Genomic DNA, 111,676 nt, shown 5'->3' on the forward strand with positions numbered 1-111,676 from the left:
ACTTCGGCGGCGGTGGCCCGGTGCACGTCCAGGTCATTGCGGAAAGCGTGCAGCAGACCTTCGTCCTTGGCCAGGTGGGCCATGATACGCAGCTCGATCTGCGAGTAGTCCGCCGCCAGCAGCTTGTAGCCCGGACTGGCGACGAAGGCCTGGCGGATGCGCCGGCCCTCGAGGGTACGCACCGGGATGTTCTGCAGGTTCGGGTCGCTGGAGGACAGTCGCCCGGTGGCGGCCACGGCCTGCTGGTACGAGGTATGGATGCGCCCGGTGCGCGGGTTGATCTGTTCGGGCAGTTTGTCGGTGTAGGTGCTCTTGAGCTTGCTCAGGGAGCGGTACTCCATCAGCACGGTCGGCAGTGGATAACCTTCGGCGGCCAGGTCGGCGAGCACCGCCTCGGCGGTGGAGGCCTGACCCTTGGCGGTCTTGCTCAGCACCGGCATGCCCAGCTTGTCGTACAGAATCACCCCCAATTGCTTGGGCGAGCCGAGGTTGAACGGCTCGCCCGCCAACTCGTACGCCTGGCGCTCGAGCTCGGCCATCTTCACCCCCAGCTCGCCGCTTTGCACCTTGAGCAAGGCGGCGTCGACCAGCGCGCCTTGGCGCTCAATCTTGGCCAGCACCGGCACCAGCGGCATCTCGATGTCCATGAGTACCGGCTGCAGGCTCGGCGTACGCGCCAGGCGGGCTTGCAGCGCCAAGTGCAGCCGCAAGGTGATGTCAGCGTCCTCGGCCGCGTAGGGGCCTGCCTTGTCCAGGTGGATCTGGTTGAAGGTCAACTGCTTGGCGCCGCGTCCGGCGATGTCCTCGAACGCGATGGTGCGGTGGTCGAGGTACTTCTGGGCCAGGCTGTCCATGTCATGGCGAGTGGCGGTGGAGTCCAGCACGTAGGACTCGAGCATGGTGTCGTAGGCCACACCACGCACCTCGATCGGCTGGCTGCAATTGGCCAGGATGTTGATGTCGTACTTGGCGTTCTGCCCGACCTTGGCCTTGGCCGGGTCTTCCAGCAGCGGCTTGAGCGCCAGCAGCACCGCATCACGGTCCAACTGCTGCGGCGCGCCCTCGTAGTCGTGGGCCAGCGGCACATAGGCGGCCTCGTGGGGCTCGACCGCGAACGACACGCCGACCAGCTCGGCCCGCTGCGCGTCCAGCCCGGTGGTCTCGGTGTCGAAGGCGAACAGCGGTGCCTGACGCAGCTTGTCGAGCCAGACGTCGAAGCGCGCCTGATCGAGGACGGTTTCGTACCTGGCCTCAACCTTGGCTGCCGGCGCCTCCACCGGCTCGATCGAAGCGCCTTCGCGGGCGGCGTCGCGCTGCACGTCGGCGATCCAGCTCTTGAACTCCATTTCCGTGTACAGCGCCAGCAAGGCCTCGCGGTCAGGCTCGCCGCAGACCAGCGCGTCCACGGCGATGTCCAGCTCGACATCGATCTTGATGGTGGCCAGTTCGTAAGAGAGGAAGGCCGCATCACGGTGCTCTTCGAGCTTGGCCGGCAAGCTCTTGGCGCCGCGAATGGCCAGGCTCGGCACCTTGTCGAGGTTCTCGTACAGCTCGCGCAGGCCACCACCGATGCCGGTCAGCAAGCCCACCGCGGTTTTTTCGCCAACGCCGGGGACACCGGGGATGTTGTCGACCTTGTCGCCCATCAGGGCGAGGAAGTCGATGATGTGTTCAGGCCCCACGCCGAATTTTTCGTGTACGCCGGCGACATCCAGCACGCTGCCGGTCATGGTGTTGACCAGCGTGATGTGGCCGTCCACCAGTTGCGCCATGTCCTTGTCGCCGGTGGAGATGATCACCGGGCGCCCGGCCGCCGCGCTGCTGCGCGCCAGGGTGCCGATCACGTCGTCGGCCTCGACGCCCTCGACGCACAGCAGTGGGTATCCAAGCGCCCGCACGCTGGCGTGCAGCGGCTCGACCTGCACCCGCAGGTCGTCGGGCATGCTCGGGCGGTTGGCCTTGTATTCGGCGAACATGGCGTCACGGAAGGTGCCGCCCTTGGCGTCGAAGACCACCGCGAACAGCGCGTCGGGGTACTGCCGGCGCAGGCTCTTGAGCATGTTCAGCACGCCCTTGACCGCGCCGGTCGGCATGCCCTTGGAGGTGGTCAGCGGCGGCAGGGCGTGGAAGGCGCGGTAGAGGTAGGACGAACCGTCCACCAGGACGAGGGGCGCTTGGCTCATGAGAGGAATCAACCTTTTCGACGGGTCCGGCGCTAGAATAGCCGGATCAGTGACGACAAAAGGACTTAGGTTATCATGCGCACACCCATTCGCCTGTTACTGCTCAGCCTGCTGGCCATCACCCCGGTCCTGGCACTGGCGGCGGACGAGGCCCCATCGGCCGATCCCGATGTAACCATTCGCACGGAAGGCGATCGCACCATTCAGGAGTACCGTCAAAACGGATTCCTTTATGCGATCAAGGTCACGCCGAAACACGGCAAGCCATATTTCCTGGTACGCGCCGATGGCTCCGACGGCAACTTCATTCGATCCGACCAGCCGGACATGCTGATTCCGTCCTGGAAAATCTTCGAATGGTGAGGTAGTCACCCGTACCGTTCTCATCAACCCGGCACTTCCCAGTTGGAAGTGCCTGCATGGGCAGCTTTTCAACATGTCAGTCTTCACCCCCGTGTCCCGGCCCGAGCTGGAAACCTTTCTGGCGCCGTATGAGCTGGGCCGCCTGCTGGACTTCCAGGGCATCGCCGCCGGAACCGAAAACAGCAACTTCTTCGTCAGCCTGGAAAAGGGGGAGTTCGTCCTGACGCTCATCGAGCGCGGGCCGGCCGAGGACCTGCCGTTCTTCATCGATTTGCTCGATGTGCTGCACGACGCCGACATGCCGGTTCCCTACGCCGTGCGCGACCGCGACGGCCACGGTCTGCGCCAGTTGTGCGGCAAGCCGGCGCTGTTGCAACCGCGACTGTCGGGCAAGCATGTGAAAGCCCCGAACAACCAACACTGCGCGCAAGTGGGCGAACTGCTAGCGCACATTCACCTGGCCACCCGCGAGCGCATCATCGAACGCCGCACCGACCGGGGGCTGGACTGGATGCTCAGCGCCGGCGCCGAGCTGCTGCCGGGCCTGGACGCCGAGCAGAGCGGGTTGCTGCGTAGCGCCTTGCAGGAAATCGAAGCGCACAAGGCGCAGATTCTCGCACTGCCCAGGGCCAACCTGCACGCCGACCTGTTCCGCGACAACGTGATGTTCGAAGGCACTCACTTGAGCGGCCTGATCGACTTCTACAACGCCTGTTCCGGGCCGATGCTCTATGACATCGCCATTACCCTGAACGACTGGTGCCTGGACGCCGACGGCGGTATCGACCTGCCGCATGCCCAGGCGCTGCTCGGCGCCTACGCTGCGCTGCGGCCCTTCACGGCGGCAGAAGCCGAGTTGTGGCCGGTGATGCTGCGCGTGGGCTGCGTGCGGTTCTGGCTGTCGCGGCTGATCGCCGCCCGTGATTTCGCCGGCATGGACGTGACCATCCATGACCCCCGCGAGTTCGAGGTCCGCCTGGCCCAGCGTCAGCATGTGGCCTTGAAGCTGCCCATCGCCTTGTGACAGGCAAGCACCTCGTCGCGGCGATGACCCGCCGCGATGAGGGCGCCCCTTTGGGATCAGAGCGTCAGAGGCTCTCCAAACACCCCGCCAAATCCCCTCCGAGCTTCTCCAGCAAGCGCTCATAGCCCGTGCCGTCCACCGGGTCGGTCCCGCCCAAGGCGTCGAGCTCGGCCAACTTCACCGGCAATCCAGCCACCAAGGTTTCGGCCAGACGCGGACGAATGGGCGGCTCGCTGAACACACAAGTCGGCCCCACCGCCTGCAAACGCGTGCGCATGGCCGCCACATGCTGCGCCCCCGGCTGCACCTCGGCGGCGACGCTGAACACGCCCGTGTGGCGCAGGCCGTACTCGGCCTCGAAATAGTCGAAGGCTTCGTGGAACACGAAGTAAGGCTTGCCCGCGATACCCGCGACCCGCGTCTTGATCCGCTGGTCCAGCGCGTCCAGCCGCTCGGCGAAGGCTTTCTGGTTGGCCTGGTAGCGCGCAGCGTTGGCCGGGTCGGCCGCCGCCAGGTCGCTGGCCATCTTCGCCGCGATCACCCGCGCGTTGATCGACGACAGCCACAGGTGCGCGTCGAGCGAGCCGGGGCGGTGGTCATGGTCGTGATCGTCTTGGTCTTGCTCGTGGGAATGGCTGTCCTCGCCGAAGTGGCGCAGCTTCATGCCCGGCAGCGACTGCACCGCCACGGTAGGCTTGCTGCGGTTCTTCAACACCCGCGGCAGGAAGCTCTCCATGTCCGGTCCGATCCAGTACAGCAGGTCGGCATCGCCGACCTTGCGCACATCGGAGGGGCGCAGCGCGTAGTTGTGCGGCGACGCCCCAGGCGGCAGCAGTACGTCAGGGCGGCCAACGCCATCCTGAACCGCTGCAGCGATCTGCTGCAGGGGTTTGATACTGGTGAGCACCCGCACGTCTGCGTGGGCGGAAAAAGCGATGAAAGCGACAAAAAGGGCAAGGAATCGGGACACGGTGAATACTCGACTCGTCAGAAACAGGTAACATAATAACGTCTCCGCCGATAATCGTCGCCGCCCATGTCTATCACCCCGCTGGCCAACCGTCCCCACGATCATTCCCGTTGCGTGCACAGCGCCTTGAGCGAAGCCGACACGCTGTGCGCGCGCCAGGGGCTGCGCCTCACCGCGCTGCGCCGGCGCGTGCTCGAACTGGTGTGGCAAAGCCACAAGCCGCTGGGTGCCTACGACATCCTCGCCGTGCTCAGCGAGCAGGACGGCCGCCGCGCCGCGCCGCCGACGGTGTACCGCGCGCTGGACTTTCTCCTGGAAAACGGCCTGGTGCACCGCATCGCTTCGCTCAACGCCTTCATCGGCTGCAGCCATCCCGAACACAAGCATCAGGGACAATTCCTGATCTGCCGCGCCTGCCACGTGGCCATCGAGCTGGAGCAGGACAGCATCAGCGATGCCATCGTCGCCAGCGCCAAGGCGGTAAATTTCACCGTCGAGACGCAGACCGTCGAAGTGGTCGGGCTGTGCGCCAACTGTCGGAGCGCCGCATGAGCGACGCGCTGATCCGCCTGGAGCAGGTCGGCGTGAGCTTTGCCGGCGAAGCGGTGCTCGACAGCATCGACCTGGCGGTCGCACCCGGCCAGATCGTCACCCTGATCGGCCCCAACGGCGCCGGCAAGACCACCCTGGTGCGTGCCGTGCTCGGCCTGCTCAAGCCGCACCGTGGCACGGTCTGGCGCAAGCCGCGCCTGCGTATCGGCTACATGCCGCAGAAAATCCAGGTCGATGCCACGCTGCCGCTGTCGGTGCTGCGCTTCCTGCGCCTGGTACCCGGCGTGGACCGCGCCCGGGCGCTGGCGGCGTTGCGCGAGGTGGGCGCTGAACAGGTCATCGACAGCCCGATCCAGACCGTCTCCGGCGGCGAGATGCAGCGCGTGCTGCTGGCCCGCGCACTGCTGCGCGAGCCCGAGTTGCTGGTGCTCGACGAACCAGTGCAGGGCGTCGATGTGGTCGGCCAGGGCGAGCTGTACAACCTCATCACCCGCCTGCGCGACCGCTACGGCTGCGGTGTGCTGATGGTCTCCCACGACTTGCACCTGGTGATGAGCACCACCGACCAGGTGGTCTGCCTGAATCGCCATGTGTGCTGCTCGGGCCACCCAGAGCAGGTCAGCGGCGACCCGGCGTTCGTCGAGCTGTTCGGCCAGACGGCGCCGAGCCTGGCGGTCTATCACCATCATCACGATCACAGCCACGACCTGCATGGAGCCGTGATCGCCCCCGGCGCCCATGTCCACGGAGAGCACTGCAAGCATGGCTGATTTTCTTCTCTACGCCTTGCTTGCCGGATTGTCCCTGGCGCTGGTCGCCGGCCCGCTGGGCTCCTTCGTGGTCTGGCGGCGCATGGCCTATTTCGGCGACACCCTGTCCCATGCGGCGTTACTGGGCGTGGCCCTGGGCCTGGCCCTGGACGTCAGCCCGACCCTGGCGGTGACCATCGGCTGCCTGCTGCTGGCGATCCTGCTGGTAACCCTGCAGCAGCGCCAGCCGCTGGCGTCGGACACCCTGCTCGGCATTCTCGCCCCCAGCACCTTGTCGCTGGGTTTGGTGGTCTTGAGCTTCATGCACGATGTGCGCATCGACCTGATGGCCTATCTGTTCGGCGACCTGCTGGCCATCAGCAGCACCGACCTGGCCTGGATCCTCGGCGGCAGTGTGTTGGTGCTGGCCTTGCTGGCCGCGCTCTGGCGCCCCCTGCTGGCGGTCACCGTGCACGAGGAACTGGCGCGGGTCGAAGGCTTGCCAGTGGCGGGGCTGCGCCTGACGCTGATGCTGCTGATCGCGGTGGTGATCGCGGTGGCGATGAAAATCGTCGGTGTACTGCTGATTACCTCGCTGCTGATCATTCCCGCCGCCGCGGCACAACGTCACGCCCGCTCGCCCGAACAGATGGCGTTGGGCGCCAGCCTGCTGGGCGTGGCCGCGGTCTGTGGCGGCCTGGCGATGTCCTGGTTCAAGGACACCCCGGCCGGTCCGTCAATCGTGGTCTGCGCGGCGGTGCTATTCTTGCTGAGCCTGGCACTGCCCAAGCGCTGACACCTGAAGGTCGCACCGTGCAACCTTTACCTGGGTAAAGGGTCAGTAAGACGTGTTTTCGAGCGTGCACACCTGGGTGTAGACTTGCTCGCTTTTTGCGCAAATAGAGAGTCGCAGGAATGAAGCCGTTCGCCTCCCGTTATCTGCTTGTTGCCGTCTTTTCGCTGTTCCTTGCCGCCTGCTCCTCAGCGCCGGTCGAACCGCCCGCCGCCCCGGAACAGCCCGACGCCTGGCAGCAGTTGCAACAGAACATCGCCAGCAACGAGCTGGCCACCGCCGAAGATCAACTCGCCACGCTGCAAGCGCAGTCGCCGGACGACGCCCGCGTCGAGCAGTATCATCGCCAGTTGGCCGAAGCCTACCTGCAACGCAGCCAGATCGTGTTGCAGAAGGGCGACGTCAACGCCGCTGCCACCGCGCTGGCCCGAGCGCGTGCCTTGATGCCACAGGCGCCGGCTCTGACCGGCGGCGAAGCCGTGGCACAGGCCCGCCAGGCCGAGCTGGACAAGGCCGAGGCCGCACTCAAGGCTGCCGAGTCCAAACCCCAGGCTCGGGTCATCGATCCGGCAGCACCGAGCACCGTAATTGCGTTGAAAACCACGGACATCGCGGCCATGCGCCGGCAACTGGACGACATTGCCGCCGACGTGGTGAATTATCACTGCGAAGTGGTCTTCCAAGTACCGCGCACCCAGGACGCGCCTTGGCTGAAGACGCTGCTGCAAAAGCGCGTCAGCAAGCTCGATGCCAGCTTCCCGCTGAAACAGAAGCATGAAATCCAGCGCGCCTTGCCGGCCCAAGTGGTGCTGGTCCCGCATCAAAACTGAACAAACGAAAAGGGCCGCAATGCGGCCCTTTCGCTACAGCGCAGCGTTACCTGTCAGGCTGGAATGGCCTCGGCGGCCGCTTCTCGCTCCCACACCCGATGAGCCTCGACCGCCTTGACGAAGGCCTCCACGGTCTTCTGGTCGTCGCCCAGCAGCAGCCCCTTGTCGGTCTTCAGACCCAGCGCATCGAGCAGCGCCTTGCCCTGCGGCGCCACGCCAATGGCCTTCAAGTGCTTGTAGCCTTCGAGCAGGAAGTGCTTGGCGACGCCACTGGCGCCCAGGGCATCGAGCGAGGCCTTGCCGTCCGGCACCAGAATGCCGTCGAACATCACCGACGGCATGCCCTCCATCGACGCATCCACCGGCAGCGCCTTGCCTTCGGCCGTTTTCACCGGTGCCGAAGTCGGCCCCAGCAGCATCGGCCGCGCGCTGTGCGCCTCGAGCGCCTTGACCAGCGTGTCGACGCTGGCACCGTCCACGCCGTTGGCGATCAGCAGGGCAATCTTGCGGCCCTTGATGCCAACCGTGCCGGGATGGTTCATCTGGCTCAGGGCAGGGGAGGTCTTGAGCTTGGACTGAGGCGCCTTGACGGTGCCCGCCTTGGGCGCCGGCAAGCCCAGGTTCTCGGCCACCGCCGCCGCCAGGTCGAGATCGATGTTGGCCAGAATCTCATTCACCTGCCGCTCGCGGATGTACTCGCGCTCGACCTTGCCCAGCTCGAAGCTATAGGCCTTGATGATGTGCTGCTGTTCGTTCGGGCTCATGCTCTTGAAGAACAGGCGGGCCTGGGAGAAGTGATCGCTGAACGACTCGCTGCGCTCGCGGATCTTGTGCGCGTCGACGCGTTCTTGATAGCTCTCGAAACCGCCATCCTGAGGCCCGGCAGGCGTCTCTTTCGGCCAGCCGCCGTCGATCGAGTTCGGCTCGTAGGACGCGCGCCCTTTATGGATGGTCTGGCGGTGCATGGCATCGCGCTGATTGTTGTGGTTCGGCGCCACGGGGCGGTTGATCGGGATCTCGTGGAAGTTCGGCCCGCCCAGGCGGCTGATCTGGGTATCGGTGTACGAGAACAGGCGCCCCTGCAGCAGCGGGTCATTGGTGAAGTCGATGCCCGGCACGATATGCCCTGGGCAGAACGCCACTTGCTCGATCTCGGCGAAATAGTTGTCGGGGTTGCGGTTGAGCACCATCTTGCCCAGCGGCGTCACCGGCACCAGTTCTTCGGGGATGAGCTTGGTCGGATCGAGCAGGTCGAAGTCGAACTTGTGCTCATCGGCTTCCGGCACGATCTGCACGCCCAGCTCCCACTCGGGGTAGTCGCCGGTCTCGATGGCTTCGGACAGGTCGCGGCGGTGGTAATCGGTGTCCTTGCCAGCCAGTTTCTGCGCCTCGTCCCACAATACCGAGTGAACACCCTGACGCGGCTTCCAGTGGAATTTGACGAAGCTGGCCACGCCTTCGGCGTTGATCAGGCGGAAGGTGTGCACACCGAAGCCTTCCATCATCCGCAAGCTGCGCGGAATGGCACGGTCGGACATAGCCCAGATGACCATGTGCGCCGACTCCGGCACCAACGAAACAAAATCCCAGAAGGTGTCATGGGCCGAGCCACCGGTTGGAATCTCGTTGTGCGGCTCGGGTTTGACCGCATGCACGAAGTCGGGAAACTTGATCGCATCCTGGATGAAGAACACCGGCATGTTGTTGCCGACCAGGTCGAAGTTGCCTTCATCGGTGTAGAACTTCACGGCGAAACCGCGCACATCGCGCACCGTGTCCCCCGAGCCGCGCGGGCCTTGCACGGTGGAGAAGCGCACGAACACCGGGGTGACTTTCTCCGGGTCTTGCAGGAAACCGGCCTTGGTCAGTGCGCTGTGGTTGCCGTAGCTCTGGAAATAACCGTGGGCGCCGGTGCCGCGGGCGTGCACGATGCGCTCAGGGATGCGCTCATGGTCGAAGTGGGTAATCTTCTCGCGCATGATGAAGTCTTCAAGCAGCGAAGGCCCGCGCGCACCTGCCTTGAGCGTGTTCTGGTTGTCGGCGATGCGTACGCCCTGGTTGGTCCGCAGCGCCTGGCCGGTGGCATCGCTGCGCGCCTGCTCGAGGTTCTGCAGCTTGGTGTTGGTGTTGGCGCGGTCAGGGGTCTGGGTGCCAGCCAGTTCGCTCTGCTTGGGCGCGTCGGTCCTGTTGCTCGACATCTTGGCTCTCCTCATCAGTCTTCAGGCTGCCCATCGGGGGCTTGTTCAGGTAGTGACTGGAGGGGTTGACCATGCGTTCCATCGGGTTTACCGACCGTCGCGTTATGCCCAGGCGATTGGTCGAAGACGAAATAAATGCTAAGAACCGCCAGGGGAAAAGGCTAAAATGCGCGACCCCAGCTCACCGCTGACCCTAAATTCCATGCGCCCCACAAGGTTCGCTACGTGATCGAGTTCCAACATGTGCACAAGACCTACCGCGTCGCCGGTAGGGACATCCCCGCCCTCAACCCGACCAGCCTGAGCATCGAAGATGGCCAGGTGTTCGGCCTTATTGGCCATTCCGGTGCCGGCAAAAGTACCCTGCTGCGCCTGATCAACCGCCTGGAGGCGCCGTCCGGCGGCAAGATCATCGTCGACGGAGAAGACGTCACCGCCTTCGACGCCAACCAACTTCGGCGTTTCCGCCAGCAGGTCGGCATGATCTTCCAGCACTTCAACCTGCTGGCCTCCAAGACCGTCGCCGATAACGTCGCCCTGCCGCTGGTGCTGGCTGGCGAGCTGTCGCGTGCGGCGATCGACCAACGTGTCAGCCAGTTGCTGGCCCGCGTCGGCCTGTCGGACCACGCGAAGAAGTATCCGGCGCAGCTGTCGGGTGGCCAGAAGCAGCGCGTCGGCATCGCCCGGGCGTTGTCGACCAACCCGAAGATCCTGCTGTGCGACGAAGCCACCAGTGCCCTCGACCCGCAGACCACCGCCTCGGTGCTGCAACTGCTGGCCGAGATCAACCGCGAGCTAAAGCTGACCATCGTGCTGATCACCCACGAAATGGACGTGATCCGTCGGGTCTGCGACCGCGTGGCGGTAATGGATGCCGGGGTCATCGTCGAGCAGGGTTCGGTGGCCGACGTGTTCCTGCATCCGCAGCACGCCACCACCAAGCGTTTCGTCCAGGAAGACGAGCAGGTGGACGAGCACGAGCAACGCGACGACTTTGCCCACGTGCCGGGCCGCATCGTGCGCCTGACCTTCCAGGGCGAAGCCACCTACGCGCCGCTGCTGGGCACCGTCGCCCGCGAAACCGGAGTGGACTACAGCATCCTGGCCGGACGCATCGACCGCATCAAGGACGTGCCCTACGGCCAACTCACCCTCGCCGTCACCGGCGGCAACATCGACGCTGCGTTCGCGCGCTTCCAGGCCGCTGACGTCCACATGGAGGTCCTGCGCTGATGGACGCCCTGAATTTCTTCGCCAACGTCGACTGGTCCGAGATCTGGTTGGCCACCGGCGACACCCTGATCATGCTGTTCGGCTCGCTGCTGTTCACCGTGCTGCTCGGCCTGCCGCTGGGCGTGCTGCTGTTCCTCTGCGGCCCGCGGCAGATGTTCGAGCAGAAGGGCGTGTATGCGCTGCTGTCGCTGGTGGTGAACATCCTGCGTTCGCTGCCCTTCATCATCCTGCTGATCGTGATGATTCCGGTCACCGTACTGATCACCGGCACCTCGTTGGGCGTGGCTGGCGCCATCCCGCCCTTGGTGGTCGGTGCCACGCCGTTCTTCGCCCGCCTGGTGGAAACTGCGCTGCGCGAAGTGGACCGCGGCATCATCGAGGCCACTCAGTCGATGGGCGCCACCACCCGGCAGATCATCACCAATGCCCTGCTGCCCGAAGCGCGTCCAGGTATTTTTGCGGCCATTACGGTCACCGCGATCACCTTGGTGTCCTATACCGCGATGGCGGGTGTGGTCGGCGCCGGCGGCCTGGGCGACCTGGCCATCCGCTTCGGCTACCAGCGCTTCCAGACCGACGTGATGATCGTCACCGTGGTGCTGCTGTTGGTGCTGGTGCAGATCCTGCAGAGCGTCGGCGACCGGCTGGTCGTGCATTTTTCCCGTAAGTAACAACCCCAATGGGGTCGGCGTGCCGACCCGTTCGGGGGCCGTCGCGGCCCTCACAAGGAGTGATCGATGAAGAAACTGCTTGCTGTCGTCGCCGCCGTCGCGGCTTTCTCCGCCCAGGCGGCGGAAACCTTGAGCGTGGCCGCCTCCCCGGTGCCGCACGCCGAGATCCTCAACTTCGTCAAGCCGACGCTGGCCAAGGAAGGGGTGGATTTGAAGGTCAAGGAGTTCACTGACTACATCCAGCCCAACGTGCAAGTGGCCGAGAAGCGCCTGGACGCCAACTTCTTCCAGCACCAGCCGTACCTGGACGAATTCAACAAGGCCAAGGGCACCCATCTGGTCAGCGTTGCCGGCGTGCATATCGAACCGCTGGGCATCTATTCGAGCAAGTACAAGACACTCGACGAGCTGCCGTCCGGTGCCACCGTGGTCATCCCCAACGACGCCACCAACGGCGGCCGAGCCTTGCTGCTGCTGGACAAGGCCGGTGTGATCAAGCTCAAGGACAACAGCAACATCCTCGCCACCGTGAAGGACGTCGCCGAGAATCCCAAGAACGTGAAGTTCCGTGAGCTGGAAGCGGCCACCATTCCACGGGTGCTGACCCAGGTGGATGCCGCGCTGATCAACACCAACTACGCCTTGGAAGCCAAGCTCAATCCGGAAAAGGATGCCCTGGCCATCGAAGGCAAGGACTCGCCCTACGTGAACATCCTGGTCACCCGCGAGGACAACAAGGACAGCGACGCGGTCAAGAAGCTGGTTCAGGCCCTGCACTCGCCTGAGGTGAAGCAGTTCATCACCGAGAAGTACAAGGGCGCAGTGGTTCCGGCGTTCTGATTGCGCTCGTCCACTTGCCCTGCGCGCCCGATTCGTAGAAACGGCTCCAGCCGTAATCGGGCGCGCGACAGCGCTTGAATCAGTCGCGCTTCACCAGCTTGGGCAACTGCGCCACCAGCTTTTGAGTGTCGAACGGCGCACGGATGAAGCCGCGCTGCCGACCATCCGGCCCGACGATTGCCAAGTTGCCACTGTGGTCCACGGTGTAGCCAGGCTTACGCGTGTCCGCCGGGATGAACGGGATGCTCAAGGCATGGGCCAGTGTCTGGGTGTCTTCGATGGAGCCGGCCAGCCCGACGAAATCCTTGTCGAAATACGCCAGATACTGCTTGAGCTGTTGGGGGGTATCGCGGGCCGGATCGACGCTCACCAGTACCACCTGCAAGTGATCGAGCGTCCCTTTGGACAGCTCGCTCTTGACCTGCCGCAACTGGGCCAGCGTGGTCGGGCAGATGTCAGGGCAGTAGGTATAGCCGAAGAACAGCAACGACCACTTGCCCTTGAGCTGGTCCAGTTGCACCGGCTGACCGTTCTGGTCGGTCATGCTCACCGCCGGCACGCTGCGACTCTGCGCCAGCAGAATGATCCCGGCCTCGGTGAGCCCGGCCGAATCGGCTTCGCCCCGGCCGTTGAGCACTTTGGTAACGGTCAAGCCCAGGATCAATGCGGTCAGGGCGAACAGGATCAGGATGGTTTTCTGGGTTCGGGTCATGGCTTGGGCATTCGATTCAGAGGGGCGAAATGGGAATGAAGGATCTCGTCGTAGGCGGCTAGATTACAGTCCTTGACCGGTTAGGGCTAACCAAGCGGCAAAATGATGGCACATTGATATAACCGCATGGAGCAAGTGTCTCGCTGATATAACAAATGCGTCTTAGGCCTTTGCGCAACCGAGCTACCTTAGTGTCTTCCGTTTGTAACGCCTTGTCCCTGGAGTTGTCATGAACACCGCAGCTGTACGCGAGCAGATCCATCAAGCCCAACTGTACGAGAGTCGCACTGGCCAATTGCAACAGCGCCTCGAGCAGCAGCTGCCGCACCTGCACCCGCTGATCCAACTACCCGTGCAGGATGCCAAGGGCACCCTGGCACGCTTCGTCAGCGCCTACATCGACCAAGTGCCCGAACTGCTCGAAGCCGCCCATGCAGTGGCCCGCGAGGCGGGTATCGAGTCGCAGATCAAGCCCGTGCTGAAAATCGCCGAGGCTTATTTCCTGCAGCCGCCCAGCGTGGTGGGCTCGCACACCGGGCTGGACTGCCTGCTGGACGAAGCCTACCTGGCGCATCGGCTGGTCGAAGAGGTCAACGACCTGTACATCCGCCACTTCCAGCAGCCATTGATCCCGGTGGACACCACCGTGGCCAACCTCATCGCCCACCAACTGATCGGCGAAACCTTCGCCAATCAACTGGACGAAGTGGTGCATCACTCGGTGGACGAAATGCTCGACGACGAGAGCTTCGCCGTCGAATCGGTGGAGGCCTACCGCGAAACCCTGCGCAGCCCGCAAACCGGCGAAGCGTGGAAGCGCTGGCCATGCCTGTCGCGCCAGTTGAGCGTGGAACTGGACCTGCACCAGACCAGCCACTGAGCCTGGGGGCCGTGCTGGGGCGCAGGAAGCACCCCGCCGGCATTGGCGCTGGCCGCCAATAGTGGCAAAATGCTGCACCCGCTTGTTCGAGGCATGGATGCTGAAACCTTCGCTGTATACGCTGCGCCAGGCACTGTTTGGCCTCAGCGTGATCCTGATCGCCCTGCTCGATCCCTTTGGAATAGCCAGTTCGACCGACGACGCTTCCGCGCGCTGGCTCAACCGCCTGCTGGCCGAACGCTACGCCGACGTAGGCCAACGCCAGGTCGTCGTCGTGCTGATCAACGACGACTACCTGCGCCGTAACGACACCTATTGGCCTATGCCGTACAGCGAGCAGAGCAAGCTGTTCAAACGCCTGCTGGCTTATCAGCCTGCGGCGGTATTCGTCGATCTGATCTACAGCCACGATCATTCCCGCGCGCTGCCCGGCCAGCCGCCGCAGATGGAGAGCCAGTTTCTGGCCAACGTCTTCGAGCGTTATCGCCAGCAGGGCATTGCGCTGTTTCTTGCCGACACCGGTCAGCCTCACGACCAGAACGGGATCAACACCCTTGCACGCCTGGCCACCGTCGGTACTCCCGCGCTGGTGACCTGGAGTGGATTCGCCAATCAGTACCCGCTTGCCGTCAACACCCCCGCCGGTGCCATGGAGACACCGGCACTGCGTCTGTATCGCGAGCATTGCCGTCAACATGAATGCAGCCGGTTGCCTGCCGATGCACGCCAGGCGGCGGCGCTTGCGCCCATGACGGTGCAGTGGGGGCTCAGGCAGTCGCCCTTGCAAGCCAAGGTCGCCGATGTCAGCACCTGCACGGTGCCGGGTCTGTTCGAGCAACTCGGACAGGCCATCTTCTGGAAGCTGGGGCAACAGGTGCAGGCCACCTGTCCCTATACCTTGACCCTGTCGCCGAGCGACCTGGCCGTCACCGACGAGCAGGATCAAGCGCTGCTCAGAACCCTGCTGCAGGGCAAACTGGTACTGGTCGGCGCGCAGATCGTCGGCACCGGCGACCTCACCCCGTCAGCGCTGCACGGCAAGGTGGCCGGCGTCTACTGGCACGCCATGGCCTTGGACAACCTGGTCAACTGGGGCATGAACTACTACCGCTCCACCCCCAGCCTGACCGATCTCGGTATCCCGGCCGGCTCGATCGACCTGCTGGATATCGTCGAATTGCTGCTGCTCGGGGCTATCACCTGGCTCAAGGGCACGCTGGACGCCCCGTTGCTCACCCGTGCCGATCTCGGACAGCGCCGCCGGATCAAACTGCGCCCGCTGTCTTCCTGGGTGTTGGTGCTGGCGGCCATCGGCCTGGTGAGCGCGGTGCTCTGGCACTTCAACTTCACACCGGCCAACGTCCTCGGCCTGCTGCTGCTGTCGCTCACCTTGTTCAGCACAAGGATCCAGGCCCTGTTCGCCAACAAGGCCTGAGATTGCCGTATTTCTCAACTCAAGGATTCAGAGATGATCAAGCCCACTCTATTGCTGTTATCGGTGCTGGTCAGCGCACACGTGCTGGCCAGTGATGAACCGATGGTGGAGGCCTGGCTCACCCCGTCGGTGGCCGTGATGGATGACCAGGGCAGATCCCTGCGTCAGATCGACAGCAGCACCCTGCCCAAACCGGCGCGAGTGGTGCAGTACAACAAGGAACTCGACATCATCCAGGTGAGCCTGCCTGAAGGTCAGGTGTGGATGGACACCATGGCGGTGCGGGTGAACCCGCCGCTCAACAGCGTCAAGTTCCCGTGCCAGACCCTGCCACGGGGCTACTCCGACGACCACCAGAGCAACGGCACCATCGGCTATGGCGCAGGGTGTCAGAAGTGAGCGGCGCGCGGACGAAGTCTGCCTTGACGTTGATGGCCATGGCGCTGCTGGGCGGCTGCCACACGCTGAACGGCGCCAATGACGCGTTGCAGAACCTGGTGGGGCCCTCCACTCAATCCCGGCTGCAAGGGCGTTACGTCGAGCATGCAGACGTGCGCCAGTATTATCGGGCGGACCCACAGAAAGCCCAGCAACTGCGCCTGAGCTTCGACGGCCGAGCCATCCCGGCCGACGAAATCCGCCAGCAGGACCTGGTCCGCATCCCTGAGCTGGAGCGCTACCTGCAAACCATCGTCGGCCGCCTGGTCAAAGGCTGGCCCGGTCAGGCTCCGGCGCTGCAGGTGCGCATCGTCAACAGCTATGCCTTCGGTCCCTCGGCCGACCCCTACGGCACGATCTTCGTGCCGCTGGGCATGCTCGACAACGTCGAAAGCGAAGATGAGATCGCGGCCATGCTCAGCCATGAAATGAGCCATGTGCTGCTGCGTCATCACGATCGCCGCGCGGCGTTCCAGGAGCAGAAACAACTGCTGGGCAACATCACCACCACGGTGATCATGGCGACCGTGGCCAAGAACACCCGGCTCGACAAGCAGAGCGGAAAACTGTTCAGCAAAGACCCCCAGGGCACGCAGAAAACCATCGGCAACACCGTGCTCTACACCTCGCTGGCCAATACTTTTTCGGACAACGTCTGGAGCACCGCCTGGGGGCGGGCGCAGGAAGACCAGGCCGACCTGCTCGGGGCCGATCTGATGATTCGCGCCAACTATGCCCCTCGGGCATCGAGCGTGAGCCTGCAGCGGCTCGACGACTTCCAGGGCAAGCAAAAGCCGCTGCTGACCAGTTTTCTGCAAGAGCGGCAAGCGGCGATGACCGATTCGCTGATCAAGCTCGACCTCAACCGCACCACCCAGGAACTGCAGACCCTGCTCAACCAAAGCGTGGGCACGGCCTTGAACGCCACCGGCCAGTACCTGACCCGCTCGCACATGTCGCCGATCCAGCGTGATGAAGAATTGCGCCAGTATCTTCAGCGCGAGTACCGCCAACAGACCCAGGCTCGGGTGAACCGACGCACCTGGCCTCAGGTGCGAGACTCGGCGAGCGTACAGCGCGCCCTGCAGGCCTACCGCGACGCCTACGCCGCCACCGCGGCACTGGAACAGAAGAAAACTCGCGAAGCCCAGGCCTTCATCGACCGCGCGCTGGCTTCGCCGGTCGGCAACCAGCCCGGCATCCGCCGCACCGCCTTCACCGTGCACTCGGCCCAGGGCGACAACCGCGCCGCCTTGGCCGATCTGCGGGGTATCGAGGATTGGTCGCTGGCCAGCCCGCTGGTGTACGACTTGATAATCGGCCACCACTTGCGTAACCGCGACCCCCGCGCGGCACTGGACATGATCGACAAGGCCGAACGCAACCTGGGCTCGGAAGAACTGTTCATCACCGAAAAGCTGCTGGCCAATCGGCAGTTGAAGGCCGATGAGCAAGTGCGTCAGGTACTGCGCAAATGCGAGCAGTACCCCAGTCGCAAGGAAGGCTGTCGCAAGCTGGTGCCCAAGCGAGCGTGAAGCCTTCGAGGACGCGCATCAGGCCTGGGCCAGGCGCCGTAGCCGGCCCTCCACGCGGCGTTTGAGTCCATGCTGTTCGATACGCAAGTGCGAACCGGCGGCCAGGCTCGAACGCCCCCAGTCCTCCAGCAGCTCCAGCACCGAATGGTCGATGTAGCTCAGGTTGCCCAACGGTACGTGTAGCGTGGTGCCGGGCGGCACGCTTTCCAGCGTCTGGGTCAGTGCTGGCACCTTGAGGAAGGTCGCCGCACCGCTCAAGCGCAGTTCCAGATGTCCGGGCTCGTCGAGCGGCACCAGGTTGATCTTCAGCCGCGCGGCCTTGAACGCCAGCTTCAGCAAGGTCAGGGCGAAGCCCACCAGCACACCGGTCAGCAAATCGGTGAAGACGATGGCCAAGGCAGTCGCGGCGTAGGTGAACATCGGCATGCGGCCATACCGGCCCAGGTCACGGAACGCTTTGACATTCACCAGCTTGATGCCGGTGTAGACCAGCACGCCCGCCAGGCTCGCCACTGGAATCTGCTGCAGCACGCTGCCCAGCACCACCACGAAGCCCAGCAGCCACACCCCATGCAGGATCGCCGATGCGCGGGTCTGGGCGCCGGCTTGGACGTTGGCCGAACTGCGCACGATCACCCCGGTCATCGGCAAGGCGCCGAGCAGACCACAGAGCATGTTGCCGATACCCTGGGCTGACAGTTCACGGTCGAAATCCGAACGCTGGCCATTGTGCATGCGGTCTACCGCCGCCGCCGACAGCAGGGTTTCGGCGCTGGCGATGAAGGCCAGGGCGAAAGCCGCCACCAGCAGGCTCGGATCGGCCAGTTGCAGGAGGTCGTCAGGACGCAGCCAGTCGATGGCTTCGGAGAGGTCCGCCGGCACCTGCACGCGGTTGACCGGCAGCGCCAGCCACAGGCTGAGCGCAGTCATCGCCGCCACGCCCAGCAACGCACCGGGCATGAAGCGCAGCCGCTGCGGGCGCCAGCGATCCCACCCCCACATCAGGGCGATGGTGCCCAGGCCCAGGGCGCCGGCCTGCCACCCACTGCCGGCGCTCTCCAACGGCAGCGCAGCGGCGAGGGTGGCGGGGAAGCCCAGCAGGTTGTCGACGCCAGAGGGCTGCGGCGCCGCATCGAACATCACATGCACCTGGGACAGCACGATCAGCACGCCGATGCCTGCCAGCATGCCGTACACCACGGCCGGGGCAGTGACGCGGAACCAGCAACCCAGGCGCAGGCGCCCGGCCAGCAATTGCAGCAATCCAGCCAGCAGCAGGATCGGCCCGAGCATGGCTACGCCATGCTGTCGCACCAGCTCGAACACCAGCACGGCCAGGCCCGCCGCCGGGCCGCTGACCTGCAGCGGCGAGCCGGCGAGAAAGCCGACCACGACGCCGCCGATGATGCCGGTGATCAGGCCTTTGGCCGGCGGCATGCCCGAGGCGATCGCGATGCCCATGCACAGCGGCAGGGCCACCAGGAACACCACGACCGAAGCCAGCAATTCGCGCGGCAGCGCCGCTTTAATCTGTGTCATGTTCACCATGTCGCTCCTTTTCTGATTCACGGCCAATCCACTGGCCGATAGCACGCGGATCCCTGAATCGCGCGCAGGCGCGGGCCGCCAGCAGGATTGCCGGCAAGGCGTTCAGGGAAATTCAAGGCAGCCGAAAGCCCTGCCGCGCCAACGGGGCGCAGCCGGCTATCAGGGTTTCTTCAGGTGGTGGGGCGGCTTAGTAGCGGCCTCTCGGAGTCGCGCAGGGCACCGGCTCACCGGCACTGAGCGGAAGGAAGGCGTCGCTGGCAGCGTCGTAGGCTTCGATGCGGCTGGTCTCGATGTCGTAGACCCAACCATGGATGTACAACTGGCCAGCCGCCAGACGCGAAGCCACCGAAGGGTGGGTGCGCAGGTGATGCAACTGGGCGATGACGTTTTCCTTGGTCAACACCTGCATGTTCTCGTGCTCGGTGTCGCAGGTGCAGTTGTTCTCGACCACGGTGCGCGCCACTTCGGCGTGGCGCAGCCAGGCCGAGACGGTGGGCATCTTGGCCAGCGACTGCGGGTTGAGCACGGCACGCATGGCGCCGCAGTCGGAGTGGCCGCAGACGATGATGTGGTGAACGCCCAACGCCATCACCGCGTACTCGATGGCGCTGGAAACACCACCGTTCATCTGCCCATAAGGCGGCACCACGTTACCCACGTTACGGGTTACGAACAGGTCGCCCGGCGAGCTCTGGGTGATCAGTTCGGGAACGATGCGCGAGTCGGCGCAGGTGATGAACATGGCGCGGGGTTTCTGCGCGGTGGCGAGCTTCTTGAACAGCTCCTGCTGCTCGGGGAACACGTCATGGTGAAATTTCAAGAAGCCGTCGACGATGTGCTTCAGGGCGGCATCGGCGTTCTCGGCAGGGGCAGCCGGAACGGGCTTGGATGGGTCCTTGATCGGCATGATTCATCCTCTAGACGGTTTTTCGGTAAGCACGAGTTTACCGGGGAAAGATTCTGGCTATGCGAGGAATTAGATGACGCGCACAGGTAATAAATCACAGCCACCTTTGGCTGAGTCCTTACGCTAGCGCAGAAAACTTAACTGAAACTGAATTCAGAGGCTCTAGAACGGGCGTTCCAGGTTTTGGCGGGGAGTTCTCGATAATAGCAAAAAAGCATCAATTGCCAATACCCTCCAGCAAAATTATTGGCAGGCATGAGTGAGATTGCGGGGTAGCAGGGCATGTGTTCAAAACAACGCCATCTGCGCCCCTGGCACACAAAACGCCGAGCAGTCCAACGCCAACGCCTCGCGTCCGGCAAAGCCCATCTGCCGAGCGGCCTTGGCAAAGCGCTGGGCCAACAGCTCGGCGAACACGCCTTCGCCACGCATGCGCGTTCCGAAACGACTGTCATACAACTCGCCACCCCGGCTCTGACGCATCAGGCTCAGCACATGCGCCGCCCGTTGCGGGTAATGATCCTGCAGCCACTGCTCGAACAGCGGCGCCACCTCCAGCGGCAGGCGCAGCATCATGTAGGCGGCGCTCTGCGCGCCAGCGTCACGCGCCGCTTCGAGCAGGTGCTCCAGTTCGCAATCGTTGATCATCGGAATGATCGGCGAGCACAGCACCCCCACCGGCACGCCTGCTTCGCGCAACACGCGAATGGCCCGCAACCGAGCTTTCGGCGCCGCCGCACGCGGCTCCAGCGTGCGCTTGAGCTCATCGTCCAGCGTGGTGAGGCTGATCATCACCCGCACCAGGCGCAGGCTGGCCAATTCGCTCAGCAGGTCGAGGTCGCGCAGGATCAGCGAGCCTTTGGTCACGATGGTCACAGGGTGGCGATAGCGCAACAGCACCTCGAGCAGACGGCGACTGAGCTGGTGGTCGCGCTCGATCGGCTGGTAGGGGTCGGTGTTGGCACCCAGGTTGATCGGCGCACAGACATAACCCGGCTTGCTCAACTGCTGTTCGAGCACCTCGGCGGCATTGGTCTTGGCAATCAGCTTGGTTTCGAAATCCAGGCCAGGGGACAGGTCCCAGTAAGCATGGCTCGGGCGGGCATAGCAGTAGATACAGCCATGCTCGCAGCCGCGGTAGGGATTGATGGAACGGTCGAAGGGCAAGTCGGGGGAGGTGTTGCGGGCGATGATGGTCTTGGCGGTCTCGATCCGCACCTCGGTGCCCTGGGTGACCGGCACTTCCTGATGCCAGCCGTCATCTTCCACCACCGAGATGCTCGGGGCGAAGCGGTTGTGAGGATTGCTGGCCGTGCCACGGCCGCGGACGGGAGCTGACTTCATGATGAAAAAACCCGCATTGCTGTATGTGCATACAGTAATGCGGGTTGGTCATTGCCGCCAGCGGCGTCAGCCGGACGGTGCGATCAGTCGGTCTTCTTCAACTTCGGGTTGGGGAAGAACTGCACGGTCTGCACCTGTACCGGCTGCGCCTTGACCGCCTGCTGGTTGACCCGGGTGCCAAGCTCCTTGGGCACCGAAAGGCCTTGCTCGTTGAGCGTGTCGGTGAAACCGCAGGCCACGCATTCGCGGTGCGGCACGCCGTCTTCGCTCCACATCATCAGCTTGTCCGGCTCACTGCACGCCGGGCAGACCGCCCCGGCGATGAAGCGTTTCTTGGTGGTGCTGACAGCGCCCTCGCTCATGCCGCGGCCTCTTCGGTCAGGCCACTGTGGCGCAACAGGGCATCGATGGAGGGCTCGCGACCGCGGAAGTCGACGAACAGCACCATCGGTGCCCGCGAGCCGCCACGGGCCAGGATCGCCTCACGGAACGCACGGCCGGTTTCGGCGTTGAGCACGCCTTCTTCCTCGAAGCGCGAGAAGGCGTCGGCCGACAGCACTTCGGCCCACTTATAGCTGTAGTAGCCGGCCGCATAACCGCCGGCAAAGATGTGCGCGAAGCTGTTGGGGAACCGGTTGTAGGCCGGCGGACGCATTACCGTGACCTCGTCGCGCACGCCCTCGAGCACCTGCAGCACGCTGCGGCCATCGCCATGGGTGGCGTGCAGTTCGAAGTCGAACAGGGAGAACTCCAACTGGCGCACCATCATCATGCCGGACTGGAAGTTCTTCGCCGCCAGCATCTTGTCCAGCAGGTCCTGGGGCAGCGCTTCGCCGGTTTCATAGTGACCGGAGATCAGCGCCAGGCCTTCCGGCTCCCAGCACCAGTTCTCCATGAACTGGCTCGGCAACTCGACCGCATCCCAGGCCACGCCGTTGATGCCTGAAACACCGGCATGCTCGATGCGGGTGAGCAGGTGATGCAAGCCATGGCCGAACTCGTGGAACAGCGTGGTGACTTCGTCGTGGGTGAGCAGCGCCGGCTTGCCGGGCGCTGCCGGGGTGAAGTTGCACACCAGGTTGGCCACCGGGCTCTGCAACGCGCCTGCGGCGGTGCGGCGACGGTCGCGGGCGCCGTCCATCCAGGCGCCGCCGCGCTTGTTGGCGCGGGCATAGAGGTCGAAGAAGAAGCGCCCCACGTGCTGGCCGTTTTCCTTGATCTCGAACAGGCGTACGTCCGGGTGCCAGGCGTCGAAGCCCTTGAGCTCAGCGATTTCGATGCCGTACAGGCGCTGGACGATGCGGAACAGACCGCCCAGCACCTTGTCGATCGGGAAGTAGGCGCGCAGGGCTTCCTGGGACACGCTATAGCGCTGCTCGCGCAGTTTTTCGCCGTAGTAGCCGGCGTCCCAGCTCGACAGCTCGGCGCAGCCCTGCTCGGCGGCATAGGCCTTGAGCTGCTCGAGGTCCTGGGCGGCGAACGGCTTGGAGCGCTTGGCCAAGTCGCGCAGGAAGCTCAGCACCTGATCGCTGGACTCGGCCATCTTGGTGGCCAGGCTCAGTTCGGCGTAGTTGGCGTAGCCGAGCAACGTGGCCAGTTCCTGGCGCAGATCGAGAATCTCGGCCATGACCGGACCGTTGTCGAACTGACCGGCATTAGGCCCCTGATCGGACGCGCGGGTGCAGTAGGCGGCGTACAGTTCTTCACGCAAGGCGCGGTCGTTGGCGTAGGTCATCACCGCGTAGTAGCTGGGGAATTCCAGGGTGATCAGCCAACCGTCCAGCCCTTTGGCCTGGGCGGCGGCGGCCATCTGCGCCTTGGCCGACTCGGTCAGGCCGTCCAGCGCGGCTTCGTCGGTGACGTGCTTGGTCCAGGCTTGGGTGGCGTCGAGCAGTTGGTTGGAGAAGCGGCTGCCCAGTTCGCTGAGGGTGCTCTGCACGTGGGCGTAGCGCTGCTGTTTGTCGGGCGACAGATCGATGCCCGACAGACGGAAGTCGCGCAGGGCGTGTTCCAGAATGGTTTTCTGCGCCACGTCGAAACCGGCGGCTTCCGGGCTGTTGGCCAGCGCCTGGTAGGCGTCGAACAGCGCGCGGTTCTGCCCCAGTTCGGTGGCGTAGGCGCTCAGCGCCGGCAGGCACGATTCGTAGGCCTCGCGCAGCGCCTGGCTGTTGCACACCGCATTGAGGTGGCTGACCGGGCTCCAGGCCGCGCCCAGGCGGTCATTGAGTTCATCCATCGCCAGCACCAGGCCAGCCCAGGAGGGGTTCTTGCCCTGCTGCTCGAGGATATCGGCGATGGCCTTGCGGTTGTCGGCTAGGATCTGCTCGATCGCCGGCAGCACGTGTTCGGCACGGATCGCGGAGAAGGGCGGCAGGTCATGGGACTGCAGAAGCGGGTTGTTCGCACTCACGGTTCGGATACCTTGGCAGGAGAAACACTGCACCATCTTAATTACAATCGACGCCGACCGCAGCAGGCAGCCTGCCTATCGGCACTGTAGAGGAATACGATCATGGCCATCCGCACCTTTCGCGACCACACGCCAAGCCTCGGCCCACGCGCCTTCGTCGACCGTTCGGCGGTGGTGATCGGCGACGTGCAGCTCGGCGAGGACAGTTCGGTCTGGCCATTGACGGTGATTCGTGGCGACATGCACCGCATCCGTATCGGTGCGCGCACCAGCGTGCAGGATGGCAGTGTGCTGCACATCACCCATGCCGGGCCGTTCAACCCCGACGGCTTCGCGCTGATCATCGGCGACGAGGTGACCATCGGCCACGAGGTCATGCTGCACGGCTGCACCTTGGGCAACAGGATCCTGGTCGGCATGGGCAGCACGGTGATGGACGGCGCCATCGTCGAGGACGAGGTGATCATCGGCGCCGGCAGTCTGGTACCGCCCGGCAAGCGCTTGGTCAGCGGCTACCTGTATGTCGGCAGTCCGGTGAAGCAGGCCCGACCACTGAGCGAAAACGAACGCGCGTTCTTCGCCTACAGCGCCAACAACTATGTGAAGCTCAAGGACCAGCACCTGGCCGAAGGCTACGATCAACCGGAGCAACCCTGATCCATGCACCAGCAAACCGTTCTTTTCGACCTCGACGGCACCCTCACCGATCCACGCCTGGGCATTACCCGCTCGATCCAGTACGCGCTGGCCAAGCTGGGCATCGACGAGCCGGACCTGACCCGCCTGGAGCACTTCATCGGCCCACCGTTGCTCCAGGCGTTCATGCAGTTCTATGGCTTCGACGAGGCCAAGGCCTGGCAGGCGGTGAATTTCTACCGGGAGCGCTTCAAGGTCACCGGGCTGTACGAGAACCACGTGTTCGAAGGCGTGCCTGCGCTGCTGCAAGCCCTTACCGAGCAGGGCCGCACGCTGTATGTCGCCACCTCCAAGCCCTGGGAGTTCGCCCGCGAGATCGCCCGACACTTCGCCTTCGACCGGCACTTCAAAGTGATCTACGGCAGCGAGCTGGATGGCACGCGCACCAACAAGGTCGAGCTGATTCGCCATCTGCTGGATGAAGAGCGGCTGGATCCGGCGCAGACGCTGATGATCGGTGACCGCAAGCACGACCTGATCGGCGCCCACAGCAACGGCCTGCAGGCGGTCGCCGTGGGGTATGGCTTCGGCAGCCGCGAAGAGCTGGCCGCCGAGACCCCGGCCTTCCATTTCGAGACGGTGGCCGACCTGCACCGGGCCTTCCTGGCCGCTTGACCGCCACAAGGGCCGCCTGGCGGCCCCGAGCGCTACCGGCTTGCGCCCAACCGCTGCAACGCCGCCTGGCGCTCATCGACCGGCAGTCGCCCTACGTCCTCGACCCGCCGATAGAATTTCGTCCAATCCCCGCCGACCTCGCGGTACAGCGCGGCGAAGGCCGGCACCCACTGGTCATACAGCCCGAACGGCAACAGCTTGGCGTTGCTCATCGGTCCATAGACCCAGGCGTCGTAGCGTGTATCGCCGCCCCAGTCGCGGTCGCGTATCTGTCGGTAGTCCCGGCGCAGGCGCTGGAACTCGGCTTGCTTGGCCACGCGCTTTTCGCCATCGCTCGATGGCTGCGCGTAGATCGCCTGCAGTCGATCGCGGCTGGCCAGCACCAGGCGCACGAACTGCTCACGCTGACCTGCGCCATCCTCATGTTCAGCCGGTAGCCCGCGCGCCCGGCGCCATTGGCGAGTGCCCTCCTGCTCGACGAAGGTGGCGAAAGACTCGTTGAACGCGGTGTCGTCCTTCACGTAGAAGCGCTGATGCGCCAACTCGTGGAAGATCAAGGTGGCCAGCCGCTCATCGTCCCAGCGCAGCATCGACGAGAGAAGCGGATCGTCGAACCAGCCCAGTGTGGAATAGGCCTCCACGCCCCCTACATAGACATCCAGCCCTTCCTGGCGCATCACCGCCGCCGCCCCACGCGCCGCGCCCTGGTGGTAATAGCCCCGGTAGGCTACGCACCCGGCGATGGGAAAACAGTGGGTGATGGGCTGCAGAGACAGCTCTGGCGTGGCGAAGACGTTCCACACCACATAGGGGCGGCCGAGGTCGGCGTAGACGCGATAGCTGCGGTTATCCGGCAGTTTCAGCCGCTCGCTGGCAAAGACGCGGGCCTGCTCGGCCTGGGTCAGGCGTTGGCGCAGCCGTGGGTCGGTGGCCGGATTGGCCACCACCTGCTCGACCGGTTGGCGCGCACGCAGCAGTTGCCATTGCCCTTGGGCCAGTTGCCCGTAATAACCCACAGTGCCGCAGCCGCTGATCAGCAGCGCCGCCGCCAGCGGAACAAACACCGTGAAAACGCGGTCCAGAGCCCGGCGGCCTGAGCGCTGTCGTGCAAAACGTCGAACCATAGGGGCTGTTCATCCCGCTCAAGGCCAGTGCGTGCCAAGACTATCTTGCCAAGGGACCTTTTCGCCATGCGTACACTGTTTGCCATCGGCACCTTCGGGCTGCTGGGCGCCTGCTCCACCTTGCCCGACCCGGACCCCAACCAGGCCTGGGTCGATCTCGCCCCGGGCGATGACACCTCGCTGCACGCCGTGCAGGTCGATGAACGCGATTGGAGCGACAACCGTTATTTCGAAGTCCCGCCCGGTCGCCATGAGCTGACCGTGCGCTACCAATTTCCAGTGTCGCCGAGCAACATCGGCCCGGTCGCAGAACCGCTGTGGCGCGACTGCCAACTCAACCTCACCTTCAAGGACTTCAACGCCGGGCAGCGTTATCGCCTGCAAGCGGGCAGTATCGGCTTGCGGCCTTGGGTGAAGCTTTATGACGGGCAGCAGAAACTCATGGGACAAGGCGAGCCAGCGGGGTGCCAGCATGGCTGATCGACGCTATGCTTGTGCCTTGTGACCCGCAAGCGGAGCTTCACCATGCGCCAGCCCATGATGCTGTTCGCCCTCAGTGCACTGGGGGCTTGCGCCAGCCCCTTGCCCCCGAAAGATCCGGCCCAGGCGTGGATCGACCTCTACACCGTCACACCGGGTCGCGTGATCATGGCCGACAAGCTCGACGGCAAGCGCCTCGATGACGGCCGATACTTCCAGGTCGCCCCCGGCCGTCACGAGCTGGTGGTGCGCTTCGACTACGAACTTACAGCGGGCCTGTTCACCACCAGCCCAACCGAGCGCACGTGTTACCTGACTGTGCGCTTCGACGACTTCAAAGCTGGTGAGCATTACCGCCTGGAAGCGCGGGCACCGGCGATGCAGCCGCAGCTGTACCTCTACGATGCCGATCGTCAGGTGCTGGTGGACGAGCCTGCCGAGGTGTTCTGTATTCCTTGAAAGCAGCGGGGCCACTCGGCGTGGCCCCAGGGCTTATTCATCATTCTTCTGGTAGATGATCTTGCGGGTACCGTTATCGCAACTGCCGACGACCATGTTCTGGTCGCTGACTTCGCTGTTGGAGACGATTTCCAGCGTGTAGGAGGGCACTCCAGCGGCCTGGATCTTGGCTTCGATCTCAGCCTTGAGTTCCTCGCAAGGCTTGGGTGCGGCCAATACCGAAGTGGCCACCAGCGAGCCCAGAACGACGGATGCTACGCGGATCATGGAACGGCTCCTGAAGGGGCAGGCAATCTGCCGACCCCTGCAGAGTACAACAAAGCCCGGCTTACGAAAGCAGGGTGGCGTCGAGGGTGATCTTCGCGTTGAGCAGCTTGGACACCGGGCAACCGGCCTTGGCCTTGTTGGCAATGTCATGGAACTGCTGATCGCTGGCGCCCGGCACCTTGGCCTTGAGAATCAGGTGCACGGCCGTGATAGCGAACCCGTCATCCTGCTTTTCGAGGGTGACTTCGGCGGTGGTATCGATACGCTCGGGCGTGAGTTTTTCTTCGCCCAGCATCATCGACAAGGCCATGGAGAAGCAGCCGGCATGCGCCGCACCAATCAGCTCCTCCGGGTTGGTCCCCGGCAACCCCTCGAAACGGGTGTTGAAACCGTAGGGGTTCTGCTTCAGCGAGCCGCTCTCGGTGGACAGCCGGCCCTTGCCATCCTTGAGCCCACCTTCCCAGATCGCCGATGCTGTCTTTTTCATGTTGCCTCCTGGACATACGGTTAAGGTCTACAAGGTTCTGAGGCTCCACCCCACAGCAAGTTCAGACCAATCCACAGTCTGCCATTGAATCGTTCAAGCAGCGCCCATACAGAGAACTGTAAGGCCCATTGGCCAACCCACTGCCTGCGGAGGTTGCGATGACGCAGCTGCATGACCTGAAGATCTCCACCCTCGACCTGGTACCGGTGCGCGCCGACAGCGGCCCGGCCCAGTCCCTGCACAACGCTCTGGACCTGGCCCGGCATGTCGAACGCCTGGGCTACCACCGCTTCTGGGTGGCCGAGCACCACAACATGGATGGCATCGCCAGCTCGGCGACCTCGGTGCTGATCGGCTATCTGGCTGGCGGCACCTCGCGCATCCGCATCGGCTCGGGCGGCGTGATGCTGCCCAACCACGCACCGTTGGTGATCGCCGAACAGTTCGGCACCTTGGCCAGCCTTTATCCCGGTCGCATCGACCTGGGCCTGGGCCGTGCGCCGGGTTCCGACCAGATGACCGCCCGCGCCCTGCGCCGCGAGCGATCGGGCAGTGCTGACGATTTCCCCGATGATGTCGAGGAGCTGTCACGCTACCTCGGCCCGCGCACCGACGACCAGAAGGTCATCGCCGTGCCCGGCCACGACACCGAGGTGCCGATGTGGCTGCTCGGTTCTAGTCTGTTCAGCGCCCAGTTGGCCGGTATGCGCGGCATGCCTTACGCCTTCGCCTCGCACTTCGCACCGCGCTACATGCATGAGGCGATCCGCATCTACCGCGATCACTTCAAACCCTCGACCACGCTGGACAAACCCTACGTCATGCTGGGCATTCCGATGGTGGTGGCGGAAACGGACGAGCAGGCCGAGTACCTGGCTACGTCGGTGTACCAGCGCATCCTCGCGCTGATTCGCGGGCAGAGCCTGATGCAGCGCCCGCCGGTGAAGAGCATGGACGGCCTGTGGCTGCCGCACGAACGCGACGCGGTGGGGAGTTTCCTCGGCCTGGCGATGATCGGCAGCCCGGCGAAAGTCAGGGCTAAAGTTGAAGTGCTGCTGGAGCAGACCGGCGCGGATGAGCTGATCTTCACCTGCGACCTTTACGAGCATGCCGATCGCTTGCGCTCCTACGCGTTGCTGGCGCAGGCCTTGAAGGCTTGAGGCATCAGGAACGACAAAGCCGCTACCTTGCAATAGCGGCTTTGTCATGAAACGTGATCGATTCGCGAGGCGCGATGAGTGGGCGCCCGCATCGCCTCAACCGCGCTTGTAGCTGATTTCCTTGGTATCGCCTTCGCAAGTGCCTACGACCTTGTCCTTGGCGGTACCTTTGTCGACGATATCCAGCGTGTAGCTTTGCACACCCTTGGCATCGAGCTTGCTCGCAATCTCAGCCTTGAGTTCTTCACACGGCTTGCCGGCCGCCATTGCGCTGCCTGCAAGCACCATCAAACCTGCTGCGAGAAACACTTTCTTCATCGTTGTCGTTCCTTGTGCGGATCAAAAAAGCAGAGTAGGGCAGCGGCCCATCCCGGTGCCCCTGGAAACTCATACCCTATAACGCCGATACAGGCCAGCGCGGCGCTGTTTTCAGCTGTTGGCGATACGGAAACCGACCTTCAGCGTGACCTGATAATGAGCCACTTTGGCATTCTCGATATGGCCACGGGTTTCGACCACTTCGAACCACTGCATGTGCTGGATGCTCTGGGAGGCCTCCGACAGCGCATTGTTGATGGCGTCTTCGATGCTGGTGGTCGAGGAACCGACGATTTCGACCTTCTTGTAGGTGTGATGCTCGGACATGGATGCGCTCCTTGGATCAAGTGTCTGACAGGGCCGGACAGCCCAGGCCTGGTTTACCTGCGAGCCTGGAATCGCCTGGAAAGTTCGATCGCACTTTCGCGCCGCAGCGCAGTCGCACCTATATCACCCCTACTCAGCGAAGGAGAGTCCACATGGCCCGTAATGCACTGCGCAAGACCTCACTGGAAAGCATGGAAGCCGAGATCGAAAGCCTGCTCAAGACCCTGGAAGAGCTCAAGGGCGACGCTTCGGAAGAAACCCAGAAAACCATGAAGGCCCTGCGCGGCAACGCTCAGAACGCCCTGAAGCATTCGCGCAACCTGCTGACGGACGCTTACGAGGAAGTGAAGACCCGCACCAAGGAAACCGGCATAGCCACCCGCGACTACGCTCAAGAGCACCCTTGGACCACCGCTGGCGTTGCCGTTGGCGCCCTGGGCCTGCTGGCTGCCTTCCTGCTGTGCCGTCGTAACTAAGCCTTTACCGCTAAGCCGGCCCTACTCAGCCGGCCCTTGCAACTCCTGGCGCAGCCACTGCGCCAGTTGCTCGGCGCGCCCATCTGCGGCGCGTCGAGGCACCCACAACGCCAGCGCCGCCGGTGTCGGGGAGAAGCCCCAAGGTGCAGCCAGGCGTCCAGCCCGCAAATCGTCCGCCACCAATGGTTGCGGGGCGATCGCCACACCCAGTCCTGCCATCGCCGCTTCCAACAGATAGTACAAATGCTCGAACGCCTGACCGTAGGTCAGCGCGTCAGGGGCGAGCCCGTGGTGTGTGGCCCATGTCGGCCAAGCCTGGGGCCGAGAGGTGGTGTGCAATAGCGCTTCGCCTAGCAATGCCGGCGCGGGTGCGTCGCACAACTGGGCGAATCTCGGAAAATGGGGACTGACCACCGGCCCGATACGCTCTTGCGCCAGCACATGCACCTGCATGTCGCTCGGCCACGGTGGTTCGGCGTACACCAGCAACGCGTCGAGTCCCGGACGCCGTGGATCGAGGTCGCCTTCCCCAGCCGACAGGTGCAGTCGCAGGTGCGGCAGGTCGGCCTGCAAACGCCCCAGACGCGGAATGAACCAACGTGCCAGTAGACTGCCAGAACAGCCCAGCACGAAGGGCGCCTGGCTAGGATCGCGACTCAACTCGCTGCAGACGCCACGCAGCCGGTCGAACGCCTCCACGCTGGCATCACGCAAGCGGATGCCGGCATCTGTGAGTTTGACGCCACGGCCGTCCTTGACGAACAAGGCCACCCCCAAATGCGCTTCGAGCCCCTTGATCTGGCGGCTCACCGCGCCATGGGTGACATGCAGCTGTTCTGCCGCTTGGCTGACGCTGTTCAGCCGAGCAGTGACCTCAAAGGCCCGCAGGGCATTGAGCGGTGGGAGATCTTGACCCATGACGTGTGAGTTTTCCTGACGTGTTGCTGCAATCTTATCGGTTTTCAGCGCGACCAGGGCTGGGTAGAGTAAAGCCCATCGACCGGTGGCATGCCGCACGGTCCTCTCTTTTCGAATCCAGATGGAGCGCCCCATGACCCAGCCCAAATACCGTCCCGGCCCCGACGCCAACGGCCTGTTCGGTTCGTTCGGCGGCCGCTACGTGGCCGAAACCCTGATGCCCCTGGTGCTGGACCTGGCCCGCGAATACGAAGCGGCCAAAGCGGACCCTGAATTCCTCGAGCAACTGGCGTATTTCCAGCGCGACTACATCGGTCGGCCCAACCCGCTGTACTTCGCCGAGCGCCTGACCGAACACTGCGGCGGCGCGAAGATCTTCCTCAAGCGCGAAGAGCTCAACCACACGGGCGCGCACAAGGTGAACAACTGCATCGGCCAGGTCCTGCTGGCCAAGCGCATGGGCAAGAAGCGCCTGATCGCCGAGACCGGCGCCGGCATGCACGGCGTGGCCACCGCCACCGTCGCTGCGCGCTTCGGCCTGCCCTGCGTGATCTACATGGGCGCCACCGACATCGAGCGTCAGCAGGCCAACGTGTTCCGCATGAAGCTGCTGGGCGCCGAGATCGTCCCGGTCACTGCCGGCACCGGCACCCTCAAGGACGCCATGAACGAGGCGCTGCGCGACTGGGTCACCAACGTCGATGACACCTTCTACCTGATCGGCACCGTCGCCGGCCCTCACCCGTATCCGGCGATGGTGCGTGACTTCCAGTCGATCATCGGCAAGGAAACCCGCGCCCAGTTGCAAGAGAAGGAAGGTCGCCTGCCCGACAGCCTGGTCGCCTGCGTCGGCGGTGGTTCCAACGCCATGGGCCTGTTCCACGATTTCCTCGAAGATGACAGCGTGCAGATCATCGGCGTCGAAGCTGGCGGACACGGTGTGCACACCGACAAGCACGCAGCCAGCCTCAACGGCGGGGTACCGGGCGTGCTGCACGGCAACCGCACTTACCTGCTGCAGGATGCCGACGGCCAGATCACCGATGCCCACTCCATTTCCGCCGGCCTGGACTATCCCGGCATCGGCCCGGAGCACGCCTACCTGCACGAAGTGAAGCGCGTCGAGTACGTCAGCATCACCGACGACGAGGCCCTGGACGCCTTCCACGCCACCTGCCGCCTGGAAGGCATCATCCCGGCCCTGGAAAGCGCTCACGCCCTGGCCGAAGCGCTCAAGCGCGCGCCGAGCCTGCCCAAGGATCACTTGATGGTCGTGTGCCTGTCCGGCCGCGGCGACAAAGACATGCACACCGTGATGAATCACATGGCAGCCCAGGAGAAACAGGCATGAGCCGTCTTCAACAACGCTTCGCCGAGCTGAAGGCCGAAGGCCGCTCGGCACTGGTCACCTTCGTCACTGCAGGCGATCCGGGCTACGAAGCTTCGCTGGAAATCCTCAAGGGTTTGCCCGATGCCGGTGCCGACGTGATCGAACTGGGCATGCCGTTCACCGACCCCATGGCCGATGGCGTGGCCATCCAGCTCGCCACCCTGCGTGCGCTGGAAGCCGGCCAGACCCTGGCGAAAACCCTGCAGATGGTTCGTGAATTCCGCGTTGGCAACCAGACCACGCCGATCGTGCTGATGGGCTACTACAACCCCATCCATCGCTATGGCGTGCAAGCCTTCGTCGCCCAGGCCCAGGAAGCCGGGGTCGATGGCCTGATCATCGTCGACCTGCCGCCGGAGCACGACGCCGAGCTGGCCACCCCGGCCCAGGCTGCCGGCATCGACTTCATCCGCCTGACCACGCCGACCACCGACGATGCACGCCTGCCGCGTGTGCTGGAGCGCAGCTCCGGCTTCGTCTACTACGTGTCGGTGGCAGGTGTGACCGGTGCCGGCTCAGCCACCACCGAACACGTACAGGACGCCATCGCCCGCCTGCGTCGCCACACGGACCTGCCGATCAGCGTCGGCTTCGGCATCCGCACGCCGGAGCAGGCGGCGGCTATCGCCAGACTCTCCGATGGCGTAGTGGTGGGTTCGGCACTGGTCGACAAGATCGCCCAGGCAAAAACGCCCGGCCAGGCGGTCACCGATGTGCTGAGCCTGTGCTCGGCGCTGGCTGAGGGCGTACGCGGCGCTCGTCGCTGATCTAGCGTTACGCTCATCGTGGGTGAATCCGCTCTGCCAGGAGCGGATTGACTCGCAATGAGGTCACAAACCGCCACGCTCCTGCTCCAGCCACTCCACGAACCGCCCGATCAATGCCCCGCGTCGCTTACGCGGCGGCAGCACCACGTAATAGCCACGCGCCGAGCGCAAGCTGCCGTGCAGTGGCTGGCACAACAAGCCTTGCTCGACCAGCCCATCCACCAGATGACGCCAACCGATGGCCACGCCCTGTCCGGCGATTGCCGCCTGGATCAACAAGGTGTAGTTGTCGAAACGCAGCTGTCCCGGCGGCGGCGGGCTGACCAGGCCAAGCCCGCGAAACACGCCGCTCCAGTCGAACCAGCGGCTCGTTTGCTCGCCGCGTAAGTGCAGCAGCGGTAGTCGTTGCAGGGCCTCGGCTGCCAGCGGTCGGTCTGGGGCCAGGGCAGGGCTGCACACCGGGAACACTTCCTCGTCGAACAACCAGCGGCTCTCGCCATGCTGAAAGCGGCCATCGCCGAACAGCACCGCGACGTCGATGTCCGGCCTCAGCATGGCCTGGCTGCGCTCACCGGTCACCAGACTCACGTCCACCTGTGGATAAGCCTCACGAAAGCGTTGCAGCCGTGGCATCAGCCAAAACGCAGCGAAGGCGAAATCGGTGGCCACCTGCAGCACCTCGTGCTGAGTGCGCCCCGTGGCGTCGGCCACCCCCGCGTCCATCGCCTGCAATGCCCCGTGAACCTGCTCGAACAATGTCTGGCCCGCCTCGGTCAGCTCGATGCCGCGGTAAATGCGGTCGAACAAGCGCGTGGCCAGTTGCAGTTCCAGGCGCTTGATCTGCTGGCTCACCGCCGGCTGGGTAGTGCCCAACTCCAGTGCTGCCGGTGTGAAGCCGCGCAGGCGCGCAGCGGCTTCGAAGACGCGCAAGCTCTCCAGCGACAGTCCCGCCAGGTGATCGAACATAAGCTCAGCTAATCCCAGTCATTGCCCGGCATGGGCTTTACCCACTTTTTCATGGACTTCACTCTTGAACGCAGAGATTACACATAACCTTCAACGATGGAAGGCCCCCATGAAACGACCGAACATCCTCTTCATCATGGCCGATCAGATGGCCGCGCCGCTGCTGCCGATTCATGGCCCGTCCCCCATCAAAATGCCCCACTTGGCGCGCCTGGCCGAGCAGGCGGTGGTCTTCGATTCGGCCTACTGCAACAGCCCGCTGTGCGCCCCATCGCGTTTCACCCTGGTCAGCGGCCAGTTGCCCAGCCGCATCGGCGCCTACGACAACGCCGCCAATTTCCCCGCCGACGTGCCCACCTACGCCCACTACCTGCGCTCGCTGGGTTACCGCACGGCACTGTCGGGCAAGATGCATTTCTGCGGTCCGGATCAACTGCATGGCTACGAAGAACGCCTGACCAGCGACATCTATCCGGCCGACTACGGCTGGGCGGTGAACTGGGATGCCCCCGACGAGCGCCCGAGCTGGTACCACAACATGTCCTCGGTGCTTCAGGCCGGACCTTGCGTGCGCACCAACCAGCTGGATTTCGACGAGGAAGTGGTGTTCAAGGCGCGACAGTACCTCTACGACCATGTGCGCGAGGACGACGGCCGTCCCTTCTGCCTGACCGTGTCGATGACCCACCCGCACGATCCTTACACCATCCCCAAGGCGTACTGGGATCTCTACGAGGCTGTGGATATCCCGCTGCCCCGCGACAGCTACGCCCAGCACGAGCAGGATCCACACGCGCAACGGCTGCTCAAGGTCTATGACTTGTGGGACAAGCCGCTGCCTGTGGACAAGATCCGCGACGCGCGCCGCGCCTACTTCGGCGCCTGCAGCTATGTCGACGACAACATCGGCAAGCTGTTGCATACCTTGGAAGAGTGCGGTCTGGCCGATGACACGATCATCGTGTTCTCCGGCGATCATGGCGACATGCTCGGCGAACGGGGCCTCTGGTACAAAATGCATTGGTTCGAAATGGCTGCGCGAGTGCCGCTGCTGGTGCACGCGCCTCAGCGCTTCGCCGCCGCACGGGTGAGCGCCAGCGTGTCCACCTGCGATCTGCTGCCAACGCTGGTGGAATTGGCCGGCGGCGCTGTGGATAACCAACTGCACCTCGATGGCCGTTCGCTGCTCGGCCATCTGCAAGGGCAGGGCGGGCATGACGAGGTGATTGGCGAATACATGGCCGAAGGCACGGTCGGGCCGCTGATGATGATCCGTCGTGGCGCCTACAAGTTCGTGTACAGCGAAGACGACCCGTGTCTACTCTATGACCTGAGTCACGACCCGCACGAGCGGGAGAACCTCGCCGGCAGCCCGGATCATCAGGCGCTGCTGCAGGCATTTGTCGATGAAGCCCATCAGCGCTGGGATATTCCCACCCTGCGCCAGCAGGTGCTGGCCAGTCAGCGCCGCCGCCGCCTGGTGGGCGAAGCACTGGCCATCGGCAAGCTGAACAGCTGGGACCACCAACCGATGGTGGATGCCAGCCAACAGTACATGCGCAACCACATCGATCTCGACGACCTCGAGCGCAAGGCACGTTATCCACAGCCCGCCCCCCTGGATTGAGAAAAGAGGCCGCCATGCAGATGTTCTCCACCGCCGTACTCGCCATGACCTTGAGCCTGAGCGCCTTGAGCGCCCAGGCCGCCGACGACGACAAGCAGTGCAGCACCGTGAAACTCGCCGACCCCGGCTGGAGCGATATCGCCTCCACCAACGCCATCGCCCGGCTGCTGTTCGAACCGCTGGGCTACCAGGTGAAGATCGAGACGCTCGCGGTGCCGATCATCTACGGCGGCCTGAAGGACGGCAGCGTCGATGCCTTTCTCGGCAACTGGATGCCGGCGCAACAGGGTTTCCATGACAAATTCGTCGCCAGCGGCCAAGTGAAACAATGGTCGCGCAACCTGCAAGGCACCGAGTTCACCCTGGCCGTTCCGGATTACGTGTGGAATGCCGGCATCAAGGACTTCGCCGACCTCAACACGCACGCCGAGGCGTTCGGCAAGAAACTCTACGGCATTGGTGCAGGGGCCCCGGCCAACCTGTCGCTCAAGGACATCATCGAGCAGAACGCCTTCGACCTCGGGCAATGGAAGCTGGTGGAGTCCAGTGAACAGGGCATGCTGTCGCAGGTCGATCGGGCGGTGAAGAACGACAAGTACATCGTGTTCCTGGGCTGGACGCCGCACCCGATGAACGTGAAGCTGAAGATGCGTTACCTCACCGGTGGCGAGAAATGGTTCGGTAGCACAGGCGAGGTATTCACCTTGGTGCGCAACGGTTATCCCCAAGCCTGCCCGAATGCAGCCAAGCTGTTGAGCAACCTGACCTTCACCCTCGACATGGAAAACGCGATCATGGCCGAGGTTGTGGATAAAAAGATCAGCTTCGATCAGGCGGCTCAGCAGTGGGTCAAAGCGCACCCTGAGGTGCTCGACGCATGGTTGGCCGGCGTCAGCGGCAAGGATGGCGGTACGGCGCTGGAGGCGGTGAAGGCCGCAATGCGCTAGGGTCTGTTTCGTGTAGAGGCCAATGAACCTTCGGAATTGTCGATATGCCATGCGTCGCTTGAACCCCCTGCTGCCCTTTTTGGCCTGGCTGCCCCGCCTGAGCGGGCGTAGCCTGCGCCAGGATCTGCTGGTGGGGCTGAGCGGGGCGATTCTCGCCCTGCCGCAATCCATCGCCTACGCCCTGATCGCCGGGTTGCCCGCTGAATACGGGCTGTATGCGGCCATCGTGCCGGTGCTGGTCGCCTGCCTGTGGGGCTCCTCGTGGCATTTGATCTGTGGCCCCACCGCCGCGATCTCCATCGTGCTGTACGCCAGCGTCAGTCCACTGGCCATCGCCGGCAGCAGCGACTACGTCACCTTGATCCTGCTGCTGACGTTCCTCGGCGGCGTGTTCCAGCTCGTGCTGGGGCTGCTGCGGTTCGGCACGCTGGTGAACTTCGTCTCCCATTCCGTGGTGCTGGGTTTCACCCTCGGCGCCGCGGTGGTCATCGCGCTCGGCCAGTTGCCCAACCTGCTGGGCATGCACCTGCCCAGCCAGGCCACCGCGCTGAAAACCGCGCAAGACCTGTTCGAGCACCTGCGCGAGGTGGACCTGCCCTCGCTGGCGCTGGGCCTGGCCACGCTGGCCATCGGGATCGCCCTCAAACTCTGGCGTCCGCGCTGGCCGGCGCTGTTGCTCAGCCTGGTGCTGGTCAGTCTGGTGGCCTGGACACTGCCCGGCTACTTCGGCCATGTGCCCCGCGTGCCGGCCTTCATCGGCCAACTACCGCCGCTGAGCCCGCTGCCGCTGCTGGACCTGGAGCTGATCCTGCGCCTGCTGCCCAGCGCCGTGGCGGTCGGCATGCTCGGCCTGGTGACCAGCTTGTCCATCGCCCGCTCGCTGTCGGCGCGTTCGGAACAGTTGATCGATGCCGACCAGGAAATCCGCGCGCAAGGCTTGTCCAACATGGTCGGCGCGTTCTTTTCGGGGTATCTGTCTTCCGGCTCCTTCACCCGCTCGGGACTGAGCTTCGACGCCGGTGCCCGCTCGCCGATGGCCGGGGTGTTCTCGGCCTTGTGGGTGGCGCTGTTCGCGGTGGTCGGCGCCGGGCTGATCGCCCATCTGCCCATTCCGGCGATGGCCGGCAGCATTCTGCTGATCTGCTGGGGACTGGTGGATCGCCGCGCCATCGCGGCGCTGTTCCGGGTCAGCCGGGCGGAATTCGCGGTCATGGCGCTGACCGCTGCGGCCACGCTGCTCTTGGAGTTGCAGACCGCAATCTATGCCGGGGTGCTGGCCTCGCTGTTCTTCTACCTCAAGCGCACCTCACGCCCGCGCATCCAGCACAGCCGCGAAGAGCAGACGGACGTGCTGCGGGTCGGCGGCTCGATCTTCTTCGGTGCGGCGCACTACCTGCAGGTGCGCTTGCAAGCCTGCCAGGGCCCGCACGTGGTGATTGACGCGCGGCAGATCAACTTCATCGACTATTCCGGGGTGGACATGCTGCACCGTGAAGCACGGCGGCTGCAGCGCAACGGCGGCAGCCTGACCTTGCGCGGCGCCAGGCCCCAGGTGGAGGAGGAGTTGCAGAAGCTGGAGGGGGTGCAGGGGTGCCCCATTCGTTTCCAGGAATGAACCACCCCTGACAGGCTAGCCGCGTGCCAACTGTCGGCGCAGTTCGTCCAGCACCGGCCCGGTCTCGGGCCGAACGCCACGCCACACAAAGAACGCCTCGGCGGCCTGCTCGGCGAGCATCCCCAGCCCGTCCAGCACCTGCACGGCGCCCAGGCGAGTGGCCCACTGGCAGAAGGGCGTAGGCTCTTTGCCATACATCATGTCGTAGCACACCGTGCGCCCGGCCTCGACCAAGGTGTCGGCGATCGACGGCAACTCACCGGAGAGGCTGGCCGAGGTGGCATTGATGATCACATCGACCGGCTCGTGCAACCAGGCGAAGCCGCTGGCCACCACCGGCCCCAACTCGTCGAATTCGTGGGCTAGTCGCTCGGCCTTTTCCACCGTGCGGTTGGCGATCACCAGTGATTGCAGTCGGTGGGCGAGGATCGGCTCCAGCACACCGCGCACCGCGCCCCCGGCACCGAGCACGAGCACGCGCTTGCCCGCGAGGCTGACGCCGGCATTGACCGTCAGATCGCGTACCAAGCCGGCACCGTCGGTATTGTCGCCCTGCAGGCTGCCGTCAGCCAGCTTGCTCAGGGTGTTCACCGCCCCGGCGCGCTGTGCACGCGGAGTGAGGCTGTCGCACAGGCGATAGGCCTCTTCCTTGAAAGGGACGGTGACGTTGGCGCCACTGCCCTGCTTGAAGAAGCCGCGCGCGCAGTCGCTGAAGTCGTCCAATGGCGCCAGCAGCGTGCGGTATTCCAGGTCCTGGCCGGTCTGGTCGGCGAACAGCCGGTGGATCAGCGGCGACTTGCTGTGGCCGATGGGGTTGCCGAAAACGACGTACTGGTCCATGCACTCTCCTCGCTTATCCACAGGTGGGCTGGCCGAGCCAGTCGCGGTCCTGCAGGAAGTAATCGGTCAGGCGCGCTTCCTCGCTGCCGGTCTCCGGTTTCCAGTCATAGCCCCAGCGCACCTGCGGCGGCAACGACATGAGAATCGACTCGGTGCGCCCGCCGGACTGCAGGCCGAACAGCGTGCCGCGGTCGTAGACCAGGTTGAATTCCACGTAGCGACCACGGCGGAACTCCTGGAATTCGCGCTGCTCAGCCGTCCAGGGCATGGCCTTGCGCCGCTGCACGATGGGCAGGTAGGCATCGATATAGGCGTCGCCAATGGCGCGGATGAAGGCGAAGCAGGTGTCGAAGTCCCACTCGTTCAGGTCATCGAAGAACAGCCCGCCGATGCCGCGAGGCTCGCCGCGGTGCTTGAGGTGGAAGTAGCGGTCGCACCAGGCCTTGTAGCGCGGATACACCTCGGCGCCGAAGGGCGCGCAGGCCTGTTCGGCCACCCGGTGCCAGTGAATGCAGTCTTCCTCGTTGCCGTAATAGGGCGTCAGGTCGAAACCGCCGCCGAACCACCACACCGGTTCCTCGCCCTCCTTCTCGGCGCTGAAGAAGCGCACGTTGGCGTGGGAGGTGGGCACGTGCGGGTTGTGCGGGTGAATCACCAGCGACACGCCAAGCGCCTCGAAGCCTCGCCCGGCCAGCTCCGGGCGGTGTGCACTGGCCGACGGTGGCAGGCCAGCGCCGAACACGTGGGAGAAGTTCACGCCGCCTTTCTCGATCACCTGGCCCTCGCCGATCACCCGCGTGCGTCCCCCGCCACCGGCTTCGCGCACCCAGGCGTCCTCGACGAAGCGGGCGCCACCGTCCTCGGCTTCGAGGGCGGCGCAGATGCGGTCTTGCAGGTCGAGCAGGTAGGCCTTCACGGCCTCGGTACGGCGGGTCATCGGATCACCTGGGAGGGGCAGGGTGGAATGGGCGGCGTAGCATACCATCGGCCAAGGCTACGTCGCAGTTGACGGCCGTCAAGCAAAGGCGTCCGATGGAAGACCTTTTGCGACGATGACGACAGGAGAGTGCGATGGCCAAGCGAATCGAGTTCAGCCAGCATGGCGGCCCGGAAGTCCTGCAGTGGGTCGAGTTCGACCCCGCCCCACCGGGACCGCAGCAGGTGCGCGTACGCAACCAGGCGGTCGGCCTGAACTTCATCGACACCTATTTCCGTGGCGGGCTGTACGCGCCGCCGTCCCTGCCGTCCGGGCTGGGCACCGAAGGCGCCGGGGTGGTCGAGGCAGTGGGCGAGGGGGTCAGCCGGCTGCAGGTCGGCGACCGGGTGGCCTATGCGGGCGGCCCGCTGGGCGCCTACAGCGAAGTGCACACCCTGCCGGAAGCGAACCTGGTCAAGCTGCCGGAGAGCATCAGCTTCGAACAGGCCGCCGCCGTCATGCTCAAGGGCCTGACCACCCAGTACCTGCTCAAGCAGACCTACGCGGTGCAGCCGGGCGACATCATCCTGTTCCATGCCGCCGCCGGTGGGGTCGGTTCGCTGGCCTGCCAGTGGGCCAAGGCGCTGGGCGCCAAACTGATCGGCACCGTCGGCTCGGCCGAGAAAGCCGAGCGGGCCAAAGCCTTGGGCGCCTGGGCGACCATCGACTACAGCCACGAAGACGTGGCCCAGCGTGTGCTCGAACTGACCGACGGCAAGAAGTGCCCGGTGGTGTACGACGGTGTGGGTGCCGACACCTGGCTGACGTCCCTCGACTGCCTGCGCCCGCGCGGCCTGATGGTCAGTTTCGGCAACGCCTCTGGCGCCGTCACCGGCGTCAACCTGGGCATCCTGTCGCAGAAGGGCTCGCTGTACGTCACCCGCCCGACACTGGCCACCTACGCCAACACGGCCGAAAACACCCAGGCCATGGCCGACGACCTGTTCGCGATGATCGCCAGCGGCAAGCTGGTGGTGGACATTCAGCAACGCTATCCGTTGAGCGAAGCGGCCAAGGCGCAGGAGGCGCTGTCGGGGAGGCGCACGGTGGGGTCGACGGTGTTGGTGCCGTGACTTCATTTTGATCGAAGCCGATGCCGAGTCGTTCGGCTCGTATCGTGAGCGCCCGTTGTCAATCGTAATGAAAACGACACTGCAATATCGTCAGCTTTCCACCTTCGTAGAAATAAACCAGGCGATGCTCACGAGTAATCCGCCGAGACCAGAATCCAGACAAGTCTCCTTTAAGCGGCTCTGGCTTACCCGTACCTCTAAATGGGGTACGGCAACATTCGCGGATGAGTAAATTGATCGCCTCGAATATCACCGGATCAGCCGCTCGCCAGTGGTGAAAGTCGTCCCATCCTTCCGCAGTGAACGCCACGCTCACAGCGTTTCGTGCCTCAGTCTTGTTGCGCTGCTTTGACTTCATGTTCATTGATGATCAGCTCATGGGCAGAGGGCTCGCCCGACCGAAGCTGCTCGATAGAGGAACGTAGGCGCTTGGCATTAGCTGAAGAACTCAGCAGGTAGAGAGTTTCCTGCATCCCGTTGTAGTCCTCGAGAGATAGCATGACCACAGGTTCACCGCGTTGGCGCGTAATGACTGCGGGTTCGTGGTCACGGCATACGTCATCCATCGTTTGTTTCAGATCGGCGCGCGCTTGGCTAAAGGTGATTACATGCATTATCCAATCCTTCCCGAATAACAGAGGCAAGAGGAGAGCTAACATTGTACAATGTATGGTACAAACATCAATAGGTGCTGTATTGACTTCGTTGCCTATCCAAGAAGGATTTTTCCGCACAGCTTGAGGAGCCTATTGCCAAATGACTCTCCAGAAAACTTCGTAAATTCTGCGAAGCACGTAGGGCCATTCCGTGAAAGCCAACTGTCACTCAGTCCGATGACTCGACGGAGTCCGGCGGTGATTCGATAGCGTCCAGCATCGCTTCCACCAGCCCTTCGGCCATTTCCAGTGAATGCAGGCTCGCCCAGAACAGGCCTCGACCGTCGTCGCGCAGATGGTCGAGGGCCTTGATACCGGCGTCGTAGGCGCAACGTAGGTACAGCGCGACGTGGACGAGTGCGTCGTGGGGGGCGATATCGGGGTTTACGCTGAAGAGCGGAGGGTGGCCGGCGTCGCAGCGGCCGAAGGGGTGGGGAGCCGTTGAAGGTAGCGGCGGGTCAGGTACGATTTTCTTCATGAGGCGCTCCTGAACGTGAAGCTGTCACCTGTCCGTTACCACACGGGTTGGGTGGCAGCTGTACGCGGGGTGGTAAACCGGGCAGGAGGCTTATTCCCGGCAGGCACAAGGCCTCCCGCGCACAGCCGCCATGGCTGTGAACCACCTGAAACATCCGGGTTACCACACCCGATCGCCAACATGTTCGGCGACGATCAGCAGCCTAGAGGGGGACGTTTCCACTGTGAAGGTAATGGCGGCCGACACGCTGCGTAGGATATTTCCCTAAATCAACAATGTCTGACCTGACCATCAGAATCAGAAAGATCGCACCGCTGCGACCTGACCCAACATCGCGCTCAGTCAGCCCGCCCGCACCACCTCGCCCGTCACCAGATCGCGAATCACACTGGGATTCTTGCGCCCGCCCAGCGCGCCACCGAGCACCAGGTCCAGCTCGTTGTGGAAATACTGCTCCACCCGCAACCGGCTCTTGGCCGCCGGGCGACCGGCCGGGTTGGCGGAGGTGGAAATCAGCGGGCCGACCAACGCGCACAGTTCGCCGACCTGGGGATGATCGCTGACCCGCAGCGCCACGGTGTCGTGCTGCCCGGTAACCCATTCGGGCAACAGGTCCTGGTGCGGCACCAGCCAGGTGTTCGGCCCCGGCCAGGTCGCGGCCATGCGGTCGATCCAGTCTTCGGGGAAATCCTCGAACAGAAAGTCGAACTGGCGAATGTTGTCGGCAACCAGGATCAGGCCTTTATCCACAGGCCGCGACTTGAGCGCGAGCAGCCGATACACCGCGTCTTCGTTCCACGGGTCGCAGCCCAGGCCCCAGACCGCTTCCGTCGGGTAGGCGATCACCGCCCCCGCGCGAATCTCACGTGCGGCTTGTTGCACACGCCAACTGCTCACCATTGCTGTCTCTCCGCTTCGATCCCGATGCGGCAGTGTACTTAGCCGCAGCGGGCAAACCAACGTCCGGCTTCGTTGCTGACCCGCCCGATCAGCTCCAGCTCGGTCAGGCGGGCCAGCACCTGGGCCAACGCCAGGCCACTGCTCAGGGCCAATGCCTCGCTGGTCTGCGGGGCGGCGATCAGCAGCGCGAGCAGCGGATCGACAGGTTCGTCCGCAGGCGCCGGCGGCAGGTTCTGCCATCCGCGCAGGCTGTCGACGATCTGCTCGACACTCTCCACCAGCAGAGCGCCGTCGCGGATCAGCTGATGACAGCCCTTGGCGCCGGGATGATGGATGGACCCAGGAATGGCATACACCTCGCGTCCTTGCTCGGCCGCCAGGCGCGCGGTGATGAGTGACCCGCTGGCCAGGCTCGCTTCGACCACCAGCACCCCCAGGGAGAGGCCGCTGATGATGCGATTGCGCCGGGGAAAGTTGCCCGGCTGTGGAACCGCATCCAGCGCGAACTCCGAAACCAGCGCGCCACCGCGCTCCAGGATGTCTCGGGCGAGTACCGCGTGGCGCTGTGGATAAAGTTTTTGCAGGCCCGAACCCAGCACCGCGATGGTGCTCCCCTGCGCGTCCAGCGCGCCGCGATGAGCGGCGCCGTCGATGCCCAACGCCAGGCCGCTGGTGATGGTGAATCCGCCGCGCGCCAGGTGCCGGGAAAAGGCCCTTGCCGTGTCCAACGCCGGTGGGGTGGCACGGCGGCTACCGATCACCGCCAGTTGCGCACGCTCCAGCAGGGCAGGGTCGCCCGCGACGTACAACAGCGGTGGCGCGTCGTCGGTTTCCTTCAACAGCGCCGGGTAGCCAGGGCCGTCCCACATCAGCAAATGCTGGCCCGGACGCTCTAGCCAGGCCATCGTAGCGCTGACGGCGGTGCGCACCTCAGGGCTGCGACGAGCGTCGGCGCAGGCCTGCGCAACGCCCAGCGCCACCCAGGCACGCGCCGGCGCGCTGAGCGCCGAACAGGCACTGCCGAAGGCCTGGATGAGGGTACGAAAGCGCCGCGAGCCGATGTCGGGAAGCAGGTGCAGGCGCAGCCGTGCTTCCAGTTCGGCAGGGGAACAGGGTGCAGCAAACAGGGTATTCATGGCAGATCATCCTTGATCGGCAGGCCGTCATCCACGCCGTACAACCTGTGGATAACTGTGTTGATAATAGTTTGAAAAGCTGTCTATCGATTGCCGCCGATACCCCTCCGAGCTGGAGCGGCGCAGACCCCTGCAGACACTGCCTAAAACCCTAGCCGAGCTTTGCCAGGTGCCGAACGCGCCAATACCCTTTATTATGTGTGCTCAGTTTTCAACCAAACGCACAGTGACTGCCTGACCCCTATGGCCATCTTGAACATCCTCGAATTCCCGGACCCGCGCCTGCGCACCCTCGCCAAACCGGTGACGGCGTTCGACGACGCCCTGAGCCAGCTGATCGACGACATGTTTGAAACCATGTACGAAGCGCCCGGCATCGGGCTGGCCGCTACCCAGGTCAATGTGCACCAGCAGGTCGTGGTCATGGACCTGTCCGAAGACCGCAGCGAACCGCGGATCTTCATCAACCCCAGCGTCGAAGAACTCACCGACGACATGGGTCAGTACCAGGAAGGCTGCCTGTCGGTACCAGGCTTCTACGAGAACGTCGACCGTCCGCTGCGCGTGCGGGTCAAGGCCCAGGGCCGCGACGGCGCGCCCTTCGAGCTCGAAGCCGAGGGCCTGCTGGCGGTGTGCATCCAGCACGAGTTCGATCACCTCAACGGCAAGCTGTTCGTCGACTACCTGTCCCAGCTCAAACGCGACCGGATCAAGAAGAAGCTGGAAAAGCAGCACCGCCAGCAAGCCTGATCCCCACCTTGCAGAAGGCTTGCTCCGGCAAGCCTTCTTCTTTTCTGAAGCGAGAACTCCATGCGCATCGTCTTCGCAGGCACCCCAGAGTTTGCCGCCGAACACCTCAAGGCCCTGCTCGACAGCCCGTACCAGATCGTGGCCGTCTACACCCAGCCTGATCGCCCTGCCGGTCGCGGCCAGAAGCTCATGCCCAGCCCGGTCAAACAATTGGCCGTGGCCCACGACATTCCGGTGCTGCAACCGCCAACCCTGCGCAACGCCGAGGCCCAGGCCGAACTGGCGGCACTGGCGCCGGACCTGATGGTGGTGGTGGCCTACGGCCTGATCCTGCCCCAGGCGGTGCTCGACATCCCGCGCCTGGGCTGCATCAACAGCCATGCCTCGCTGCTGCCGCGCTGGCGCGGTGCGGCGCCGATCCAGCGCGCCGTCGAGGCCGGTGATGCCGAGAGCGGCGTAACCGTGATGCGCATGGAAGCCGGCCTGGACACCGGCCCGATGCTGCTCAAGGTCACCACGCCGATCAGCGCCGACGACACTGGCGGCAGTCTGCACGATCGCCTCGCCCAGATGGGCCCTGGCGCCGTGGTGCACGCCATCGCCGGCCTGGCCGACGGCAGCCTGCACGGCGACGTGCAGGATGACGCCCTGGCCACCTACGCCCACAAGCTGAACAAGGACGAAGCGCGCCTCGATTGGAACCGTCCTGCCCAGGAACTGGAGCGCCTGATCCGGGCGTTCAACCCCTGGCCGGTGTGCCACAGCACCCTGGACGGCGAAACCGTCAAGGTGCTGGGCGCAACGTTATCCACAGGGCAGGGCGCACCGGGCGAAATACTCTCGGCCAGCAAGGACGGCCTGGTCGTCGCCTGCGCCGATGGCGCCTTGAGCCTGTCTCGCCTGCAACTGCCTGGCGGCAAGGCCCTGGCCTTCAGCGACCTGTTCAACAGCCGCCGCGAGAAGTTCGCCAGCGGCAAGGTGCTGGGCCAATGAATCCACGCCTGGCCGCCGCCCGTGCCCTGGCCGCCGTGCTCAGCGGCAAGGCCTCGCTGAACAGCTCGCTGCCGGCGCAACTGGACAAGGTCGAGGACCGCGACCGCGGCCTCACCCAGGACCTGGCCTTTGGCACCGCTCGCTGGCAGCCGCGCTTGGACCTGCTGGCCGCGCAGTTGCTGCAAAAGCCGTTCAAGGCCGCTGACGCCGACGTCCAGGCGCTGCTGCTGGTGGGCCTGTATCAACTGTTCTACACGCGCATTCCGGCCCACGCCGCCATCGGCGAAACGGTCGGCTGCGCCGACAAGCTGAAGAAGCCGTGGGCCAAAGGGTTGCTCAACGCCGTGCTGCGCCGCGCCCAGCGCGAGGGCGAAGCGCTGCTGGCCGACCTGGAGCGCGATCCGGTGGTGCGCACTGCCCATCCGCGCTGGCTGCAGAAGGCGCTCAAGGCCTTCTGGCCGCAGCAGTGGGAAGCCATCTGCGCCGCCAACAACGCCCATCCACCGATGATCCTGCGGGTCAACCGTCGCCATCACAGCCGTGATGCCTACCTGGCCTTGCTCGAGGCCGCCGGTATCGGCGCCAGCGCTTGCCGCTACAGCCGCGACGGCATCGTGCTCGACGCCGCCTGCGACGTGCGCGACCTGCCTGGATTCGCCGAGGGCTGGGTGAGCGTGCAGGACGAAGCCGCGCAACTGTCGGCCGACCTGCTGGAACTGGCGCCCGGTCAGCGGGTGCTCGACGCCTGCTGCGCCCCCGGTGGCAAGACCTGCCACCTGCTGGAGGCCGAACCCGGTCTGGCGCAGATGGTTGCCATCGACCTGGAAGCCAAGCGCCTGGCACGGGTGCGCGACAACCTCGAGCGCCTGCAACTGGACGCCGAGCTGATCGCCTGCGATGCCCGCGACACGGCCAGTTGGTGGGACGGCCAGCCGTTCCAGCGCATCCTGCTCGATGCCCCCTGCTCGGCCACCGGCGTGATCCGCCGCCACCCAGACATCAAGCTGACCCGCCAGGCCGACGACATCGCCGCCCTGGCCGCGCTGCAAGGCGAACTGCTCGATGCCCTGTGGCCCACGCTCGAGGTCGGCGGCATGCTGCTCTACGCCACCTGCTCGAGCCTGCCGACCGAGAATACCGACGTGATCGACGCCTTCCTCGCCCGCACCCCGGGTGCCCGCGAGCTGGACCTGGCGACCGAAGCCGGTGTGCGCCAGCCCCACGGCCGCCAGTTGCTGGCCCAGGAAGGCGGTCACGATGGTTTCTACTATGCCAAGCTGATCAAGATCGCCGCTTCGCGCGGATAAGCACCTGAGGTAGGGAGTAGCCGATGAAGATCATCATCCTCGGCGCAGGGCAGGTGGGCGGCACGCTGGCCGAGCACCTGGCCAGCGAAGCCAACGACATCACCGTTGTCGATACCGACGGCGAGCGCCTGCGCGACCTGGGCGATCGCCTGGACATCCGCACCGTACAGGGCCGCGCCTCGCTGCCCACGGTGCTGCGCCAGGCCGGCGCCGACGACGCCGACCTGCTGGTGGCGGTAACCAACAGCGACGAGACCAACATGGTCGCGTGCCAGGTCGCCTATTCGCTGTTCCACACGCCGACCAAGATCGCCCGAGTCCGCGAATCGTCCTACCTCTCGCGCGAGGAACTGTTCGATAACGATCACATCCCCGTGGACGTGCTGATCAGCCCCGAACAGGTGGTGACCAACTACATCAAGCGCCTGATCGAGCATCCCGGCGCCTTGCAGGTCATCGACTTCGCCGACGGCAAGGCGCAACTGGTCGCGGTCAAGGCCTACTACGGCGGGCCGTTGGTGGGCCAGCAACTGCGCCAGATCCGCGCCCACATGCCCAATGTCGATACCCGGGTGGCAGCGATCTTCCGCCGCGACCGCCCCATCAAGCCCCATGGCGACACCGTGATCGAGGCCGACGACGAAGTGTTCTTCATCGCCGCGAAGAAAGACATCCGCGCGGTGATGGGCGAGCTGCGGCGCATCGACGAGACCAACAAGCGCGTGGTCATCGCCGGCGGTGGACAGATCGGCGAGCGCCTGGCCGAAGCCATCGAAAGCCGCTACCAGGTGAAGATCATCGAGATGAATCCGGCACGTTGCCGGTATCTGTCCGACACCCTGGAAAGCAGCGTGGTGTTGCAGGGTAGCGCCTCGGACAAAGACCTCATGCTCGAGGAGAACATCGCCGAAGCCGACATCTTCCTGGCGCTGACCAACGACGACGAGGCCAACATCATGTCGTCGCTGCTGGCCAAGCGCCTGGGCGCACGCAAGGTCATGACCCTGATCAACAACCCCGCCTACGTCGATCTGGTGCAGGGCGGCGACATCGACATCGCCATCAGCCCGCAACTGGCGACCATCGGCACGCTGCTGGCACACGTGCGCCGTGGCGACATCGTCAGTGTGCACTCCCTGCGCCGAGGCGCTGCCGAAGCCATCGAGGCGGTGGCCCATGGCGACGCCAAGTCGAGCAAGGTGGTCGGCAGGACCATCGCCGACATCAACCTGCCGCCAGGCACCACCATCGGTGCGATCATCCGTTTCGACCAGGTGCTGATCGCCCATGATGATCGGGTGATCGAGTCAGGCGACCATGTGATCCTGTTCGTTGTGGATAAAAAACACATCCGCGACGTGGAGAAGCTGTTCCACGTCGGTCTGAGTTTCTTCTAGCCGGAGGCCCACACATGCGCGAATCATTGGAAAAGATGCTGGCCAAGGGTGTGGATAACCCCCTGCTGCGGTTCGGCCTGGGCAAAGCGTGGCTGGATGAGGGCAATGGCGCCGAAGCCGCCGTGCACCTGGCCCAGTGCGTGGCGCAGGACCCGAAGTACTCGGCGGCGTGGAAGCTGCTGGGCAAGGCGTATCAACGCGAGGGCGACCTGGCAGCGGCGCGCCAGGCCTGGGAGGAGGGCATCGCCGCAGCGCAGGCCCACGGCGACAAGCAGGCCGAGAAGGAAATGACGGTGTTTCTGAGGAAGCTCGACAAGGCGTGATCTAGCGGGGGCCTGTACGGCCCCCCTGGATCAATACCAACGCGGCTCGCCGGCCGGGCGCTTCTTGAAGCGCTTCATGCTCCACATGTACTGGCTGGGGTACTCACGCACATAACGCTCCACCACCTTGCTCATCGCCGCCGCCGCCACGTTCACATCGGCGCTGTACATGTCGTCTGGCGCCGCCTCCAGGAACACCTTGAACCCGGAACCATCGGGCAGGCGCAGGGCATGCAGGAACACCCCCACGGCCTTGCCTCCGGCGAGCATGTTCGGCACGAACTTGCTGGTCAGCGCCTGGGTGCCCAGGAAAGGCACGAATACCCCGGCCGACTCGGCCGGCTCAGGGTCGGCGGGAATGCCCACCTGGCCGCCGCGACGCACTTCCTTGATCACGCTGAGGATGCCTTCCTTGGTGGACGGCGCCACGCGGTTGCCCATCTGCACCCGCTGTTCGCGCAGCAGGTCGTCCACCGCCTTGAGCTTGGGCGGACGGTAAAAGATGATCGGTTTGCACTGGTTGCAATAGAAGTGGTTCAGCACTTCCCAGTTGCCCAGGTGGCTGGTGATGCCGACCACGCCCTTGCCGGTGGCCAGCGCCTGCTCCAGCACCTCCAGGCCGTGCACTTCCTTGACCAGCGCCAGCGATTGCTGCGGCGGGCGAATCCACGCCCAGGCGCTCTCGACGAACGACTTGCCGATGTCCTTCAGGGCCAGGCCGACCAGTTGCTCACGCTCGACTTCCGGCATGCTCGGGAAACACTTGGCCAGGTTGATGCGCACCACGTTGCGCGAGCCGTTGGGGACCTTCCACATCAGCCAGCCGATACCGGCGCCCACGCGCTGCACGGCGCTCCAGGGCAATTTGGCGAACAGGCGCAGCACCCCGACCATCAGGGCGCCCTTGAACTTTTCCACAGGCGATTCCTTATTTCTGCAAGGCGGGCATTGTAACGCCTCAGTGCGCCAGCGCGGGGTAGCGATCGCAGTCGGTGGTGTGGTCCATGACCATGCCGGTGGCCTGCATGAAGGCGTAGCAGATGGTCGGTCCGACGAAGGTGAAGCCCTTTTTCTGCAGGGCCTTGCTCATGGCCTTGGCCTCGTCGGTGACGCTGGGGATATCGCCGCGGCCCTGGGGATGGTTGATCTTCGGCTCGCCGCCGACGAACGACCACAGCCACTGGCCGGGGTCTTCCAGCGCCAGCCAGGCGCGGGCATTGCGGCGCACCGCATTGAGCTTGAGGCGATTGCGGATGATGCCCGGGTCGAGCATCAGTTCCTCGATGCGCGCATCGCTCATCTCGGCCAACCGATGGGGGTCGAAGCCCTCCAGCACCTGTCGATAGCGCTCGCGTTTCTTCAGCACCGTGATCCACGAAAGGCCCGCCTGGAACCCTTCGAGCAAAAGCATCTCGAAGAGCAACGCCGGGTCGCGCTGCGGGGTTCCCCATTCCTGGTCGTGGTAGGCCTGGTACAGGGGATCGTCGGTACACCAGAAGCAGCGTGGCATAAGGCTCCAATTACGTAGAGGGCGAGGCGAATCGGGTTATACTCCCGCTCTTTACATCCGCATCCCCAGATACAGGTGAATTTCGTGAGCCAGCCTACGCCAGCCGTGCGTACCTTCCAAGACCTGATCCTCGCCCTGCAGAACTACTGGGCCGAGCAAGGTTGTGTGGTACTTCAGCCCTACGATATGGAAGTAGGCGCCGGCACTTTCCACACCGCCACCTTCCTGCGCGCCGTGGGCCCGGAGACCTGGAACGCCGCCTACGTGCAACCCAGCCGTCGCCCTGCCGACGGACGGTACGGCGAGAACCCCAACCGCCTGCAGCACTACTACCAGTTCCAGGTCGTCCTCAAGCCGAACCCGGCCAATTTCCAGGAACTGTACCTGGGCTCGCTCAAGGCCATCGGTCTGGATCCGCTGGTCCACGACATCCGCTTCGTCGAAGACAACTGGGAATCGCCGACCCTCGGCGCCTGGGGTCTGGGCTGGGAAATCTGGCTCAACGGCATGGAAGTCACCCAGTTCACCTACTTCCAGCAGGTCGGCGGCATCGAGTGCTATCCGGTCACCGGCGAAATCACCTATGGCCTGGAACGCCTGGCCATGTACATCCAGGGCGTCGACTCGGTGTATGACCTGGTCTGGGCCGACGGTCCGTTCGGCAAGGTCAGCTATGGCGACGTGTTCCACCAGAACGAAGTGGAACAGTCGACCTACAACTTCGAGCACGCCAACGTCGAGAAGCTGTTCGAGCTGTTCGACTTCTACGAAAGCGAAGCCAACCGCCTGATCAAGCTGGAGCTGCCGCTGCCGACCTACGAAATGGTCCTGAAGGCGTCGCACACCTTCAACCTGCTCGACGCCCGCCGCGCCATCTCGGTGACCGAGCGCCAGCGCTACATCCTGCGCGTGCGCACCCTGGCCCGCGACGTGGCGCAAAGCTATCTGCAAGCCCGCGCACGCCTGGGCTTCCCGATGGCCACCCCCGAACTGCGTGATGAAGTACTGGCCAAGCTGGAGGCTGCACAATGAGTGCGCAAGATTTCCTGGTTGAACTGGGCACCGAAGAGCTGCCACCCAAAGCCCTTGCCACCCTCGGCGACGCCTTCCTGGCCGGCATCGAGAAAGGCCTGCAGGCCGCCGGCCTGAACTACACCGGCAAGTCGGTGTACGCCGCGCCCCGTCGCCTGGCCGTGCTGATCCGCCAGCTCGACGTGCAGCAGCCCGACCGCAGCATCAACATCGACGGCCCGCCCCGCCAGGCCGCATTCGACGCCGACGGCAATCCCACCCAGGCCGCCCTGGGTTTTGCCAAGAAATGTGGCGTGGAGCTCGCGGAAATCGACCAGAGCGGCGCCAAGCTGCGCTTCTCCCAGCACATTCCGGGCAAGGCCACCGCCAGCCTGCTGCCGACCATCGTCGAGGACTCGCTCAACGACCTGCCGATTCCCAAGCGCATGCGCTGGGCCGCCAGCCGCGAAGAGTTCGTGCGTCCGACCCAATGGCTGGTGATGCTGCTGGGCGACCAGGTCGTCGATTGCACCCTGCTGTCGCAGAAAGCCGGCCGCGATTCGCGCGGTCACCGTTTCCACCACCCGGAAAACGTGACCATCAGCGCCCCGGCCAACTACGTCGAGGACCTGCGCAAGGCCTATGTGCTGGCTGATTTCTCCGAGCGCCGCGCGCTGATCGCCAAGCGCACCGAAGAACTGGCCCGTCAGCAGGAAGGCACGGCCATCGTGCCGCCCGCCCTGCTGGACGAAGTGACCGCGCTGGTGGAATGGCCGGTGCCGCTGGTGTGCTCGTTCGAGGAACGCTTCCTCGACGTGCCCCAGGAAGCGCTGATCACCACCATGCAGGACAACCAGAAGTACTTCTGCCTGCTCGACAGCGAAGGCAAGCTGCTGCCGCGCTTCATCACCGTGGCCAACGTCGAGAGCCGCGATCCGCAGCAGATCGTGCACGGCAACGAGAAGGTGGTACGTCCACGCCTGACCGACGCCGAGTTCTTCTTCAAGCAAGACAAGAAGCAAAAGCTGGAAACCTTCAACGAACGCCTGAAGAACGTGGTGTTCCAGGCGCAGTTGGGCACGGTCTTCGACAAAGCCGAGCGGGTGTCCAAGCTGGCGGCCTACATCGCGCCGTTCATCGGTGGCAGCGCCATCAATGCCGGGCGCGCGGGCCTGCTGTCCAAGTGCGACCTGGCCACCGAAATGGTCGGTGAATTCCCTGAAATGCAAGGCATCGCCGGTTACTACTACGCCGTCAACGATGGCGAAGCGCAGGACGTCGCCCTGGCCTTGAACGAGCAGTACATGCCGCGCGGTGCCGGCGCCGAGTTGCCCGAGACCCTCACCGGGGCCGCCGTGGCCATCGCCGACAAGCTCGACACCCTGGTCGGTATCTTCGGCATCGGCATGCTGCCCACCGGCAGCAAAGACCCCTACGCCCTGCGACGTGCCGCGCTGGGTGTGCTGCGCATCCTGATCGAGAAGCAGCTCGACCTGGACCTGACCGCAGCGGTCGAGTTCGCGGTCAAGCAGTACGGCGCCAAGGTCAAGGCTGCGGGCCTGGCCGAACAGGTGCTCGAATTCATCTTCGACCGCTTGCGTGCGCGCTATGAAGACGAAGGCGTGGACGTGGCCACCTACCTCTCGGTGCGCGCCCTGAAACCGTCGTCGGCCCTGGACTTCGACCAGCGCGTGCAAGCCGTGCAGGCCTTCCGCAAGCTGCCCGAGGCCGATGCCCTGGCCGCCGTGAACAAGCGCGTATCGAACCTGCTGAGCAAGGCCGAAGGCGCCATCGCCGAGCAGGTGGAGCCGAAGTACTTCGACAACGCCAACGAGTTCTCGCTGTACTCGGCGATCCAGCAAGCCGACCAGGCCGTTCAGCCCATGGCTGCAGCCCGTCAGTACCGCGAGTCGCTGGCGCGCCTGGCCGCGCTGCGCGACCCGGTCGATGCCTTCTTCGAGGCAGTGATGGTCAATGCCGAGGACGCCAAGGTGCGCGCCAACCGCTATGCCTTGCTCAGCCGCCTGCGCGGTCTGTTCCTGGGCGTCGCCGACATCTCGCTGCTGGGGTAAGCCTTGAAACTGCTGATACTCGATCGCGACGGTGTGATCAACCATGACTCCGACGCCTACATCAAGTCGCTGGACGAGTGGATCCCCATTCCCGGCGCGATCGAAGCCATCGCGCAGTTGAGTCAGGCGGGCTGGACGGTGGCCGTGGCCACCAACCAGTCCGGCATTGCCCGCGGTTACTACTCGCTCGAGACGCTCGAAGCCATGCACGCGCGGCTGCGCGCGCTGGTCGCCGAGCAGGGTGGCGAGCTGGGGCAGATCGTCTATTGCCCGCATGGTCCGGACGAAGGCTGCGATTGCCGCAAGCCCAAGCCGGGCATGCTGCGGGCAATCGCCGAGCATTATCAAGCGCCGTTGGCCGGTGTATGGTTCGTCGGCGACAGTGCGGGTGACCTGCAAGCGGCCGTGGCCGTCGCAGCACAACCGGTGCTGGTGAAAACCGGCAAGGGTCTGCGGACCCTGGACAAGGGTGTCCCATCCGGCACCTTGATTTACGACGATCTGGCAGCCATTGCCAGAGCACTCATTTAAAGCACGCGCCAGTTGGCGCGCTTTCTCAGGCGGGCATGTCCCGCAACGGTACATGCCACTATGTCGATCCTGCAGGCGATCAGAATCTTTCTTTTTTACCTGCTGCTGGGCACCAGTTCGCTGCTGTGGTGCTCACTGAGCTTCTTCATCGCGCCGTTCCTGTCGTTCCCACGGCGCTACCGTTTCATCAATGTCTATTGGTGCCGCTGCGCCTTGTTCCTGACGCGCACGATCCTCGGTATCGACTACAAGATCACCGGCGCCGAGCACGTACCGCAGCAGCCATGCGTGATTCTGGCCAACCACCAGAGCACGTGGGAGACGTTCTTCCTGTCGGCCTACTTCTCGCCGCTGAGCCAAGTGCTCAAGCGTGAGCTGCTGTATGTGCCGTTCTTCGGCTGGGCGATGGCCATGCTGCGGCCCATCGCCATCGACCGCAACAATCCCAAGGAAGCCCTGCGTCATGTGGCCAGCAAGGGCGACGAACTGCTCAAGCAGGGCGTGTGGGTACTGATCTTCCCGGAAGGCACGCGCGTGCCGTTCGGCCAGGTGGGTAAATTCTCCCGTGGCGGCACGGCGCTGGCCGTGAACGCCGGCCTGCCGGTACTGCCCATCGCCCACAACGCCGGCAAATTCTGGCCCAAGACCGGCTGGGGCAAACGCTCGGGCACCATCGAGGTCATCATCGGTGAGCCAATGTACGCCACCGGTACCGGACCGCGCGCCATCGCCGAGCTCAACGACCGCGCCCAGGCCTGGAACGAAGCCCGCCAACGGGAAATGGGCTCGCTGCCTGCAACGCAGGAAAGCGACGCAACGCCGGTCGCTTGAGAACTGTGGATAAGTTGTTAGCAATTTGGCGATGAGTCGTCAGGGATTAGATATAAGTGTTTGAATTAAAAGCTTATTTCCCTGTATGACGATTTCTTGAAAATCGTGCATAAGTTTTTTGCGGCATAAAAAAACCGGCTCTTACAGCCGGTTTTTTCATGGCTTCCCGTCAGCTATCAGACCTTGTCGATATCCACATCCCGGGTCTCTTTCAGGCAGAAGATCCCCACCACCAGGCTGACACCGGTGATCAACACCGGATACCACAGCCCATAGAAGATATCCCCCGTGTACACCACCAGCGCGAACGACACGGTGGGCAGGAACCCGCCGAACCAGCCATTGCCGATGTGATAGGGCAATGACATTGAGGTGTAGCGAATACGCGTGGGGAACAGCTCCACCATCACCGCCGCCAGCGGGCCGTAGGTCATGGTTGCGATGAGGATCATCGCCACGATCAGCACCACCACCATCACCTGGTTGACCTGGGCGGGATCGGCCTTGGCGGGATAGCCGGCCTGCTCGACGGCTGCCCGCATCGCCGCCTCATCGAAACCGTTGATGGTCTTGTCACCGATGCTCACCGACACCTCGCTGCCGGTCGCGGCCACTGAGCTGTACGGCAGGCCCTGCTTGACCAGGAACGTCTTGACCTTGTCGCAGGGGCTGTCGAAACGGGCCTTGCCCACGGGATCGAACTGGAAGGTACAGCCCTGCGGATCGGCACTGACCACGATCGGCGACTGACGGCTGGCCGCGTCGATCTGCGGGTTGGCGTAGTGGCTGAGGGCTTTGAACATGGGGAAATAGCACAGCGTGGCCAGCAGCAGACCGATCATCAGGATCGGCTTGCGGCCCACGCGGTCCGACAGCCAGCCGAAGAAGACGAAGAACGGCGCACCGATCACCACGCTGATGATCAACAGCGTGTTGGCCTGGGCGGGGTCCATCTTGAGCATCTGGGTGAGGAAGAACAGCACGTAGAACTGCGCCGTGTAGAAGGTCACGGCCTGCCCGGCGTTGATGCTGAACAGCGCGGTGAGCACCACCTTCAGGTTCGGCCAGGAGGTGAACGACTCGCGAATCGGCGATTTGCTGACCTTGCCCTGCGCCTTCATTTTCACGAAGGCCGGGGACTCATGCATGCTCATCCGGATCCAGGTGGAAATGCCCAGCAGCACGATGGACAGCAGGAAGGGCAGGCGCCAACCCCAGGTTTCGAACTGATCGCCACTGATGTAGCGGCTGCCCAGCACCACCACCAGCGACAGCAGCAGCCCCAAGGTGGCGGTGGACTGAATGAAACCGGTGTGGAAACCGCGCTTGCCCGGTGGCGCATGTTCGGCGACGTAAGTGGCCGCACCGCCGTATTCACCCCCCAGGGCCAAGCCCTGAAGCATGCGCAGGATCACCAGGATGATCGGCGCGGCGATGCCGATGCTCGCGTAGGTGGGCAGCAGGCCCACTGCGAAGGTCGACAGGCCCATGAGTACGATGGTGATCAGGAAGGTGTACTTGCGTCCGATCATGTCGCCCAGACGCCCGAACACCAGGGCGCCGAAGGGCCTCACCAGGAAGCCTGCGGCGAAGGCCATCAGGGCGAAGATGAACGCCGTGGTGTCGTTGACCCCCGCGAAGAACTGCTTGCTGATCACCGCCGCCAGCGCGCCATAAAGGAAGAAGTCATACCACTCGAACACCGTGCCCAGGGATGAAGCGAAAATGATCTTGCGTTCCTCGCGGCGGCTGCTGGAAGCGGCGGCGCCCTGTTGCTGGATGTAGTCCGACATCGTTGCTGTCCTCGGCCCGCAGGCCACAGTGATTATTGTTCTTGTTCCACTGTCGGCAGCCCTCGACTCCAAGGCTGCCGGTGTGTTGCACGCGCCCGGTCAGGGCGTCGGTATCGCGTTGCTGTCGCTGAGCATGAGGTGGCTGGGGGTGCCCTTGAGAATCAGCTGCGCCGCCTTCTCGGCAATCATCAAGGTGGGTGAGCAGGTATTGCCGGAAACGATCTGCGGCATGATCGAGGCATCGGCCACCCGCAGGCCGGGGATGCCGTGAACGCGTAACTGGTTATCCACAACGTCCAGCGCGCCGCTGCCCATGCGGCAGGTCCCGACCGGATGGAAGATGGTGGTGCCGATCTTGCCGGCCGCCTCGTACAGCTGTTCTTCGGTGTCCAAAGCGGCGCCCGGCAAATACTCCTTGGGATCGAAGATCGCCAGGGCAGGGGCCTGGACGATGCGCCGGGTGAGGCGAATGCTGTCGGCGGCGACTTTCAGGTCCTGGGCATCGCTGAGGTAGTTGGGGTCGATCAGCGGCGCCGCGTTCATGTCGGCCGAGCGGATGTCGATCCGTCCCCGGCTGGCCGGACGCAGGTTGCACACCGAGGCGGTGAACGCCGGGAAACGGTGCAGGGGCTCGCCGAAGCGTTCGAGCGACAGCGGCTGCACGTGATACTGCACATTGGCCGACGCTTGCTCAGGCCCAGAACGCACGAACGCACCCAACTGACTCGGCGCCATGGCCAGCGGACCGCTGCGGTCATAGAGGTAGCGCAGGCCCATGCCCAACTTGCCCCACAGGCTGTTGGCCATCTGGTTGAGGGTATGGGTGTTGCGGATCTGATAGATCAGGCGCAGTTGCAGGTGATCCTGCAGGTTACCGCCGACACCTGGCAGTTCGTGGCGAACGGTGATCCCCAAGTCATTGAGCAAGGCACGTGGGCCGATGCCAGAGCGTTGCAGGATGCCCGGCGAGCCAACCGAGCCTGCGCACAGGATGATCTCCCGGCGCGCGCCGAATTCATGCCAGGCGCCTTGCCAGCGCGCCTTCACGGCCGTGGCGCGGCTCTGGCTGAGCAGCACGTGATCCACCTGCACGTCGGTCAGAACGGTGAGGTTGGACCGTGCCGCGATCGGCCGCAGGAATGCCTTGGCGGCGTTCCAGCGCACACCGCTGCGCTGGTTGACCTGAAAGTATCCACAGCCTTCGTTGTCGCCGGTGTTGAAGTCGGCCACCTTGGCCACACCGCTCTGCTCGGCGGCGTCGCGGAAGGCATCGAGGATGGGCCAGCTGTAGCGTTGCTGCTCGACCCGCCATTCACCCGCAGCGCCATGACTCTCACTGGCGCCGGCGAAGTGGTTTTCGCTGGCCTTGAACAGCGGCAGCACGTCCTTCCAGGCCCAACCGGCATTGCCCAGTTCGGCCCAGCGATCATAGTCGGCCGCCTGACCGCGCATGTAGATCATGCCGTTGATGGACGAGCAGCCACCCAGTACCTTGCCGCGCGGGTAACCCAGGCTGCGACCGTCCAGCCCAGGCTGGGCTTCGGTCTTGAAGCACCAGTCGGTGCGTGGATTACCGATGCAGTAGAGGTAACCGACAGGGACGTGAATCCAGGGGTAGTTGTCGCGGCCGCCCGCTTCGAGCAGCAGTACGCGACAGGCGGGATCGGCGGACAATCGATTGGCGAGTAGACATCCGGCGGGACCAGCGCCTACCACGACGTAGTCGTACAGAGAATCGGCTGATGGCATGGGGCAACCTCGGGCCTGATTTTTTATTCTTGTCCCGATTCATCTTAGTGAGTAATTTCGCGGATGAAACACGAGTTTTCGCGCAGCCGTTGTGCGTTTTAGCACAGCGTTATCTTCTTAGGCGTCCGCATCCTCCGTTGTGACGGCGGTGTGCCGGCCCATGGAACCGAGACAGTGATCGGCATGTTCGACTGGAACGACCTGCGATTTTTCCTGGAGCTGCAGCGCAGTGGTCGCCTGCTCACCGCAGCCAAGCGCCTCAACACCACCCACAGCACCGTGGCCCGGCATATCGAGAACATCGAGCAGAGCCTGGGCACCGCGCTGTTCGTCCAGCACGCCCAAGGCTACGAACTGACACCCTCCGGCCAGGCCTTGCTCAAGCACGCCGAGGCCATGGAGAACGTGGCTTTGCTGGCGCAGGAGGAAATCACGCAGGCAATCACCCCGCTGGGCAAGATCCGTCTGGGCGTGACCGAAGGCATCGGCATCATGTTCTTCACCCCACGGCTGGGCGTGTTGTTCGAGCGCTATCCGGGGCTGGAGGTGGAACTGGTGGCGGTGCCACGTTTCGTCAGCATCCTCAATCGCGAGGCGGAAATCAGCATCCACTTGGAACGGCCCAATGCCGATCTGTTGATCACCCGCAAACTCACCGACTACCGCCTGGCGCTCTACGCCAGCCAAGCCTACCTGGACCGTGCCGCGCCGCTGCAAAGCCGCGAGGACCTGGCCCGTCACAGCTGGATCGGCTACGTCGACGACCTGATCTTCAGCCAGGAACTGCTGTTCCTCAACAGCTTCTGCAGAGCCCCGAGCGTGGTCTTTCGCAGCACCAGCGTGATCGCCCAGCAGCAGGCGGCCCGCGCGGGCCTGGGCATTGCCGTGCTGCCCAACTACATGGCACGACATGACCCCGGGCTGGTCCGCGTGCTGCCCAGCGAGACCATCCAGCGCAGCTACTGGATCTGTACCCGGCGCGAACTGCACAAGTCCGTGCGCCTGCGCGTGGTCTGGGATTACCTGCTCACGCTGTGCGCCGAGCAGCAGCACGAACTGCTAGCCGAGTAGTACCTTGGCCGCCAGCGACACTGCGGCGGCGATACCCACCAGGGCAAACAATTGCTGGAGGCGCGGGCCGGCCAATTTTCCAGCGAGTGGGCGAGCGGCCAACAGGCCGAGGACCGCGCCTGCGGCGAATGGCGCACCGACCTGCCAATGCATCACGCCACCCAGGCTGGCGCTGACCACGCTGCCGGCGGACACCAGCGCGATCACCGCCAGCGAGGTGGCGACAATGCTCTTCATGTCCAGGTTGGTGTAACGGTTCAAAGCGGGAATGATGACGAATCCGCCGCCCACGCCCAGCAGCCCCGACAGCACGCCGGACACCGCGCCGGTCAGTGCCAAGGCGCGGGCGCAGGGCAAGGTCCAGCGCAGACGACCCTGCAATGGGTTGAGCACACAGGGCATGATCTGCCGCTCGGCGCAGGCCGACTCACCCGCCAGTTCGCGCTTGGCCTTGCGCCAGATCCGCAGGCAGGCATACACCAGCACGACCGAGAACACCAACGCTAGCGGCCCGTTCGGCAACCGATGAGCGAGCACCAGCCCTAATGGCGCACAGACGATACCGATGACGGCGATGAGCAGCGCCGCACGGTAGCGCACTCGGCCCTGCCGCAGTCCCAGCACCGCCCCCACCGCCGCCGCCAGCCCCACGGCCAGCAGGCCGATGGGCGCCGCTTCGACCATCGACAACCCCAGCCCGAAAATCAGCAAGGGCACGGCCAGAATGCCGCCACCGGCACCGGTCAATGCCAGGACCGCACCGATGACGGCGCCCAGACCGGCGCCGAGCACTTGATGTTCGATCACTTGGACGTCTCGGTTACCAGGGGTTGTGGCCGCGCCAACCACTCGTGGCCCTTGAGCATGGCCTTCCAGTACAGCGGCGGTAGCACTCGGGCTTTGAGCAGCCAGGCCAACCGCGTGGGCTTGCGGCCATCGAGCAGCCAGCGCGGGAAACTGGGCGCGAGCTTGCCGCCGTAGGTGAACTCGGCCAAGACGATCTTGCCGCGCTCCACGGTGAGTGGGCATGAACCATAGCCGTCATAGGCGGCCAGCTTGGACAGACGCCCCAGTGCGACCAGCACATTGTTGGCCACCACCGGTGCCTGCTTGCGCGCGGCAGCGGCAGTCTTGGCGTTGCTGGTGTTGATGACGTCTCCCAGTGCATGGATGTCGGCGAACTGGCGATGCCGCAGGCTGTGCGGATCGACATCCACCCAACCGGCTGCATCGGCGAGGGGGCTCTGGCGAATGAAGTCCGGAGCCACTTGTGGCGGCACCACATGCAGGAAGTCGAAGGGCTCGGTGCGCGTCTCGCTGCTGCCATCGGCCAAGGTGCGCACGAAGGTGGCGCGCTGAGCGGGACCGTCCACTGCCACCAGACGCTGGCTGTAGTTGAGGTCGACCCCGTACTTGTCGATATAGCTCATCAGCGCCGGAACATAGTCGGCCACGCCGAACAGCACGGCGCCGGCATTGAAGAAGGCCGGCTTGATCGCGCCTAGGCGACCTGCGCGCAACCAGTGATCGCAGGACAGATACAGCGCTTTCTGCGGCGCGCCGGCGCACTTGATCGGCATCGGCGGCTGCGTGAACAGCGCCCGCCCTTGTTGCAGCGACTGCACCAGCTTCCAGGTGTAGGGGGCGAGGTCGTAACGGTAGTTGGAGGTCACCCCGTTGCGGCCAAGCGTTTCCTCCAGGCCTTCGATGGCGCCCCAGTCCAGCGTGAGCCCAGGGCAGACCACCAACTGCTGGTAGCTCAACGTGCGGCCATCCTCCAGCATCACCTGGCGCTGCTCGGGGGCGAAGCCGGTCACCCGCGACTGAACCCAGCGCACGCCGGCGGGCAGTAGATCGGCGGTGTTGCGGGCAGTGGAGGGGGCGTCGAATACACCCGCGCCCACCATGGTCCAGCCCGGCTGGTAGTAGTGGATGGCGGAGGGGTCGATGAGGGTGATATCGAGCGACGGATCGCGCTTGATCAAACTGGAAGCCGTGGCGATACCGGCGGCACCGGCACCGACGATCAGCACCTGATGGTGGTCAGCAGCGGCGGGAGAAGCATGCAGGGCAGGCATGGGAGTTCCTTTGAATTCTGGTTATGGGATCCGCAGGCTCAGAGCAGGTTGAGCGGGATCTTCAGGTAGCGCACGCCGTTGTCTTCGGGCTCCGGCATTTGGCCGCTGCGCATGTTGATCTGCACGGAGGGCAGGATCAGAACCGGCATTTCCAACGTGGCGTCACGAGCCTCACGCATGGACACGAAACTGTCCTCGCTGACGCCTTCGTGGATATGCACGTTGTGGGCACGCTGTTCGGCCACCGTGGTGACGTACTGCATCTCGCGACCACCTGGCAGGTAGTCGTGACACATGAACAGGCGAGTCTGCTCCGGGAGTGCCAGCAACCGACGGATCGATCGGTACAAGGTACGGGCGCTGGCGCCGGGGAAGTCGCAGCGGGCCGTTCCGTAGTCAGGCATGAACAGCGTGTCGCCGACGAACACGGCCCTCTCACCGGCATCCTCGACTTGATAGCTCATACAGGCCGGCGTATGACCTGGCGTGTGCAGCGCCCGAGCCTGCAGGTTGCCGATGCGAAAACGGTCGTCATCACTAAACAGCACGTCGAACTGACTGCCGTCGCGGGCGAACCCTGAGTCGGCGTTGAACAGCGAACCGAAGGTTTTCTGCACCTGGATGATCTGCGCGCCGATGCCGATCTGGCCGCCGAGACGCTGCTTGAGATAGGCCGCTGCGGACAGGTGATCGGCATGGACATGCGTCTCCAGAATCCACTGCACCTTGGCGCCCAGGGCCTCGACGCGGGCGATGAGTTGGTCGGCAGAGTGCTGATCGGTGCGTCCTGACTTCGGGTCGTAATCCAGCACACTGTCGATCAGGGCGCAGTACCGGGTTTCCCGGTCCATCACCAAGTAGCTGATGGTGGAGGTTGCCGGGTCGTACAAGGCTTCCACATGAAGGTTGTTGCCAATGATCATCACAGTCTCCAAAACGCTGCCTCGCCTGAACAGAAGCGTCGGCAGGGACTGAGCATTGTTCAAGATGCATGCCAGGCCATTTCCGACAGGGATTTCCCATAATCACGGGGGTGTTCCTACAGCTTAGGGGCTCGCTGCCAGCGGGGATGGCAGTCATCTGACAGCGACTGGCAGTGATTGGCAGTCCTTGCTAACCTCGCTGGCAGTTTCCTCCGGTGCCCTTATGTCCGAGCTCGCGGCTGCACACCATCCTGCCATCCTGGCGCTGGTTTCCTACTTGGAACACGATGCGCTGCCCAGCATCGTGCTCGATACCGACTACAACATCCTGGCCGCCAATGCGGCTTATCGGCGCCAGTTCGCCGTAGAGGACCGTGCCCCACTGGGCGAGAAATGCCATCGGGTGTCCCACCACTATGCGGTGCCCTGCGATCAGGCCGGCGAGCACTGTCCGATGCGCAAGGCGTGGGACAGCAAGGTGCCGGAGCGGGTCTTGCACATTCATCACACCCCGCGTGGACCGGAACATGTCGACGTGGAACTGCGGCCCATCCTGGACGAACAGGGCAGGGTGGTCGCGTTCGTCGAACGCCTGACCAGCATCACCCTCGCTGCAGCCCAGCCCCAGCAGCAAGGCCTGGTCGGACAGTCCAGCGCATTCAAGGCCGCGCTGGCCAGTCTGCAACGTGCTGCACCCGCGCAGATTCCTGTGCTGCTTCAGGGGGAATCGGGCACCGGTAAGGAGTTGTTCGCCCGTGCATTGCACTTGGGTAGCCCGCGGGCCAATGGTCCGCTGGTGGTGGTCGATTGCACCGGGCTGACCGAGTCGCTGTTCGAGAGCGAGCTGTTCGGCTACGAGAAGGGTGCCTTTACCGGAGCGACCCAACGCAAAATCGGCCTAGCCGAGGCCGCCCATGGGGGCACGCTGTTCCTCGATGAAATCGGCGAAGTGCCGTTGGCCATGCAGGTCAAGTTGCTGAGGCTCATCGAGACCGGGAGCTTCAGACCGGTAGGCAGTCTGCGCACCGTGCACTCGGATTTCCGTCTGGTCTCGGCCACCCACAAACCACTCAAGGCCATGGTGGCCGACGGCAGCTTTCGCGAAGACCTTTACTACCGCATCAGCGGCTTCCCCATTCGCCTACCCGCGCTGCGCGAGCGGGTCGAAGACCTGCCGCTGTTGATCGACAGTCTGCTGCAACGCATTGCAGGCAAAGGCAAAGCTCAGGTGGACACGGATGCGCTGGAGCGGCTTAGCCTGCATCCGTTTCCCGGAAACATTCGTGAACTGCGCAACCTGTTGGAGCGTGCCTGGCTGTTCGCCGACGACGGTGTGATTCGCGCAAACCATCTGCTGGATGAGGGCGGTGCGCAGGCCCCTTTGGGCACGAACAAACGTGAATTGCATGAACTGAAGGCACTGGCTCAAGCGCTGGACAGTTTCAACGGCTCTCGACGTGAGCTTGCTAAACAGCTTGGAATGAGTGAGCGGACGCTTTATCGGAGGCTTAGAGACCTCGAGTCGTGAGCAACTTTTTTGAGTGTTTCACGTGGAACACTCTTCAGTGGAAACAAAAAAGCCAAGGCGGGTGAGGCCTTGGCTTTTTTGATGCGCTGACGGTGGAGGACGATTAGAAGTCCAGGTTGGACACCGACAGGGCATTGCTTTCGATGAAGTCGCGGCGCGGCTCTACGGCGTCGCCCATCAGGGTGTTGAACAGCTGGTCGGCTGCAATGGCATCCTCAATGGTGACCTTGAGCATACGGCGCACAGTCGGATCCATGGTGGTTTCCCACAACTGATCCGGGTTCATCTCACCCAGTCCTTTGTATCGCTGGATCGTATGGCGCTTGGTGCTTTCGTTCATCAGCCAGTCCAGCGCTTCCTTGAACTCGGTCACCGCCTTGCGACGCTCACCGCGCTGAACATAAGCGCCTTCACCGAGCAGCGTCGCCAGCTTGTTACCCAGACCCACGACCGAGCGGTAGTCGTTGCTGCCGAAGAAGTCTCGGTTGAAGGTCACGTAGCTGGCCTGGCCGTGGGAAGTGACTTCCACTTCCGGCAGCCACAGGCTGCGCTCCTTGTCCTCGCGCAGGCTGACCTTGTAGCTCAAGCCAGACTTCTGACAGCTATTCAGTCGTTCCTGGAGTTTGGGCAGCCAGGCTTGCATGGTGGCGTGCTCGCCCAGGTGAGCTTGAGTGATTTCTGGCAGGTAGATGAAGTGCTCGGTCAGCTCTTCCGGGTACAGGCGAGACAGGCGCTTGAGCGTCTTCATTACCGTACGGAAGTCGTTGACCAAGGACTCGAGCTGGACACCGGACACGGCGGGCGCAGACTCGTCCAAGTGCAGGCTGGCATCTTCGAGGGCCGACTGGGTCATGTATTCCTCCATGGCCTCGTCGTCCTTGATGTACTGCTCCTGCTTACCACGCTTGACCTTGTACAGCGGCGGCTGAGCGATGTAGATGTAGCCACGCTCGACCAACTCGGGCAACTGGCGGAAGAAGAAGGTCAGCAGCAGCGTACGGATGTGCGAACCGTCGACGTCAGCATCGGTCATGATGATGATGTTGTGGTAGCGCAGTTTCTCGATGTTGTACTCGTCGCGACCGATGCCACAGCCCAGCGCAGTGATCAGCGTGCCGACCTCCTGGGAGGAGATCATCTTGTCGAAGCGCGCTTTTTCGACGTTCAGGATCTTACCCTTCAGAGGCAGGATCGCTTGAGTGCGCCGGTTACGACCTTGCTTGGCCGAGCCACCTGCAGAGTCGCCCTCCACCAAGTACAGTTCGGAAAGGGCAGGATCCTTTTCCTGGCAGTCGGCCAGTTTCCCCGGCAGACCGGCGATGTCCAGCGCACCTTTACGGCGAGTCATCTCCCGCGCTTTACGCGCTGCTTCTCGAGCACGCGCGGCGTCGATCATCTTGCCGACCACTGCCTTGGCTTCGTTGGGGTTCTCCAACAGGAAGTCGGCGAAGTACTTGTTCATCTCCTGTTCCACGGCGGTCTTCACCTCCGAGGAGACCAGCTTGTCCTTGGTCTGCGAGCTGAACTTGGGATCCGGCACTTTGACCGAAATGATCGCAGTCAGGCCTTCCCGCGCATCGTCACCCGTGGTCGCAACCTTATTCTTCTTGGCCAGACCTTCTTGCTCGATGTAGTTGTTCAAGCTGCGCGTCAGCGAAGAGCGGAAGCCCACCAGGTGAGTACCGCCATCGCGCTGAGGAATGTTGTTGGTGAAGCACAGCAGGTTTTCGTTGAAGCTGTCGTTCCACTGCAACGCGACTTCAACGCCCACACCATCGTCTCGTTGGACGTTGAAGTGGAACACCTGAGAGTTGACCGGCGTCTTGTTGGTGTTCAGGAAATCGACGAAGGCGCGCAGACCGCCCTCATACTTGAAGAACTCTTCCTTGCCCGACCGCTCATCCTTCAGCAGGATGCCGACACCCGAGTTGAGGAAAGAGAGCTCACGAATCCGCTTCGCCAGGATGTCCCAGCTGAAGTGAATGTTCTTGAAGGTTTCAGCCGAGGGCTTGAAGTGGATGTGGGTACCGGTGGTTTCGCTTTCACCGACAACCGCCATCGGCGCCTGTGGTACGCCATGAACGTAGGTCTGCTCCCAGATCTTGCCGCTGCGACGCACGGTCAACACCAGTTTTTCCGACAGCGCGTTCACTACGGAGACGCCTACACCGTGCAGGCCGCCGGATACTTTATAGGAGTTGTCATCGAACTTACCGCCTGCGTGCAGGACGGTCATGATGACCTCAGCGGCGGAAACCCCTTCTTCCTTGTGTACGTCGACCGGAATACCGCGACCGTTGTCGCGCACGCTGATCGATTCGTCAGGGTGAATGATGACGGTGATGTCATCGCAATGACCGGCGAGCGCCTCGTCGATCGAGTTGTCGACCACTTCGAAGACCATGTGGTGCAGGCCGCTACCATCATCGGTGTCGCCAATGTACATGCCGGGACGCTTGCGCACGGCATCCAGCCCTTTCAGCACCTTGATGCTGGAGGAATCGTACGTTTGATTTTCGCTCATGCCTTCACTCCCGGTGGTCGTGGGTCTGGGTGATACGGCCTTGTTCCACGTGGAACAAAGCAACTGGCGTATCCGTCTGCCAGCCTTCCCTCAGTAATTCGTGATCTACACAGGTGATGAACACCTGGCAGCGTAATTCTTCAAGCAAGCGGCATAGCGCACGGCGGTGCTGCTCGTCCAGTTCGGACGGCAAGTCATCCACCAGATAAATACACTGACCGCGGCGAGCCTGGCTAACCAAGTGTCCCTGAGCAATACGCAGGGCACAAACCACCAGTTTTTGCTGACCCCGTGAGAGGATGTCGGCCGCGTTGTTGGCGCCCAATCTTAGACGTAGATCTGCACGCTGAGGACCGGCCTGGGTGTGGCCCATCTGCTGGTCTCTAAGCAGCGCAGTGGACAGGACATCGCTAAGATCCCGATCCTTATCCCAGCCTCGATAGTAGCTAAGGCTCAATCCGTCCAGCTCGACCAGTTCACTCAGGGTTCGCTCGAAGACGGGCTTCAAGGCCTTGATGTAGTTGCGACGGTATTCATCTATTTCCGCGCTGGCGAGACACAATTCCCGGTCCCAGGCGGCTTGCGAAGCGGCGTCAAGTGTACCATGTCGCAGCCACGAGTTCCGCTGCCGCAGGGCCTTCTGCAGGCGCTGCCAGGTAGCCATGAATCGAGGTTCCACGTGGAACACACCCCAATCCAAAAACTGTCGGCGTACCTTGGGCGCGCCTTCCAATAGCCGGAAGCTGTCGGGGTTGATCAGTTGTAGGGGGAGCATCTCAGCCAATTGAGCTGCGCTGCGCGCGTTCTGGCCATCTATGCGAATCGTGAAATCGCCCTGCCGCTCACGCGAAACACCCAGGTTACTGGTCGCCCCGTCTGACACCTCGACCTGACCGAAAACCGTACAGGTCGGCTGCTCGTATTGAATGACAGGATTCAGGCGAGTGCTGCGAAACGAGCGCGCTAGCCCAAGCAGATGAACCGCTTCGAGCACACTGGTCTTGCCGCTGCCATTAGCGCCGTAGAGGATGTTGATGCGGGGGGAGGGAGAGAGGGTCACCGGGTGCAGGTTTCGCACCGCGGTGACCGACAGACGTCGAAGGGACATTGGGCCTGCTACGATTACAGGCGCATCGGCATGACGACGTAGGACGAGTCGTCATTGCCGGCTTCCTGCAACAGCGCACTGCTGTTGGAGTCGGCCAGGATCAAACGAACTTGCTCAGTGGTCATCACACCCAAAACGTCCAGCAGGTAGCTGACGTTGAAGCCGATCTCCAACGAGCCGCCTTCGTAGTCCACACTGATCTCTTCCTCGGCCTCTTCCTGCTCCGGGTTGTTGGCCTGAATCTTGAGCTGACCCGAAGCCAATTGCAGACGGATGCCACGGTACTTTTCGTTGGAGAGAATCGCGGTACGGCTGAACGCTTCACGCAGGGCCTGGCGATCACCCACGACCAACTTGTCGCCGCCCTTAGGCAGTACACGCTCGTAATCAGGGAATTTGCCATCGACCAGTTTCGAGGTGAAGGTGAACTCCCCCGTGGTCGCGCGAATGTGGTGCTGGCCCAGCACGATGCTGACCATACCTTCCGGGTCAGTCAGCAGTCGGGCCAGTTCAAGAATACCTTTGCGCGGCACGATGACCTGATGGCGTTCGGCCTGACCAATCTGCGCGTGCATTGCGCACAGCGCAAGACGATGGCCGTCGGTGGCGACGGCGCGCAGTGTGTCGGTCGAGACTTCCAACAACATACCGTTGAGGTAGTAGCGCACATCCTGCTGAGCCATTGCGAAGCTGGTGCGCTCGATCAAGCGACGCAGCTTGCTCTGCTCCAGATTGCAGGTCAGCGACCCCGGACCTTCCTCTACAGTGGGGAAATCATTGGCGGGCAGCGTGGATAGGGTGAAGCGGCTGCGCCCGGCCTTGACCAACAACTTCTGCTCGTCGAGCTTGATATCGATCAGCGCGTCACTGGGCAGACTCTTGCAGATGTCCATCAGCTTACGCGCCGGAACGGTGATTTCGCCGGGCTCGGCCGACTCTTCCAATTGCACGCGGCCAACCAGTTCGACTTCCAGGTCGGTACCGGTCAACGACAGTTGCTGGCCTTGTACCACCAGCAGGACGTTGGACAGGACCGGCAAGGTCTGGCGGCGCTCGACGACGCCTGCGACCAGTTGCAGGGGTTTCAACAGGGCTTCGCGTTGAATGGTGAAATGCATGGTCTAGTCCCTTGCCTTCAATAAGCTGCGCCGTCACCCATCAGGTGGTCAGCGTGCGCAGCAGGTTCTTGTAGTCCTCGCGGATGTCCGCGTCGGATTCCTTCAATTCGTTGATCTTGCGGCAGGCGTGCAGCACCGTGGTGTGATCCCGGCCGCCGAACATGTCGCCGATCTCCGGCAAGCTGTGGTTGGTCAGCTCTTTGGACAGGGCCATGGCCACCTGACGCGGGCGAGCCACAGAGCGCGAACGGCGCTTGGACAACAGATCGGAGATCTTGATCTTGTAGTACTCGGCCACGGTGCGCTGAATGTTATCCACACTGACCAGCTTGTCTTGCAGTGCCAACAGATCCTTGAGCGACTCGCGGATCAATTCGATGGTGATATCACGCCCCATGAAGTGCGAATGGGCGATCACCCGCTTGAGCGCACCTTCCAGTTCGCGAACGTTGGAGCGAATACGCTGGGCGATGAAGAACGCCGCATCGTGGGGCAGTTCCACCTTGGCCTGGTCGGCCTTCTTCATCAGGATCGCAACGCGAGTCTCCAGTTCAGGTGGCTCGACCGCAACCGTCAGGCCCCAACCGAACCGCGACTTGAGGCGTTCTTCCAGGCCTTCGATTTCCTTGGGATAGCGGTCGCTGGTGAGAATGACCTGCTGACCCCCCTCGAGCAACGCGTTGAAGGTGTGGAAAAACTCTTCCTGGGAACGCTCTTTGCGCGCGAAGAACTGGATGTCGTCGATCAACAGCGCGTCCACCGAGCGGTAGAACCGTTTGAATTCGTTGATCGCATTGAGCTGCAAGGCTTTGACCATGTCGGCGACGAAACGCTCGGAATGCAGGTAGACGACCTTGGCATTCGGGTTCTTCTTCAACAGGTGGTTACCCACAGCATGCATCAAGTGGGTCTTACCCAAACCGACGCCACCATAAAGGAAGAGTGGGTTGTAGCCATGCTTGGGATTGTCGGCCACCTGCCAGGCGGCTGCGCGTGCCAACTGGTTGGACTTACCCTCGACGAAGGTTTCGAAGGTGAAGGTACGGTTCAAGTAACTGGTGTGCTTGAGCGCGCCCTCGACCTGCACAGTGCGTTGCTCGCTACGCGTGGCGGCAACTGGAGCTGGGGTCGGCTCGTCTGTGGTGTCGTAGACATTGTTGGCGGGCGATTCGGCTTCGCTGACCGACGCAGGCTCGACAGGCGCTACTGCGGCGACGGCTACAGTTGGCGCAGCGGCCGGCTGCACCACCTGCTTGGCCTGAGTCTGAGCCAAAGATGCCGCCATCGCTGCACTCACCGGTGCGTTCGGCGCGGCCCTTGGCGCAGAACTACGACGACTGCCGATCAACAGCGAAAGCGCCGGCGCCAAGCCGCTGCCTTGCTCACCCAGCAGTTCGAGCAGGCGGCCGAGATACTTTTCATTGACCCAATCGAGGACAAAACGGTTAGGCGCATAGACGCGCAACTCGTCGCCTTCGGCTTCGACCTGTAGCGGACGGATCCAGGTGTTGAATTGCTGGGCAGGCAGTTCATCGCGCAGAAGCTCCACGCACTGCTGCCAAAGTTCCACTGACACGGATATCCCCTGAGTTGAAAGCCGGATGAGGCAAAAGCAAACCGCCATTGTACCGGGCGAGCGGCCACTTATCCACACGAGACCGAGGATTGGGACGTGCCATATCTGCCATTTAACGACCAGTACAACGCAGGGGATCGCTCATAAGCACTGTGGATAACCCAGCATGAGGGCTATGCACAACCCTATGCTCAACGCTGTGGATAAATCATCTGTGGATAAGGCCCTATTCAATCCACAGGTTATTTGTCTGATGAGCACAGCCGCAGCACCTGTTACCGACATACTTATGATTCTCTGTACAACCTATGGAATAAGGCCTTCAGCTGGTTATCCACAGATACTTGTCCACATAAGATTTATAAGTTCTTCAGAAAAGCTTTAAATATGTCCTTTCTATTTTTCATGTTAAGCGACTGAACGTGCTCGATGGGCCGACGGGCGTTCCAGGCACCCGATCACCTGGAAGGCGCACCTTCAAGGAATGTTGGTTGGAAATTGACCTATTGCCTTGCTTTCTCTAGAATCGCCGGTCTCTTAAAAAGGGGGCCATCCCGGCCCGTTGTCGACAACCCAGGTAACACGCCATGAAACGTACTTTCCAACCAAGCACCATCAAGCGCGCGCGCACCCACGGTTTCCGTGCTCGTATGGCCACCAAGAACGGCCGCGCCGTTCTGTCGCGTCGTCGTGCCAAAGGCCGTAAGCGTCTGGCCATTTGATTTTTCGGTACAGGTGGTGAGTCAGGACTTCAGTCGGGACAAGCGACTGCTTACACCCCGGCATTTCAAAGCGGTCTTTGACTCCCCAACCGGCAAGGTTCCAGGGAAAAACCTGCTTATCCTTGCTCGCGAGAACGGGTTGGATCATCCACGCCTCGGCTTGGTGATCGGCAAGAAGAGCGTCAAGCTCGCCGTTCAGCGCAATCGCCTCAAACGCTTGATGCGCGACTCGTTCCGCCTGCACCAGCACAGTCTGGCCGGGCTGGATATCGTGATCGTCGCGCGCAAGGGGTTGGGCGAGGTGGAAAACCCAGAATTGCACCAACACTTTGGCAAACTCTGGAAGCGTCTGGCCCGCGGTCGGCCCGCTCCAGCGGTACCTGCCGATTCCGCACGGGTAGACAGTCACGATGCGTAAACTGGCCCTCGTTCCGATCCAGTTCTACCGTTACGCCATTAGTCCTCTGATGGCCAGTCACTGTCGTTTCTATCCCAGTTGCTCCTGTTACGCGTACGAAGCCATTGAAAACCATGGCCTCCTGCGTGGCGGGTGGCTTGCCGTTCGTCGCCTGGGTCGTTGTCATCCGTGGAACGACGGCGGTTTCGATCCCGTCCCGCCAGCTCCTTCTTCCCGAACTTCTTCGATAGCCGAGTAATCATGGATATTAAACGCACGATCCTGATCGTCGCCCTGGCAATCGTGTCCTATGTGCTGGTCCTCAAGTGGAACCAGGACTATGGCCAGGCAGCCCTGCCGACTCAGCACACGGCGGCCAACAACGCTGCACCGGCCCTGTCGGATACCGTTGCGGCCAGCAACACTGGCGCCAGCGCCGACGTGCCGAGCGCCAACGCCGAGGCCAGCCCTGCTGAAATCGCGCCAGTCGCTGTCAGCAAGGACCTGATCCGGATCAAGACCGACGTCCTGGACCTGGCTATCGACCCGGTCGGCGGCGACATCGTCCAGTTGACCCTGCCCAAGTACCCACGTCGTCAGGATCATCCGGACATCGCCTTCCAGCTGTTCGACAACGGTGGCGAGCGCGTCTACCTGGCCCAGAGCGGTCTGACCGGCACCGACGGTCCAGACGCCCGTTCCACCGGCCGTCCGCTGTATGCCGCCGAGCAGAAGAGCTACCAACTGGCCAACGGTCAGGACCAACTGGTGGTCGACCTCAAGTTCAGCGACAACGGTGTCAACTACATCAAGCGCTTCAGCTTCAAGCGCGGTGAGTACGACCTGAATGTCAGCTACCTGATCGACAACCAGAGCGCCGCGCCCTGGACCGGCAACATGTTTGCCCAGCTCAAGCGCGACGCCAGTTCCGATCCGTCTTCGAGCACCGCTACCGGCACTGCCACCTACTTGGGCGCCGCCCTGTGGACAAGTTCGGAACCGTACAAGAAGGTGTCGATGAAGGACATCGACAAAGGCAGTTTGAAAGAAAATGTGTCGGGCGGCTGGGTCGCCTGGCTGCAGCACTACTTCGTCACCGCGTGGATTCCGGCCAAGTCTGACAACAACGTCGTGCAGACTCGCAAGGACAGCCAAGGCAACTACATCATCGGTTACACCGGTCCGGCGCTTAACGTACCTGCCGGTGGCAAGGCCGAGACCAGCGCCATGCTGTATGCCGGTCCGAAGATCCAGTCCAAGCTCAAAGAGTTGTCCCCAGGCCTGGAACTCACCGTCGACTACGGCTTCCTGTGGTTCATCGCTCAGCCGATCTTCTGGCTGCTGCAACATATCCACAGCCTGCTGGGTAACTGGGGCTGGTCGATCATCGTCCTGACCATGCTCATCAAAGGGCTGTTCTTCCCGCTCTCGGCCGCCAGCTATCGCTCGATGGCGCGCATGCGTGCCGTGGCGCCGAAGCTGGCCCAGCTCAAGGAACGCTTCGGTGACGATCGCCAGAAGATGTCCCAGGCGATGATGGAGCTGTACAAGAAAGAGAAGATCAACCCGCTGGGCGGCTGCCTGCCGATCCTGGTGCAGATGCCGGTGTTCCTGGCCCTGTACTGGGTACTGCTGGAAAGCGTCGAGATGCGCCAAGCGCCGTGGATGCTGTGGATAACCGATCTGTCGATCAAGGATCCGTTCTTCATCCTGCCGATCATCATGGGCGCGACCATGTTCATCCAGCAGCGTTTGAACCCGACACCGCCGGATCCGATGCAAGCGAAGGTCATGAAAATGATGCCGATCATCTTCACCTTCTTCTTCCTGTGGTTCCCAGCCGGTCTGGTGCTGTACTGGGTTGTGAACAACTGCTTGTCCATCACTCAGCAGTGGTACATCACCCGCCGCATCGAAGCAGCGACCAAAAAAGCTGCCGCTTGACGGGCAGCCCGGTTTGCCTGTGAATAAAAACGCCCCCTAGTGGGGCGTTTTTGCTATCTGACGAATTCCTAACAAAGGCCTAGAGCATGAATTCAGTGCGTGAAACCATTGCTGCCATCGCCACCGCACAGGGCCGCGGTGGTGTGGGTATCGTCCGTCTGTCAGGACCGCTGGCCAGCGAAGCGGGGCGGACCATCACCGGTCGCACGCTGACGCCGCGTCACGCTCATTACGGCCCTTTCCGTGCACAAGACGGTCTGGTGCTGGATGAGGGCATCGCCCTGTATTTCCCCGGGCCTAATTCCTTCACCGGAGAGGATGTGCTCGAGCTGCAGGGCCATGGCGGTCCTGTGGTGATGGATATGCTGCTGCAGCGCTGTGTGGAGCTGGGTTGCCGTCTGGCACGTCCTGGCGAATTCAGCGAGCGCGCCTTTCTCAACGACAAGCTCGACCTGGCCCAGGCCGAAGCCATCGCCGACCTCATCGAGGCCAGTTCCGCCCAGGCGGCGCGTAACGCCTTGCGCTCGCTTCAAGGTGCCTTCTCCAAGCGCGTGCATGCACTCACCGAGGCGTTGATTGCCTTGCGGATCTATGTCGAGGCCGCCATCGACTTCCCTGAGGAAGAGATCGATTTCCTCGCCGACGGTCATGTGCTAGGGATGCTCGACGCGGTACGCGAAGCGTTATCCACAGTCCAGCGTGAAGCGGGGCAGGGCGCGTTACTGCGCGATGGCATGACAGTGGTGATCGCAGGTCGGCCCAACGCCGGCAAGTCCAGTCTGCTGAATCAGTTGGCGGGGCGCGAGGCGGCGATCGTGACCGACATCGCCGGTACGACGCGGGACATCCTGCGCGAACATATCCACATCGACGGAATGCCGCTGCACGTGGTGGACACCGCAGGTCTGCGCGATACCGAAGACCATGTGGAAAAGATTGGTGTCGAGCGCGCACTCAAGGCCATCGCCGAAGCCGATCGAGTGTTGCTGGTGGTGGATTCCACCGCGGCAGAAGCCAACGATCCGTTCGCGCTGTGGCCTGAGTTTCTCGACCAACGCCCCAACCCGGCCAAGGTCACGCTGATCCGCAACAAAGCCGATCTGAGTGGTGAGGCCGTAGGCCTCGTGCAGAGCGAAGATGGACACGTGACCCTTACCCTCAGCGCTAAAGGCGAGTCCAGCGGACTGGATTTGCTGCGCGATCATCTCAAGGCCTGCATGGGCTATGAACAGACCGCCGAGAGCAGCTTCAGTGCGCGACGCCGTCACCTGGACGCGCTGCGTCACGCCAGCGAGCACCTGGAGCATGGTCGAGCGCAACTGACACTCGCTGGGGCAGGGGAGTTGCTGGCAGAAGACCTGCGCCAGGCCCAACAGGCGCTGGGCGAAATCACTGGGGCATTCAGCTCGGACGATTTGCTGGGACGGATCTTCTCGAGTTTCTGCATCGGTAAATGACGCAGCGCACCGTCTCACCCAAGCCGCTCTGACCCGAGCGGCTTTTTTTCGTCTGTCAAAAGAGGGGACCGTGACCTGCATCGTGGCTGTCCACAGACTGCATACCGTGCACCTAAGCCCTGTGGAAAACCCTCCTTCAGCTCCGTTGATAACCGGGCCTTTTTTCTGAGGATAAGGCTCCCTGTGCGTAAGTAGTCATTTAATCCACAGGTTAAACGGCCTTATCCAAAGCCCTCAGGTCGGGTTCGGCACAGGGTTTTGAATCCTTGTAAACCCTGGTAATAAAGGCCTGTAGCCTTTTATCCACAGAAGGGGAGCTGCATAAGAATAAACATAAAAACAAAGCTTCTTTAACTTTTTCCTCTTTGATTTCTATTGTCTGCCATTCATCCACAGCCTGATCAAATTTTGCTCAACCGGTTTCAATGGAGCGGGTGAACCCCCTATACTTGTCGGCTTACCTTCTCTATTCGCAAAAACAGGCACGAGGTGCGTGGTGGATTTCCCTTCCCGTTTTGAAGTGATCGTCATCGGCGGCGGCCATGCCGGTACCGAGGCTGCGCTTGCGTCTGCACGCATGGGTGTAAAAACCCTGCTGCTGACCCACAACGTGGAAACCCTCGGCCACATGAGCTGCAATCCGGCCATCGGCGGTATCGGCAAGAGCCACCTGGTCAAGGAAATCGATGCGCTCGGCGGCGCCATGGCGCTGGCCACCGACAAGAGCGGGATCCAGTTCCGCGTCCTGAACAACCGCAAGGGCCCGGCCGTGCGCGCTACTCGCGCCCAGGCCGACCGGGCCCTGTACAAGGCGGTGGTGCGCGAAATTCTGGAAAACCAGCCCAACCTGTGGATATTCCAGCAGTCGTGCGACGACTTGATCGTCGAGCAGGACCAAGTCAAAGGCGTGGTCACGCAGATGGGTCTGCGTTTCTTCGCCGATGCCGTGGTGCTGACCACCGGCACCTTCCTCGGTGGACTTATCCACATCGGTTTGCAGAATCACTCCGGCGGGCGTGCCGGCGATCCACCGTCGATCGCCCTGGCCCACCGCATGCGCGAACTGCCGCTGCGCGTCGGTCGCCTGAAGACCGGTACGCCGCCGCGCATCGATGGACGTTCCGTGGACTTTTCGGTCATGACCGAGCAACCGGGTGACACGCCGATCCCGATCATGTCGTTCATGGGCAACGCCGCCATGCACCCGCGTCAAGTGAGCTGCTGGATCACCCATACCAACGCCCGCACCCATGAAATCATTGCCTCGAACCTCGACCGTTCACCGATGTACTCCGGCGTGATCGAAGGGGTCGGCCCGCGTTATTGCCCGTCGATCGAAGACAAGATCCACCGCTTCGCCGACAAGGAAAGCCACCAGGTGTTCATCGAGCCTGAGGGCCTGACCACCCATGAGCTGTACCCCAACGGTATCTCCACCTCGCTGCCGTTCGACGTCCAGCTCGAGCTGGTGCGCTCGATCCGTGGCATGGAGAACGCGCACATCGTGCGTCCGGGTTATGCCATCGAGTACGACTACTTCGATCCGCGCGATTTGAAATACAGCCTGGAAACCAAGGTCATCGGCGGCTTGTTCTTCGCAGGTCAGATCAACGGCACCACCGGTTACGAAGAGGCTGGCGCGCAGGGCTTGCTGGCCGGCACCAATGCGGCGTTGCGCGCACAAGGTCGCGAGGCGTGGTGCCCGCGCCGCGACGAGGCGTACATCGGCGTACTGGTCGACGACCTGATCACCCTGGGTACCCAGGAGCCTTACCGCATGTTCACCTCGCGCGCCGAGTACCGGCTGATTCTGCGCGAGGACAACGCTGATCTGCGCCTGACCGAGAAGGGTCGTGAGCTGGGCTTGATCGATGATGCGCGCTGGGCTGCGTTCAGCGCCAAGCGCGAAGGCATCGAGCGCGAAGAACAGCGCCTGAAGAGCACCTGGATTCGTCCGGGTACCCCACAAGGCCAAGCGGTTGTGGATAAGTTCGGCACACCACTGGCCCACGAGTACAACCTGCTCAACCTGCTGGCACGGCCTGAGATCGACTATGCCGGTCTGGTCGAGGCCACCGGCGGTGACGTCATCGATCCACAGGTGGCCGAACAGGTCGAGATCAAGACCAAATACGCGGGCTACATCGACCGCCAGCAGGACGAGATCGCCAGACTGCGGGCCAGCGAAGACACCCGGCTCCCTGTGGATATCGACTACACCGGTATTTCCGGACTGTCCAAGGAAATCCAGGGCAAACTCGGCCAGACCCGTCCCGAGACGCTGGGCCAGGCTTCGCGGATTCCTGGCGTCACCCCGGCCGCTATTTCCCTGTTGCTGATTCACCTGAAGAAACGCGGCGCCGGCCGCGAATTGGAGCAAAGCGCTTGAGTGTCTTGGTCACCCCGCAACACGCCGAAGAGTTGTCCACAGGTGCGCGGCAGCTTGGTGTCGAACTGAACCAGCAGCAGCACGCCCAGTTGTTGGCCTACCTGGCCCTGTTGATCAAATGGAACAAGGCCTACAACCTGACGGCCGTGCGCGACCCGGATGAGATGGTGTCGCGCCACGTGCTCGACAGCCTTAGCGTCATGCCGTTTATCCACAGCGACACTCAGCGTTGGCTCGACGTCGGCAGTGGCGGCGGCATGCCCGGTATCCCGCTGGCCATCCTGCATCCGCAAAAGCACATCACCGTGCTCGACAGCAATGGCAAGAAGACTCGCTTCCTCACCCAGGTGAAGATGGAGCTCAAGCTCGACAACCTCAACGTTATCCACAGCCGGGTGGAAGAGGTGAAGCCTGAGCAGCCGTTCTGCGGAATCATCTCCCGGGCATTCAGCAGCATGGAGAACTTCACGAACTGGACTCGCCACCTCGGCGATGCCAAGACGCAATGGCTTGCAATGAAAGGGCTGCATCCTGCCGATGAACTGGTAGCATTGCCCGCAGACTTCACAGTGGAAAGCGAGCAGGCCCTGACCGTTCCAGGTTGCCAGGGCCAGCGCCATCTGCTGATACTGCGCCGCAAGGCTTGACTGGGAACACACGCAACAATGGCTAAGGTATTCGCAATCGCGAACCAGAAGGGTGGGGTCGGCAAGACCACCACCTGCATCAATCTCGCCGCATCGCTGGCCGCGACCAAGCGCCGCGTGCTGCTGATCGACCTCGATCCACAGGGCAACGCCACGATGGGCAGCGGTGTGGATAAGCACGAGCTCGAGCACTCGGTGTACGACCTGCTGATCGGGGAATGCGACCTGGCCCAGGCCATGCAGTACTCCGAGCACGGCGGTTTCCAACTGCTGCCGGCCAACCGCGACCTGACTGCCGCCGAGGTGGTGCTGCTGGAAATGCAGATGAAGGAGAGCCGTCTGCGCAACGCGCTGGCGCCGATCCGCGACAACTACGACTTCATTCTCATCGACTGCCCGCCGTCGCTGTCGATGCTCACGCTCAACGCGTTGGTCGCGTCCGATGGCGTGATCATTCCCATGCAGTGCGAGTACTACGCACTGGAAGGGCTGAGCGACCTTGTGGATAACATCAAGCGCATCGCTGCCCGGTTGAACCCGGAGTTGAAGATTGAGGGCCTGCTGCGCACCATGTACGACCCGCGCCTGAGCCTGAACAACGATGTCTCGGCGCAGCTCAAGGAACACTTCGGCGATCAGCTCTACGACACGGTGATCCCGCGCAACATCCGCCTGGCCGAGGCGCCGAGCTTCGGCATGCCGGCGCTGGCCTACGACAAGCAGTCACGCGGAGCGCTCGCCTACCTGGCCTTGGCTGGTGAGTTGGTGCGCCGTCAGCGTCGTCAAATCCGCACTGCACAGACAACTTAAGGAATCCGCATGGCCATCAAGAAACGCGGTCTCGGACGTGGGTTGGATGCACTGCTCAGCGGTCCATCCGTCAGCGCGCTCGAAGAGCAGGCGGTCAAGGTCGATCAGAAGGAGCTGCAGCGCCTGCCGGTCGAGCTGATTCAGCGCGGCAAGTATCAGCCGCGCCGCGACATGGACCCTGAAGCGCTGGAAGAGCTGGCGCACTCGATCCGCAACCATGGCGTGATGCAGCCCATCGTGGTGCGCCCGATCGGTGAAGGCCGCTACGAGATCATCGCCGGTGAGCGTCGTTGGCGCGCCACCCAGCAGGCCGGTCTGGACAGCATTCCGGCCATGGTCCGCGAAGTACCGGACGAAGCCGCCATCGCCATGGCGCTGATCGAGAACATCCAGCGCGAAGACCTCAACCCGCTGGAAGAAGCCATGGCGTTGCAGCGTCTGCAGCAGGAGTTCGAGCTGACCCAGCAGCAGGTGGCCGATGCGGTCGGCAAGTCGCGGGTGACCGTCGCCAACCTGCTGCGCCTGATCACCCTGCCCGAAGCGATCAAGACCATGCTCGCCCATGGCGACTTGGAAATGGGGCATGCCCGTGCGCTGCTCGGCCTGGAGGAACATCGTCAGGAGGAGGGGGCGCGACATGTTGTCGCACGCGGCCTTACTGTGCGCCAAACCGAGGCACTAGTTCGTCAGTGGTTGAACGGTAAACCTGAGCCGGTGCAATCGGATAAATCTGATCCGGACATAGCCCGCCTGGAACAGCGCCTGGCCGAGCGCCTGGGCTCTTCGGTGCAGATTCGCCATGGAAACAAGGGCAAAGGCCAGTTGGTCATCCGCTACAACTCGCTCGACGAGCTTCAGGGCGTACTTGCCCACATCCGCTGAAACAATTCCCGTTGTAGCGCGCAGTCGGAAATCACTACCCGATAGTTGAATAGGGGGGCATCCACCCCTATACTCTGCGCGCATTTTGTCGGCACAAATTATGCCAAGTCATCGCTGACGAGGCGGTCGACTTTCGAGGAGCAGTAGCGATGGAAATACGCACGCCAAACCGCCTGCCTTTCCATCGTTGGGCAGTTTTCCCGGTGCTGCTGGCTCAATTTGGGGTGTTATTGCTGGCAACGTTGGTGTTGTGGCAATGGCAGGGCAAGGTCAGCGGTTATTCAGGCCTGTGTGGTGGTTTGATCGGCTGGCTGCCCAACGTGTATTTCGCCTGGAAGGCTTTTCGCTTCAGCGGAGCCCGGGCGGCGCCGGCCATCGTCAAGTCGTTTTACGCAGGCGAGGCAGGCAAATTGATTTTGACGGCAGTGCTGTTCGCACTGACCTTTGCAGGAGTGAAGCCACTGGCGCCGTTAGCAGTATTCGGCGTCTTCCTGCTGACCTTGATGGTCAGCTGGTTCGCGCCACTGCTGATGAATACAAGACTTTCGAGACCTTAGGGCGTTTGAGGCAACCATGGCAGCAGAAACCGCTTCGGGCTATATCCAGCACCACTTGCAGAACCTGACCTACGGTCAACTACCAGACGGCAGCTGGGGCTTCGCCCATTCGGCTGCAGAAGCCAAGGCAATGGGCTTCTGGGCGTTCCACCTGGATACGCTGGGTTGGTCCGTCGCGCTGGGTCTGATCTTCCTGTTCATCTTCCGCATGGCGGCCAAGAAGGCCACTTCCGGTCAGCCGGGCGCCCTGCAGAACTTCGTCGAAGTGCTGGTCGACTTCGTTCACGGCAGCGTGAAGGACTCGTTCCACGGTCGCAGCGCGGTCATCGCACCGCTGGCGCTGACCATCTTCGTCTGGGTCTTCCTGATGAACGCCATCGACCTGGTTCCGGTCGACTGGATTCCGCAGCTGGCTATCCTGATTTCCGGTGATCCGCACATTCCGTTCCGTGCCGTGTCCACCACCGACCCGAATGCCACGCTGGCCATGGCCTTCAGCGTGTTCGCCTTGATCATCTTCTACAGCATCAAGATCAAAGGCTTCGGCGGCTTCATCGGCGAGCTCACCCTGCACCCGTTCGGCAGCAAGAACATCTTCGTGCAGATCCTGCTGATCCCGGTGAACTTCCTGCTGGAATTCGTCACCCTGATCGCCAAGCCGATCTCCCTGGCACTGCGTCTGTTCGGCAACATGTACGCCGGCGAGCTGGTGTTCATCCTCATCGCCGTAATGTTCGGCGCCGGCATCCTCTGGCTCAGCGGCCTGGGTGTGGTACTGCAGTGGGCGTGGGCGGTGTTCCACATCCTGATCATCACGCTGCAAGCTTTCATCTTCATGATGCTCACCATCGTCTATCTGTCGATGGCTCACGAAGATAACCATTAAGACCGCCTGGCGTGTCTGATAGCCTTGTCCGCCGGTTCGGGGGCAGGGCTGAAAAAGTCCGCAAGGGCCGTTGCTTCAACGATTTGTTTTACCGCTTCAAACTAAAAACCTAACCAATACGACGTAAAAGTCGGGAGGAAAGATGGAAACTGTAGTTGGTCTGACCGCTATCGCTGTTGCTCTGCTGATCGGCCTGGGTGCTCTGGGTACCGCCATTGGTTTCGGCCTGCTGGGCGGCAAGTTCCTGGAAGGCGCTGCTCGTCAGCCTGAGATGGTTCCGATGCTGCAGGTCAAGATGTTCATCGTTGCCGGTCTGCTCGACGCCGTCACCATGATCGGTGTTGGTATCGCTCTGTTCTTCACCTTCGCGAACCCCTTCGTTGGTCAGATCGCCGGCTAATCACTCGTTCCTACGAGTTGATTGGTGTGATGGACAAAGACCGAGCGAGGTGTTGGCGTGAACATTAATGCAACCCTGATTGGCCAATCCGTTGCTTTTCTGATTTTTGTGCTGTTCTGCATGAAGTACGTATGGCCTCCGGTCATCACTGCTCTGCACGAGCGCCAGAAGAAGATTGCAGACGGCTTGGACGCTGCCAACCGCGCAGCTCGCGACCTGGAGCTGGCCCAAGAGAAAGCGGGTCAGCAACTGCGTGAAGCGAAAGCACAGGCAGCCGAAATCATTGAGCAAAGCAAGAAACGCGCTGCTCAGCTTGTCGAGGAAGCCCGTGATCAGGCCCGCGTCGAAGCTGACCGTGTGAAGGCTCAGGCTCAGGCCGAGATCGAACAGGAACTGAACAGCGTCAAAGACGCCCTGCGTGCCCAAGTGGGTGCCCTGGCCGTTGGCGGTGCTGAAAAGATCCTTGGCGCCACAATCGATCAAAACGCGCATGCGGAGCTGGTTAACAAACTGGCCGCTGAAATTTAAGCGAGGGCGATCATGGCAGAACTGACCACGTTGGCCCGACCTTACGCTAAGGCTGCCTTCGAGCATGCCCAGGCCCATCAGCAACTGGCCAATTGGTCAGCCATGCTCGGCCTGGCTGCTGCGGTGTCGCAAGACGACACCATGCAGCGCCTGCTCAAGGCCCCGCAACTGACTAGCGCAGACAAGGCCGCCGCATTCATTGAAGTGTGCGGTGACAAGTTCGATGCACAGGCACAGAATTTCATTCATGTTGCCGCGGAAAACGACCGTCTCCTGCTTCTGCCGGAGATTGCCGCCCTGTTCGACCTGTACAAGGCCGAGCAGGAGAAATCCGTGGACGTGGAAGTCACCAGTGCTTTTGCGTTGAACCAAGAACAGCAAGACAAACTCGCCAAGGTTCTCAGTGCACGGCTCAGCCGGGAAGTGCGCCTGCACGCGTCGGAGGATGCCAGCCTGATCGGCGGTGTCGTCATCCGCGCCGGCGACCTGGTAATCGATGGCTCTGTTCGCGGCAAAATCGCGAAACTGGCCGAAGCATTGAAATCTTGAGTTTGAAGGGGCAGCAGAGCAATGCAGCAACTCAATCCTTCCGAAATTAGTGAAATCATCAAGGGTCGCATCGAGAAACTCGATGTCGGCTCCCAAGCCCGCAACGAAGGTACCGTCGTCAGCGTTTCCGACGGTATCGTTCGCATTCACGGTCTGGCCGACGTCATGTACGGCGAAATGATCGAGTTCCCGGGCGGCGTCTACGGTATGGCACTGAACCTGGAGCAAGACTCCGTGGGTGCGGTGGTACTGGGCGCTTACACCTCCCTCGCCGAAGGCATGTCCGCCAAGTGCACCGGCCGCATCCTGGAAGTTCCTGTTGGTAAGGAACTGCTGGGTCGCGTGGTCGATGCCCTGGGTAACCCGATCGACGGCAAAGGTCCGCTGAACAACACCGAGACCGACGCGGTCGAGAAAGTGGCTCCAGGCGTGATCTGGCGTAAGTCGGTCGACCAGCCTGTGCAGACTGGCTACAAGTCGGTCGACGCCATGATCCCGGTTGGCCGTGGCCAGCGCGAGCTGATCATCGGTGACCGTCAGATCGGTAAGACCGCCATGGCGGTCGACGCGATCATCAACCAGAAAGACAGCGGCATCTTCTGCGTCTACGTGGCCGTCGGCCAGAAGCAGTCGACCATCGCCAACGTCGTGCGCAAGCTGGAAGAAGCCGGCGCCCTGGCCAACACCATCGTGGTTGCCGCCAGCGCCTCGGAATCCGCCGCACTGCAGTTCCTGGCACCTTACGCCGGCTGCACCATGGGCGAGTTCTTCCGTGACCGCGGCGAAGACGCTCTGATCGTCTACGATGACCTGTCCAAGCAGGCCGTTGCCTACCGTCAGATCTCCCTGCTGCTGCGCCGTCCGCCAGGACGTGAAGCGTACCCAGGCGACGTGTTCTATCTCCACTCCCGTCTGCTGGAGCGTGCTTCGCGCGTTTCAGAAGAGTACGTCGAGAAGTTCACCAATGGCGCAGTCACCGGCAAGACCGGCTCGCTGACCGCCCTGCCGATCATCGAAACCCAGGCTGGCGACGTTTCCGCGTTCGTTCCGACCAACGTGATTTCCATCACCGACGGTCAGATCTTCCTGGAATCGGCCATGTTCAACTCGGGCATCCGCCCTGCAGTGAACGCCGGTGTTTCGGTATCGCGCGTCGGTGGTGCCGCTCAGACCAAGATCATCAAGAAGCTGTCCGGCGGTATCCGTACCGCGCTGGCTCAGTACCGTGAACTGGCGGCCTTCGCCCAGTTCGCGTCCGATCTGGACGAAGCGACCCGCAAGCAGCTGGAACACGGTCAGCGCGTCACCGAGCTGATGAAGCAGAAGCAGTATGCGCCGATGTCGATCGCCGACATGGCTCTGTCGCTGTATGCCGCCGAGCGTGGTTTCCTGACCGACGTAGAAGTCTCCAAGGTCGGCAGCTTCGAGCAAGCGCTGATCGCCTACTTCCACCGCGATCACGCCGAGCTGTTGGCCAAGATCAACGTGAAAGGTGACTTCAACGACGAAATCGACGCTGGCATGAAAGCCGGTATCGAGAAGTTCAAGGCCACCCAGACCTGGTAAGCCGCAGCGGGGGCTTCTGGCCCCCGCTTGCTAACCTGATAGGTGATACATGGCAGGCGCAAAAGAGATTCGCAGTAAGATTGCGAGCATCAAAAGCACGCAAAAAATTACCAGCGCCATGGAGAAAGTGGCGGTCAGCAAAATGCGCAAGGCACAACTGCGCATGGCTGCTAGCCGTCCTTACGCGGAGCGTATCCGCCAGGTGATCGGTCATCTGGCCAACGCCAACCCGGAATACCGTCACCCGTTCATGATCGAGCGCCCTGTAAAGCGCGTCGGTTATATCGTGGTGAGCAGTGACCGTGGTCTGTGCGGTGGCTTGAACACCAACCTGTTCAAGGCCCTGGTCAAGGACATGAACGAAAACCGCGAACAGGGCGTGGAAATCGACCTGTGCGTGATCGGCAGCAAAGGTGCGACTTTCTTCCGCATCTTTGGCGGCAACGTGGTAGCCGCGATCAGCCACTTGGGCGAAGAGCCATCGATCAACGATCTGATCGGCTCCGTCAAAGTGATGCTGGACGCCTACCTCGACGGCCGTATCGATCGCCTCTCGGTGGTTTCGAACAAGTTCATCAACACCATGACCCAAAAACCGACGGTCGAGCAGTTGGTACCGTTGGTGGCAACCCCGGATCAGGAACTCAAGCACCACTGGGACTACCTGTACGAACCCGACGCAAAAGAGCTGCTGGACGGCTTGATGGTGCGTTACGTGGAGTCGCAGGTGTACCAGGCGGTGGTCGAGAACAACGCTGCTGAACAAGCGGCCCGGATGATCGCCATGAAGAACGCCACAGACAACGCCGGTGACCTGATCAGCGAACTCCAGCTGATCTACAACAAGGCGCGTCAGGCTGCGATCACCCAGGAGATCTCGGAAATCGTCGGCGGCGCTGCCGCGGTTTAACGGTTCACATATTCAGAGGATCCAGCTATGAGTAGCGGACGTATCGTTCAAATCATCGGCGCCGTCATCGACGTGGAATTCCCACGTGACGTCGTGCCGAGTGTTTACAACGCGCTGAAAGTTCAAGGCGCGCAAACCACCCTGGAAGTCCAGCAGCAGTTGGGCGACGGCGTGGTTCGTACCATCGCGATGGGCTCGACCGAAGGTCTGAAGCGCGGTCTGGACGTCGTCGATACCGGCGCGGCCATTTCCGTTCCGGTGGGTAAGGCCACGCTGGGCCGTATCATGGACGTCCTCGGCAACCCGATCGACGAAGCCGGTCCGATCGGCGAAGAAGAGCGTCGCGGTATCCACCAGCCAGCGCCTTCGTTCGCTGACCAGGCAGGCGGCAACGACCTGCTGGAAACCGGCATCAAGGTTATCGACCTGGTTTGCCCGTTCGCCAAGGGTGGTAAGGTCGGTCTGTTCGGTGGTGCCGGTGTCGGCAAGACCGTCAACATGATGGAATTGATCCGTAACATCGCCATCGAGCACAGCGGTTATTCCGTGTTCGCCGGTGTGGGCGAGCGTACTCGTGAGGGTAACGACTTCTACCACGAGATGAAGGACTCCAACGTTCTCGACAAAGTAGCGCTGGTCTACGGTCAGATGAACGAGCCACCAGGAAACCGTCTGCGCGTCGCGCTGACCGGCCTGACCATGGCCGAGAAGTTCCGTGACGAAGGTAACGACGTTCTGCTGTTCGTCGACAACATCTATCGTTACACCCTGGCCGGTACCGAAGTATCCGCACTGCTGGGCCGTATGCCTTCCGCAGTAGGCTACCAGCCGACCCTGGCCGAAGAAATGGGCGTTCTGCAAGAGCGCATCACTTCGACCAAGGAAGGTTCGATCACTTCGATCCAGGCCGTCTACGTGCCTGCGGACGACTTGACCGACCCGTCGCCAGCGACCACCTTCGCCCACTTGGACGCCACCGTCGTTCTGTCCCGTGACATCGCCTCGCTGGGTATCTACCCGGCCGTCGACCCACTGGACTCGACTTCGCGTCAGTTGGACCCGAACGTGATCGGCACCGAGCACTACGAAACTGCCCGTCAGGTCCAGTACGTTCTGCAGCGTTACAAAGAGCTGAAGGACATCATCGCGATCCTGGGTATGGACGAACTGTCCGAGACCGACAAGCAACTGGTTGCTCGCGCTCGTAAGATCCAGCGCTTCCTGTCGCAGCCGTTCTTCGTGGCCGAAGTCTTCACCGGCGCGCCAGGCAAGTACGTTTCGCTCAAGGACACCATCGCTGGCTTCAGCGGTATCCTCAAAGGTGACTACGACCACCTGCCAGAACAAGCGTTCTACATGGTCGGCAGCATCGACGAAGCGATCGAGAAAGCCAAGAAACTGTAATCCCGGCGCCCCGCAAGGGGCGCTAATCAGGTTGAGGCAAGCAGATGGCTATGACAGTCCATTGCGATATCGTCAGCGCGGAAGGGGAGATCTTCTCCGGTCTGGTCGAGATGGTAGTAGCGCACGGTAACTTGGGCGATCTGGGTATCGCGCCAGGCCACGCGCCGCTGATCACCAATCTCAAGCCGGGTCCGATCACGCTGACCAAGCAGGGTGGCACTCAAGAGGTGTACTACATCTCCGGTGGCTTCCTCGAAGTGCAGCCGAACATGGTCAAGGTTCTCGCCGACACCGTGCAACGCGCTGCCGACCTGGACGAAGCTCAGGCTCAGGAAGCCCTCAAGGCTGCCGAGAACGCGCTGAACACCAAAGGTTCGGACTTCGACTACGGCGCTGCCGCCGCACGTCTGGCCGAGGCTGCGGCTCAGCTGCGCACTGTCCAGCAAATGCGCAGAGGCAAGTGATCCGGTCCTGCCGGTGATCTGCGTTGCGATTGAGTTAAAGGGTAGCCTCGGCTACCCTTTTTCTTTTCCCGATTTCCCCCCCTCGGTCACATCCCTGACCGCCCAGGATTGGTAGCCAGTCAATGTCACTCGATATCGTTATTCTCGCCGCAGGCCAAGGCACTCGCATGCGCTCGGCGCTGCCCAAGGTGCTGCACCCGGTCGCTGGCAATTCCATGCTTGGCCACGTTATCCACAGCGCCCGTCAACTGCAGCCCAACGGCATCCATGTGGTCATCGGCCATGGCGCCGAACGCGTGCGCGAATCCCTGGCGGCCGACGACCTGAATTTCGTCATGCAGGACAAGCAACTGGGTACGGGTCATGCGGTCGCCCAGGCGTTGCCGGCAATCACTGCCGACACCGTGCTGGTGCTCTACGGCGACGTGCCGCTGATCGAGGTGCAAACGCTGCAGCGTCTGCTGGCGAAGGTCGACGACCGCCAACTTGGCCTGCTAACCGTGAACCTCGAGGATCCGACCGGCTACGGCCGTATCGTGCGCGACGAGCAGGGCCAGGTGACAGCCATCGTCGAACACAAGGACGCCAGCGATGCGCAGAAGGCGATCAAGGAAGGCAACACCGGCATTCTCGCAATGCCCGCCGCGCGTCTGGCCGACTGGATGGGCCGCTTGTCCAACAACAATGCCCAAGGCGAGTACTACCTCACCGACGTGATCGCCATGGCTGTGTCCGACGGCCTGGTGGTGGCCACCGAGCAGCCGCACGATCCGATGGAAGTGCAGGGCGCCAATGACCGCCGCCAACTGGCTGAACTCGAGCGACACTATCAGTTGCGTGAAGGCCGTCGTCTGATGGCCCTGGGCGTGACCCTGCGTGATCCGGCGCGTTTCGATGTGCGCGGTGAGGTGACGGTTGGGCGCGACGTGCTGATCGATATCAACGTCATTCTCGAAGGTCAGGTGGTCATTGAGGACGATGTTCAGATCGGCCCGAACTGCGTGATCAAGAACAGCACACTGCGCAAGGGTGTGGTGGTCAGGGCCAACAGCCATATCGAAGGCGCGGTGATGGGTGAGGGCAGCGACGCCGGTCCGTTCGCCCGGCTGCGTCCAGGGAGCGTGCTGGAGGCCAAGGCCCATGTGGGTAACTTCGTCGAACTGAAGAACGCTCATCTGGGCGAAGGCGCGAAAGCCGGCCACTTGACGTACCTGGGCGATGCGCAGATCGGTGCCCGCACCAACATCGGTGCCGGAACCATCACCTGCAACTACGACGGCGCCAACAAGTTCATGACCGTGCTGGGCGAGGACGTCTTCATCGGCTCGAACAACTCGTTGGTAGCGCCTGTGGAAATCAAGGATGGCGCCACCACTGCGGCTGGCTCGACCATCAATCAGGCGGTCGAACCTGGTCAGCTGGCGGTCGCCCGCGCACGTCAGCGCAACATCGACGGCTGGAAGAGGCCGGTGAAGATCAAGAAAGACTGAGTTATCAACAGCTGGGTTATCCACAAGCCGACTTATGTGAATAAGTCGGCTTTTGTTTGCGCGGGTTTCTGGATGAAAGCGGTTGATGGGAAGCTTGACGAACTGCCGATCTTAGGTTTTGATTGCACCCATTATCTTTCGAATCGAAACTTAAAAGCAGATGTCGAAACGAAACACCCCCCAGCGCCGCCATAACATCCTCGCCTTGCTCGCAGAACAGGGCGAGGTGAGCGTCGACGCCTTGGCCAAGCATTTCGAAACGTCTGAAGTGACCATTCGCAAGGACCTCGCAGCGCTCGAAACCAACGGGCTGCTGCTACGCCGCTACGGCGGCGCCGTGCCGGTGCCGCAAGAAATGTTCGGCGGGGTCGCCCAGCCCATTTCCAGCTACAAGAAAGCCATCGCCCGCGCTGCCGTAGCCGGTATTCGCGAGCATGCGCGCATCATCATCGACAGTGGCAGCACCACGGCCGCGATGATCCCTGAACTGGGCCGCCAGCCCGGCCTGGTGGTGATGACCAATTCGCTCAACGTGGCCCGTGCCATCAGCGAACTGGAGCATGAGCCCGTGTTGCTGATGACCGGCGGCACCTGGGATCCGCATTCGGAGTCGTTCCAGGGCCAGGTCGCTGAGCAAGTGCTGCGTTCCTACGATTTCGATCAGCTGTTCATCGGTGCCGATGGCATCGACCTGAACCGCGGCACCACCACCTTCAACGAGCTGCTTGGCCTGAGCCGGGTGATGGCCGAGGTGGCCCGTGAAGTGATCGTGATGGTCGAGTCGGACAAGGTCGGGCGCAAGATTCCCAACCTTGAGCTGCCTTGGGGCAGCGTTACCACCCTTATTACAGACGATCGCCTGCCGAGTTCGGCACGCGACCAGATTCAAGCCCGCGGCATCAACCTGATCTGCGCCGCGATCAGCCAGGAGCAATGACCATGTGTGGAATCGTCGGTGCAGTCGCCGAGCGCAACATCACCTCCATCCTCATCGAAGGCCTCAAGCGTCTCGAGTACCGCGGCTATGACAGCGCCGGGCTGGCGGTAATCACCGCCGAAGGCCAGTTGGACCGCCGCCGCCGCATCGGCAAAGTGGCCGAGCTGGAAGCCGCCGTGACCGCCGAGCCACTCAACGGTCACCTGGGCATCGCGCATACTCGCTGGGCCACCCACGGCGCGCCGACCGAGCACAATGCCCACCCGCACTTCTCCGGTCAGGAAGTGGCCGTTGTTCACAACGGCATCATCGAGAACCACGAAGAGCTGCGTGAAGAGCTCAAGGGTCTGGGCTACGTGTTCGCGTCGCAGACTGACACCGAAGTGATCGTCCACCTGATCCACCATACCCTCAAGCAGATCCCCGATCTCACCGAGGCGTTCAAGACCGTGGTCAAGCGCTTGCATGGCGCCTATGGCCTGTCGGTGATCAGTGCCAAACAGCCGGACCGTCTGGTCGCCGCGCGCAGCGGCAGCCCGCTGGTGATTGGCCTGGGCCACGGCGAGAACTTCCTCGCGTCCGACCAACTGGCCCTGCGCCAAGTCACTGACCGTTTCATGTACCTGGAAGAAGGCGACATCGCCGAGATCCGCCGCGATCACGTGAGCATCTGGGACCAATCCGGTGCTGCGGTGCAGCGCGAGACCGTGCAGTACCACGAAGGCGCCGAGGCGGCGGACAAAGGCCACTACCGCCACTTCATGCTCAAGGAAATCCATGAGCAGCCGTCGGTGGTTCAGCGCACCCTGGAAGGGCGCCTGGGCAAGGACCATGTCATGGTCCAGGCGTTCGGCCCGCAGGCCGCCGAACTGTTCGTCAAGGTGCGCAACGTGCAGATCGTCGCCTGTGGCACCAGCTACCACGCCGGCATGGTCGCCCGCTACTGGCTGGAAAGCCTGGCCGGCATCCCGTGCCAGGTCGAAGTCGCCAGCGAATTCCGCTACCGCAAGGTGGTCGTCCAGCCGGACACCCTGTTCGTGTCGATCTCTCAGTCCGGCGAAACCGCCGATACCCTGGCGGCGCTGCGCAACGCCAAGGAACTGGGCTTCCTCGGCAGCCTGGCGATCTGCAACGTCGGCATCAGCTCGCTGGTGCGCGAGTCGGATCTGACCCTGCTCACCCTGGCTGGCCCGGAAATTGGCGTCGCCTCCACCAAGGCATTCACCACCCAGCTGGTGTCGTTGATGCTGCTGACCCTGGCCCTGGGCCAAGTGCGCGGCACGCTGGAAGCGGGCGTCGAAGCCGAACTGGTCGAAGAACTGCGTCGCCTGCCGGCGCGCCTGGGCGAAGCCCTGGCCATGGACACTGTGGTCGAGAAGACCGCCGAGCTCTTCGCCGACAAGCACCACACCCTGTTCCTCGGCCGCGGTGCGCAGTACCCGGTGGCGATGGAAGGCGCGCTCAAGCTCAAGGAAATTTCCTATATCCATGCAGAATCGTACCCGGCCGGTGAACTCAAGCACGGCCCGCTGGCGTTGGTCGATGCCGACATGCCAGTGGTCACGGTTGCGCCGAACAATGAGCTGCTGGAAAAGCTGAAGTCGAACCTGCAGGAAGTCCGCGCCCGTGGCGGCGAGCTGGTGGTGTTCGCCGACGAGAACGCCGGTATGAGCAACGGCGAAGGCACCCACGTGATCAAGGTGCCGCACATCATCGACGCCCTGGCACCGATCCTCTACACCATCCCGCTGCAGTTGCTGTCGTACTACGTGGCCGTGTTGAAAGGGACCGATGTCGACCAGCCGCGTAACCTGGCCAAGTCGGTGACGGTGGAGTGAGGGTAGCTGGGTCGGATGTAGGGTGATCTTAAATAAATAAGTCAGTCTCGCTTGAAGCCTTTAGGGAAGGTCCGAACACGTAGCCCATCAGCCGGAAATGCGCGGCTTGGGGATGCTGAAAGAGCCGTTTTTCAGCAGCAGATTATTGGAAAACCAAGGCATAGCCTCGGTTTTCTGCCCTCACGAGCGCATCTCTCCCGCAGCCGGCAATAATTGCCGGCGCACCCTTCACAGATTCGACAGGGTAAACAGCGTGGTCAGTTGTGCCGTGTTCTTGGCCAAGCCACGGAAGCGGGTTTTCACATAGCCAACTTGGCGCTTGATCACACGAAATGGATGTTCGACTTTCGCTCGCGTCTGCGCTTTGACCTTCTCGATCTTGCGTCTGGCTTTGTAGAGCACGCTGCATTTGCTCAAGTACTTGTAGGTACTGCGGCGGGATCACTCTGGATCAAAGAGTGCCGGGGTGGGGATTTGCCAGGCGGGCTTCTTTTCACCTTGACTGTCGAAAGCGCGACGCGCCTCGCGGAATTCGTCGGCGTTTTCGACCACCCACATCCAAACGGGGGACATCCGAACCAACAGCTCCATACCCAGCGGCGTCAGCTCGTATTCGACGCGCGGCGGAATGTCCTCAAACTCCCGTCGAAGCAGTAATCCATCCCGCTCCATGGCGCGTAGCGTCTTGGTGAGCATTCGCTGGGTCACCCCAGTCATCTGTCTTTTTATCTCGGCGTGGCGCATCGTGCCGTACACGCCCAAGGCATGCAGGATGCCCAATGACCATCGGCTACCTGCGTGAGCGAGGACTTCCCGTCTGACGCCATCATCGTCTTCTCGGAGCGTTTGGCAGATGGCTTCTGCCTGGCTCAGAGCGTCCTGATTGGTCATTCATTCCTCCTAGGTATCACGCGTGTGCCTTCTTACGAGTACTGCCTGATCATGCCAGCATTTGCTCATGTTATAGGCATCACGCCTCAGGAGGAATCATGACCGAAGCAACCCCACTTGCCCCTCAATCCATTCTTGTTCTCGGCGCCGGGGAACTTGGTCTCCCGGTTTTGCGCAATCTCGTGCGAGTGGCAAAACGCGCGCCCGGTTCCCAAATCAGCGTTCTTCTCCGAGAGTCGACCATCAACACCCAGATACCGGAGAAAAAGGCCGAAATCGATGAGCTTCGCGGGCTGGGCATTCAGATGGTCGCAGCGGACCTGGTGAACGACTCAATTGAACAGTTAGCTGAAGTGTTCGCCCGGTTCGATACCGTCATAGGCTGTGCCGGCATGGTCGCGGGTCGAGAAACCCCCATGAAACTGGCAACCGCAGCGCTAAGGTCGGGGGTGAAGCGTTACTTCCCGTGGCAGTTTGGCGTGGATTTCGAAGTGATCGGTCGGGGCAGCCCCCAAGATCTTTTCGATTCTCAACTCGATGTACGCGAGGCGCTTCGTGCGCAAGACAAAACTGAATGGGTCATTATCTCGACGGGCATGTTCACCAGCTTCCTTTTCGAGCCCGTATTTGAGGTCGTCGACTTCGACAATGACACCGTTAACGCTCTCGGCAGTCTCGAGAACAGCGTGACGCTCACTACACCAGACGACATCGGCGCTCTCACGGCGGAAATCGTCTTCTTCGAACCTCGCTTGCGCAACGAGATTGTCTATCTCTCAGGCGACACGGTGTCGTATGGACAAGTCGCGAACATCCTCGAACATGCGCTGGGTCGTCCGTTCAAAACTAACGTGTGGACTGTTCCGTTCCTGATGGATGAGCTGAGAAAAGACCCTACCCATCACATCAAAAAGTACCGCGCTGTGTTCGCACAGGGCAGAGGTGTAGCATGGCCTAAATCGGGAACCTTCAACGAACAGCAGTCGATTCCAGTAACCACCGCTGAGCAATGGGCTCGGGCGACCCTTGCGGGCAAGTGAGCGCGACGACAGGTAGCTGACTTGCCGAGAAACGCCTAGGCTCGACAGCGGACGCCGATAACTAGGTTGAGCATGTAGAGGGCGACAAGCTGTCTAGACTTCAGCGTAGCGGCTCAGTGTCTTGAGCCGCACGGTGAGGGGGCGAACCGCTCTCTTCATCAGATCATCGCGCCCGTGATAAGTACCTACGTACGGCCCTGACCCTTCAATGGTCCAGACGACATCGGGTGCCACAACCTCGTTGAAGAAGTCAGAGCCACCCGCTGCCCACCGATCGAATGCGGCAGCGACAACGGCTTTGTTGTCGGCGACCACTGCAGGCTGGCTTGGCTCGACAATCGCCGAGGCAGACGTTGCACAGCAGGCCAGCGACGCGCAGAGAACGAGGCTGAAAATGTGATGGGCTGAACGCAGGCTGGTCACGATATGTTCTCCCTTGGCGTTTCTTGTCCCACGCGTTTCTGCACCGTGGCGCCGCCGAATATCAATTGCTGGACCATTGGTCTGGCAACAAACCGACCCGGAAAGATAGGTTCAGGCGCGCTTGCTCGGTCCAGGCGTTCGAGATGCGATTGGTCCAACTCGATGCTGAGTGCTTTCAGGTTGTCTTCGGCTTGGGCCAATGTCCGCGCCCCGATGATGGGCGCCACCACCACCGGGTTGCGCAAAGCCCACGCCAGCGCGACCTGCGAGGCTGTGGCACCTATTTCCCGGGCGATATCGACCACCACGCTGGCGATGAGCAGCGAGCGCTCGTTCATGTGTCCCGTGGCACTGATCACGCCCTTGCGGTCTGTCGCTACGCCGGCCTCTTGGTTATCGCTCAGGTCTTCACGTCCATACTTACCGGTCAGAATACCGCCGCCCAGCGGTGACCACGGCATCACGCCGAGGCCCATTTCCCGCGCCATGGGCAGTAACTCGTGTTCCACGGTGCGCTCCACCAGGCTGTATTCGACTTGTAGCGCGACCAAGGGCGACCAGCCGCGCAGCTCTGAGAGCGCTTGCAACTGCACGACCTTCCACGCAGGCGTATTGCAGATGCCCAGATACAGCACCTTGCCGCTGCGAACCAGATCATCCAAGCCGCGCATGACTTCCTCCGCGCTCGTGGTGAAGTCCCAAGCGTGCAGGTACAGCAGGTCAATACGGTCGGTGTCCAGTTGTCGGAGGCTGGTTTCGACCGAACGCATCATGTTGAGGCGATGATTGCCGCCTGAGTTGGGGTCACCGGGATCACGGGCCATCGTGTACTTGGTTGAAACAACCAAGCGCTCGCGGCGACCCTTCATCAACTGGCCAAGCATGCGCTCGGACGCGCCATTGGTGTAGTTGACCGCAGTGTCTATGAAGTTGCCGCCCGCTGCGACGTAGGCGTCGAAAATTTGCCGGGCTCCGGCTTCGTCCGTTCCCCACCCCCAGTCGGAGCCGAAGGTCATCGTCCCCAATGCAAGTGGGGAAACGCGAATGCCGGAGCGGCCAAGCAGGCGGTACTGATCGAGTGCTGCAGAATTAGACATTGGAACTCCTTACCGAACACTGTTGATGGCGGTAGGGAGACTGTGCGTCGAGAGGGCGGCTTGCGCGTACAGGGATCGTCTTGCATTCTTGCATCATCCTCCGAGGTACTGGGAGTTCCACGCCAGAACGTTTGGGACACGCCATGAATCAGCGGCACACCCTGATCGACATCATCCGTCGTCATGCGCCTTCCAATGGTTTCCACTCAACGCCCCTAGCAGGCGTGACATTGGTGCGTTCAGATACGCCCACCGTGCCCATGCCCGTGGTGTATCAGCCAACCCTCTGCTACATCGTTCAAGGACGTAAGCAGGTCTCGATTGGCGCCACGACCTACGTGTACGACGCGGCCAATTACCTTGTCGCCTCAGTCGATATGCCGGTGATGGGCTCGATTATCGAAGCGAGCGAGGCAGAACCCTATCTGTGCCTGGTGCTTGACTTGGACAGGGCGGTGCTCAGCGAGCTAGCCCTGCGCCATCCAACCACTCGCCACGAATCATCGACCTCGACGCCAAGCGGTATCGAACTCAACGGCAGCACCCCGGAGCTTTTGGACGCCGTCAGCAGGCTGGCTCGCTTGCTCGACACGCCCCAAGACGCTGCAGAACTGGCGCCGCTGGTGATACGTGAAGTGCTCTATCGCCTGCTCACCCGACCTGGCAATCAGATGCTGCTGCAGATGGCCACGGCCGACAGTCGTCTTCGTCAGATCGCCAAAGCGATCACCTGGCTTCGTGCCCACTATCAAGAGCCTGTGCGCATCGATGATGTGGCGGGCGTCGCAGGCATGAGCCGCTCCACCTTTCATGTCCACTTCAAGGCGGTAACGTCAATGAGTCCGCTGGAATTCCGCTGCCTGCTCAGGCTGCAGGAGGCCCGGCGCTTGATGGTGGCCGAGGCGCTGGACGCGGCCGGTGCCGGTTACCGGGTCGGCTACGAGAGTCCGTCTCAATTCAGCCGTGACTACGCACGCGTATTTGGCCTTCCGCCTGCCCGAGATGCTGTGCGATTGCGCAGCGCGTCTTTGTAGCATAGCCAGACGCCATACCTGAGTTTCGTGACCAGGCGCCTCAGTTAAAAGCGCGAGCGTTCAGGCTGCGCCGCGCACGTATAACGGGACATGAGTGAAACTAAAGCCCCTCTGAATTCAATTCATTGGCCCCACCTTGAGACCCCCTCTAATATGCTGATCAATTCAGGGCCGTGCGAAGCTGATCGCTGATCGGCCAGTAGTGCTGGATGCACGATGATCTATTAGCGCTTGGGGAGTCGAGCCAAGATGAATAACGAATTTGCATTTTCGATTAATACGCTTCGTTTCGACGAACACTATCAACCGTCGCAGATTACCCGCATCACCACCAACTTCGCCAACTTGGCCAGGGGGGAGAGCCGCCAGGAAAACCTGCGTAATACGTTGAAGATGATCGACAATCGTTTCAATGCGCTGGCTCATTGGGACAATCCGAAAGGCGATCGTTACACCGTCGAGCTCGAGATCGTTTCCGTTGAAATGGCGGTCGATGACGCGCAGGCTGCGGCGGCATTGCCTTTGATCGAGCTGTTGAAGACCACCGTGGTGGATCGAAAAACCAACGAACGCCACGATGGCATGGTCGGAAACAATTTCTCGTCCTATGTCCGGGACTACGACTTCAGCGTCGTATTGCCAGGGCACAACAATAATCAGCCTCGCTTCACTATTCCGGCAGATTTTGGCGTGCTGCATGGACAATTATTCAAAGCCTTCGTCAGTTCGCCTATTTATAAAGAGCACTTCAAGAAGGCGCCCGTCATCTGCCTGAGTGTGTCCAGCAGCCGAACGTACCAACGCACGGAAAATCATCATCCTGTACTGGGTGTCGAGTACCTTCAAGATGAGTACTCGCTGACCGATGACTATTTCGCCAAGATGGGCCTGAAGGTTCGCTATTTCATGCCGCCCAATAGTGTCGCGCCGTTGGCATTCTATTTTTCCGGTGATCTGCTCGGTGATTACACGGCACTCGAATTGATCAGCACCATCAGCACCATGGACACGTTCCAGAAGATCTACCGGCCTGAAATCTACAACGCCAACTCTGCGGCGGGAAAAGCCTATCAGCCGAGTTTGCAGCACCAGGACTATTCACTGACGCGGATCGTCTACGACCGGGAAGAGCGCAGCCGCTTGGCGGTGGAGCAGGGGCATTTCGTTGAAAAGCACTTCATCAAGCCCTACCGCGCCGTGCTCGAGCGGTGGTCTGCTCGCTACGCACGTTGATCAATCTCAAGGACAAGGTTTTTACCATGAACAAGCTGTTGCCTACTTCGACTGCTGGCAGTCTGCCCAAGCCGTCTTGGCTCGCACAACCCGAGACACTGTGGTCGCCCTGGAAACTGGAGGGCGAGGCGCTGATCGAGGGCAAGCAGGACGCCTTGCGTGTGGCATTGCACGAGCAACAACGCGCCGGCATCGACATCGTCAGCGACGGCGAGCAGACGCGCCAGCACTTCGTCACGACCTTCATCGAGCACCTCAGTGGCGTCGATTTCGAAAAGCGTGAGACGGTGAGGATTCGCGATCGCTATGACGCCAGCGTGCCGACCGTGGTGGGCGCCGTGGCCCGGCAAAAGCCGGTGTTCGTCGAAGACGCCAAGTTCTTGCGTCAGCAAACCCGGCAACCGATCAAATGGGCGCTGCCGGGTCCGATGACGATGATCGACACGCTCTACGACGCGCACTACAAAAGCCGCGAAAAGCTGGCTTGGGAATTCGCCAAGATCCTCAACGAGGAGGCCCGAGAACTCGAAGCGGCCGGTGTGGATATCATTCAGTTCGACGAGCCCGCCTTCAATGTCTTCTTCGACGAAGTGAACGAATGGGGCGTCGCCACGTTGGAGCGTGCCATCGAAGGCCTCAAGTGCGAAACGGCCGTGCACATCTGCTATGGCTACGGCATCAAGGCCAATACTGATTGGAAAAAGACCCTGGGCTCGGAATGGCGGCAGTATGAAGAGGCCTTCCCCAAGCTGCAGAAGTCCAGTATCGATATCGTCTCGCTGGAGTGCCACAACTCACACGTGCCGATGGAGCTGATCGAGCTCATCCGTGGCAAGAAGGTCATGGTCGGTGCCATCGACGTCGCCAATCATGCGATCGAAACGCCCGAAGCGGTGGCCGATACCCTGCGCAAGGCGTTGCAGTTCGTGGATGCTGACAAGCTCTACCCGTGCACCAACTGCGGCATGGCGCCTTTGCCACGGCGCGTGGCCAGCGGCAAGCTGCAGGCGTTGACGGCCGGTGCTGAAATCGTTCGCCAAGAGCTCATGAACGTGCGCTGAGCTCACCTGGAAGGGGCCGCATCACGGCCCCTTTCTCCGTTATTCGCGGACCATCGCGCGCACCGCTTCGCCCCGCCGCCTGCGCACCAGGAAGTACGCCGCCACGATCACCACCAAGGTGGCCAGCACCAGCCACGACTGCAAGCGCGTGGCCGGCTCCAGTGCTTGGGTCGCCAGCACCGCGACCAGCGCCAGGAAGGCCACGGCGTTGCTCACCGGAAAGCCCCAGGCCCTGAAGTACGACGCATCCACCACCTCGTGGCGGGTCTGCCAGCGCATCGCCAAGTGGGCGAAGATGATGAAGATCCAGACGAAGATGATGAATGCGCCGGTGCTCCTGGCCAGGGTCAGGAAAAGGTCGCCGCCGCTGAGGAAATGCACCGTCAGGATGCTCACGCACACGCTGAAGGCCAGTGCCAGGGCATTGATCGGCACGCCCTTGGCGTTGGTCCGCGCGAACAGTGCCGGGGCGTGGCCGCGCTGGCTGAGGGAGAACAGCATGCGCGAGTTGGAGAACATGAACGAGTTCATCACCGACATGAACGAGACGAACAGCACCAGCTTCATTGCCACGGCCGCGCCTTTGAAGCCGGCGAGGGTGAACAGGGCCACGTAGGGCGAGGCGAGGTTGGCCTTGTCGACCCAGGGCAGGCACAGCACCAGAATCGACACCGAACCGACATAGAACAGCATCACCCGCACGATCACGCTCTTGATCGCACGGATCACGTTACGCCGCGGGTTCTCCGACTCGCCAGCGGCCACGGCGGCGATTTCGCTGCCGCCCAAGGAAAAGATCGCCACGAGCACCCCGGCCATCACCGGCGACAGGCCATTGGGCATGAAGCCGCCGTGCTCGGTGAGATTGACCAGGCCCGGAGCCGGGATGTTTTCCTGCCAGCCCAGCAGAATCGAGGCGCCCAGCAGCATAAAAATGAGAATGGTGATGACCTTCAGCGCGGCCAGCCAGTATTCCACTTCAGCGAATGAGCGTACCGAGTAGGCGTTGCTGGCGATGAGTGTCACCAGCATGATGAAGGCACCGACCCAGATCGGCAGCCAGGGCATGAAGTCGTTGAGGATCGCGCCCAGCAGGACCGCCTCCAAGGTGATGGTGACCATCGACTTGAGCCAGTACAGCCAGCCGACCGTGAAGCCCGCCCAGTCGCCTAGGTACGTGTTGGCGTAGGTGGAAAAAGAGCCGGCATCGGGATTGCGTGAGGCCATTTCGCCGAGCATGAACATCACCAGGGTGACGATGAGGCCACCGATGACGTAGGAGAGGATCGCGGCCGGGCCTGCCAAGGCGATCAGGCTGCCAGAGCCGACGAACAGGCCCGCGCCGATGACGCCGCCCAGCGCGATCATGGTGATGTGCCGCTGCTTGAGGCTTTGCTTCAATCCGCTGTCTTGCATGTCCAGGTGTCTCTTATTATTGGAAGGAACGGGCACTGGTACAGCGCGCAAGGCGCTGCGGTCCGCCTGCACAGGGCGGGGCCATCGAGCGGGGCCTGGGTCTGGCGCTGCGCCTGCCAAGGACTTCCCGATCTGTAACCTTGGGCAAAACGACGCCAGGGCTCAAACGAATTCTGCGCACAACATCCTGCGGTTTTTTCCTGAGACCCGATGCGAGGGGCTCAAACTGACGGCGTAAAAGGTATACAAAGTGCCAGTATCCCGCTCGTCGGCGCGCAGCTTCCTAGGAAATTTCCTTCAATTCCTACGGCGCAGATCAATGTGTCGTTCCCTATGAGTGACGTAACGTCCTGTGCTTTCAAAACAAGGACGACGCTCATGCAAGCGATGGAACGGATACTCGACATACAACCCATCACCCAGGCCGACATCACCCTGCAGCTCAACGGTCAGCCGGTTCAGGCAGCAGCCGGTGAAACCGTGCTCAGCGTGCTCAACGCGGTGGGGCTGCGCCCAGTGGCGCTCAATGACCATGGCCAGCGCAGCGGCGCCTTTTGCGGCATGGGGGTATGCCATTGCTGCCTGGTCGCCATTGATGGCCGCGCCAAGCGTCGCGCGTGTCAGACCGTGGTGCGCGAAGGCATGCGCGTCGAGACCGAGGTCAATGCCATTGCCGCGCAGGTGCAACCATGAGCCTGCGTCCGGTGATCGTCGGCGGCGGTTCGGCGGGGATGGCGGCAGCCATCGAACTGGCCGAGCAGGGTGTGGATTGTCTGCTGTTCGATGAAGCCTCGCGTCCCGGTGGGGTGGTCTATCGCGGCCCGCTGCGGGCCGGTGTCGACCTGGGTTATCTCGGCGCGCGCTATGGCAAGGCCCTGCAGCGACTGCACGAGCAATTCGCGGCCAACGCCCGGCACATCGACGTGCGCTTGAACAGCCGCGTGGTCGGTGGCGACAGCGAGCGGCTGATGGTGCTCGACGCCGACGAGCAACTGCATGAAATCGACTACGCCCAGTTGCTGCTGGCGGCCGGTTGTCACGAGCGCAACGTGCCGTTTCCCGGCTGGACCCTACCCGGGGTCATGCTGCTCGGCGGGTTGCAGTTGCAGATCAAGAGCAACGTGGTCAAACCCTTGGGCAGCACCTTGATCGCCGGCACCGGACCGCTGCTACCGCTGGTGGCCTGTCAGTTGCACGCCGCTGGGGCCAAGGTCGCCGGCGTCTACGAGGCCTGTGCCTTCAATCGCATTGCCAGGGAAAGTCTGGCGTTGATGAACAAGCCCCAGTTGTTCCTCGACGGCCTGAGCATGCTGGCCTACATGAAACTCAACGGTATCCCCATGCATTACGGCTGGGGTGTGGTTGGCGCTCGCGGTGACGCTGAACTGAGCGAGGTCAGCGTGGCGCCCTATGGCCAGGACTGGAAACCTGACCTGAGCCGTGTGCAGCGCGAGTCGGTACAGACCCTCGCCGTGGGCTACGGCTTCATCCCGCGCACCCAACTCAGCCAGCAACTGGGGCTGGCGCACGGCTTCAGCGAAGACGGCTATCTGCGCGCCGAGTGCAACGTCTGGCAGCAGAGCAGCGAGGCGCACATCCACCTGGCGGGTGACATGGGCGGTATTCGTGGCGGAGAAGCCGCGATGCTGACCGGGCGTATTGCAGCGGTCTCGATCCTGCAGCAACGCGGTGTGCTGGATGCCGCACAGGCCATCGAGCGGCGTGAGCGCTACCTGGGCAAGCTGGCGGCGATCAAGCGCTTCCGCTATGGCGTCGAGCGCTACACCCGTAGGGGCGCGGCGCAGATCGAGCTGGCTGCACCGGATACGGTGATCTGCCGCTGCGAGCACGTCACCCGCAGCGACATCGACCTGGCGCTGGAGCAGGGCGTGCAGGACATGGCCAGCCTGAAGATGCGCACCCGGGTGAGCATGGGCGACTGCCAGGGCCGTATGTGCGTGGGTTATTGCAGCGATCGCCTGCGCGCCGACACCGGGCGCGCCGACGTGGGGTGGTTGCGGCCACGCTTCCCGGTGGACCCGATTCCATTTTCCGCATTCCTGCACCTGGGCACGGAGGCCTGAACATGAACAAGACCTATGACATCGTGATTGCCGGTGGCGGCGTGATCGGCGCCTCCTGCGCCTACCAGTTGTCCAAGCGCAAGGGCTTGAAGATCGCCCTGATCGACAGCAAGCGCCCCGGCAATGCGACCCGCGCCTCGGCGGGCGGGCTGTGGGCCATCGGCGAATCCGTGGGCCTGGGCTGCGGGGTGATCTTCTTTCGCATGATGTCCTCGCGCAACAAGCGCGAGGCCCACGGCGCGGCGGTGGCGGTGGATTCGAGCACGCCTCACATCCTGCCGCAGTGCTTTTTCGACCTGGCGCTGCAATCGAACGCGCTGTATCCACAGCTGCACCAGGAGTTGATCGAGCGCCACGGCATGGACTTCAAGTTCGAACGCACGGGCCTTAAGTACATCATTCAGGACGATGAAGACCAGTTGTACGCCGAGCACATCGTGTCGCACATTCCGCACCTGGCCGATCAAGTCCGCTGGCTGGATCGCGCGGCCCTGCGCGAGCGTGAGCCGGCGGTGAGTCACGCGGCCAGTGGGGCGCTGGAGTTCCTCTGCGATCACCAGGTCAGCCCGTTCCGGTTGGGTGATGCGTTCCTGGAGGCGGCCCGGCAGAACGGTGTCGACCTGTACCTGAACACCAATGTCACCGGCGTGCTGCATGAGCAGGCGCGGATCAAGGGCGTGCGCACGGCTGAGGCCGGCGTCTTCCATTGCCATACCCTGCTCAATGCAGCGGGCTCCTGGGCTGGAGAACTGAGCGAGTGGGCCACCGGCACCTCGATTCCGGTGAAACCGGTGAAAGGCCAGATCGTCCTGACCGAACGCCTGCCCAAGCTGCTAGATGGTTGCCTGACCACCAGCGACTGCTACATGGCGCAGAAAGACAACGGTGAGGTGTTGATCGGCAGCACCACCGAGGACAAGGGCTTCGATGTGCGCACCACCTTCCCGGAAATCGCCGGGCTGGTGCAAGGCGCAGTGCGCTGCGTGCCGGAGCTGGCGCAGGTGAGTCTCAAGCGCACCTGGGCGGGACTGCGCCCGGGGTCGCCAGACGAGCTGCCGATTCTCGGACCCGTGGAGGATATGCCGGGCTACTTCAATGCCTGTGGACATTTCCGCACCGGCATCCTGACGTCGGCGATCACCGGGGTACTGCTGGACAAGGTCATCAACGACGAAGAAACGCCGCTGGATCTGACCCCATTCCTCGCTTCGCGCTTCGGCACGGCTGTGGATAAGAACTGGGCGGTGGTGTAAACCCGATGATTGATCCGCGATGGCGCCTGACACCTTCGCGGATCGACCCTTCCCACAGCTGCGGGAGGAAAGTTCCTACGGATGAGCTACCCTGAATCGATGGGGTTCGAATCTGTGTACGGCGTCCTAACGTGAAGGGGGTCTTTCATGCTTGCGCAACTTCCGCCAGCCTTGCAGAGCCTGCGCTTGCCTCTGCGTCTTAAGCTCTGGGACGGCAATGAGTTCGACCTGGGGCCCAGTCCCCAAGTCACCATCCTGGTCAAGGAGCCGCAGTTGATCTCGCAGCTCACCCATCCGAGCATGGACGAACTGGGCACTGCGTTCGTCGAGGGCAAGCTGGAGCTCGAAGGCGACATCGGCGAAGTCATCCGCGTGTGCGACGAGCTCAGCGAGGCCTTGCTCCACGACGAAACCGACGTCAACCCCGTGCGCACCGCGCACGACAAGGACACCGACGCCGAAGCCATTTCCTACCACTACGACCTGTCCAACGCGTTCTATCAGCTGTGGCTCGACCCGGACATGGTGTACTCCTGCGCCTACTTCAAGGAACCGGACAACACCCTGGCCCAGGCGCAGCAGGACAAGTTCGACCATCTGTGCCGCAAGCTGCGATTGCAGGCTGGCGACTACCTGCTGGATGTGGGGTGCGGCTGGGGCGGGCTGGCGCGCTTCGCCGCCCGTGAGTATGGGGCCAAGGTGTTCGGTATCACGCTCAGCAAAGAGCAGCTCGCCTTGGGACGTCAGCGGGTCGAAGACGAGGGGCTGGCCGACAAGGTCGATTTGCAGATCCTCGACTACCGCGATCTGCCCCAGGATGGTCGCTTCGACAAGGCGGTGAGTGTCGGCATGTTCGAGCACGTGGGTCATACCAATCTCGAGCTGTACTGTCAGCGGCTGTTCGGGGCCGTGCGCGAGGGTGGCCTGGTGATGAACCACGGCATCACGGCCAAGCATGTGGACGGCCGCCCGGTCGGACGCGGGGCAGGGGAGTTCATTGATCGCTACGTTTTCCCCCACGGCGAACTGCCCCACATTTCAATGATTACGGCGCGTATCTGCGAAGCGGGACTTGAAGTCGTGGATGTGGAGAGCCTGCGCCTGCACTACGCCAAGACCCTCAATCACTGGAGCGAGAACCTGGAGAATCAGCTGCACCGCGCGGCAGCGCTGGTGCCGGAGAAGACGCTGCGGATCTGGCGCCTGTACCTGGCCGGATGTGCTTACGCCTTCACCAAGGGCTGGATCAACCTGCATCAGATTCTCGCGGTCAAGCCCTACGCGGACGGTCACCATGACCTGCCGTGGACGCGCGAAGACCTCTATCGTTGAGCCCAAGCGGGCCGCAGCGGCGGGGCGGCCCGTCAGGTTCGCGTTACAGGATCGGTGAGATCAGTCGGGCGATGCGCATGCCCAATTGCTGTAGGCGGTGGGTATCGCGGATGTCCTCGGCGGTGACCTCCCGCGACTGCTCGAAATCACGCAGCAGCATGGCCTCCACCTGATCGGCGAATGCACGGTCGATGGTCAGCAAGGTGATCTCGAAATTCAGCCTGAACGAGCGGTTGTCCATGTTGGCGCTGCCGACGGCGCTGACGTCGTCATCCACCAGAATCACCTTCTGGTGCACGAAACCGGGTTGATAGCGGAATATCCTCACCCCGGCACGCACTGCCTCGAAGGCGAACAGGCTGGAGGCCGCGTAGACGATGCGATGGTCTGGTCGGCTGGGAATCAGGATGCGCACATCCACACCGCGCAGCACCGCCAGGCGCAGCGCAGCCACCACCGCTTCGTCGGGAACGAAGTAGGGGCTGGTGATCCAGATGCGGCGAGTGGCTGACTGAATGGCCTCGACGAAGAACAGTTGGCAGGTCTCCTGTGGGTCGGCGGGACCGGTGGCGAGTACCTGACACAGCACGCCGTCTTCGGGATAGGCATCGGGCAGGATCAGAGGCGGCAACTCACGGGTGGCCCAGTACCAGTCCTCGGCGAACGACTCCTGCAGGCACGCCAGCACCGGTCCGCTGACCTGGACATGGGTGTCCCGCCAGGGCGACAGACGCGGGTGTGCACCCACGTATTCGTCGCCGACGTTGTGTCCGCCCAGAAATCCAACCAATCCATCCACCACCGCGATCTTGCGGTGATTGCGGAAGTTGACCTGGAAGCGGTTGAACCAGCCGCGCTTCGAAGAGAAGGCCTGGATCTGTACCCCACCTTCTCGCAGTACTTGGCTGTAACGCGAGGGCAGGGCATGGCTGCCCACCTGATCGAAGAGCACATAGATCTTCACGCCTTCGGCAGCCTTGCGCAGCAGCAGTTGTTGCAAGCGCTGGCCGAGGGCGTCGTCGTGGATGATGAAGAACTGCACCAGCACCGTATCGCTGGCCCGTTCGATGGCGGTAAAGATCGCCTCGAACGTGGCCGTGCCATTGATCAGCAGTTTCACCTCATTGTTGGCCAGGCACGGCATGCGGCCCAGCTTGGGCATCGCTCGCAACGCGACATAGCTCACCGACTCGCGCGCTGCCAGGGCCTCTTCGACCCACGGTCGCCAGTTGAGGTTGGCCATCGCCACGTGCATCTCTTGATTGGCCTGGCGACGCGCCTGGATGTAGGCATAGAAGGAGCGCGCGCCAAACACCAGATAGGGGATGAGGGTCAGGTAGGGGATGAACAGCAGCGACATGGCCCAGGCGATGGCACCTTGCGCCGTGCGCACGGTGAACACCGCATGCAGTGCGGCACCGATGCCGAGCAGGTGGATCAGGCCGAGCAGGTAACCGAAGAAATAAGGGCTGTGGTAGTCCATACGCATCCTGCATTCCAAGAGCACTGTTGCTAACAGACCATGTTCATCGGTGTAGGTGCAACCCGCAGGGGTAAAACGCGTCTAAGCCTCTGTCCGGCCTGGGGCCGGTATCTCGAGGAGTACTGATCCATGAAGATTCGTCTGCCACTGATCGCCCTGGCTTTTGGCCTGGGCAGCCCGCTGCTGGCGCACGCGCAGATGCTGCAACCCGGTCTGTGGGAGCTGACCACCAGCGACATGCAGGTCGATGGCAAACAGCTACCGGACATGCAGTTCATGTTGGGCCAATTGAAGAATCTGCCACCTGAGCAGCGCGCGATGATGGAGGGCGCCCTGGCCAAGCAGGGCATCAGCGTAGGCGGCAAGGGTGTGCGTGCCTGTTTGACACCTGAGCAGGTGGCGACCAACGACATCCCTTTGCAAGACCCGCAATCGGGTTGCACGCAGAAGATCACCGACCGGCAGGGCAACGTCTGGAAGTTCCAGTTCACCTGTCCCAAGGCGCAGGGTTCAGGCCAGGCCACGTTCCTCAGTGACCGCGAGTTCACCACCAAGGTCAGCGGTACCTTCAACGCGTCCGGTGTTCAGCAGCAGGGCAGCATGAACACCCGTGCGGTCTGGCAGGGAAAAGACTGCGGCAACGTGCGTCCGCGTAGCTGAAGGTTCACCACTGCCAGCGGCTTTCAGCTACTGCATCGTGGGCGTGCAGACTTTCTGCATGTTCCACGCGCAGGTCGAAGCCGCTGCACCATGCCAATCCGCGTAGCGCGTGATGAATACGTCGCGCCGCGTCTTCGCAGAACATCAGGTTTTGCCCGTTTGCCAACGCGAAGGCTTGTTCGTCGGCGCGTTTCACCGCCGTTTGTACAGCCGTGCCCAGTGCGCTTTCTACGGCATCGATCAGCGCTTCGACCGGCAGGGTTTGTAGTGTGTCCTGCAGGCGTACTCTCACGGCTGCCTGGCTGCGCTGGCTATGCGGTGTCGCGACGATTCCCGCAGTGCTTCCCAGCCATTGCAGGACCGCTTGGATATCTGCTGGCTGATTGGCGAAGTCGTTGAGGAATTGCTGCTGGATCAGCTGTCGAGCCAGGGCTGCCGAGCAGGGGCAGGTCGAGGAGTAAGGGATTTCAACGTATTGTTCCACGTGGAACATCTCGTTTTCGATCCTCGCGTCGAGGATGACGGGGTAGCGCTTCCATCCCTCCAGTGGACTGATCAGCGCAGGACGCTTGAGCATGCAGTCGAACTTCAGACGCACATAGGCCGACGATGACAGGCCGTCATGGGTGTCGAGAAAATGGGCCAGCAATTGGCGCAAAGCCAGTGGCGTCAGTTCAGTGTGCTCCAGTGCCTCCAAGGCCAGGTACAGGCGCGACATGTGAATGCCGCGTGATTCCCCATCATCAAGGCTCACACCTGCATCGGCCCAGGCGCTCAAGGTGCGGCCGCCCAGTTGCACCGGCAAAGCGATGCCGCGCATACCGACCCAGTCCAAGGGCTGCAGCGTCGGGCTGGTTTGTGCGGCGATGTCGGGAAGCGTCAGGCTGGTCATCGAAATATCCCATGAAAAAGAGGCTTAGCGGCAGCCGCCGATCAAGCTGCAGTGCAGGTTGAAGCGTTGTCCGCTGGAGCTGGAAACACGGTTCAGGGTGGTCCAGCCAACGCGACGGCTGTAGCCCACCCAGGCTTCGCCGTCGCTGGCCAGACCGGTGAAGAAGGTCATCTGCCCATAACGACTGTTGGTCTGGGCCCAGAGTCGACGAGTGACGCTGTCGTAACCGCGCAGATGAAAATCGCTGCCGTCGGTGCGCACGCTGTAGTAACTGCCCTTGCTGTCTTCGCATGCCAGAAGTGTGGCGCTGCGAGTGCATACGGCCAGACCGCTGTGCGCAATCGCGGCATGCAGCGGGGTAGATACCGCGAATGTCAGTACCCATACGGCGAGCTTCGAGCGGTTCATGATCATCCTCAAAGGCAGCCGTTCGACAGGCGCGGCTTGGCGAAATTGTATTGTTATATTATAACGTTGTGCAATGCATCGTTTCGAATGCGCACCGCCGATGAGGTTCATCATGTCCGACCGTCTTCCCGTCACCGTGCTGTCCGGCTTCCTGGGGGCCGGCAAGAGCACGCTGCTCAATCATGTCCTGCGCAATCGCGACAACCTGCGAGTCGCGGTCATCGTCAACGACATGAGCGAGATCAACATCGATGCCAGCGAGGTCCAGCGTAACGTCAGCCTCAATCGCGCCGAGGAAAAACTCGTCGAGATGAGCAATGGTTGCATCTGTTGCACCCTGCGCGAAGACCTGCTGGAGGAAGTCGCCCGCTTGGCCGACGAAGGGCGTTTCGATTACCTGCTGATCGAGTCCACCGGCATCTCCGAGCCGTTGCCGGTGGCCGAGACCTTCACCTTCCGCGACGAGCAAGGTCGCAGCCTGTCCGACATGGCCCGGCTGGACACCATGGTCACGGTGGTCGATGGTCTGAACTTCCTGCGCGACTATCAGGCTGCCGACAGCCTGGCCAGCCGGGGCGAAACCCTGGGTGAGGAAGACGAACGCTCGATCAGCGATTTGTTGATCGAGCAGATCGAGTTCGCCGATGTGCTGCTGCTGAGCAAGATCGACTTGATCAGTCAGGCGGACCGTGACGAGCTCACCGCGATTCTGCGCAGCCTCAATGCCCGGGCGCAGATCGTACCGATGGTCATGGGAGAGGTGCCGCTGTCGCGCATCCTCGACACCGGGCTGTTCGACTTCGACCAAGCCGCACAGGCACCGGGGTGGCTTCAGGAGTTGCGCGGGGAGCACGTGCCCGAGACCGAGGAATACGGTATTGCCGCGACCACCTGGCAAGCGCGCAAACCGTTTCATCCACAGCGCTTTTTCGACTTTATCCACAACACGTGGAGCAACGGGCGGCTGCTGCGCTCCAAAGGATTCTTCTGGCTGGCCAGCAAGTACCAAGAAGCCGGCAGTTGGTCGCAGGCCGGCGGCATGATGCGCCATGGCTTGGCCGGTCGTTGGTGGCGCTTCGTGCCAAGCGAGCAATGGCCTCAGGACGAAGACAATCGCCAGGCGATCCTCAAGCAGTGGACCGTGGAGACCGGTGACTGCCGCCAAGAGCTGGTCTTCATCGGACAGAACATCGACTTCGCCCGGTTATCCACAGAACTCGAGGCGTGCCTGTTGACGGATGATGAGATGGAACAGGGGCCGATGGCCTGGCTGCGCCTGCCCGATCCCTTCGGCCCATGGTACGAAGAGGCGGCTGCCTAATGTTGGCGCTCCGGGCTGTGGATATCTGCCAGAGGCAGGGCGAGTCTCCTCAGATCATGACCGAGGTCCTTCGCGATGACGTCAATCTCGCGGTCTGGCAGCGTCGTTTACCGGTACAGGTCGAGGACTTTGCCGAGCTGGTCACTCGTCTGGATCAGCCCATGTCCGATGAGCGGGTGATCGAGGTGAATGAACAGCAACCGCCGAGGCTGACCGGACTGCTGCGCGAAGCGGCGGATCTAGAGGGGTACGAAGGGTTCGTCGCCGATGTCACCTGGCTGGTTGAGGCCTTCACCTGCCTGCTTGGCGCCCGCCGTGTAGGGCTCAGGCTGCGAGTGCTCGACGGTGCGATGTGCCCGCGTTTTCATGTCGATCACGTGCCGCTGCGCTTGCTCACCACCTACGCGGGGATGGGCAGTGAATGGCTGGCGGAAGGGCACATCGACCGCAGCCGTTTGCAGGTGGCGCAGCCGCCTGTGGATAACATCCAGCGCTTGGCGACGGGTGAGGTGGCGCTGCTCAAGGGCGAGAAATGGGTGGGCAACGAAGGGGCGGGTTTGATTCACCGCTCGCCGGCCACGCCCAGAGGCGAGAAACGATTGTTGTTGAGTCTGGACTGGCTGGGCTGACAGGCGGGTGCGAGCCATCGGTTCGCCGCCGCGCTAGACTGTTCTTTTATTCGGTTCGACACCGCGCCATGTTGCAGCATATCCCGACCCATGTGATCGCCGGCCCGCTGGGCGCTGGCAAAACCACGTTGATCCGTCATCTGATGAGCCAGCGTCCGGCGAACGAGCGCTGGGCAGTGCTGGTCAACGAGTTTGGCCAGATTGGTCTGGATGCCGCACTGCTCAGCCGCGACGAGACGGGCGTGGCCATCGGTGAGGTGGCGGGGGGATGTCTGTGTTGCGTCAATGGCGTGCCCTTTCAGGTCGGATTGAGTCGCCTGTTGCGCAGTGCCAAGCCAGACCGGCTATTCATCGAGCCCTCTGGCTTAGGCCACCCACTGCAACTGCTGGAACAACTCACTCAGGCTCCCTGGACAGGTGTGCTGGATGTTCAGCCGTTGGTCATGGTGATGGATGCCCAGGCGCTGGCCCGCGGCGAGTTGCTTGCAGAAGCCCAGTTGCAAGCACAGCTGAAGGCGGGCGTTCTGATCTTCAATAAATCGGCATCTGTGGATGGCGCCACTCGCCTGTTGATAAGTTCTCGGTTTGCCGAGCAGCGCGGTATCTGGACTGATCAGGGCAAGCTCGATCTCAGCGATCTTCCGGCTTCATTCGCGAATCCATCGTGCCTCGCGGCGCCCAGCCCTTTGCCTGTGGAACGTTCACTGCCGGCGTTGCCAGCCCTGTGGACAGATCCTGAACGCCCCATTTGCCTTGCCCAGCAAGGCGAGGGCGGCTGGAGCGTGGGTTGGCGTTGGCACCCTACTCAGCGTTTGGATGAAGCGCTGTTGAGCGACGCGCTCCGGCGTTGGCCTTGGAAGCGGGCCAAAGGGGTTATCCACAGCAGCCAAGGATGGCGTTCGTTCAATGGATTGAACGGCGAACTGCAGGACTGGCGTTCGAGCGAGTGGCGCAAGGATTCCCGCCTCGAACTGATCTTCGACCACCCGCAGGCCCTGGAGGCGCTGCAAGCTGCCATGGCGCGCTGCCAACTGAGCGCGTGATCAGTTGCGCCAGCGGTTGTGTTCCTGGCGCCACTGCTGCATTTCGATGACGTTGTCGCCGCGCGGCGCCGTGTTGATCTCGAACGGATAAGGCGCCAGTTCGATCTGCATCGTATGGGCACCGAACTGGGTCACGCTACCAGGATGCCGTTGCTCTCCGGTGACCGTGAATTCGAAGGCATAGATACGTGCCAGGCGCTTGCGGCCCTTGGCATCACGCACGAAGCCGATGCGTTTGAGCGCCACGGCGTCGTCGAGCAGTTCCAAGTCGAGCTTGGCGCAATGCTGCTTGACCCGCTCGAGTGCCTTCTCGCGCAAGCCGTGGTTATGCCACAGCCAGGCGCCAGCCGTCGCCAACAGCATCAGGACGAACAGGTTCTCCAGGGTCAACATTTCAATAGGCTCCAGACAGGTGGGCGCAGCTTAACTGCGTCGCTGGCCTGTCGTACAGGTGGCTTTCAGGTTCATACTGCTCGGTCTTCACTTATCCACACAGCTTCGGAAATCTCCTGCATGAAACGTACGCCGCACTTGCTCGCCATCCAGTCCCATGTAGTTTTTGGACATGCCGGAAACAGCGCTGCGGTGTTCCCCATGCAGCGCATTGGCGTGAATGTCTGGCCGCTCAATACCGTGCAATTCTCCAACCACACTCAGTATGGTCAGTGGGCAGGAGAAGTGCTCGCGCCTGCGCAAATTCCCGCGTTGGTGGAAGGCATTTGCAACATCGGTGAGCTGGGCAATTGCGATGCGGTGCTCTCCGGTTACCTGGGGAGCGCCGAGCAGGGCCGGGCCATCCTTACTGGGGTGCAGCGGATCAAGGCGGTGAATCCGCGCGCGCTGTATCTGTGCGACCCGGTCATGGGGCACCCTGAAAAGGGCTGTATCGTGCCGCAGGAGGTCAGCGACTTCCTGCTCGACCAAGCGGCGGCGGCAGCCGACATCCTGTGCCCGAACCAACTGGAGCTGGACAGTTTCTGCGGGCGCCGCGCGCAGTCGCTGGAAGACTGCGTGGCCATGGCGCGTAGCCTGCTGGCGCGTGGGCCACAAGTGGTGCTGGTCAAGCACCTGGCCTACCCAGGGCGTGCCGACG

At 62.6% G+C, this 111,676-nt stretch carries 112 protein-coding genes and 1 pseudogene (2 of these 113 only partly in view); 70 read left to right on the forward strand and 43 right to left on the reverse strand.

Annotated features, from left to right (window positions below):
• Window positions 1–2,183, reverse strand: partial view of a DNA polymerase I gene (polA, locus tag Q6A47_RS03225; RefSeq protein ID WP_304482999.1) — the 5' portion only. 565 nt of this gene lie to the left of the window's left edge; only the first 2,183 of its 2,748 coding nucleotides appear in the window; its start codon is at window positions 2,181–2,183; its stop codon lies beyond the left edge, outside the window.
• 75 nt (window positions 2,184–2,258) lie between these two features.
• Between polA and Q6A47_RS03230 the strand changes: the two genes are divergently transcribed.
• Window positions 2,259–2,546, forward strand: coding sequence for a DUF2782 domain-containing protein (locus tag Q6A47_RS03230; protein WP_029612500.1), 288 nt, complete (start codon window positions 2,259–2,261; stop codon window positions 2,544–2,546).
• Between the two features lie 73 nt (window positions 2,547–2,619).
• A complete protein-coding gene (locus Q6A47_RS03235) occupies window positions 2,620–3,570 on the forward strand; it encodes a homoserine kinase (RefSeq protein WP_304483002.1) in 951 nt (316 codons plus the stop codon).
• Window positions 3,571–3,634: 64 nt separating this feature from the next.
• Here the strand turns inward: Q6A47_RS03235 and Q6A47_RS03240 are convergent, their stop codons facing one another.
• Complete coding sequence (locus tag Q6A47_RS03240) at window positions 3,635–4,540, reverse strand: zinc ABC transporter substrate-binding protein (RefSeq protein ID WP_304483003.1); 906 nt, start codon at window positions 4,538–4,540, stop codon at window positions 3,635–3,637.
• Window positions 4,541–4,606: 66 nt separating this feature from the next.
• Here Q6A47_RS03240 and zur point away from each other — a divergent pair, with 66 nt between their 5' ends.
• From zur to Q6A47_RS03260, 4 genes are all read left to right on the forward strand, one after another.
• Window positions 4,607–5,092: a zinc uptake transcriptional repressor Zur gene (zur, locus tag Q6A47_RS03245; protein WP_039582055.1), complete on the forward strand. Its 486-nt coding sequence runs from the start codon at window positions 4,607–4,609 to the stop codon at window positions 5,090–5,092.
• The gene (gene znuC / locus Q6A47_RS03250) at window positions 5,089–5,862 is read left to right on the forward strand and encodes a zinc ABC transporter ATP-binding protein ZnuC (protein ID WP_039582057.1); all 774 of its coding nucleotides are present in this window, start codon (window positions 5,089–5,091) and stop codon (window positions 5,860–5,862) included. Before zur ends, znuC begins: the two co-directional genes overlap by 4 nt.
• The gene (gene znuB / locus Q6A47_RS03255; RefSeq protein ID WP_039582060.1) at window positions 5,855–6,637 is read left to right on the forward strand and encodes a zinc ABC transporter permease subunit ZnuB; all 783 of its coding nucleotides are present in this window, start codon (window positions 5,855–5,857) and stop codon (window positions 6,635–6,637) included. Before znuC ends, znuB begins: the two co-directional genes overlap by 8 nt.
• A gap of 119 nt (window positions 6,638–6,756) precedes the next feature.
• Window positions 6,757–7,464 (forward strand): PA5502 family lipoprotein, encoded by a 708-nt coding sequence (locus Q6A47_RS03260; RefSeq protein WP_116889897.1) that lies wholly within the window; start codon window positions 6,757–6,759, stop codon window positions 7,462–7,464.
• 53 nt (window positions 7,465–7,517) lie between these two features.
• On the opposite strand, the gene katE is transcribed toward Q6A47_RS03260, so the two are convergent.
• Window positions 7,518–9,662, reverse strand: a complete 2,145-nt coding sequence (katE, locus tag Q6A47_RS03265) for a catalase HPII (protein WP_304483005.1) — start codon at window positions 9,660–9,662, stop codon at window positions 7,518–7,520.
• 225 nt (window positions 9,663–9,887) lie between these two features.
• Here katE and Q6A47_RS03270 point away from each other — a divergent pair, with 225 nt between their 5' ends.
• From Q6A47_RS03270 to Q6A47_RS03280, 3 genes are all read left to right on the forward strand, one after another.
• Window positions 9,888–10,895 carry a methionine ABC transporter ATP-binding protein gene (locus tag Q6A47_RS03270; protein ID WP_039582065.1) on the forward strand — a complete coding sequence of 336 codons (1,008 nt, stop codon included), beginning with the start codon at window positions 9,888–9,890 and terminating at the stop codon, window positions 10,893–10,895.
• Window positions 10,895–11,566 (forward strand): methionine ABC transporter permease, encoded by a 672-nt coding sequence (locus Q6A47_RS03275; protein WP_039582067.1) that lies wholly within the window; start codon window positions 10,895–10,897, stop codon window positions 11,564–11,566. The genes Q6A47_RS03270 and Q6A47_RS03275 overlap by 1 nt, the downstream gene beginning before the upstream one ends.
• A 66-nt stretch (window positions 11,567–11,632) precedes the next feature.
• Complete coding sequence (locus tag Q6A47_RS03280; RefSeq protein WP_029612494.1) at window positions 11,633–12,406, forward strand: MetQ/NlpA family ABC transporter substrate-binding protein; 774 nt, start codon at window positions 11,633–11,635, stop codon at window positions 12,404–12,406.
• Between the two features lie 79 nt (window positions 12,407–12,485).
• On the opposite strand, the gene Q6A47_RS03285 is transcribed toward Q6A47_RS03280, so the two are convergent.
• Window positions 12,486–13,118, reverse strand: a complete 633-nt coding sequence (locus tag Q6A47_RS03285) for an SCO family protein (protein WP_304483006.1) — start codon at window positions 13,116–13,118, stop codon at window positions 12,486–12,488.
• A 229-nt stretch (window positions 13,119–13,347) separates the two neighbouring features.
• On the opposite strand from Q6A47_RS03285, the gene Q6A47_RS03290 reads away from it, so the two are divergent.
• From Q6A47_RS03290 to Q6A47_RS03305, 4 genes are all read left to right on the forward strand, one after another.
• A complete protein-coding gene (locus Q6A47_RS03290; RefSeq protein WP_039582071.1) occupies window positions 13,348–13,998 on the forward strand; it encodes a hypothetical protein in 651 nt (216 codons plus the stop codon).
• 97 nt (window positions 13,999–14,095) lie between these two features.
• Window positions 14,096–15,433 (forward strand): CHASE2 domain-containing protein, encoded by a 1,338-nt coding sequence (locus tag Q6A47_RS03295; RefSeq protein ID WP_304483008.1) that lies wholly within the window; start codon window positions 14,096–14,098, stop codon window positions 15,431–15,433.
• A gap of 33 nt (window positions 15,434–15,466) precedes the next feature.
• On the forward strand, window positions 15,467–15,832 hold the full coding sequence (locus Q6A47_RS03300; protein WP_304483009.1) for a hypothetical protein: 366 nt from the start codon (window positions 15,467–15,469) through the stop codon (window positions 15,830–15,832).
• Between the two features lie 32 nt (window positions 15,833–15,864).
• Window positions 15,865–17,406 carry a M48 family metallopeptidase gene (locus Q6A47_RS03305; RefSeq protein WP_304483208.1) on the forward strand — a complete coding sequence of 514 codons (1,542 nt, stop codon included), beginning with the start codon at window positions 15,865–15,867 and terminating at the stop codon, window positions 17,404–17,406.
• A gap of 18 nt (window positions 17,407–17,424) precedes the next feature.
• On the opposite strand, the gene Q6A47_RS03310 is transcribed toward Q6A47_RS03305, so the two are convergent.
• From Q6A47_RS03310 to prlC, 5 genes are all read right to left on the reverse strand, one after another.
• Window positions 17,425–18,954, reverse strand: a complete 1,530-nt coding sequence (locus tag Q6A47_RS03310; RefSeq protein WP_369811410.1) for a SulP family inorganic anion transporter — start codon at window positions 18,952–18,954, stop codon at window positions 17,425–17,427.
• Between the two features lie 187 nt (window positions 18,955–19,141).
• On the reverse strand, window positions 19,142–19,861 hold the full coding sequence (locus Q6A47_RS03315; protein ID WP_029612492.1) for a carbonic anhydrase: 720 nt from the start codon (window positions 19,859–19,861) through the stop codon (window positions 19,142–19,144).
• 288 nt (window positions 19,862–20,149) lie between these two features.
• Window positions 20,150–21,205 (reverse strand): PA0069 family radical SAM protein, encoded by a 1,056-nt coding sequence (locus tag Q6A47_RS03320; RefSeq protein ID WP_167335975.1) that lies wholly within the window; start codon window positions 21,203–21,205, stop codon window positions 20,150–20,152.
• 83 nt (window positions 21,206–21,288) lie between these two features.
• Window positions 21,289–21,567 (reverse strand): YheV family putative zinc ribbon protein, encoded by a 279-nt coding sequence (locus tag Q6A47_RS03325; RefSeq protein WP_039582076.1) that lies wholly within the window; start codon window positions 21,565–21,567, stop codon window positions 21,289–21,291.
• On the reverse strand, window positions 21,564–23,615 hold the full coding sequence (gene prlC / locus Q6A47_RS03330) for an oligopeptidase A (protein WP_304483011.1): 2,052 nt from the start codon (window positions 23,613–23,615) through the stop codon (window positions 21,564–21,566). The genes Q6A47_RS03325 and prlC overlap by 4 nt, the downstream gene beginning before the upstream one ends.
• Window positions 23,616–23,717: 102 nt before the next feature.
• Here prlC and Q6A47_RS03335 point away from each other — a divergent pair, with 102 nt between their 5' ends.
• Window positions 23,718–24,272: a gamma carbonic anhydrase family protein gene (locus Q6A47_RS03335; RefSeq protein ID WP_304483012.1), complete on the forward strand. Its 555-nt coding sequence runs from the start codon at window positions 23,718–23,720 to the stop codon at window positions 24,270–24,272.
• 3 nt (window positions 24,273–24,275) lie between these two features.
• Window positions 24,276–24,926 carry an HAD family hydrolase gene (locus Q6A47_RS03340; RefSeq protein ID WP_039582084.1) on the forward strand — a complete coding sequence of 217 codons (651 nt, stop codon included), beginning with the start codon at window positions 24,276–24,278 and terminating at the stop codon, window positions 24,924–24,926.
• A gap of 32 nt (window positions 24,927–24,958) precedes the next feature.
• Here Q6A47_RS03340 and Q6A47_RS03345 read toward each other — a convergent pair whose 3' ends face one another.
• On the reverse strand, window positions 24,959–26,050 hold the full coding sequence (locus Q6A47_RS03345; RefSeq protein ID WP_304483014.1) for an aminopeptidase: 1,092 nt from the start codon (window positions 26,048–26,050) through the stop codon (window positions 24,959–24,961).
• Window positions 26,051–26,116: 66 nt separating this feature from the next.
• Here Q6A47_RS03345 and Q6A47_RS03350 point away from each other — a divergent pair, with 66 nt between their 5' ends.
• Window positions 26,117–26,530, forward strand: coding sequence for a PA0061/PA0062 family lipoprotein (locus Q6A47_RS03350; protein ID WP_039582094.1), 414 nt, complete (start codon window positions 26,117–26,119; stop codon window positions 26,528–26,530).
• Between the two features lie 45 nt (window positions 26,531–26,575).
• On the forward strand, window positions 26,576–26,989 hold the full coding sequence (locus Q6A47_RS03355) for a PA0061/PA0062 family lipoprotein (RefSeq protein WP_039582097.1): 414 nt from the start codon (window positions 26,576–26,578) through the stop codon (window positions 26,987–26,989).
• 33 nt (window positions 26,990–27,022) lie between these two features.
• Here the strand turns inward: Q6A47_RS03355 and Q6A47_RS03360 are convergent, their stop codons facing one another.
• Complete coding sequence (locus tag Q6A47_RS03360; protein ID WP_029612486.1) at window positions 27,023–27,256, reverse strand: DUF1161 domain-containing protein; 234 nt, start codon at window positions 27,254–27,256, stop codon at window positions 27,023–27,025.
• Window positions 27,257–27,317: 61 nt separating this feature from the next.
• Window positions 27,318–27,743 carry an OsmC family protein gene (locus Q6A47_RS03365; protein ID WP_039582099.1) on the reverse strand — a complete coding sequence of 142 codons (426 nt, stop codon included), beginning with the start codon at window positions 27,741–27,743 and terminating at the stop codon, window positions 27,318–27,320.
• Window positions 27,744–27,901: 158 nt separating this feature from the next.
• Here Q6A47_RS03365 and Q6A47_RS03370 point away from each other — a divergent pair, with 158 nt between their 5' ends.
• A complete protein-coding gene (locus tag Q6A47_RS03370) occupies window positions 27,902–28,903 on the forward strand; it encodes an LLM class flavin-dependent oxidoreductase (RefSeq protein ID WP_116889907.1) in 1,002 nt (333 codons plus the stop codon).
• A gap of 96 nt (window positions 28,904–28,999) precedes the next feature.
• On the opposite strand, the gene Q6A47_RS03375 is transcribed toward Q6A47_RS03370, so the two are convergent.
• Both Q6A47_RS03375 and Q6A47_RS03380 read right to left on the reverse strand, forming a co-directional pair.
• Window positions 29,000–29,221, reverse strand: a complete 222-nt coding sequence (locus Q6A47_RS03375; protein WP_039582104.1) for a DUF1161 domain-containing protein — start codon at window positions 29,219–29,221, stop codon at window positions 29,000–29,002.
• Between the two features lie 111 nt (window positions 29,222–29,332).
• Window positions 29,333–29,548, reverse strand: coding sequence for a dodecin (locus tag Q6A47_RS03380; protein ID WP_029614865.1), 216 nt, complete (start codon window positions 29,546–29,548; stop codon window positions 29,333–29,335).
• 152 nt (window positions 29,549–29,700) lie between these two features.
• On the opposite strand from Q6A47_RS03380, the gene Q6A47_RS03385 reads away from it, so the two are divergent.
• On the forward strand, window positions 29,701–30,024 hold the full coding sequence (locus Q6A47_RS03385; RefSeq protein WP_029614866.1) for an ElaB/YgaM/YqjD family protein: 324 nt from the start codon (window positions 29,701–29,703) through the stop codon (window positions 30,022–30,024).
• 21 nt (window positions 30,025–30,045) lie between these two features.
• Here the strand turns inward: Q6A47_RS03385 and Q6A47_RS03390 are convergent, their stop codons facing one another.
• Window positions 30,046–30,942, reverse strand: a complete 897-nt coding sequence (locus Q6A47_RS03390; RefSeq protein WP_304483018.1) for a LysR family transcriptional regulator — start codon at window positions 30,940–30,942, stop codon at window positions 30,046–30,048.
• Between the two features lie 133 nt (window positions 30,943–31,075).
• On the opposite strand from Q6A47_RS03390, the gene trpB reads away from it, so the two are divergent.
• Both trpB and trpA read left to right on the forward strand, forming a co-directional pair.
• On the forward strand, window positions 31,076–32,293 hold the full coding sequence (gene trpB / locus Q6A47_RS03395; protein WP_039582111.1) for a tryptophan synthase subunit beta: 1,218 nt from the start codon (window positions 31,076–31,078) through the stop codon (window positions 32,291–32,293).
• A complete protein-coding gene (trpA, locus tag Q6A47_RS03400; RefSeq protein ID WP_039582114.1) occupies window positions 32,290–33,099 on the forward strand; it encodes a tryptophan synthase subunit alpha in 810 nt (269 codons plus the stop codon). The genes trpB and trpA overlap by 4 nt, the downstream gene beginning before the upstream one ends.
• Before the next feature lie 63 nt (window positions 33,100–33,162).
• Here trpA and Q6A47_RS03405 read toward each other — a convergent pair whose 3' ends face one another.
• Window positions 33,163–34,065 (reverse strand): choline sulfate utilization transcriptional regulator, encoded by a 903-nt coding sequence (locus Q6A47_RS03405; protein ID WP_304483020.1) that lies wholly within the window; start codon window positions 34,063–34,065, stop codon window positions 33,163–33,165.
• A 109-nt stretch (window positions 34,066–34,174) separates the two neighbouring features.
• On the opposite strand from Q6A47_RS03405, the gene betC reads away from it, so the two are divergent.
• The 3 genes from betC to Q6A47_RS03420 are packed head-to-tail and all read left to right on the forward strand — an operon-like array spanning window position 34,175 to window position 38,254.
• Window positions 34,175–35,692, forward strand: coding sequence for a choline-sulfatase (gene betC / locus Q6A47_RS03410; protein WP_304483022.1), 1,518 nt, complete (start codon window positions 34,175–34,177; stop codon window positions 35,690–35,692).
• A 14-nt stretch (window positions 35,693–35,706) separates the two neighbouring features.
• Complete coding sequence (gene choX / locus Q6A47_RS03415; protein ID WP_039582119.1) at window positions 35,707–36,639, forward strand: choline ABC transporter substrate-binding protein; 933 nt, start codon at window positions 35,707–35,709, stop codon at window positions 36,637–36,639.
• 49 nt (window positions 36,640–36,688) lie between these two features.
• On the forward strand, window positions 36,689–38,254 hold the full coding sequence (locus tag Q6A47_RS03420) for a SulP family inorganic anion transporter (protein ID WP_304483024.1): 1,566 nt from the start codon (window positions 36,689–36,691) through the stop codon (window positions 38,252–38,254).
• A gap of 15 nt (window positions 38,255–38,269) precedes the next feature.
• On the opposite strand, the gene aroE is transcribed toward Q6A47_RS03420, so the two are convergent.
• The gene (gene aroE, locus Q6A47_RS03425) at window positions 38,270–39,094 is read right to left on the reverse strand and encodes a shikimate dehydrogenase (RefSeq protein WP_304483025.1); all 825 of its coding nucleotides are present in this window, start codon (window positions 39,092–39,094) and stop codon (window positions 38,270–38,272) included.
• Window positions 39,095–39,107: 13 nt separating this feature from the next.
• Entirely contained in the window at window positions 39,108–40,031 is a 924-nt protein-coding gene (gene hemF, locus Q6A47_RS03430; RefSeq protein WP_304483026.1) for an oxygen-dependent coproporphyrinogen oxidase, read from the reverse strand.
• Window positions 40,032–40,165: 134 nt separating this feature from the next.
• Between hemF and Q6A47_RS03435 the strand changes: the two genes are divergently transcribed.
• Window positions 40,166–41,143, forward strand: coding sequence for an NADPH:quinone reductase (locus tag Q6A47_RS03435; RefSeq protein WP_116889917.1), 978 nt, complete (start codon window positions 40,166–40,168; stop codon window positions 41,141–41,143).
• Between the two features lie 58 nt (window positions 41,144–41,201).
• Here the strand turns inward: Q6A47_RS03435 and Q6A47_RS03440 are convergent, their stop codons facing one another.
• The 5 genes from Q6A47_RS03440 to dprA form a co-directional block, all read right to left on the reverse strand.
• Entirely contained in the window at window positions 41,202–41,507 is a 306-nt protein-coding gene (locus Q6A47_RS03440) for a Txe/YoeB family addiction module toxin (RefSeq protein ID WP_304483028.1), read from the reverse strand.
• Window positions 41,473–41,757 (reverse strand): type II toxin-antitoxin system Phd/YefM family antitoxin, encoded by a 285-nt coding sequence (locus tag Q6A47_RS03445; RefSeq protein ID WP_304483029.1) that lies wholly within the window; start codon window positions 41,755–41,757, stop codon window positions 41,473–41,475. The genes Q6A47_RS03440 and Q6A47_RS03445 overlap by 35 nt, the downstream gene beginning before the upstream one ends.
• A gap of 211 nt (window positions 41,758–41,968) precedes the next feature.
• Complete coding sequence (locus tag Q6A47_RS03450) at window positions 41,969–42,277, reverse strand: DUF3077 domain-containing protein (RefSeq protein WP_304483030.1); 309 nt, start codon at window positions 42,275–42,277, stop codon at window positions 41,969–41,971.
• 342 nt (window positions 42,278–42,619) lie between these two features.
• Window positions 42,620–43,177, reverse strand: coding sequence for an L-threonylcarbamoyladenylate synthase type 1 TsaC (tsaC, locus tag Q6A47_RS03455; RefSeq protein WP_039582134.1), 558 nt, complete (start codon window positions 43,175–43,177; stop codon window positions 42,620–42,622).
• A gap of 38 nt (window positions 43,178–43,215) precedes the next feature.
• Entirely contained in the window at window positions 43,216–44,313 is a 1,098-nt protein-coding gene (gene dprA / locus Q6A47_RS03460; RefSeq protein ID WP_304483032.1) for a DNA-processing protein DprA, read from the reverse strand.
• Between the two features lie 243 nt (window positions 44,314–44,556).
• Between dprA and def the strand changes: the two genes are divergently transcribed.
• Genes def through Q6A47_RS03485 form a run of 5 tightly spaced genes read left to right on the forward strand, consistent with a single transcriptional unit; the run spans window position 44,557 to window position 49,083 of the window.
• Entirely contained in the window at window positions 44,557–45,063 is a 507-nt protein-coding gene (def, locus tag Q6A47_RS03465) for a peptide deformylase (RefSeq protein ID WP_304483034.1), read from the forward strand.
• 60 nt (window positions 45,064–45,123) lie between these two features.
• Entirely contained in the window at window positions 45,124–46,056 is a 933-nt protein-coding gene (fmt, locus tag Q6A47_RS03470) for a methionyl-tRNA formyltransferase (protein ID WP_116889923.1), read from the forward strand.
• Complete coding sequence (gene rsmB / locus Q6A47_RS03475) at window positions 46,053–47,363, forward strand: 16S rRNA (cytosine(967)-C(5))-methyltransferase RsmB (RefSeq protein WP_039582145.1); 1,311 nt, start codon at window positions 46,053–46,055, stop codon at window positions 47,361–47,363. Before fmt ends, rsmB begins: the two co-directional genes overlap by 4 nt.
• A gap of 23 nt (window positions 47,364–47,386) precedes the next feature.
• Window positions 47,387–48,760: a Trk system potassium transporter TrkA gene (gene trkA / locus Q6A47_RS03480; RefSeq protein WP_039582147.1), complete on the forward strand. Its 1,374-nt coding sequence runs from the start codon at window positions 47,387–47,389 to the stop codon at window positions 48,758–48,760.
• Between the two features lie 14 nt (window positions 48,761–48,774).
• Complete coding sequence (locus tag Q6A47_RS03485; protein WP_304483035.1) at window positions 48,775–49,083, forward strand: tetratricopeptide repeat protein; 309 nt, start codon at window positions 48,775–48,777, stop codon at window positions 49,081–49,083.
• 30 nt (window positions 49,084–49,113) lie between these two features.
• Here the strand turns inward: Q6A47_RS03485 and Q6A47_RS03490 are convergent, their stop codons facing one another.
• Entirely contained in the window at window positions 49,114–50,001 is an 888-nt protein-coding gene (locus Q6A47_RS03490) for a lysophospholipid acyltransferase (RefSeq protein WP_304483037.1), read from the reverse strand.
• Between the two features lie 40 nt (window positions 50,002–50,041).
• The gene (locus Q6A47_RS03495; protein ID WP_029615042.1) at window positions 50,042–50,593 is read right to left on the reverse strand and encodes a DNA-3-methyladenine glycosylase I; all 552 of its coding nucleotides are present in this window, start codon (window positions 50,591–50,593) and stop codon (window positions 50,042–50,044) included.
• 84 nt (window positions 50,594–50,677) lie between these two features.
• On the opposite strand from Q6A47_RS03495, the gene glyQ reads away from it, so the two are divergent.
• From glyQ to Q6A47_RS03515, 4 genes are read left to right on the forward strand one after another with little or no spacing between them, the layout of a single operon-like run.
• Entirely contained in the window at window positions 50,678–51,625 is a 948-nt protein-coding gene (gene glyQ / locus Q6A47_RS03500) for a glycine--tRNA ligase subunit alpha (protein WP_029615043.1), read from the forward strand.
• Complete coding sequence (gene glyS / locus Q6A47_RS03505) at window positions 51,622–53,676, forward strand: glycine--tRNA ligase subunit beta (protein WP_295485443.1); 2,055 nt, start codon at window positions 51,622–51,624, stop codon at window positions 53,674–53,676. Before glyQ ends, glyS begins: the two co-directional genes overlap by 4 nt.
• Before the next feature lie 3 nt (window positions 53,677–53,679).
• The gene (gene gmhB / locus Q6A47_RS03510) at window positions 53,680–54,207 is read left to right on the forward strand and encodes a D-glycero-beta-D-manno-heptose 1,7-bisphosphate 7-phosphatase (RefSeq protein WP_039582156.1); all 528 of its coding nucleotides are present in this window, start codon (window positions 53,680–53,682) and stop codon (window positions 54,205–54,207) included.
• A 60-nt stretch (window positions 54,208–54,267) separates the two neighbouring features.
• Entirely contained in the window at window positions 54,268–55,038 is a 771-nt protein-coding gene (locus Q6A47_RS03515; protein WP_039582158.1) for a lysophospholipid acyltransferase family protein, read from the forward strand.
• A 176-nt stretch (window positions 55,039–55,214) separates the two neighbouring features.
• Here Q6A47_RS03515 and Q6A47_RS03520 read toward each other — a convergent pair whose 3' ends face one another.
• Complete coding sequence (locus tag Q6A47_RS03520) at window positions 55,215–56,831, reverse strand: MFS transporter (RefSeq protein WP_039582160.1); 1,617 nt, start codon at window positions 56,829–56,831, stop codon at window positions 55,215–55,217.
• Window positions 56,832–56,930: 99 nt separating this feature from the next.
• Complete coding sequence (locus Q6A47_RS03525; RefSeq protein WP_304483042.1) at window positions 56,931–58,580, reverse strand: GMC family oxidoreductase; 1,650 nt, start codon at window positions 58,578–58,580, stop codon at window positions 56,931–56,933.
• A 183-nt stretch (window positions 58,581–58,763) separates the two neighbouring features.
• Between Q6A47_RS03525 and Q6A47_RS03530 the strand changes: the two genes are divergently transcribed.
• Window positions 58,764–59,651 (forward strand): LysR family transcriptional regulator, encoded by an 888-nt coding sequence (locus Q6A47_RS03530; RefSeq protein ID WP_029614309.1) that lies wholly within the window; start codon window positions 58,764–58,766, stop codon window positions 59,649–59,651.
• On the opposite strand, the gene Q6A47_RS03535 is transcribed toward Q6A47_RS03530, so the two are convergent.
• From Q6A47_RS03535 to Q6A47_RS03545, 3 genes are read right to left on the reverse strand one after another with little or no spacing between them, the layout of a single operon-like run.
• Window positions 59,640–60,458: a sulfite exporter TauE/SafE family protein gene (locus tag Q6A47_RS03535; RefSeq protein WP_304483043.1), complete on the reverse strand. Its 819-nt coding sequence runs from the start codon at window positions 60,456–60,458 to the stop codon at window positions 59,640–59,642. The genes Q6A47_RS03530 and Q6A47_RS03535 overlap by 12 nt on opposite strands.
• Window positions 60,455–61,729, reverse strand: a complete 1,275-nt coding sequence (locus Q6A47_RS03540; protein ID WP_304483044.1) for an NAD(P)/FAD-dependent oxidoreductase — start codon at window positions 61,727–61,729, stop codon at window positions 60,455–60,457. Before Q6A47_RS03540 ends, Q6A47_RS03535 begins: the two co-directional genes overlap by 4 nt.
• 38 nt (window positions 61,730–61,767) lie before the next feature.
• Complete coding sequence (locus tag Q6A47_RS03545; RefSeq protein ID WP_304483045.1) at window positions 61,768–62,652, reverse strand: MBL fold metallo-hydrolase; 885 nt, start codon at window positions 62,650–62,652, stop codon at window positions 61,768–61,770.
• Window positions 62,653–62,875: 223 nt separating this feature from the next.
• Here Q6A47_RS03545 and Q6A47_RS03550 point away from each other — a divergent pair, with 223 nt between their 5' ends.
• Window positions 62,876–64,180 carry a sigma-54 interaction domain-containing protein gene (locus Q6A47_RS03550; protein WP_304483046.1) on the forward strand — a complete coding sequence of 435 codons (1,305 nt, stop codon included), beginning with the start codon at window positions 62,876–62,878 and terminating at the stop codon, window positions 64,178–64,180.
• Between the two features lie 103 nt (window positions 64,181–64,283).
• Here the strand turns inward: Q6A47_RS03550 and gyrB are convergent, their stop codons facing one another.
• From gyrB to dnaA, 4 genes are read right to left on the reverse strand one after another with little or no spacing between them, the layout of a single operon-like run.
• Window positions 64,284–66,704, reverse strand: a complete 2,421-nt coding sequence (gyrB, locus tag Q6A47_RS03555) for a DNA topoisomerase (ATP-hydrolyzing) subunit B (RefSeq protein WP_039582175.1) — start codon at window positions 66,702–66,704, stop codon at window positions 64,284–64,286.
• Window positions 66,705–66,708: 4 nt separating this feature from the next.
• Window positions 66,709–67,812: a DNA replication/repair protein RecF gene (gene recF / locus Q6A47_RS03560; protein ID WP_039582178.1), complete on the reverse strand. Its 1,104-nt coding sequence runs from the start codon at window positions 67,810–67,812 to the stop codon at window positions 66,709–66,711.
• Window positions 67,813–67,826: 14 nt separating this feature from the next.
• Window positions 67,827–68,930 (reverse strand): DNA polymerase III subunit beta, encoded by a 1,104-nt coding sequence (gene dnaN / locus Q6A47_RS03565; protein WP_029614323.1) that lies wholly within the window; start codon window positions 68,928–68,930, stop codon window positions 67,827–67,829.
• 40 nt (window positions 68,931–68,970) lie between these two features.
• Window positions 68,971–70,506, reverse strand: a complete 1,536-nt coding sequence (gene dnaA / locus Q6A47_RS03570) for a chromosomal replication initiator protein DnaA (RefSeq protein WP_304483047.1) — start codon at window positions 70,504–70,506, stop codon at window positions 68,971–68,973.
• A gap of 587 nt (window positions 70,507–71,093) precedes the next feature.
• Here dnaA and rpmH point away from each other — a divergent pair.
• The 21 genes from rpmH (at window position 71,094) to glmS (ending at window position 91,283) form a co-directional block, all read left to right on the forward strand.
• Window positions 71,094–71,228, forward strand: coding sequence for a 50S ribosomal protein L34 (gene rpmH, locus Q6A47_RS03575; protein ID WP_003253163.1), 135 nt, complete (start codon window positions 71,094–71,096; stop codon window positions 71,226–71,228).
• Window positions 71,229–71,241: 13 nt separating this feature from the next.
• On the forward strand, window positions 71,242–71,646 hold the full coding sequence (gene rnpA, locus Q6A47_RS03580) for a ribonuclease P protein component (RefSeq protein ID WP_037028324.1): 405 nt from the start codon (window positions 71,242–71,244) through the stop codon (window positions 71,644–71,646).
• Window positions 71,639–71,884, forward strand: a complete 246-nt coding sequence (yidD, locus tag Q6A47_RS03585) for a membrane protein insertion efficiency factor YidD (protein ID WP_011536514.1) — start codon at window positions 71,639–71,641, stop codon at window positions 71,882–71,884. The genes rnpA and yidD overlap by 8 nt, the downstream gene beginning before the upstream one ends.
• 2 nt (window positions 71,885–71,886) lie before the next feature.
• Window positions 71,887–73,569, forward strand: coding sequence for a membrane protein insertase YidC (gene yidC / locus Q6A47_RS03590; protein WP_304483050.1), 1,683 nt, complete (start codon window positions 71,887–71,889; stop codon window positions 73,567–73,569).
• 86 nt (window positions 73,570–73,655) lie between these two features.
• Window positions 73,656–75,026, forward strand: a complete 1,371-nt coding sequence (gene mnmE, locus Q6A47_RS03595; RefSeq protein ID WP_304483051.1) for a tRNA uridine-5-carboxymethylaminomethyl(34) synthesis GTPase MnmE — start codon at window positions 73,656–73,658, stop codon at window positions 75,024–75,026.
• A gap of 496 nt (window positions 75,027–75,522) precedes the next feature.
• A complete protein-coding gene (mnmG, locus tag Q6A47_RS03600) occupies window positions 75,523–77,415 on the forward strand; it encodes a tRNA uridine-5-carboxymethylaminomethyl(34) synthesis enzyme MnmG (RefSeq protein WP_304483053.1) in 1,893 nt (630 codons plus the stop codon).
• Window positions 77,412–78,062 carry a 16S rRNA (guanine(527)-N(7))-methyltransferase RsmG gene (gene rsmG / locus Q6A47_RS03605; protein ID WP_304483054.1) on the forward strand — a complete coding sequence of 217 codons (651 nt, stop codon included), beginning with the start codon at window positions 77,412–77,414 and terminating at the stop codon, window positions 78,060–78,062. The genes mnmG and rsmG overlap by 4 nt, the downstream gene beginning before the upstream one ends.
• An 18-nt stretch (window positions 78,063–78,080) precedes the next feature.
• Entirely contained in the window at window positions 78,081–78,872 is a 792-nt protein-coding gene (locus Q6A47_RS03610; protein ID WP_304483056.1) for a ParA family protein, read from the forward strand.
• 9 nt (window positions 78,873–78,881) lie between these two features.
• Window positions 78,882–79,754, forward strand: a complete 873-nt coding sequence (locus Q6A47_RS03615) for a ParB/RepB/Spo0J family partition protein (RefSeq protein WP_295485484.1) — start codon at window positions 78,882–78,884, stop codon at window positions 79,752–79,754.
• A gap of 149 nt (window positions 79,755–79,903) precedes the next feature.
• On the forward strand, window positions 79,904–80,311 hold the full coding sequence (locus Q6A47_RS03620; RefSeq protein ID WP_029612170.1) for a F0F1 ATP synthase subunit I: 408 nt from the start codon (window positions 79,904–79,906) through the stop codon (window positions 80,309–80,311).
• A 16-nt stretch (window positions 80,312–80,327) separates the two neighbouring features.
• Complete coding sequence (gene atpB, locus Q6A47_RS03625) at window positions 80,328–81,197, forward strand: F0F1 ATP synthase subunit A (RefSeq protein ID WP_304483060.1); 870 nt, start codon at window positions 80,328–80,330, stop codon at window positions 81,195–81,197.
• Between the two features lie 142 nt (window positions 81,198–81,339).
• The gene (gene atpE / locus Q6A47_RS03630; RefSeq protein WP_003097235.1) at window positions 81,340–81,597 is read left to right on the forward strand and encodes a F0F1 ATP synthase subunit C; all 258 of its coding nucleotides are present in this window, start codon (window positions 81,340–81,342) and stop codon (window positions 81,595–81,597) included.
• 57 nt (window positions 81,598–81,654) lie between these two features.
• Window positions 81,655–82,125 (forward strand): F0F1 ATP synthase subunit B, encoded by a 471-nt coding sequence (locus Q6A47_RS03635; protein WP_029612173.1) that lies wholly within the window; start codon window positions 81,655–81,657, stop codon window positions 82,123–82,125.
• 12 nt (window positions 82,126–82,137) lie between these two features.
• Window positions 82,138–82,674, forward strand: a complete 537-nt coding sequence (locus Q6A47_RS03640; RefSeq protein ID WP_029612174.1) for a F0F1 ATP synthase subunit delta — start codon at window positions 82,138–82,140, stop codon at window positions 82,672–82,674.
• Window positions 82,675–82,695: 21 nt separating this feature from the next.
• Window positions 82,696–84,240 (forward strand): F0F1 ATP synthase subunit alpha, encoded by a 1,545-nt coding sequence (gene atpA, locus Q6A47_RS03645; RefSeq protein ID WP_029612176.1) that lies wholly within the window; start codon window positions 82,696–82,698, stop codon window positions 84,238–84,240.
• Window positions 84,241–84,289: 49 nt separating this feature from the next.
• A complete protein-coding gene (gene atpG, locus Q6A47_RS03650; RefSeq protein ID WP_029612178.1) occupies window positions 84,290–85,150 on the forward strand; it encodes a F0F1 ATP synthase subunit gamma in 861 nt (286 codons plus the stop codon).
• A 27-nt stretch (window positions 85,151–85,177) separates the two neighbouring features.
• Window positions 85,178–86,554 carry a F0F1 ATP synthase subunit beta gene (atpD, locus tag Q6A47_RS03655; protein WP_039582300.1) on the forward strand — a complete coding sequence of 459 codons (1,377 nt, stop codon included), beginning with the start codon at window positions 85,178–85,180 and terminating at the stop codon, window positions 86,552–86,554.
• 44 nt (window positions 86,555–86,598) lie between these two features.
• Window positions 86,599–87,018: a F0F1 ATP synthase subunit epsilon gene (locus Q6A47_RS03660; RefSeq protein ID WP_023532701.1), complete on the forward strand. Its 420-nt coding sequence runs from the start codon at window positions 86,599–86,601 to the stop codon at window positions 87,016–87,018.
• A 122-nt stretch (window positions 87,019–87,140) separates the two neighbouring features.
• Window positions 87,141–88,508, forward strand: a complete 1,368-nt coding sequence (glmU, locus tag Q6A47_RS03665; protein WP_304483095.1) for a bifunctional UDP-N-acetylglucosamine diphosphorylase/glucosamine-1-phosphate N-acetyltransferase GlmU — start codon at window positions 87,141–87,143, stop codon at window positions 88,506–88,508.
• A gap of 160 nt (window positions 88,509–88,668) precedes the next feature.
• Complete coding sequence (locus tag Q6A47_RS03670; RefSeq protein WP_039582305.1) at window positions 88,669–89,445, forward strand: DeoR/GlpR family DNA-binding transcription regulator; 777 nt, start codon at window positions 88,669–88,671, stop codon at window positions 89,443–89,445.
• Window positions 89,446–89,447: 2 nt separating this feature from the next.
• A complete protein-coding gene (gene glmS, locus Q6A47_RS03675; protein ID WP_304483096.1) occupies window positions 89,448–91,283 on the forward strand; it encodes a glutamine--fructose-6-phosphate transaminase (isomerizing) in 1,836 nt (611 codons plus the stop codon).
• 228 nt (window positions 91,284–91,511) lie between these two features.
• Here glmS and Q6A47_RS03680 read toward each other — a convergent pair.
• Both Q6A47_RS03680 and Q6A47_RS03685 read right to left on the reverse strand, forming a co-directional pair.
• Window positions 91,512–91,724, reverse strand: a pseudogene (locus tag Q6A47_RS03680) (transposase); the annotation flags it as partial.
• Entirely contained in the window at window positions 91,725–92,174 is a 450-nt protein-coding gene (locus Q6A47_RS03685) for a winged helix-turn-helix transcriptional regulator (RefSeq protein WP_304483098.1), read from the reverse strand. It abuts the pseudogene before it with no gap.
• A 98-nt stretch (window positions 92,175–92,272) separates the two neighbouring features.
• Here Q6A47_RS03685 and Q6A47_RS03690 point away from each other — a divergent pair, with 98 nt between their 5' ends.
• Entirely contained in the window at window positions 92,273–93,214 is a 942-nt protein-coding gene (locus Q6A47_RS03690; RefSeq protein WP_304483100.1) for an aromatic alcohol reductase, read from the forward strand.
• Window positions 93,215–93,307: 93 nt separating this feature from the next.
• Here the strand turns inward: Q6A47_RS03690 and Q6A47_RS03695 are convergent, their stop codons facing one another.
• Window positions 93,308–93,637, reverse strand: a complete 330-nt coding sequence (locus tag Q6A47_RS03695; protein WP_304483101.1) for a nuclear transport factor 2 family protein — start codon at window positions 93,635–93,637, stop codon at window positions 93,308–93,310.
• Window positions 93,634–94,734, reverse strand: a complete 1,101-nt coding sequence (locus tag Q6A47_RS03700) for an aldo/keto reductase (protein WP_304483103.1) — start codon at window positions 94,732–94,734, stop codon at window positions 93,634–93,636. The genes Q6A47_RS03695 and Q6A47_RS03700 overlap by 4 nt, the downstream gene beginning before the upstream one ends.
• Before the next feature lie 143 nt (window positions 94,735–94,877).
• Here Q6A47_RS03700 and Q6A47_RS03705 point away from each other — a divergent pair, with 143 nt between their 5' ends.
• The 3 genes from Q6A47_RS03705 to Q6A47_RS03715 all read left to right on the forward strand — a co-directional run bounded on the left by Q6A47_RS03705 (window position 94,878) and on the right by Q6A47_RS03715 (window position 98,062).
• Window positions 94,878–95,768: an AraC family transcriptional regulator gene (locus Q6A47_RS03705; RefSeq protein WP_304483105.1), complete on the forward strand. Its 891-nt coding sequence runs from the start codon at window positions 94,878–94,880 to the stop codon at window positions 95,766–95,768.
• Window positions 95,769–96,017: 249 nt separating this feature from the next.
• The gene (locus Q6A47_RS03710; protein WP_304483106.1) at window positions 96,018–97,001 is read left to right on the forward strand and encodes a DUF1852 domain-containing protein; all 984 of its coding nucleotides are present in this window, start codon (window positions 96,018–96,020) and stop codon (window positions 96,999–97,001) included.
• 26 nt (window positions 97,002–97,027) lie between these two features.
• Entirely contained in the window at window positions 97,028–98,062 is a 1,035-nt protein-coding gene (locus Q6A47_RS03715) for a methionine synthase (protein ID WP_304483107.1), read from the forward strand.
• Between the two features lie 39 nt (window positions 98,063–98,101).
• On the opposite strand, the gene Q6A47_RS03720 is transcribed toward Q6A47_RS03715, so the two are convergent.
• Window positions 98,102–99,478 (reverse strand): amino acid permease, encoded by a 1,377-nt coding sequence (locus Q6A47_RS03720; protein ID WP_304483109.1) that lies wholly within the window; start codon window positions 99,476–99,478, stop codon window positions 98,102–98,104.
• A 378-nt stretch (window positions 99,479–99,856) separates the two neighbouring features.
• Here Q6A47_RS03720 and hcnA point away from each other — a divergent pair, with 378 nt between their 5' ends.
• From hcnA to cfaB, 4 genes are all read left to right on the forward strand, one after another.
• Window positions 99,857–100,171: a cyanide-forming glycine dehydrogenase subunit HcnA gene (hcnA, locus tag Q6A47_RS03725; protein WP_029612206.1), complete on the forward strand. Its 315-nt coding sequence runs from the start codon at window positions 99,857–99,859 to the stop codon at window positions 100,169–100,171.
• Window positions 100,168–101,562: a cyanide-forming glycine dehydrogenase subunit HcnB gene (gene hcnB / locus Q6A47_RS03730; RefSeq protein ID WP_304483111.1), complete on the forward strand. Its 1,395-nt coding sequence runs from the start codon at window positions 100,168–100,170 to the stop codon at window positions 101,560–101,562. The genes hcnA and hcnB overlap by 4 nt, the downstream gene beginning before the upstream one ends.
• A gap of 2 nt (window positions 101,563–101,564) precedes the next feature.
• Window positions 101,565–102,815, forward strand: a complete 1,251-nt coding sequence (gene hcnC / locus Q6A47_RS03735; protein ID WP_039582368.1) for a cyanide-forming glycine dehydrogenase subunit HcnC — start codon at window positions 101,565–101,567, stop codon at window positions 102,813–102,815.
• Window positions 102,816–102,962: 147 nt separating this feature from the next.
• A complete protein-coding gene (gene cfaB / locus Q6A47_RS03740; protein WP_304483114.1) occupies window positions 102,963–104,147 on the forward strand; it encodes a C17 cyclopropane fatty acid synthase CfaB in 1,185 nt (394 codons plus the stop codon).
• A 43-nt stretch (window positions 104,148–104,190) separates the two neighbouring features.
• Here the strand turns inward: cfaB and cls are convergent, their stop codons facing one another.
• Complete coding sequence (gene cls, locus Q6A47_RS03745; RefSeq protein ID WP_304483116.1) at window positions 104,191–105,630, reverse strand: cardiolipin synthase; 1,440 nt, start codon at window positions 105,628–105,630, stop codon at window positions 104,191–104,193.
• A gap of 129 nt (window positions 105,631–105,759) precedes the next feature.
• Between cls and Q6A47_RS03750 the strand changes: the two genes are divergently transcribed.
• A complete protein-coding gene (locus Q6A47_RS03750; RefSeq protein WP_029612211.1) occupies window positions 105,760–106,290 on the forward strand; it encodes a DUF3617 domain-containing protein in 531 nt (176 codons plus the stop codon).
• Between the two features lie 4 nt (window positions 106,291–106,294).
• Here Q6A47_RS03750 and folE2 read toward each other — a convergent pair whose 3' ends face one another.
• Window positions 106,295–107,182 carry a GTP cyclohydrolase FolE2 gene (folE2, locus tag Q6A47_RS03755; protein ID WP_039582375.1) on the reverse strand — a complete coding sequence of 296 codons (888 nt, stop codon included), beginning with the start codon at window positions 107,180–107,182 and terminating at the stop codon, window positions 106,295–106,297.
• Window positions 107,183–107,206: 24 nt separating this feature from the next.
• Entirely contained in the window at window positions 107,207–107,590 is a 384-nt protein-coding gene (locus tag Q6A47_RS03760) for a hypothetical protein (protein WP_029612214.1), read from the reverse strand.
• A 112-nt stretch (window positions 107,591–107,702) separates the two neighbouring features.
• On the opposite strand from Q6A47_RS03760, the gene zigA reads away from it, so the two are divergent.
• The 3 genes from zigA to Q6A47_RS03775 all read left to right on the forward strand — a co-directional run bounded on the left by zigA (window position 107,703) and on the right by Q6A47_RS03775 (window position 110,583).
• Window positions 107,703–108,911: a zinc metallochaperone GTPase ZigA gene (gene zigA, locus Q6A47_RS03765; protein ID WP_304483120.1), complete on the forward strand. Its 1,209-nt coding sequence runs from the start codon at window positions 107,703–107,705 to the stop codon at window positions 108,909–108,911.
• The gene (locus tag Q6A47_RS03770; RefSeq protein ID WP_304483122.1) at window positions 108,911–109,540 is read left to right on the forward strand and encodes a DUF1826 domain-containing protein; all 630 of its coding nucleotides are present in this window, start codon (window positions 108,911–108,913) and stop codon (window positions 109,538–109,540) included. Before zigA ends, Q6A47_RS03770 begins: the two co-directional genes overlap by 1 nt.
• 68 nt (window positions 109,541–109,608) lie before the next feature.
• Window positions 109,609–110,583: a CobW family GTP-binding protein gene (locus Q6A47_RS03775; protein WP_304483123.1), complete on the forward strand. Its 975-nt coding sequence runs from the start codon at window positions 109,609–109,611 to the stop codon at window positions 110,581–110,583.
• Here the strand turns inward: Q6A47_RS03775 and Q6A47_RS03780 are convergent, their stop codons facing one another.
• On the reverse strand, window positions 110,584–110,976 hold the full coding sequence (locus Q6A47_RS03780; RefSeq protein ID WP_029612218.1) for a DUF3301 domain-containing protein: 393 nt from the start codon (window positions 110,974–110,976) through the stop codon (window positions 110,584–110,586).
• A gap of 120 nt (window positions 110,977–111,096) precedes the next feature.
• On the opposite strand from Q6A47_RS03780, the gene pdxY reads away from it, so the two are divergent.
• Window positions 111,097–111,676, forward strand: partial view of a pyridoxal kinase PdxY gene (pdxY, locus tag Q6A47_RS03785; RefSeq protein WP_304483124.1) — the 5' portion only. The gene runs 293 nt beyond the window's last position; the window shows 580 of its 873 coding nt (coding positions 1–580); its start codon is at window positions 111,097–111,099; its stop codon lies off the right edge, out of view.

The sequence above is a fragment of the Pseudomonas boreofloridensis genome, from assembly GCF_030580795.1.
Taxonomy (GTDB): Bacteria; Pseudomonadota; Gammaproteobacteria; order Pseudomonadales; family Pseudomonadaceae; genus Aquipseudomonas; species Aquipseudomonas boreofloridensis.

Coding starts and splice junctions, on each gene's coding strand:
- Q6A47_RS03325 (WP_039582076.1), bottom strand. CDS start 21,567: ATGAGCGAGGGCGCTGTCAGCACCACCAAGAAACGCTTCATCGCCGGG.
- aroE (WP_304483025.1), bottom strand. CDS start 39,094: ATGGACCAGTACGTCGTTTTCGGCAACCCCATCGGCCACAGCAAGTCG.
- yidD (WP_011536514.1), top strand. CDS start 71,639: ATGCGTAAACTGGCCCTCGTTCCGATCCAGTTCTACCGTTACGCCATT.
- Q6A47_RS03350 (WP_039582094.1), top strand. CDS start 26,117: ATGCGTACACTGTTTGCCATCGGCACCTTCGGGCTGCTGGGCGCCTGC.
- Q6A47_RS03345 (WP_304483014.1), bottom strand. CDS start 26,050: ATGGTTCGACGTTTTGCACGACAGCGCTCAGGCCGCCGGGCTCTGGAC.
- folE2 (WP_039582375.1), bottom strand. CDS start 107,182: ATGACCAGCCTGACGCTTCCCGACATCGCCGCACAAACCAGCCCGACG.
- Q6A47_RS03520 (WP_039582160.1), bottom strand. CDS start 56,831: ATGTCGGACTACATCCAGCAACAGGGCGCCGCCGCTTCCAGCAGCCGC.
- Q6A47_RS03710 (WP_304483106.1), top strand. CDS start 96,018: ATGAATAACGAATTTGCATTTTCGATTAATACGCTTCGTTTCGACGAA.
- trkA (WP_039582147.1), top strand. CDS start 47,387: ATGAAGATCATCATCCTCGGCGCAGGGCAGGTGGGCGGCACGCTGGCC.
- Q6A47_RS03315 (WP_029612492.1), bottom strand. CDS start 19,861: ATGCCGATCAAGGACCCATCCAAGCCCGTTCCGGCTGCCCCTGCCGAG.
- zur (WP_039582055.1), top strand. CDS start 4,607: ATGTCTATCACCCCGCTGGCCAACCGTCCCCACGATCATTCCCGTTGC.
- Q6A47_RS03280 (WP_029612494.1), top strand. CDS start 11,633: ATGAAGAAACTGCTTGCTGTCGTCGCCGCCGTCGCGGCTTTCTCCGCC.
- Q6A47_RS03375 (WP_039582104.1), bottom strand. CDS start 29,221: ATGAAGAAAGTGTTTCTCGCAGCAGGTTTGATGGTGCTTGCAGGCAGC.
- Q6A47_RS03235 (WP_304483002.1), top strand. CDS start 2,620: ATGTCAGTCTTCACCCCCGTGTCCCGGCCCGAGCTGGAAACCTTTCTG.
- Q6A47_RS03380 (WP_029614865.1), bottom strand. CDS start 29,548: ATGTCCGAGCATCACACCTACAAGAAGGTCGAAATCGTCGGTTCCTCG.
- Q6A47_RS03530 (WP_029614309.1), top strand. CDS start 58,764: ATGTTCGACTGGAACGACCTGCGATTTTTCCTGGAGCTGCAGCGCAGT.
- glyS (WP_295485443.1), top strand. CDS start 51,622: ATGAGTGCGCAAGATTTCCTGGTTGAACTGGGCACCGAAGAGCTGCCA.
- Q6A47_RS03620 (WP_029612170.1), top strand. CDS start 79,904: ATGGAAATACGCACGCCAAACCGCCTGCCTTTCCATCGTTGGGCAGTT.
- tsaC (WP_039582134.1), bottom strand. CDS start 43,177: ATGGTGAGCAGTTGGCGTGTGCAACAAGCCGCACGTGAGATTCGCGCG.
- Q6A47_RS03365 (WP_039582099.1), bottom strand. CDS start 27,743: ATGAAAAAGACAGCATCGGCGATCTGGGAAGGTGGGCTCAAGGATGGC.
- Q6A47_RS03260 (WP_116889897.1), top strand. CDS start 6,757: ATGAAGCCGTTCGCCTCCCGTTATCTGCTTGTTGCCGTCTTTTCGCTG.
- znuB (WP_039582060.1), top strand. CDS start 5,855: ATGGCTGATTTTCTTCTCTACGCCTTGCTTGCCGGATTGTCCCTGGCG.
- Q6A47_RS03760 (WP_029612214.1), bottom strand. CDS start 107,590: ATGAACCGCTCGAAGCTCGCCGTATGGGTACTGACATTCGCGGTATCT.
- Q6A47_RS03390 (WP_304483018.1), bottom strand. CDS start 30,942: ATGGGTCAAGATCTCCCACCGCTCAATGCCCTGCGGGCCTTTGAGGTC.
- def (WP_304483034.1), top strand. CDS start 44,557: ATGGCCATCTTGAACATCCTCGAATTCCCGGACCCGCGCCTGCGCACC.
- trpB (WP_039582111.1), top strand. CDS start 31,076: ATGACCCAGCCCAAATACCGTCCCGGCCCCGACGCCAACGGCCTGTTC.
- dnaN (WP_029614323.1), bottom strand. CDS start 68,930: ATGCATTTCACCATTCAACGCGAAGCCCTGTTGAAACCCCTGCAACTG.
- atpD (WP_039582300.1), top strand. CDS start 85,178: ATGAGTAGCGGACGTATCGTTCAAATCATCGGCGCCGTCATCGACGTG.
- recF (WP_039582178.1), bottom strand. CDS start 67,812: ATGTCCCTTCGACGTCTGTCGGTCACCGCGGTGCGAAACCTGCACCCG.
- atpA (WP_029612176.1), top strand. CDS start 82,696: ATGCAGCAACTCAATCCTTCCGAAATTAGTGAAATCATCAAGGGTCGC.
- fmt (WP_116889923.1), top strand. CDS start 45,124: ATGCGCATCGTCTTCGCAGGCACCCCAGAGTTTGCCGCCGAACACCTC.
- Q6A47_RS03335 (WP_304483012.1), top strand. CDS start 23,718: ATGGCCATCCGCACCTTTCGCGACCACACGCCAAGCCTCGGCCCACGC.
- Q6A47_RS03780 (WP_029612218.1), bottom strand. CDS start 110,976: ATGTTGACCCTGGAGAACCTGTTCGTCCTGATGCTGTTGGCGACGGCT.
- atpE (WP_003097235.1), top strand. CDS start 81,340: ATGGAAACTGTAGTTGGTCTGACCGCTATCGCTGTTGCTCTGCTGATC.
- dprA (WP_304483032.1), bottom strand. CDS start 44,313: ATGAATACCCTGTTTGCTGCACCCTGTTCCCCTGCCGAACTGGAAGCA.
- hcnB (WP_304483111.1), top strand. CDS start 100,168: ATGAGCCTGCGTCCGGTGATCGTCGGCGGCGGTTCGGCGGGGATGGCG.
- Q6A47_RS03230 (WP_029612500.1), top strand. CDS start 2,259: ATGCGCACACCCATTCGCCTGTTACTGCTCAGCCTGCTGGCCATCACC.
- Q6A47_RS03540 (WP_304483044.1), bottom strand. CDS start 61,729: ATGCCTGCCCTGCATGCTTCTCCCGCCGCTGCTGACCACCATCAGGTG.
- trpA (WP_039582114.1), top strand. CDS start 32,290: ATGAGCCGTCTTCAACAACGCTTCGCCGAGCTGAAGGCCGAAGGCCGC.
- Q6A47_RS03420 (WP_304483024.1), top strand. CDS start 36,689: ATGCGTCGCTTGAACCCCCTGCTGCCCTTTTTGGCCTGGCTGCCCCGC.
- zigA (WP_304483120.1), top strand. CDS start 107,703: ATGTCCGACCGTCTTCCCGTCACCGTGCTGTCCGGCTTCCTGGGGGCC.
- Q6A47_RS03525 (WP_304483042.1), bottom strand. CDS start 58,580: ATGCCATCAGCCGATTCTCTGTACGACTACGTCGTGGTAGGCGCTGGT.
- glmU (WP_304483095.1), top strand. CDS start 87,141: ATGTCACTCGATATCGTTATTCTCGCCGCAGGCCAAGGCACTCGCATG.
- znuC (WP_039582057.1), top strand. CDS start 5,089: ATGAGCGACGCGCTGATCCGCCTGGAGCAGGTCGGCGTGAGCTTTGCC.
- Q6A47_RS03340 (WP_039582084.1), top strand. CDS start 24,276: ATGCACCAGCAAACCGTTCTTTTCGACCTCGACGGCACCCTCACCGAT.
- Q6A47_RS03615 (WP_295485484.1), top strand. CDS start 78,882: ATGGCCATCAAGAAACGCGGTCTCGGACGTGGGTTGGATGCACTGCTC.
- mnmE (WP_304483051.1), top strand. CDS start 73,656: ATGAATTCAGTGCGTGAAACCATTGCTGCCATCGCCACCGCACAGGGC.
- Q6A47_RS03485 (WP_304483035.1), top strand. CDS start 48,775: ATGCGCGAATCATTGGAAAAGATGCTGGCCAAGGGTGTGGATAACCCC.
- Q6A47_RS03515 (WP_039582158.1), top strand. CDS start 54,268: ATGTCGATCCTGCAGGCGATCAGAATCTTTCTTTTTTACCTGCTGCTG.
- gyrB (WP_039582175.1), bottom strand. CDS start 66,704: ATGAGCGAAAATCAAACGTACGATTCCTCCAGCATCAAGGTGCTGAAA.
- Q6A47_RS03440 (WP_304483028.1), bottom strand. CDS start 41,507: ATGAACATGAAGTCAAAGCAGCGCAACAAGACTGAGGCACGAAACGCT.
- Q6A47_RS03275 (WP_039582067.1), top strand. CDS start 10,895: ATGGACGCCCTGAATTTCTTCGCCAACGTCGACTGGTCCGAGATCTGG.
- hcnA (WP_029612206.1), top strand. CDS start 99,857: ATGCAAGCGATGGAACGGATACTCGACATACAACCCATCACCCAGGCC.
- hcnC (WP_039582368.1), top strand. CDS start 101,565: ATGAACAAGACCTATGACATCGTGATTGCCGGTGGCGGCGTGATCGGC.
- yidC (WP_304483050.1), top strand. CDS start 71,887: ATGGATATTAAACGCACGATCCTGATCGTCGCCCTGGCAATCGTGTCC.
- Q6A47_RS03450 (WP_304483030.1), bottom strand. CDS start 42,277: ATGAAGAAAATCGTACCTGACCCGCCGCTACCTTCAACGGCTCCCCAC.
- Q6A47_RS03445 (WP_304483029.1), bottom strand. CDS start 41,757: ATGCATGTAATCACCTTTAGCCAAGCGCGCGCCGATCTGAAACAAACG.
- Q6A47_RS03290 (WP_039582071.1), top strand. CDS start 13,348: ATGAACACCGCAGCTGTACGCGAGCAGATCCATCAAGCCCAACTGTAC.
- betC (WP_304483022.1), top strand. CDS start 34,175: ATGAAACGACCGAACATCCTCTTCATCATGGCCGATCAGATGGCCGCG.
- atpB (WP_304483060.1), top strand. CDS start 80,328: ATGGCAGCAGAAACCGCTTCGGGCTATATCCAGCACCACTTGCAGAAC.
- Q6A47_RS03545 (WP_304483045.1), bottom strand. CDS start 62,652: ATGATCATTGGCAACAACCTTCATGTGGAAGCCTTGTACGACCCGGCA.
- Q6A47_RS03285 (WP_304483006.1), bottom strand. CDS start 13,118: ATGACCCGAACCCAGAAAACCATCCTGATCCTGTTCGCCCTGACCGCA.
- Q6A47_RS03360 (WP_029612486.1), bottom strand. CDS start 27,256: ATGATCCGCGTAGCATCCGTCGTTCTGGGCTCGCTGGTGGCCACTTCG.
- Q6A47_RS03610 (WP_304483056.1), top strand. CDS start 78,081: ATGGCTAAGGTATTCGCAATCGCGAACCAGAAGGGTGGGGTCGGCAAG.
- Q6A47_RS03300 (WP_304483009.1), top strand. CDS start 15,467: ATGATCAAGCCCACTCTATTGCTGTTATCGGTGCTGGTCAGCGCACAC.
- Q6A47_RS03770 (WP_304483122.1), top strand. CDS start 108,911: ATGTTGGCGCTCCGGGCTGTGGATATCTGCCAGAGGCAGGGCGAGTCT.
- Q6A47_RS03775 (WP_304483123.1), top strand. CDS start 109,609: ATGTTGCAGCATATCCCGACCCATGTGATCGCCGGCCCGCTGGGCGCT.
- cfaB (WP_304483114.1), top strand. CDS start 102,963: ATGCTTGCGCAACTTCCGCCAGCCTTGCAGAGCCTGCGCTTGCCTCTG.
- Q6A47_RS03305 (WP_304483208.1), top strand. CDS start 15,865: ATGGCCATGGCGCTGCTGGGCGGCTGCCACACGCTGAACGGCGCCAAT.
- Q6A47_RS03750 (WP_029612211.1), top strand. CDS start 105,760: ATGAAGATTCGTCTGCCACTGATCGCCCTGGCTTTTGGCCTGGGCAGC.
- hemF (WP_304483026.1), bottom strand. CDS start 40,031: ATGACCCGCCGTACCGAGGCCGTGAAGGCCTACCTGCTCGACCTGCAA.
- Q6A47_RS03435 (WP_116889917.1), top strand. CDS start 40,166: ATGGCCAAGCGAATCGAGTTCAGCCAGCATGGCGGCCCGGAAGTCCTG.
- Q6A47_RS03295 (WP_304483008.1), top strand. CDS start 14,096: ATGCTGAAACCTTCGCTGTATACGCTGCGCCAGGCACTGTTTGGCCTC.
- rsmB (WP_039582145.1), top strand. CDS start 46,053: ATGAATCCACGCCTGGCCGCCGCCCGTGCCCTGGCCGCCGTGCTCAGC.
- Q6A47_RS03685 (WP_304483098.1), bottom strand. CDS start 92,174: ATGACCAATCAGGACGCTCTGAGCCAGGCAGAAGCCATCTGCCAAACG.
- Q6A47_RS03670 (WP_039582305.1), top strand. CDS start 88,669: ATGTCGAAACGAAACACCCCCCAGCGCCGCCATAACATCCTCGCCTTG.
- Q6A47_RS03640 (WP_029612174.1), top strand. CDS start 82,138: ATGGCAGAACTGACCACGTTGGCCCGACCTTACGCTAAGGCTGCCTTC.
- Q6A47_RS03370 (WP_116889907.1), top strand. CDS start 27,902: ATGACGCAGCTGCATGACCTGAAGATCTCCACCCTCGACCTGGTACCG.
- atpG (WP_029612178.1), top strand. CDS start 84,290: ATGGCAGGCGCAAAAGAGATTCGCAGTAAGATTGCGAGCATCAAAAGC.
- Q6A47_RS03700 (WP_304483103.1), bottom strand. CDS start 94,734: ATGTCTAATTCTGCAGCACTCGATCAGTACCGCCTGCTTGGCCGCTCC.
- Q6A47_RS03495 (WP_029615042.1), bottom strand. CDS start 50,593: ATGCCACGCTGCTTCTGGTGTACCGACGATCCCCTGTACCAGGCCTAC.
- cls (WP_304483116.1), bottom strand. CDS start 105,630: ATGGACTACCACAGCCCTTATTTCTTCGGTTACCTGCTCGGCCTGATC.
- Q6A47_RS03720 (WP_304483109.1), bottom strand. CDS start 99,478: ATGCAAGACAGCGGATTGAAGCAAAGCCTCAAGCAGCGGCACATCACC.
- Q6A47_RS03715 (WP_304483107.1), top strand. CDS start 97,028: ATGAACAAGCTGTTGCCTACTTCGACTGCTGGCAGTCTGCCCAAGCCG.
- Q6A47_RS03705 (WP_304483105.1), top strand. CDS start 94,878: ATGAATCAGCGGCACACCCTGATCGACATCATCCGTCGTCATGCGCCT.
- Q6A47_RS03355 (WP_039582097.1), top strand. CDS start 26,576: ATGCGCCAGCCCATGATGCTGTTCGCCCTCAGTGCACTGGGGGCTTGC.
- Q6A47_RS03660 (WP_023532701.1), top strand. CDS start 86,599: ATGGCTATGACAGTCCATTGCGATATCGTCAGCGCGGAAGGGGAGATC.
- Q6A47_RS03320 (WP_167335975.1), bottom strand. CDS start 21,205: ATGAAGTCAGCTCCCGTCCGCGGCCGTGGCACGGCCAGCAATCCTCAC.
- Q6A47_RS03405 (WP_304483020.1), bottom strand. CDS start 34,065: ATGTTCGATCACCTGGCGGGACTGTCGCTGGAGAGCTTGCGCGTCTTC.
- Q6A47_RS03550 (WP_304483046.1), top strand. CDS start 62,876: ATGTCCGAGCTCGCGGCTGCACACCATCCTGCCATCCTGGCGCTGGTT.
- Q6A47_RS03690 (WP_304483100.1), top strand. CDS start 92,273: ATGACCGAAGCAACCCCACTTGCCCCTCAATCCATTCTTGTTCTCGGC.
- choX (WP_039582119.1), top strand. CDS start 35,707: ATGCAGATGTTCTCCACCGCCGTACTCGCCATGACCTTGAGCCTGAGC.
- Q6A47_RS03385 (WP_029614866.1), top strand. CDS start 29,701: ATGGCCCGTAATGCACTGCGCAAGACCTCACTGGAAAGCATGGAAGCC.
- glmS (WP_304483096.1), top strand. CDS start 89,448: ATGTGTGGAATCGTCGGTGCAGTCGCCGAGCGCAACATCACCTCCATC.
- katE (WP_304483005.1), bottom strand. CDS start 9,662: ATGTCGAGCAACAGGACCGACGCGCCCAAGCAGAGCGAACTGGCTGGC.
- Q6A47_RS03310 (WP_369811410.1), bottom strand. CDS start 18,954: ATGGTGAACATGACACAGATTAAAGCGGCGCTGCCGCGCGAATTGCTG.
- rpmH (WP_003253163.1), top strand. CDS start 71,094: ATGAAACGTACTTTCCAACCAAGCACCATCAAGCGCGCGCGCACCCAC.